This window comes from Amycolatopsis sp. NPDC004368, assembly GCF_053602515.1.
The window spans coordinates 1-114,784 of the sequence record NZ_JBSGDT010000022.1 but is presented as its reverse complement, the minus strand read 5'-3'; the positions used below and the strand labels follow the sequence as shown (position 1 = coordinate 114,784).

At 70.0% G+C, this 114,784-nt stretch carries 97 protein-coding genes and 1 tRNA gene; 61 read left to right on the top strand and 37 right to left on the bottom strand.

Features of this window, described 5'->3' with window-relative positions; genetic code table 11:
• The first annotated feature begins 135 nt into the window (after positions 1-135).
• The 4 genes from ACWEOE_RS27460 to ACWEOE_RS27445 all read left to right on the top strand — a co-directional run bounded on the left by ACWEOE_RS27460 (position 136) and on the right by ACWEOE_RS27445 (position 3,921).
• Positions 136-339 carry an SMI1/KNR4 family protein gene (locus ACWEOE_RS27460; RefSeq protein WP_452014016.1) on the top strand — a complete coding sequence of 68 codons (204 nt, stop codon included), beginning with the start codon at positions 136-138 and terminating at the stop codon, positions 337-339.
• Between the two features lie 244 nt (positions 340-583).
• Positions 584-1,288, top strand: a complete 705-nt coding sequence (locus ACWEOE_RS27455) for an IclR family transcriptional regulator (RefSeq protein WP_452014014.1) — start codon at positions 584-586, stop codon at positions 1,286-1,288.
• Between the two features lie 125 nt (positions 1,289-1,413).
• On the top strand, positions 1,414-2,445 hold the full coding sequence (locus tag ACWEOE_RS27450) for a CapA family protein (RefSeq protein ID WP_452014012.1): 1,032 nt from the start codon (positions 1,414-1,416) through the stop codon (positions 2,443-2,445).
• 30 nt (positions 2,446-2,475) lie between these two features.
• Positions 2,476-3,921 carry an MFS transporter gene (locus ACWEOE_RS27445; RefSeq protein ID WP_452014010.1) on the top strand — a complete coding sequence of 482 codons (1,446 nt, stop codon included), beginning with the start codon at positions 2,476-2,478 and terminating at the stop codon, positions 3,919-3,921.
• A 492-nt stretch (positions 3,922-4,413) separates the two neighbouring features.
• Here ACWEOE_RS27445 and ACWEOE_RS27440 read toward each other — a convergent pair.
• A tRNA-Ala gene (locus tag ACWEOE_RS27440) sits at positions 4,414-4,486 on the bottom strand.
• 380 nt (positions 4,487-4,866) lie between these two features.
• On the opposite strand from ACWEOE_RS27440, the gene ACWEOE_RS27435 reads away from it, so the two are divergent.
• Complete coding sequence (locus ACWEOE_RS27435) at positions 4,867-7,062, top strand: RICIN domain-containing protein (RefSeq protein WP_452014008.1); 2,196 nt, start codon at positions 4,867-4,869, stop codon at positions 7,060-7,062.
• A gap of 236 nt (positions 7,063-7,298) precedes the next feature.
• Here ACWEOE_RS27435 and ACWEOE_RS27430 read toward each other — a convergent pair whose 3' ends face one another.
• Positions 7,299-7,514, bottom strand: a complete 216-nt coding sequence (locus tag ACWEOE_RS27430; protein ID WP_452014006.1) for a hypothetical protein — start codon at positions 7,512-7,514, stop codon at positions 7,299-7,301.
• A gap of 462 nt (positions 7,515-7,976) precedes the next feature.
• Here ACWEOE_RS27430 and ACWEOE_RS27425 point away from each other — a divergent pair, with 462 nt between their 5' ends.
• From ACWEOE_RS27425 to ACWEOE_RS27385, 9 genes are all read left to right on the top strand, one after another.
• Positions 7,977-9,629: an FAD-dependent oxidoreductase gene (locus tag ACWEOE_RS27425; protein ID WP_452014004.1), complete on the top strand. Its 1,653-nt coding sequence runs from the start codon at positions 7,977-7,979 to the stop codon at positions 9,627-9,629.
• Positions 9,626-11,053 carry an ATP-binding protein gene (locus ACWEOE_RS27420; protein ID WP_452014002.1) on the top strand — a complete coding sequence of 476 codons (1,428 nt, stop codon included), beginning with the start codon at positions 9,626-9,628 and terminating at the stop codon, positions 11,051-11,053. The genes ACWEOE_RS27425 and ACWEOE_RS27420 overlap by 4 nt, the downstream gene beginning before the upstream one ends.
• A gap of 246 nt (positions 11,054-11,299) precedes the next feature.
• Entirely contained in the window at positions 11,300-12,391 is a 1,092-nt protein-coding gene (locus tag ACWEOE_RS27415) for a hypothetical protein (protein ID WP_452014000.1), read from the top strand.
• Positions 12,391-13,542 (top strand): toxic anion resistance protein, encoded by a 1,152-nt coding sequence (locus tag ACWEOE_RS27410; RefSeq protein WP_452013998.1) that lies wholly within the window; start codon positions 12,391-12,393, stop codon positions 13,540-13,542. Before ACWEOE_RS27415 ends, ACWEOE_RS27410 begins: the two co-directional genes overlap by 1 nt.
• Complete coding sequence (locus ACWEOE_RS27405; RefSeq protein ID WP_452013996.1) at positions 13,539-15,155, top strand: substrate-binding domain-containing protein; 1,617 nt, start codon at positions 13,539-13,541, stop codon at positions 15,153-15,155. Before ACWEOE_RS27410 ends, ACWEOE_RS27405 begins: the two co-directional genes overlap by 4 nt.
• Entirely contained in the window at positions 15,152-15,739 is a 588-nt protein-coding gene (locus ACWEOE_RS27400; RefSeq protein WP_452013994.1) for a hypothetical protein, read from the top strand. The genes ACWEOE_RS27405 and ACWEOE_RS27400 overlap by 4 nt, the downstream gene beginning before the upstream one ends.
• A gap of 266 nt (positions 15,740-16,005) precedes the next feature.
• Complete coding sequence (locus tag ACWEOE_RS27395) at positions 16,006-17,172, top strand: Cmx/CmrA family chloramphenicol efflux MFS transporter (protein ID WP_452013992.1); 1,167 nt, start codon at positions 16,006-16,008, stop codon at positions 17,170-17,172.
• Positions 17,173-17,270: 98 nt separating this feature from the next.
• Positions 17,271-17,924 carry a TetR/AcrR family transcriptional regulator gene (locus tag ACWEOE_RS27390; RefSeq protein ID WP_452013990.1) on the top strand — a complete coding sequence of 218 codons (654 nt, stop codon included), beginning with the start codon at positions 17,271-17,273 and terminating at the stop codon, positions 17,922-17,924.
• Positions 17,924-19,153 (top strand): cytochrome P450, encoded by a 1,230-nt coding sequence (locus ACWEOE_RS27385; RefSeq protein ID WP_452013988.1) that lies wholly within the window; start codon positions 17,924-17,926, stop codon positions 19,151-19,153. The genes ACWEOE_RS27390 and ACWEOE_RS27385 overlap by 1 nt, the downstream gene beginning before the upstream one ends.
• Here ACWEOE_RS27385 and ACWEOE_RS27380 read toward each other — a convergent pair.
• Together ACWEOE_RS27380 and ACWEOE_RS27375 are read right to left on the bottom strand one after the other, a co-directional pair.
• Positions 19,140-19,928 carry a hypothetical protein gene (locus tag ACWEOE_RS27380; protein WP_452013986.1) on the bottom strand — a complete coding sequence of 263 codons (789 nt, stop codon included), beginning with the start codon at positions 19,926-19,928 and terminating at the stop codon, positions 19,140-19,142. The genes ACWEOE_RS27385 and ACWEOE_RS27380 overlap by 14 nt on opposite strands.
• 82 nt (positions 19,929-20,010) lie before the next feature.
• Positions 20,011-20,304, bottom strand: coding sequence for a hypothetical protein (locus ACWEOE_RS27375; RefSeq protein ID WP_452013984.1), 294 nt, complete (start codon positions 20,302-20,304; stop codon positions 20,011-20,013).
• A 98-nt stretch (positions 20,305-20,402) separates the two neighbouring features.
• On the opposite strand from ACWEOE_RS27375, the gene ACWEOE_RS27370 reads away from it, so the two are divergent.
• From ACWEOE_RS27370 to ACWEOE_RS27360, 3 genes are all read left to right on the top strand, one after another.
• Positions 20,403-21,002, top strand: coding sequence for a pentapeptide repeat-containing protein (locus tag ACWEOE_RS27370; RefSeq protein ID WP_452013982.1), 600 nt, complete (start codon positions 20,403-20,405; stop codon positions 21,000-21,002).
• A gap of 66 nt (positions 21,003-21,068) precedes the next feature.
• Complete coding sequence (locus tag ACWEOE_RS27365) at positions 21,069-21,668, top strand: sulfite oxidase-like oxidoreductase (RefSeq protein WP_452013980.1); 600 nt, start codon at positions 21,069-21,071, stop codon at positions 21,666-21,668.
• Complete coding sequence (locus ACWEOE_RS27360) at positions 21,638-22,381, top strand: ferredoxin reductase (protein ID WP_452013978.1); 744 nt, start codon at positions 21,638-21,640, stop codon at positions 22,379-22,381. Before ACWEOE_RS27365 ends, ACWEOE_RS27360 begins: the two co-directional genes overlap by 31 nt.
• Before the next feature lie 24 nt (positions 22,382-22,405).
• Here the strand turns inward: ACWEOE_RS27360 and ACWEOE_RS27355 are convergent, their stop codons facing one another.
• Both ACWEOE_RS27355 and ACWEOE_RS27350 read right to left on the bottom strand, forming a co-directional pair.
• Complete coding sequence (locus ACWEOE_RS27355; RefSeq protein ID WP_452013976.1) at positions 22,406-25,357, bottom strand: LuxR C-terminal-related transcriptional regulator; 2,952 nt, start codon at positions 25,355-25,357, stop codon at positions 22,406-22,408.
• Positions 25,354-26,502 (bottom strand): molecular chaperone DnaK, encoded by a 1,149-nt coding sequence (locus tag ACWEOE_RS27350; RefSeq protein ID WP_452013974.1) that lies wholly within the window; start codon positions 26,500-26,502, stop codon positions 25,354-25,356. The genes ACWEOE_RS27355 and ACWEOE_RS27350 overlap by 4 nt, the downstream gene beginning before the upstream one ends.
• A 520-nt stretch (positions 26,503-27,022) precedes the next feature.
• Here ACWEOE_RS27350 and ACWEOE_RS27345 point away from each other — a divergent pair.
• From ACWEOE_RS27345 to ACWEOE_RS27325, 5 genes are all read left to right on the top strand, one after another.
• Positions 27,023-28,045 carry an IniB N-terminal domain-containing protein gene (locus ACWEOE_RS27345; RefSeq protein ID WP_452013972.1) on the top strand — a complete coding sequence of 341 codons (1,023 nt, stop codon included), beginning with the start codon at positions 27,023-27,025 and terminating at the stop codon, positions 28,043-28,045.
• A 98-nt stretch (positions 28,046-28,143) separates the two neighbouring features.
• On the top strand, positions 28,144-29,916 hold the full coding sequence (locus ACWEOE_RS27340) for a dynamin family protein (protein WP_452013970.1): 1,773 nt from the start codon (positions 28,144-28,146) through the stop codon (positions 29,914-29,916).
• Complete coding sequence (locus tag ACWEOE_RS27335; RefSeq protein ID WP_452013968.1) at positions 29,913-31,106, top strand: GTPase; 1,194 nt, start codon at positions 29,913-29,915, stop codon at positions 31,104-31,106. Before ACWEOE_RS27340 ends, ACWEOE_RS27335 begins: the two co-directional genes overlap by 4 nt.
• A gap of 85 nt (positions 31,107-31,191) precedes the next feature.
• Positions 31,192-32,748, top strand: coding sequence for a long-chain-fatty-acid--CoA ligase (locus ACWEOE_RS27330; RefSeq protein ID WP_452013966.1), 1,557 nt, complete (start codon positions 31,192-31,194; stop codon positions 32,746-32,748).
• A complete protein-coding gene (locus tag ACWEOE_RS27325; protein WP_452013964.1) occupies positions 32,748-33,293 on the top strand; it encodes a TetR/AcrR family transcriptional regulator in 546 nt (181 codons plus the stop codon). Before ACWEOE_RS27330 ends, ACWEOE_RS27325 begins: the two co-directional genes overlap by 1 nt.
• Here ACWEOE_RS27325 and ACWEOE_RS27320 read toward each other — a convergent pair.
• Entirely contained in the window at positions 33,277-33,678 is a 402-nt protein-coding gene (locus ACWEOE_RS27320; protein WP_452013962.1) for a pyridoxamine 5'-phosphate oxidase family protein, read from the bottom strand. The genes ACWEOE_RS27325 and ACWEOE_RS27320 overlap by 17 nt on opposite strands.
• 776 nt (positions 33,679-34,454) lie before the next feature.
• Here ACWEOE_RS27320 and ACWEOE_RS27315 point away from each other — a divergent pair.
• Entirely contained in the window at positions 34,455-35,036 is a 582-nt protein-coding gene (locus tag ACWEOE_RS27315) for an NADAR family protein (RefSeq protein ID WP_452013960.1), read from the top strand.
• On the opposite strand, the gene ACWEOE_RS27310 is transcribed toward ACWEOE_RS27315, so the two are convergent.
• Positions 34,994-35,974: a Gfo/Idh/MocA family protein gene (locus tag ACWEOE_RS27310; RefSeq protein WP_452013958.1), complete on the bottom strand. Its 981-nt coding sequence runs from the start codon at positions 35,972-35,974 to the stop codon at positions 34,994-34,996. The genes ACWEOE_RS27315 and ACWEOE_RS27310 overlap by 43 nt on opposite strands.
• Before the next feature lie 98 nt (positions 35,975-36,072).
• Here ACWEOE_RS27310 and ACWEOE_RS27305 point away from each other — a divergent pair, with 98 nt between their 5' ends.
• From ACWEOE_RS27305 to ACWEOE_RS27290, 4 genes are read left to right on the top strand one after another with little or no spacing between them, the layout of a single operon-like run.
• Positions 36,073-37,038 carry an ABC transporter substrate-binding protein gene (locus ACWEOE_RS27305; protein ID WP_452013956.1) on the top strand — a complete coding sequence of 322 codons (966 nt, stop codon included), beginning with the start codon at positions 36,073-36,075 and terminating at the stop codon, positions 37,036-37,038.
• Positions 37,025-37,918, top strand: coding sequence for an amino acid ABC transporter permease (locus ACWEOE_RS27300; RefSeq protein ID WP_452013954.1), 894 nt, complete (start codon positions 37,025-37,027; stop codon positions 37,916-37,918). The genes ACWEOE_RS27305 and ACWEOE_RS27300 overlap by 14 nt, the downstream gene beginning before the upstream one ends.
• A complete protein-coding gene (locus ACWEOE_RS27295) occupies positions 37,911-38,678 on the top strand; it encodes an amino acid ABC transporter ATP-binding protein (protein ID WP_452013952.1) in 768 nt (255 codons plus the stop codon). Before ACWEOE_RS27300 ends, ACWEOE_RS27295 begins: the two co-directional genes overlap by 8 nt.
• The gene (locus tag ACWEOE_RS27290; protein WP_452013950.1) at positions 38,675-40,399 is read left to right on the top strand and encodes an aminotransferase class V-fold PLP-dependent enzyme; all 1,725 of its coding nucleotides are present in this window, start codon (positions 38,675-38,677) and stop codon (positions 40,397-40,399) included. Before ACWEOE_RS27295 ends, ACWEOE_RS27290 begins: the two co-directional genes overlap by 4 nt.
• 161 nt (positions 40,400-40,560) lie before the next feature.
• Here ACWEOE_RS27290 and ACWEOE_RS27285 read toward each other — a convergent pair whose 3' ends face one another.
• Both ACWEOE_RS27285 and ACWEOE_RS27280 read right to left on the bottom strand, forming a co-directional pair.
• On the bottom strand, positions 40,561-41,580 hold the full coding sequence (locus ACWEOE_RS27285; protein WP_452013948.1) for a hypothetical protein: 1,020 nt from the start codon (positions 41,578-41,580) through the stop codon (positions 40,561-40,563).
• 186 nt (positions 41,581-41,766) lie between these two features.
• Positions 41,767-42,921, bottom strand: coding sequence for a macrolide family glycosyltransferase (locus ACWEOE_RS27280; RefSeq protein ID WP_452014103.1), 1,155 nt, complete (start codon positions 42,919-42,921; stop codon positions 41,767-41,769).
• A 297-nt stretch (positions 42,922-43,218) separates the two neighbouring features.
• Between ACWEOE_RS27280 and ACWEOE_RS27275 the strand changes: the two genes are divergently transcribed.
• The 7 genes from ACWEOE_RS27275 (at position 43,219) to ACWEOE_RS27245 (ending at position 50,675) form a co-directional block, all read left to right on the top strand.
• Positions 43,219-44,787 (top strand): alpha/beta hydrolase, encoded by a 1,569-nt coding sequence (locus tag ACWEOE_RS27275; RefSeq protein ID WP_452013946.1) that lies wholly within the window; start codon positions 43,219-43,221, stop codon positions 44,785-44,787.
• Positions 44,788-44,972: 185 nt separating this feature from the next.
• A complete protein-coding gene (locus ACWEOE_RS27270; protein WP_452013944.1) occupies positions 44,973-46,523 on the top strand; it encodes an alpha/beta hydrolase in 1,551 nt (516 codons plus the stop codon).
• A gap of 181 nt (positions 46,524-46,704) precedes the next feature.
• On the top strand, positions 46,705-47,607 hold the full coding sequence (locus tag ACWEOE_RS27265) for an ABC transporter ATP-binding protein (RefSeq protein WP_452013941.1): 903 nt from the start codon (positions 46,705-46,707) through the stop codon (positions 47,605-47,607).
• Positions 47,604-48,338 carry an ABC transporter permease gene (locus tag ACWEOE_RS27260; RefSeq protein ID WP_452013939.1) on the top strand — a complete coding sequence of 245 codons (735 nt, stop codon included), beginning with the start codon at positions 47,604-47,606 and terminating at the stop codon, positions 48,336-48,338. Before ACWEOE_RS27265 ends, ACWEOE_RS27260 begins: the two co-directional genes overlap by 4 nt.
• Before the next feature lie 54 nt (positions 48,339-48,392).
• Positions 48,393-49,040, top strand: a complete 648-nt coding sequence (locus tag ACWEOE_RS27255) for a hypothetical protein (protein WP_452013937.1) — start codon at positions 48,393-48,395, stop codon at positions 49,038-49,040.
• Positions 49,037-49,354: a transcriptional regulator gene (locus tag ACWEOE_RS27250; RefSeq protein ID WP_452013935.1), complete on the top strand. Its 318-nt coding sequence runs from the start codon at positions 49,037-49,039 to the stop codon at positions 49,352-49,354. Before ACWEOE_RS27255 ends, ACWEOE_RS27250 begins: the two co-directional genes overlap by 4 nt.
• A 1-nt stretch (position 49,355) precedes the next feature.
• On the top strand, positions 49,356-50,675 hold the full coding sequence (locus tag ACWEOE_RS27245; protein ID WP_452013933.1) for a DNA polymerase IV: 1,320 nt from the start codon (positions 49,356-49,358) through the stop codon (positions 50,673-50,675).
• Between the two features lie 23 nt (positions 50,676-50,698).
• Here ACWEOE_RS27245 and ACWEOE_RS27240 read toward each other — a convergent pair whose 3' ends face one another.
• From ACWEOE_RS27240 to ACWEOE_RS27220, 5 genes are all read right to left on the bottom strand, one after another.
• A complete protein-coding gene (locus ACWEOE_RS27240; protein ID WP_452013931.1) occupies positions 50,699-51,784 on the bottom strand; it encodes a glycoside hydrolase family 88 protein in 1,086 nt (361 codons plus the stop codon).
• A 92-nt stretch (positions 51,785-51,876) separates the two neighbouring features.
• Entirely contained in the window at positions 51,877-52,566 is a 690-nt protein-coding gene (locus ACWEOE_RS27235) for a FadR/GntR family transcriptional regulator (protein WP_452013929.1), read from the bottom strand.
• Between the two features lies 1 nt (position 52,567).
• Complete coding sequence (locus ACWEOE_RS27230) at positions 52,568-53,611, bottom strand: ABC transporter permease (RefSeq protein ID WP_452013927.1); 1,044 nt, start codon at positions 53,609-53,611, stop codon at positions 52,568-52,570.
• The gene (locus ACWEOE_RS27225; protein WP_452013925.1) at positions 53,608-55,143 is read right to left on the bottom strand and encodes a sugar ABC transporter ATP-binding protein; all 1,536 of its coding nucleotides are present in this window, start codon (positions 55,141-55,143) and stop codon (positions 53,608-53,610) included. Before ACWEOE_RS27225 ends, ACWEOE_RS27230 begins: the two co-directional genes overlap by 4 nt.
• Before the next feature lie 69 nt (positions 55,144-55,212).
• Positions 55,213-56,175, bottom strand: coding sequence for a substrate-binding domain-containing protein (locus tag ACWEOE_RS27220; RefSeq protein WP_452013923.1), 963 nt, complete (start codon positions 56,173-56,175; stop codon positions 55,213-55,215).
• Positions 56,176-56,583: 408 nt separating this feature from the next.
• Here ACWEOE_RS27220 and ACWEOE_RS27215 point away from each other — a divergent pair, with 408 nt between their 5' ends.
• On the top strand, positions 56,584-57,714 hold the full coding sequence (locus tag ACWEOE_RS27215; protein ID WP_452013921.1) for a CapA family protein: 1,131 nt from the start codon (positions 56,584-56,586) through the stop codon (positions 57,712-57,714).
• 27 nt (positions 57,715-57,741) lie between these two features.
• Here the strand turns inward: ACWEOE_RS27215 and ACWEOE_RS27210 are convergent, their stop codons facing one another.
• The 6 genes from ACWEOE_RS27210 to ACWEOE_RS27185 all read right to left on the bottom strand — a co-directional run bounded on the left by ACWEOE_RS27210 (position 57,742) and on the right by ACWEOE_RS27185 (position 63,036).
• Complete coding sequence (locus ACWEOE_RS27210) at positions 57,742-58,425, bottom strand: SDR family oxidoreductase (protein ID WP_452013919.1); 684 nt, start codon at positions 58,423-58,425, stop codon at positions 57,742-57,744.
• Between the two features lie 32 nt (positions 58,426-58,457).
• On the bottom strand, positions 58,458-58,913 hold the full coding sequence (locus ACWEOE_RS27205) for a winged helix-turn-helix transcriptional regulator (protein ID WP_452013917.1): 456 nt from the start codon (positions 58,911-58,913) through the stop codon (positions 58,458-58,460).
• Positions 58,914-59,012: 99 nt separating this feature from the next.
• Complete coding sequence (locus ACWEOE_RS27200) at positions 59,013-60,035, bottom strand: family 2 encapsulin nanocompartment cargo protein polyprenyl transferase (RefSeq protein ID WP_452013915.1); 1,023 nt, start codon at positions 60,033-60,035, stop codon at positions 59,013-59,015.
• 27 nt (positions 60,036-60,062) lie between these two features.
• Complete coding sequence (locus ACWEOE_RS27195) at positions 60,063-61,442, bottom strand: family 2B encapsulin nanocompartment shell protein (protein WP_452013913.1); 1,380 nt, start codon at positions 61,440-61,442, stop codon at positions 60,063-60,065.
• Positions 61,439-61,621, bottom strand: coding sequence for a hypothetical protein (locus ACWEOE_RS27190; RefSeq protein WP_452013911.1), 183 nt, complete (start codon positions 61,619-61,621; stop codon positions 61,439-61,441). The genes ACWEOE_RS27195 and ACWEOE_RS27190 overlap by 4 nt, the downstream gene beginning before the upstream one ends.
• A gap of 2 nt (positions 61,622-61,623) precedes the next feature.
• Positions 61,624-63,036: a family 2B encapsulin nanocompartment shell protein gene (locus tag ACWEOE_RS27185; RefSeq protein ID WP_452014101.1), complete on the bottom strand. Its 1,413-nt coding sequence runs from the start codon at positions 63,034-63,036 to the stop codon at positions 61,624-61,626.
• Between the two features lie 516 nt (positions 63,037-63,552).
• On the opposite strand from ACWEOE_RS27185, the gene ACWEOE_RS27180 reads away from it, so the two are divergent.
• The 3 genes from ACWEOE_RS27180 to ACWEOE_RS27170 all read left to right on the top strand — a co-directional run bounded on the left by ACWEOE_RS27180 (position 63,553) and on the right by ACWEOE_RS27170 (position 67,256).
• Positions 63,553-64,314: a bestrophin-like domain gene (locus ACWEOE_RS27180; RefSeq protein WP_452013909.1), complete on the top strand. Its 762-nt coding sequence runs from the start codon at positions 63,553-63,555 to the stop codon at positions 64,312-64,314.
• A gap of 5 nt (positions 64,315-64,319) precedes the next feature.
• Positions 64,320-65,555 (top strand): DUF6923 family protein, encoded by a 1,236-nt coding sequence (locus ACWEOE_RS27175; RefSeq protein ID WP_452013907.1) that lies wholly within the window; start codon positions 64,320-64,322, stop codon positions 65,553-65,555.
• 93 nt (positions 65,556-65,648) lie between these two features.
• Complete coding sequence (locus ACWEOE_RS27170; RefSeq protein WP_452013905.1) at positions 65,649-67,256, top strand: esterase-like activity of phytase family protein; 1,608 nt, start codon at positions 65,649-65,651, stop codon at positions 67,254-67,256.
• 43 nt (positions 67,257-67,299) lie between these two features.
• Here ACWEOE_RS27170 and ACWEOE_RS27165 read toward each other — a convergent pair whose 3' ends face one another.
• Positions 67,300-68,322 (bottom strand): autoinducer 2 ABC transporter substrate-binding protein, encoded by a 1,023-nt coding sequence (locus ACWEOE_RS27165; protein WP_452013903.1) that lies wholly within the window; start codon positions 68,320-68,322, stop codon positions 67,300-67,302.
• Between the two features lie 254 nt (positions 68,323-68,576).
• Between ACWEOE_RS27165 and ACWEOE_RS27160 the strand changes: the two genes are divergently transcribed.
• Both ACWEOE_RS27160 and ACWEOE_RS27155 read left to right on the top strand, forming a co-directional pair.
• Positions 68,577-69,035 carry a DUF4396 domain-containing protein gene (locus tag ACWEOE_RS27160; protein WP_452013901.1) on the top strand — a complete coding sequence of 153 codons (459 nt, stop codon included), beginning with the start codon at positions 68,577-68,579 and terminating at the stop codon, positions 69,033-69,035.
• A gap of 199 nt (positions 69,036-69,234) precedes the next feature.
• The gene (locus tag ACWEOE_RS27155) at positions 69,235-70,470 is read left to right on the top strand and encodes a glycoside hydrolase family 88 protein (RefSeq protein WP_452013899.1); all 1,236 of its coding nucleotides are present in this window, start codon (positions 69,235-69,237) and stop codon (positions 70,468-70,470) included.
• A 57-nt stretch (positions 70,471-70,527) separates the two neighbouring features.
• Here ACWEOE_RS27155 and ACWEOE_RS27150 read toward each other — a convergent pair whose 3' ends face one another.
• The 3 genes from ACWEOE_RS27150 to ACWEOE_RS27140 form a co-directional block, all read right to left on the bottom strand.
• Entirely contained in the window at positions 70,528-71,931 is a 1,404-nt protein-coding gene (locus tag ACWEOE_RS27150; RefSeq protein ID WP_452013897.1) for an FAD-binding oxidoreductase, read from the bottom strand.
• Positions 71,932-71,984: 53 nt separating this feature from the next.
• Entirely contained in the window at positions 71,985-73,172 is a 1,188-nt protein-coding gene (locus ACWEOE_RS27145; protein ID WP_452013895.1) for a hypothetical protein, read from the bottom strand.
• A 108-nt stretch (positions 73,173-73,280) separates the two neighbouring features.
• Entirely contained in the window at positions 73,281-76,277 is a 2,997-nt protein-coding gene (locus ACWEOE_RS27140; protein ID WP_452013893.1) for an AfsR/SARP family transcriptional regulator, read from the bottom strand.
• 102 nt (positions 76,278-76,379) lie between these two features.
• On the opposite strand from ACWEOE_RS27140, the gene ACWEOE_RS27135 reads away from it, so the two are divergent.
• The 3 genes from ACWEOE_RS27135 (at position 76,380) to ACWEOE_RS27125 (ending at position 80,867) form a co-directional block, all read left to right on the top strand.
• Positions 76,380-77,042 carry a hypothetical protein gene (locus tag ACWEOE_RS27135; protein WP_452013891.1) on the top strand — a complete coding sequence of 221 codons (663 nt, stop codon included), beginning with the start codon at positions 76,380-76,382 and terminating at the stop codon, positions 77,040-77,042.
• 31 nt (positions 77,043-77,073) lie between these two features.
• The gene (locus ACWEOE_RS27130) at positions 77,074-78,627 is read left to right on the top strand and encodes an alkaline phosphatase D family protein (protein ID WP_452013889.1); all 1,554 of its coding nucleotides are present in this window, start codon (positions 77,074-77,076) and stop codon (positions 78,625-78,627) included.
• 281 nt (positions 78,628-78,908) lie between these two features.
• Positions 78,909-80,867, top strand: a complete 1,959-nt coding sequence (locus tag ACWEOE_RS27125) for a S53 family peptidase (RefSeq protein ID WP_452013887.1) — start codon at positions 78,909-78,911, stop codon at positions 80,865-80,867.
• On the opposite strand, the gene ACWEOE_RS27120 is transcribed toward ACWEOE_RS27125, so the two are convergent.
• Positions 80,807-82,186, bottom strand: coding sequence for an MFS transporter (locus tag ACWEOE_RS27120; protein WP_452013885.1), 1,380 nt, complete (start codon positions 82,184-82,186; stop codon positions 80,807-80,809). The two genes, ACWEOE_RS27125 and ACWEOE_RS27120, sit on opposite strands and share 61 nt — an antisense overlap.
• 109 nt (positions 82,187-82,295) lie before the next feature.
• Here ACWEOE_RS27120 and ACWEOE_RS27115 point away from each other — a divergent pair, with 109 nt between their 5' ends.
• The 7 genes from ACWEOE_RS27115 to ACWEOE_RS27085 all read left to right on the top strand — a co-directional run bounded on the left by ACWEOE_RS27115 (position 82,296) and on the right by ACWEOE_RS27085 (position 89,342).
• Complete coding sequence (locus ACWEOE_RS27115; RefSeq protein ID WP_452013883.1) at positions 82,296-83,699, top strand: purine-cytosine permease family protein; 1,404 nt, start codon at positions 82,296-82,298, stop codon at positions 83,697-83,699.
• Between the two features lie 43 nt (positions 83,700-83,742).
• Positions 83,743-84,420 (top strand): SDR family NAD(P)-dependent oxidoreductase, encoded by a 678-nt coding sequence (locus tag ACWEOE_RS27110; RefSeq protein WP_452013881.1) that lies wholly within the window; start codon positions 83,743-83,745, stop codon positions 84,418-84,420.
• The gene (locus ACWEOE_RS27105) at positions 84,417-85,445 is read left to right on the top strand and encodes an S-adenosylmethionine:tRNA ribosyltransferase-isomerase (protein ID WP_452013879.1); all 1,029 of its coding nucleotides are present in this window, start codon (positions 84,417-84,419) and stop codon (positions 85,443-85,445) included. Before ACWEOE_RS27110 ends, ACWEOE_RS27105 begins: the two co-directional genes overlap by 4 nt.
• Before the next feature lie 115 nt (positions 85,446-85,560).
• Complete coding sequence (locus ACWEOE_RS27100) at positions 85,561-86,619, top strand: ABC transporter substrate-binding protein (RefSeq protein ID WP_452014100.1); 1,059 nt, start codon at positions 85,561-85,563, stop codon at positions 86,617-86,619.
• A 16-nt stretch (positions 86,620-86,635) separates the two neighbouring features.
• A complete protein-coding gene (locus ACWEOE_RS27095; protein WP_452013877.1) occupies positions 86,636-87,427 on the top strand; it encodes an ABC transporter ATP-binding protein in 792 nt (263 codons plus the stop codon).
• Positions 87,414-88,295 carry an ABC transporter permease gene (locus tag ACWEOE_RS27090; RefSeq protein WP_452013875.1) on the top strand — a complete coding sequence of 294 codons (882 nt, stop codon included), beginning with the start codon at positions 87,414-87,416 and terminating at the stop codon, positions 88,293-88,295. The genes ACWEOE_RS27095 and ACWEOE_RS27090 overlap by 14 nt, the downstream gene beginning before the upstream one ends.
• A gap of 48 nt (positions 88,296-88,343) precedes the next feature.
• On the top strand, positions 88,344-89,342 hold the full coding sequence (locus ACWEOE_RS27085) for a YdcF family protein (RefSeq protein ID WP_452013873.1): 999 nt from the start codon (positions 88,344-88,346) through the stop codon (positions 89,340-89,342).
• A gap of 319 nt (positions 89,343-89,661) precedes the next feature.
• Here ACWEOE_RS27085 and ACWEOE_RS27080 read toward each other — a convergent pair whose 3' ends face one another.
• Positions 89,662-91,428 (bottom strand): DEAD/DEAH box helicase, encoded by a 1,767-nt coding sequence (locus tag ACWEOE_RS27080; protein ID WP_452013871.1) that lies wholly within the window; start codon positions 91,426-91,428, stop codon positions 89,662-89,664.
• A 236-nt stretch (positions 91,429-91,664) separates the two neighbouring features.
• On the opposite strand from ACWEOE_RS27080, the gene ACWEOE_RS27075 reads away from it, so the two are divergent.
• A complete protein-coding gene (locus ACWEOE_RS27075; RefSeq protein WP_452013869.1) occupies positions 91,665-93,377 on the top strand; it encodes an acyl-CoA dehydrogenase in 1,713 nt (570 codons plus the stop codon).
• A 25-nt stretch (positions 93,378-93,402) separates the two neighbouring features.
• A complete protein-coding gene (locus ACWEOE_RS27070) occupies positions 93,403-93,624 on the top strand; it encodes a hypothetical protein (protein WP_452013867.1) in 222 nt (73 codons plus the stop codon).
• 198 nt (positions 93,625-93,822) lie between these two features.
• Here ACWEOE_RS27070 and ACWEOE_RS27065 read toward each other — a convergent pair whose 3' ends face one another.
• Entirely contained in the window at positions 93,823-96,216 is a 2,394-nt protein-coding gene (locus ACWEOE_RS27065; protein ID WP_452013865.1) for a Tex family protein, read from the bottom strand.
• Positions 96,217-96,385: 169 nt separating this feature from the next.
• Between ACWEOE_RS27065 and ACWEOE_RS27060 the strand changes: the two genes are divergently transcribed.
• Complete coding sequence (locus ACWEOE_RS27060) at positions 96,386-97,894, top strand: chitinase (protein ID WP_452013863.1); 1,509 nt, start codon at positions 96,386-96,388, stop codon at positions 97,892-97,894.
• Between the two features lie 233 nt (positions 97,895-98,127).
• Here the strand turns inward: ACWEOE_RS27060 and ACWEOE_RS27055 are convergent, their stop codons facing one another.
• The 3 genes from ACWEOE_RS27055 to ACWEOE_RS27045 form a co-directional block, all read right to left on the bottom strand.
• Complete coding sequence (locus ACWEOE_RS27055; RefSeq protein WP_452013861.1) at positions 98,128-99,822, bottom strand: GMC oxidoreductase; 1,695 nt, start codon at positions 99,820-99,822, stop codon at positions 98,128-98,130.
• The gene (locus ACWEOE_RS27050; protein ID WP_452013859.1) at positions 99,819-101,279 is read right to left on the bottom strand and encodes a flavin-containing monooxygenase; all 1,461 of its coding nucleotides are present in this window, start codon (positions 101,277-101,279) and stop codon (positions 99,819-99,821) included. Before ACWEOE_RS27050 ends, ACWEOE_RS27055 begins: the two co-directional genes overlap by 4 nt.
• Positions 101,280-101,354: 75 nt before the next feature.
• Positions 101,355-102,443, bottom strand: coding sequence for a winged helix DNA-binding domain-containing protein (locus ACWEOE_RS27045; RefSeq protein ID WP_452013857.1), 1,089 nt, complete (start codon positions 102,441-102,443; stop codon positions 101,355-101,357).
• 80 nt (positions 102,444-102,523) lie between these two features.
• Between ACWEOE_RS27045 and ACWEOE_RS27040 the strand changes: the two genes are divergently transcribed.
• A complete protein-coding gene (locus ACWEOE_RS27040; protein WP_452013855.1) occupies positions 102,524-103,573 on the top strand; it encodes an AraC family transcriptional regulator in 1,050 nt (349 codons plus the stop codon).
• Here the strand turns inward: ACWEOE_RS27040 and ACWEOE_RS27035 are convergent.
• Entirely contained in the window at positions 103,500-104,165 is a 666-nt protein-coding gene (locus ACWEOE_RS27035) for a TetR/AcrR family transcriptional regulator (protein ID WP_452013853.1), read from the bottom strand. The two genes, ACWEOE_RS27040 and ACWEOE_RS27035, sit on opposite strands and share 74 nt — an antisense overlap.
• Positions 104,166-104,363: 198 nt before the next feature.
• Between ACWEOE_RS27035 and ACWEOE_RS27030 the strand changes: the two genes are divergently transcribed.
• On the top strand, positions 104,364-104,669 hold the full coding sequence (locus ACWEOE_RS27030) for a hypothetical protein (protein WP_452013851.1): 306 nt from the start codon (positions 104,364-104,366) through the stop codon (positions 104,667-104,669).
• 60 nt (positions 104,670-104,729) lie between these two features.
• Here the strand turns inward: ACWEOE_RS27030 and ACWEOE_RS27025 are convergent, their stop codons facing one another.
• The 3 genes from ACWEOE_RS27025 to paaI are packed head-to-tail and all read right to left on the bottom strand — an operon-like array spanning position 104,730 to position 106,995.
• On the bottom strand, positions 104,730-105,323 hold the full coding sequence (locus tag ACWEOE_RS27025; protein ID WP_452013849.1) for a TetR/AcrR family transcriptional regulator: 594 nt from the start codon (positions 105,321-105,323) through the stop codon (positions 104,730-104,732).
• Positions 105,320-106,603: a phenylacetate--CoA ligase PaaK gene (gene paaK / locus ACWEOE_RS27020; protein ID WP_452013847.1), complete on the bottom strand. Its 1,284-nt coding sequence runs from the start codon at positions 106,601-106,603 to the stop codon at positions 105,320-105,322. The genes ACWEOE_RS27025 and paaK overlap by 4 nt, the downstream gene beginning before the upstream one ends.
• Positions 106,600-106,995 carry a hydroxyphenylacetyl-CoA thioesterase PaaI gene (gene paaI, locus ACWEOE_RS27015; RefSeq protein ID WP_452014098.1) on the bottom strand — a complete coding sequence of 132 codons (396 nt, stop codon included), beginning with the start codon at positions 106,993-106,995 and terminating at the stop codon, positions 106,600-106,602. Before paaI ends, paaK begins: the two co-directional genes overlap by 4 nt.
• Before the next feature lie 212 nt (positions 106,996-107,207).
• On the opposite strand from paaI, the gene paaZ reads away from it, so the two are divergent.
• The 6 genes from paaZ to paaE all read left to right on the top strand — a co-directional run bounded on the left by paaZ (position 107,208) and on the right by paaE (position 113,002).
• On the top strand, positions 107,208-109,238 hold the full coding sequence (gene paaZ, locus ACWEOE_RS27010; protein WP_452013845.1) for a phenylacetic acid degradation bifunctional protein PaaZ: 2,031 nt from the start codon (positions 107,208-107,210) through the stop codon (positions 109,236-109,238).
• Positions 109,235-110,182 (top strand): 1,2-phenylacetyl-CoA epoxidase subunit PaaA, encoded by a 948-nt coding sequence (gene paaA, locus ACWEOE_RS27005; RefSeq protein WP_452013843.1) that lies wholly within the window; start codon positions 109,235-109,237, stop codon positions 110,180-110,182. Before paaZ ends, paaA begins: the two co-directional genes overlap by 4 nt.
• Positions 110,183-110,250: 68 nt before the next feature.
• Entirely contained in the window at positions 110,251-110,535 is a 285-nt protein-coding gene (gene paaB, locus ACWEOE_RS27000) for a 1,2-phenylacetyl-CoA epoxidase subunit PaaB (RefSeq protein WP_452014096.1), read from the top strand.
• Positions 110,536-110,542: 7 nt separating this feature from the next.
• Positions 110,543-111,439 carry a 1,2-phenylacetyl-CoA epoxidase subunit PaaC gene (gene paaC, locus ACWEOE_RS26995; RefSeq protein WP_452013841.1) on the top strand — a complete coding sequence of 299 codons (897 nt, stop codon included), beginning with the start codon at positions 110,543-110,545 and terminating at the stop codon, positions 111,437-111,439.
• Entirely contained in the window at positions 111,433-111,924 is a 492-nt protein-coding gene (gene paaD, locus ACWEOE_RS26990) for a 1,2-phenylacetyl-CoA epoxidase subunit PaaD (protein WP_452013839.1), read from the top strand. The genes paaC and paaD overlap by 7 nt, the downstream gene beginning before the upstream one ends.
• 1 nt (position 111,925) lies before the next feature.
• Complete coding sequence (gene paaE / locus ACWEOE_RS26985; protein WP_452013837.1) at positions 111,926-113,002, top strand: 1,2-phenylacetyl-CoA epoxidase subunit PaaE; 1,077 nt, start codon at positions 111,926-111,928, stop codon at positions 113,000-113,002.
• Here paaE and ACWEOE_RS26980 read toward each other — a convergent pair whose 3' ends face one another.
• Positions 113,003-114,106, bottom strand: coding sequence for an adenylate/guanylate cyclase domain-containing protein (locus ACWEOE_RS26980; RefSeq protein WP_452013835.1), 1,104 nt, complete (start codon positions 114,104-114,106; stop codon positions 113,003-113,005).
• 3 nt (positions 114,107-114,109) lie between these two features.
• Positions 114,110-114,559 (bottom strand): universal stress protein, encoded by a 450-nt coding sequence (locus tag ACWEOE_RS26975; protein WP_452013833.1) that lies wholly within the window; start codon positions 114,557-114,559, stop codon positions 114,110-114,112.
• Positions 114,560-114,784 lie beyond the last annotated feature (225 nt).

Below are 114,784 nucleotides of genomic sequence, written 5' to 3'. Positions count from 1 at the left end.
GATGGTGATGGGTGTGCACTGGGTGTCACTACCCAGGAGTTCCTGGGCGGTGGTCGGATGACTTTCCCGGAAGCTGCGCACCGATGAGCGGCTGCAGGTTCCTGTGACGGTGCAGCTCACCGAGGCGCAGGACCGATGGTTCGTACAGCGCTACGTCTATCAGGGGGCTCGATCTTCGCGAGCTGTGCAAGTCTTCTCCGCTGGGGTCTTCAAGCGTTCGACTCGTGGCTCCCATCCGAGGCTGAAATTGAGCGTTTCGAAACTGAACTGAAGTTTTCACTTCCGGACGACTATAAGGCATTCATGGTCGATATGGTGGCGGAGATTTCCTGTTCGTAGAATTGCTTCCTGTATTTTCTCCGGACGGACGTTGGTCGAATGGAACCGCACCTCGCCGAAGGCGCGGTGGAAAATGGCAGACTGCGTGGATACACGCTCTCTCGCTTGCGCCGCCTATCTCACAACCTCCTGAGTGCCGCACTGTCGCTGACGAGAGTCGATATGGGTCTTCGGCGGGGTGGGCGCCTGGGCCTCGCCGATGCTGTTTCGGCGCCCCGCGAGGGCGCCTGCTAGCGTTTCGCTGATGGAGGGTCGAGGCTCGGGCAAACCGGACCGGTCGGTGTCGCAGACGCTGAGCCGGGGCCTTCAGGTGCTCGAACTCCTCGCCACGGAAGGCCGGCCGCTCGCCGCGCAGGAGATTGCCAAATCGCTCGGGCTCTCACGGCCGATCGTGTACCGCCTGCTCCATACGTTGGCGCAGCACCACCTGCTGAGCAACGAGGTCGAGAACGGTCGCTACGACCTCGGGCTCGGCCTGCTGTCGTTGTCCCGCAGTGTTCAGAAGGACCTGCGCAGCGCGGCCTTTCCGATCATCAAGTCGCTGGTGCACCAGCTCGACACCACCGCTGTGCTCGGTCTGCGCGACGGCGATGAGGTTGTCTACGTGCTCGCGGTCGAGCCGGAGTTCGCGCGGATGGCGGTGCGCTCGCGGGAGGGTACCCGCCGACCGATTGACGACAGCACTTCGGGCCTCGCATTGCGGCTGACGCTCGAGCCCAGTCCGGATGACGACGAGGAGCTGCGGCAGGCGCGGGCCAAGGGCTTCGCCGCGCGGCACATCGTCATCGACTACCAGGCGACCGCGATCGCGGCGCCCATTCCGTCGTCGCCCGGCCCGAGCGACGCCTGCGTGACCGTGCTGTTCCCCAACGTCATCGACGTCATCGACGACAAGGCGGCGGTCATCGTCGAGGCGGCTCAGCGTGTCGCCCGATTCGTCCGCATCTGAGGCATTTCTACTTTTTCCTGCTGTTTCGTGGGGCATTGACGCACCCGTCTGCGCTGGCTACGGTCTAATATCCGTACAGGTGTTACGAATATCGGACAGGCGCCTGGGAAAGCGAGGAGTACGCGATGGCAACATCGGGCCCGTTCCGGATGGGTGCGGTCGGCGACATCAACCTGGATAATTTCGCCACCGAGTCGAACCCCTTCCGCCAGTTGATGCCGCAGTTGGCTGAGCTGAACCTCGCCATCGGCAACCTCGAAGGCCTGCTCGCGGAGCCGGCCGAGTTGTTCTACAAGCCAGGCTTCAGGCACGTCGGCGAAGGTCATGCGCCGAACCTCGCCGAGGCTGGGTTTCGCATGCTCAATCTGGCGAGCAACGTGACCTTCGGTGAGGAACCCATTGGCACCACGGTGAAACAGCTCGACGAGGCGGGGATCGTGCACTCCGGTGCCGGCCTGGACCGCGCGAGCGCGCACCGCGCGGCGCGGACCGAAGTGGACGGAAAGCGGATTTCCCTGGTATCGCGCACGGCGGTGTTCTGGCCGCACGGCCACGAGGCGACGGACACCCGCGCCGGTGTCGCGCCGATCCACGTGACGACGTCGTACCATCCACACTTCCGGCTCATCGAGATGCCGGGCCTGCCCGCGAAGACGATCACAACACCCGACCCGGCCGATGTCGAAGCGCTGCGTGCGGATATCGCGGCCGAGCGGGAAAACTCCGATATCGTCGTCGCGTTCTTCCACTTCGGAGTGTCATCTCAGCGTGATGTCGTGGATTACCAGCGCACTCTCGCGCAGGTGTGCATCGACGCGGGCGCGGATGTGGTTTTCGGCTCGCACGCGCACGTCATCCAGCCCATCGAGGTCTACCGAGGCAAGCCGATCTTCTACGGGTTGAGCCAGGTGATCTTCGGCTGGGACTTCGTGGCGAAGGTGAAGCACCCGGGCCAGCCCGGTTTGCTCGCCGAACTCGAGCTGACGGACGGCGATTTCCGTTGGAGCGCCCGTTTCGTCAAGCCGGCGGAGAATCTCGAACCGCGCGTCGTGTCGCTCGACGAGGTGCCGGAAGAGGTGGAGTTCCTCACCAAGGCCTGCGGCGACGCCATCCATTTCGAAGGCGATCGCCTGATCGTTCACACCGGACAGAAATAGGCGATTTCCTGATCGGCGGAGCCGCTTGCCGTGGGCAGCCGGCCTGCGCCGCCACCTGCACCGCCGCAGCAGGCCATTACAGAGTGTTTTCGAGCGCACAAAGGAGTGTGCATGTCGGACACAATGAGAGATCGGCCGATCATCGACGTCGGGCCGCTGATCGAGAACCAGCGCATCGCCGGGTTCTGGGTCGCGCTGTTCGCTGTGGCTTGGCTGGTCACCTTTCTCGAAGGCTTCGATCTGCAGATCATCTCGTTCGCGGGCAGTTTCCTGAAGCATGATTTCGGGATCAACAACACGCAGCTCGGCACGCTCGGCACCATCGGTGTGGTGGGCCAGCTGGTCGGTGGCATCGCGATCGGGTATCTGGGTGACAAGTTCGGCCGCAAGCCATCGATCATCGGCTCGGTGGCGGGCTTCGCCGTGTTCATGGTGCTGTTCGCGTTCGCCGCGAACTACACCGAGCTGGTGCTTCTGCGGTTCGCCACCGGGCTGTTCATCGGTGGCGCGCTCCCGCTGGTATGGGCGCTGGTGAGTGAGTTCGCGCCGAGGCGGCTGCGGTCCACGTCGGTCGTCATCGTGATGGTCGGCTACAGCCTGGGCAGCGCGTCGGGTGGGCCGGTGTCGAACCTGCTGATCCCGCACCACGGCTGGTCGTCGGTGTTCCTCGCCGGCGGAATCGCGTCGTTCGCCGTGCTGATTCCGGTGATTCTCTTCATGCCGGAGTCGATCAAGTTCCTCGCCGAACACAATGTGCGGCGGGAAAAGATTCTCCCCCTCCTCCGCCGTGTCAGCCCGGGGCTCCAAGCACCGGCCGACGCACGGTTCGTGATGGGGACGCAGGACGCCGAGCGGGCGCGGTTCACCCCGGCGCAGCTGTTCCGTGGCAAGCTGGCGTGGCTCACGCCGCTTGTCTGGGCGGCGTGGTTCTGCTCCGCGACGATCGTGTTCTACCTCGCGTTCTGGAGCCCGATTCTCAACCACCAACTGGGTTTCAGCGTGTCGGCGGCAGCGAATCTCGCCGCGGCCGCGTCGGTCGCGGGCGCGTTGGGCCAGGTGCTGATCAGCCGGTTCATCGACCGCCGGGGCGCAGGCTCGATCATGTGGATGCCGCTGCTGGCCGTGCCGTGCCTCATCCTGATCGGTTTCGCACCGCTCGGCACGCCCGGCTACGTGGTGGTGCTCATCCTGTCGAACATCTTCATTTTCGGTGGGAATGGCGGTGTGATCAGCATTTCCGGCATCTTCTACCGCCCGGGGATCCGCGCGAGCGGCGGTGGCTGGGCAGCGTCGGTGTCGAAGCTCGGCGCGATGCTCGGCCCGTGGCTCGCCGGGCTGCTGCTGGACGACGGAATCAGCGCGAAGGGCACGTTCTTCGTGTTCGCGATCTTCCCGGTCGCGATGGTGGCGGTGCTCGCGGTCCTCGGCCGCATCCAGCGGACGCTCCCCGCGGACGCGGAAGGCTCGCTCCGGTAGGTCACCGTCCAAAAAGGACGCCGTGGAACCGTTCCGCTTGTCGTGGTGTTTCGTCCTACCGCGCGGACGACGTCGCCGCGAATCTGCTGCCCAGCCGGCGAAGTGGAATTCAGCTGGCTGCTCTCACCATCCACGGTTGCCGCCGGTCGGAGTTGATGTCCAAGACCTCTTCGCGCTGCGCTGACCGGCGCCACCCTGTTGCCGGCCTGGGTCATCATCTGGACAACCGGGTTGTGGAGCCTATTCGCATGTGGGTGTTCGGCGGTGGTGGTCCTCCTCGTCGCCGATCTGAGGGTCGGCCGTCAGCCGGGCCCGGAAGCAGCGAGAACACCGCGCCGACGCCGGGCCGAGGCTGGGGCAGTGCTCCAGTTCTACGCCGGCAGGAGCACAAGATGTCGCCGCAAGTCGATCACCGAAGAAGATCGAGCACCTAACGTAGAAAACCCCTCCGCCCAGCCACAACGGCCGAAACGAAGGGGTTTCAAATCAGAGTGGAGCTAAGGGGACTCGAACCCCTGACCCCCTCACTGCCAGTGAGGTGCGCTACCAGCTGCGCCATAGCCCCGAAGCGAAGGTGAACTCCGCATCTCGTGTGAACAAAGACTACACCCCGCCCCGGACCCCCTTCACCGGGGGGTGCACCCCACCAAAACCCCAGGTCAGACGCCAAAACTCCCGACCCGGGAAAGATCCACCCCCGGCCAAGCGCCGCACCCCGGGACTCCGCAGCGTGAGCGAACCCGGCCGACCGCCGAGAATCCCAGCTCAACCACCTCTTCATGACTTATTTTTAGCTCTGTATTGACTCCCTGTGTGGCCGCCGTTACATTTTCACCCGGTTGTGACGCCGAGGTCCCCGCCCGCTACGCCGCGTCTTCATCCCTGGGCTGAAGCCTTGCCGTCTTGTGTGTGAGAGGCCGCGGCGGTGCGGCGGAGGAGGTTCCGATGGGGTTGCGGAGAGTGGGCACGCTGGTGCTGTCCGCGTTGACGGTGGCGGCGGGGTGCGTGGCGCTGGCATCACAAGCGCAGGCGGCGATCGCGCCTGATCAGTGGTTCACCGTGCAGGCGGGGAACAGCGGGAAGTGCGTGGATGCCAAGTCGGCGGCCAGTGCGAATGGCACCGTCGTGCAGCAGTACAGCTGCAACCGGACGTCGTCGCAGGTTTGGCAGTTCCAGCCGACCGGTGATGGCTACGTGCGGGTGAACTCGCAGCTCAACGCGGCCCAGTCGTGGGACGTCACGGACGTCTCGAAGGACGACGGGGGGCTGGTGCAGCTCTGGTCGTACTCGAATGGTCTCAACCAGCAGTGGTTGCCGGTGCAGGAGTCGAGCGGCGCGTACCACTTCGTGAACCGCAACAGTGGCAAGTGCCTCGACGTGCCGGGCGCCAATATCGCAGACGGGGTTCAGCTGGAGCAGTACGCCTGTAATAACACCAGTGCGCAATCGTTCAGAATAACTCCTGTGGGTGGCACTACAACTCCTCCGAGTACGGACCCGGACCTCGGTCCGAACGTCGTGATCTTCGATCCGTCGATGTCCGCCGCGAGCATCCAGAGCAGGCTGAACAGCATCTTCAGCCAGCAAGAGAAGAACCAGTTCGGCAGCCAGCGCTACGCCGTGATGTTCAAGCCGGGCACGTACTCGGCGGACGTGAACGTCGGCTTCTACACGCAGGTGCTGGGCCTCGGCCTGAGTCCCGACGCGGTGACGATCAACGGCGCGGTGCACGTGGAGGCCGACTGGTTCCCGCCGCAGAACGCGACGCAGAACTTCTGGCGTGGGGCCGAGAACCTGTCGGTGAACCCGACCGGTGGGGCGGACCGGTGGGCGGTCTCCCAGGCGGCGCCCTACCGGCGCATGCACGTGCGCGGCGACCTGCAGCTCGACGACGGCGGCTGGGCCAGCGGCGGCTGGATCTCCGACTCGAAGATCGACGGGCAGGTCCGCTCGGGCTCGCAGCAGCAGTGGATCTCGCGCAACTCGCAGTTCGGTAGCTGGAACGGCTCCAACTGGAACATGGTCTTCGTGGGCGTGAACGGCGCGCCGCAGAACACGTTCCCGAGCCCGCCCTACACCACGGTCGGCCAGGCGCCCGTCGTGCGGGAGAAGCCGTTCCTCTACATCGACAGCGCGGGCAAGTACCAGGTCTTCGTGCCGGCGCTGCGCAGCAACACGTCCGGCACGAGCTGGGCCAACGGCAACCCGGCCGGCTCCTCGCTGTCGCTCGACCAGTTCTACATCGCCAAGCCGGGCGCCTCGGCGGCCGACATGAACGCCGCGCTCGCCGCGGGCAAGAACCTGCTGGTCACGCCGGGCGTCTACCACCTCAACCAGACCCTGCACGTGACTCGCCCCGACACCGTGGTGCTCGGCCTCGGCATCGCGACCCTGGTGCCCGACAACGGCATCACCGCGATGAACGTGGACGACGTCAACGGCGTGAAGGTCGCCGGCCTGCTCGTGGACGCGGGCACGACGAACTCGAACACGCTCATGCAGGTCGGCGCGCCCGGCTCGAGCGCCGACCACTCGGCCGACCCGACGTCGCTGCACGACGTGTTCTTCCGCATCGGCGGCTCGGCCGTCGGCAAGGCGACCAACAGCCTGGTGGTGAACAGCAACAACGTGATCGGCGACCACATGTGGATCTGGCGCGCCGACCACGCGGCGAACAACGGCTTCGTCGGCTGGAACACCAACACCGCCGACACCGGCCTCACGGTCAACGGCAACAACGTCACCATGTACGGCCTGTTCGTCGAGCACTACCAGAAGACGCAGGTCGTCTGGAACGGCAACGGCGGGCGCACGTACTTCTTCCAGAACGAGATGCCCTACGACGTGCCCGACCAGGCCTCCTGGATGAACGGTTCGTCGCAAGGCTTTTCGGCGTACAAGGTGGGACCGAACGTCACCAGCCACGAAGCGTGGGGCCTCGGCAGCTACTGCTTCTTCAACACCAACCCGTCGGTGGCCAGCGCCCACGCCTACGAGGCGCCCAACACCCCGGGCGTGCGGTTCCACGACATGGTCACCGTGTCGCTGAACCACGCGGGCACGATCACCCACGTCATCAACACCACCGGCGCGACCACACCCGACGGGACGCGGCCGGTGAACCTGGTGAGCTACCCGTAGCCCACCGCCGAAGACAACCGGTGCGCGCCGTGGTGGCGGCCTCGGCGCGCACCGGTTCCCAGTCCACATGAGATGGTCAAGAGCCGCCCGGTTGCCGGCACGTCCGGAGACCGGGCGGCTTTTCGCAACGTCGGGCTTGCTTCTGACGAGCGCCTCAAGGCAGCACGCACCAACGTGGGCTTCCCCAGGCCCCGCGTGTGCTCGTCTTTCCGCGCCTTGGTGAGGGCGGCTGACGGTCAGGACTCGCGCAGGCAGACACGGAGACGGCCGAGCGCGTCGAAGCCGCTGGCGAGTGAGTGCGCGAGGTCGTCTCCATGTTCGTAACCGACGAGGGGAAGCCCGGGACAGTGGACTGCGGCCGCGGTGATCGCTGAGGACCAGACGGCGGCTACGTCGCTGCCGTCGACCGCGAAGAGGTTGGAGAGGCCGACCAGCCCCGAAGTGTGGTTCACCACGACATCCCCGGCGAGGTCTCGGCCTTGGTGGAGTGCCAGCACCAGCACGGAGGGGTCGTCGAGCAGCGCCGGCCGGAAGACGTCCGGGGATTCGTCCCCGCCGTGCCAAGCGGTCTGCCAAGCGCGAAGTTCGGCGGCCGTGCAGATCTGCTCGGTGCGCAGGGCCGGCGTTGCCGGCGCGCGGAGTCCTGCTGGGCGGTGGATCCACTGGGCCGTGAACAGCTGGACAAAGCCGTGGGAGGTGAAGTCTTGAGTGGCGAAGCTGCCCCCGCCGCGCAGCCGTTTTCCGGATGCCCGACGTCCAGCGCGCGGCGGCTTTGGCCCTCCCCAGGATGTCGTCCACGTGCAGCTCGGCGTCGGAAGAACTCCGAGCCCATTCCCAGGTCCAGGCCCGGCTGGAGCAGGTCGAGCCTGCGCAAGCGTTCTCACCGCCCGAGAGCACGCCGTAGGCTGTCGGGTGTGAGCCAGCCGATCCTGATGACCGTCGACGACGACCCCGCTGTTTCGCGGTCGGTCGCGCGTGACCTGCGGCGCCGCTATGGCAAGGACTACCGCGTGATCCGCGCCGACTCCGGGGCCGATGCCCTGGACGCCCTGCGCGAGATCAAGCTGCGCGGCGACGCCGTCGCGGCGATCCTCGCCGACTACCGCATGCCGCACATGGACGGGATCGCCTTCCTCGAGAAGGCGATGGACCTGTTCCCCAACGCCCGCCGCGCGCTGCTGACGGCCTACGCCGACACGGACGCCGCGATCCAGGCGATCAACGTCGTCGACGTCGACCACTACCTGCTCAAGCCGTGGGACCCGCCGGAGGAGAAGCTCTACCCGGTCATCGACTCCCTCGTGGAGACGTGGCTGGCGGTCGGCGACAAGTCCGTGGAGGAGACCAAGCTGGTCGGCCACCGGTACTCGGCGCCGTCGTTCAAGGTGCGGGACTTCCTCGCGCGCAACGCCGTGCCGTACCGCTGGTACTCGGTGGACGAGGACGAAGGCGGGCGCATCCTGGCCGCGGCCGGCGCCGTGGAGTCCGACATCCCGGTGGTCGTGACGCCCGACGGCACCGTGCTCAAGCAGCCCACCGGCGGTGAGATCGCGAACGCCGTGGGCCTGTCGACGCGGCCGGCGCAGGAGTTCTACGACCTCGTGGTGATCGGCGGCGGCCCGGCCGGCCTGGGTGCCGCGGTGTACGGCGCGTCCGAGGGCCTGCGCACGGTGCTGGTCGAGCGCAAGGCCACCGGCGGGCAGGCGGGCACGAGCTCGCGCATCGAGAACTACCTCGGGTTCCCCGACGGCGTGTCCGGCGCGCAGCTCACCGACCGCGCGCGCCGGCAGGCGCAGAAGTTCGGCGCCGAGGTGCTCACCGCGCGCGACGTCGTGGGCCTGGAGGTGCGCGGATCGAGCCGCGTGGTCACGTTCGGCGACGGCTCCGAGATCGCCGCCCACTCCGTGATCCTGGCCAGCGGCGTCACCTACCGCGCGCACGAGGCCGACGGCATCCGCGAGCTCACCGGCAGCGGCGTCTACTACGGCTCCGCCGCCACGGAAGCGCCCGAGTGCAAGGGCCAGCACGTGTACATCGTCGGCGGCGCGAACTCCGCGGGTCAGGCGGCGGTGTTCTTCGCGCAGCACGCGAGCGAGGTTTCGCTGCTGGTGCGCGGCGATTCGCTGGAGAAGTCGATGTCGCACTACCTGATCGAGCAGATCGCGGGCATCGACAACATCACCGTGCGCACCGGCACCACCGTCGTGCGGGCCCACGGCGCCGATCACCTCGAAGCCGTGACCCTCTGCCACGGCGATGCGACCGAGACCGTCGAGGCGGGGCACTTGTTCATCTTCATCGGCGCGGCGCCGCGCACCGACTGGCTGGGCGACGTGATCCAGCGCGACCACCACGGGTTCGTCCAGACGGGGCCAGACCTGGTCGTGGAAGGCCGCAAGCCGGCCGGCTGGCCGCTCGACCGCGATCCCTACCACCTGGAGTCTTCAGTGCCGGGCGTGTTCGTGGCCGGCGACGTGCGGTCGCAGTCGGTGAAGCGCGTCGCCTCGGCCGTCGGCGAGGGTGCCATGGCCGTGACCCTGGTCCACCGTTACCTGGAGGAACAGTGAAGGAGCCCGCACTGCCGCGCGAGGAACTCCGCGGCCTCTTCCTGTTCGAGCACCTCTCCGAGGAGCAGCTCAGCTGGATCGAACAGAACTCCGTGGTGGAGCACTACGAGGGCGACACCGAGGTGCTGCGCGAGGGCCAGCCCGCCACGTGCTTCTACATCGTGCTCTCGGGTGCGCTGCGGATGTCGCGGATGGTGAGCGGCGCCGAGGTCGAGATCAAACGCACCGACCAGCGTGGTGCCTACTTCGGCGCCAGGCAGTTCTTCGTGCACCAAGACAGCGAGCACGTCTACGACTCCTCCGTGCACTCGATCGGCGACCTGACGCTGCTCGCGCTGCCCTCGGCGGAGTTCGCGGTGGAGTTCCGCAACTGGTTCCCGATGGCGGCCCACCTACTGGAGGGCGTGTACCTGGGCTGGCGCAACACCGACCTGGTGATCTCGTCGCGGCGCCGGCTGCTCGCGCTCGGCGAGCTGTCGGCCGGGCTCACCCACGAGCTCAACAACCCGGCCGCGGCCGCGGTGCGCGCCACGGCGTCGCTGCGTGAGCGGGTGGCCGGCATGCGCCACAAGCTCGCCCTGCTGGCGAAGAAGGACATCGACCCCGACCTGCTGGAGCAGCTGCTCGACGTGCAGGAACAGCTGGTCAAGACGGTCGCCGACGCACCGCGGCTCTCCGCGATGCAGCAGTCCGACCGCGAGGACGAGATCAGTGACTGGTTCGACGACCACGGCATCGACCAGGGCTGGGACCTCGCCGCGATCTTCGTCGCCGCCGGCCTGCGGACCGAGAACCTCGACGGCGTGCTGGAGTCCGTCGGCGAGGGCCTGCTCGACGGCGCCCTGCGCTGGCTCGCGTATGCGCTGGAGACCGAGATCCTCATGGGCGAGATCGAGGACTCGACCACACGCATCTCGGTGCTCGTGGGCGCGGCGAAACAGTACTCGCAGATGGACCGCGCGCCGCACCAGTGGATCGACGTCCACGAAGGACTCGACTCCACGCTGGTCATGCTGTCGGGCAAGATCGGCGACAAGGTCCGCGTGGTCAAGGAGTACGACCGCACCATCGACCGCATCCCCGCTTACGCCGCCGAGCTGAACCAGGTGTGGACCAACATCATCGACAACGCCGTGCAGGCCATGGGCGGCGAGGGCACGCTGACCCTGCGCACCTGGCAGGTGGGCAACCAGGTCCGCGTGGAGATCGGCGACTCCGGCCCGGGCATTCCCGAAGAGGTGCGCCAGCGCATCTTCGAGCCGTTCTTCACGACGAAGGGCGTGGGGGAGGGCACGGGCCTCGGGCTGGACATCTCGTGGCGGATCGTGGTGGAGCGGCATTCGGGCGACATCAAGGTGACGTCGGTGCCGGGGGACACGCGGTTCGAGATCTGTCTGCCCGTGGAGGAGCAGGCTTCGCTCTGACGCTTCACCGCGCCGCCGCCTGAACCAGCAGGCGGCGGCGCGTTTTCGTGCGGTGCCGGTGATCACCAGTCGAGCACCTCCGCCCAGTTCGAAAATTCCTTTCCGCGCCAACGGAAACGCCTCCCTCGATCGACCCCGTTCGTTCACTGATCGTTCACTTCGAACTCCTCGTGCCGCGCGTCAAACGAGTTGCGGGGGCTGAAGGATCCGAGGTGACGCGTCGCGGGACGTGCGGAAGGTGGGTTCGTGAAACGCCGGTTGTCCATCGGGCTGGCTGTGGTTCTGGTGCTCGCCGTCGTGGCCGTGATCATCTGGGGAAGATCCGGGGGCGACGACACGGCGGGAGGGGGTGACCTCACCGTCGTGCGCGGGGTGATCGGCTCGGAGAAGCAGGCCTTCTTCACCGACCAGCGCGTGATCGACGCCTTCGCCGAGCACGGCCTGAAGGTGGAGGTCGACACCGCCGGCTCGCGCCAGATCGCGACCACGGTCGATCTCTCGAAGTACGAGTTCGCGTTCCCCTCGTCCTCGCCCGCGGCGCAGAAGATCCAGCGCGACCGCAAGGTGACCACGGTGTACACGCCGTTCCAGTCGCCGATGGCGATCGCGACGTTCGAACCGATCGTGCAGTTGCTGACCACCGCGGGTGCGGTGCACAAGGGCGCGGGCGACTACCAGGTGCTCGACATCGGCAAGTACCTGCAGCTCACGCAGGCGGGCACGCGCTGGGACCAGCTGCCGGGCAACACGGCCTACCCCGTGCGCAAGAACATCCTCGTGACGACGACCGACCCGCGCGAGTCGAACTCCGCAGCGATGTACCTGTCGATCGTGTCCTTCGTGGCCCACGGCAACAACGTCGTCTCCACGCCCGACCAGGAAGCCAAGGTGCTGCCCCAGCTGTCGAAGCTCTTCCTCGATCAGGGCTACACGCAGAACAGCACCGAGGGACCGTTCGAGGACTACCTCTCGGCGGGTATGGGCAAAACGCCGCTGGCATTGATCTACGAATCGCAGTACGTGGACCGTCTGGTGCGCAATGACGGCTCGATCCGGCCAGACATGCGCATGCTCTACACCGCACCCACGGTGTACTCGAAGCACACACTGGTTCCCTTCTCCGCCAACGGTGACAAGGTCGGGCAGCTGCTTTCGGCCGACCCGGACCTGGGCAAGCTCGCCGCCACGTTCGGCTTCCGCACCACGAACCCGCAGTTGTTCCGCGACGTCGTGGCCGCGGCCAAGTCCCCGGTGCCGGCCGATCTCGTGGACACGGTGGAGCCGCCTTCGTTCGAAACGCTGGAACGGCTGCTCGACGCGATCCAGAAGCAGTACTGATGGACGATTTCACCCTCACCCCACCGGAAGCGGTGGCGGCGGTTCCCGTGGAGCGCGTCGCCGGCTTGATCGCGCTCGGCGCCGACACTCGGGCCGACATCGCCCGTCGCGCCGGCGAGTTCGCGACGCGGCTGGAAGCGCTCGATGTTTCCTCGCCCGAGTTCACGACGTTGCTCGACGAGATCCTCGCCGTCGGCGAAGCGGACATGCGCGCGGCGGCGACCGTCGCGGGCACGATGCTGGACCGGTCGACGAAGGCGCTGGAATCCGCGCGCGGCTCCGTCGGTTCGCCGCAGCAGCAGGTGACCACGAGCCTGGTCGAGCTGCGCCGCACCGTCGCCGAGCTCGACCCGGCGAAGCTGCCGATCACCGGCCGCAAGCTGCTCGGCATCTTCCCGGCCGCCGCCGGCGCGAAGCGCGCCCTCGACCGCTACCGCGCGGCCAACGAACCCGTGAACGCGCTGGTCCGCGAGCTGCGCACCCGCCAGGACGCGCTGCGGCGCGACAACGCGGCGCTCAAGGGCGAGCGCGAACGCCTGTGGGCCACGCTCGGCCGGCTCGCCGAGGCGGCCGCGTTCGCCGAGGCCGTCGACGGCGCCATCGACCGGCAGGCCGGCGTCTTCGACCTCACGGATCCCGCGCACGCCAACGCGTTGCGCGCCGACATCCTGTACCCGATCCGCCAGCGCCACCAGGACGTGCTGACGCAGCTGGCCGTGAGCGCGCAGGGGTACCTCGCGCTCGACCTGGTGCGCCGCACCAACGACGAGCTGATCCGCGGCGTCGAGCGGGCGGTGTCCACCACCGTCTCCGCGCTGCGCGTGGCCCTGCTGGTGAGCGCGGCGCTGGCCAACCAGCGTGACGTGCTCGACGAGGTCGCCGCGCTGCAGTCGACCACCGACGGGCTGCTGCGCGCCAACGCGGCGCTGCTGGAATCGCAGAGCGCCGAGATCCGCAAGGCGTCGAGCGACCCCGCGGTCGCCGTCGACACGCTGCGCGACTCGTTCGACCGGATCTACTCGGCGCTGGACGCGATCGACGGGTTCAAGGCCGAGGCCGTGCTGCACATGGCGTCCACAGTGGAATCGTTGTCCGGGGAGCTGCGCCGCGCCGAGGACCGGCTGCGGCGTTCGCACGAGGGGGAGCTGTGAAGAACCTTGCGGTACTGGCGCTCGCCGCCGCACTGCTCGTGACGGGGTGTTCTTCGTCCGAGGGCACCGACAGCGGCGACCAGCCGCAGGCCGGCACGCTGCGCATCCTCGCCGGCAGCGAGCTGGCCGACATGCAGCCGGTGCTCGACGAGGCCGCCAAGGCCACGGGCGTGAAGGCGAAGTTCACGTTCACCGGCACCCTGGAGGGCGCCGAGGCGCTGGCCAACGGGAGCCTCGACGGCAAGTACGACGCCGTGTGGTTCTCGTCGAACCGTTATCCCGCGGGCATTCCCGCCGCGGCCAAGCGCCTGGGCAACCAGGTGAAGATCATGAGCTCGCCGGTGGTGCTGGGCCTGTCCCACCCGGTCGCGCAGCGGCTGGGCTGGGACAAGAAGGCGCCGACGTGGGGTGACATCGCCGAGGCGGCGGGGAAGAAGGAGTTCACCTACGGGATGACCGACCCGTCGGCGTCGAACTCGGGCTTCTCGGCGCTGGTGGGTGTCGCGTCGGCGCTGGCGCACTCGGGCACGGCGATCGACGCGCAGCAGATCGCCGCCGTCACGCCGCAGCTCACGCAGTTCTTCAGCGCGCAGCGGATGTCGGCCGGTTCGTCGGGCTGGCTGTCCGACGCGTTCCAGCGGCGCGCGACCGGGCAGGACCCCGGGCAGAAGGTCGACGGCCTGGTCAACTACGAGTCCGTGCTGCTGTCGATGAACTCCTCGGGCAAGCTGCCGCAGCCGTTGAAACTGATCTACCCGAGCGACGGCGTGATCACCGCCGACTACCCGCTCACCCTGCTGACCAGCGCCGACGACGCCGCACGCGACGCGCACCAGCGGCTCGCCGACTACCTGCGCAAACCCGAGACGCAGCAGCGCATCATGCAGGTCACGCAACGGCGGCCCGTCGTGCCCGGTGTGCAGCTCGGCTCGCAGTTCGTGCCCCACGACCTGGTGGAGCTGCCGTTCCCGGCGACGCAACAGGCCGTCGACGCGCTGCTGCAGGCCTACTTCAGCAAGATCCGCCGGCCGTCGCGCACGCTGTACGTGCTCGACACGTCGGGCTCGATGGAGGGCGACCGCATCGAGGACCTGCGCACGGCGCTGGCCGGGCTCACGGGCGCGGACAACTCGCTCGTGGGGCGCTACCGGCAGTTCCGCAGCCGGGAAGAGGTGACGATGCTGCCGTTCAACACCGCGCCGGGGCAGCCGACCACCTTCACCGTGCCCGAGCAGAACCCGCAGGACGAGCTGGCGAAGATCAAGGCCTACGTCGAGGGCCTCAAGGCCGGCGGCGGCACGGCGATCTACGACAGCCTTTCGCGCGCGTACACGGTGATGGCGCCGCTCGTGGCGCAGGACCCGGACCGGTTCAACTCGATCGTGCTCATGACCGACGGCCAGAACGAGAGCGGGAAGAACCTCGACGCCTTCAAGGCCGAGTTCCCCGGGCTGCCAGCCGCGATGAAGCAGATCCCGGTGTTCACGGTGCTGTTCGGTGAGGGCAGCGGCGACGAGCTCACCCAGGTCGCCACGATGACCGGCGGCAAGGTCTTCGACGCCCGCAACGCGCAGCTGTCCAGTGTCTTCCAGGAGATTCGCGGGTACCAATGAGGCGTTGGTTCAGCTCCACCAAGAACATCGCCGGTTGCCTCGGCGGCCTGATCGGCCTGCTGCTGTACGTGGTCGGCGTGATCGGGCCGCTGTGGCTGATGTTCGCGGTCATGGCCGTGCTCTACCTCGCCGGCGCCCTGGTCGCGCCGCCGGACAAGGTGCGGCTCGTCGTCGACCCGACCGTGGAGGCGGCGCAGGTGCGCGCGTCCCTGGAAGCGCTGGTGCAGACGGTTTCCACCCACTCCGGTCGGCTGCCGACGTCTGCTGTGGACGGTGTGCGCCACGTGGCCGAGGTGCTCTCGGACCTGCTGAAGGACCCCCTGCGCCTCGCCGCGACGCCGGACCTGCAGTACCGCGTGCTGCTGCTCGCGCGCACGGACCTGCCGCTGTCGGTGGAGACGTACCTGAACCTGCCACGCTGGTTCGCTTCCCGCCGCGACGCCGACGGCACCAGCGCGCAGGACGAGCTGACGAAGCAGCTGGACCTCATGCGGAGCAAGGCGGAGAAGCTCGCGCAGGAGTACTACGCGGCGGACGTGAACCGGCAGGAGGATCACACACGGTACCTGGGTGAAGAGTCCTAGCTGTTGCGGGTGGGACGTTGGCTCACCCGAAACAGCTGTGCGGTGCCGGGGGGCGATCAGTAGAGTGGTGATCATGTCGAGCCCCGAGGCGTCCACTTCGGGGGCTTTCGGTCACGCCGTCAGCCCCCTGAACCACTGAGGTTCCAGCCTTCCCGCCTTGCCGCTGTACGCCTTGCCGTTGTGCGCCTGGCGGCTGTTCGGGCACCCCGGGGTGCTGGCCGTGGTGACGAGACGCCTTCCGTCCGGTTCTCGCCTCGGAGTCCTCGATGCCTCTCGCTCTCTACTTGCTTGCCCTGGCCGTCTTCACCATGGGCACCTCGGAATTCATGCTCGCCGGCCTGGTGCCGGACATCGCCACCGGTCTCGACGTCGCGGTCGGGACCGCCGGATTGCTGACGTCCGCGTTCGCGGTCGGGATGATCGTCGGCGCACCCACCATGGCCGCTTTCACCCGCCGGTGGCCCGCCCGGGCCACACTCTTCGGCTGTGTGGTGGTCTTCGCCGCTTGCCACGTCGTTGCCGCGACGACCCAGACGTTCTCCGTCCTGTTGGCGACCCGTGTCGTGGCCGCGGTCGCCAACGCCGGATTCTTGGCGGTCGCGCTCAGCACCGCGACCCGTCTCGTGGCTCCGGACCGGAAGGGACGCGCCCTGGCGGTCCTGCTGTCCGGCACGACGGTCGCCACGGTCGCCGGCGTACCCGCGGGCGCACTGCTCAGCACGGCCTGGGGCTGGCGGGCCACGTTCTGGGCAGTCGCGCTCTTGTGCGTCCCCGCGGCACTCGGCATCGTCACCGGGATCCGCCCGCGCGGGGAAGCTGCGCCGGATGGGTTCAGTTCATCTCTGATCTCCGAAGTCGCGCAGCTGCGCGCGCCCCGGTTGCTCGTCGCGATGGTGCTCGGTGCGCTGGTCAACGGCGGCACCTTCGCCGCGTTCACCTTCCTCGCACCGATGGTGACCGGGACCGCCGGCCTGGACGAGGTGTGGGTGCCGCCGGCCCTGGTGCTGTTCGGCGTCGGGTCCTTCGTCGGGCTCACCGCCGCCGGGCGGTTCTCCGACCGGCGCCCCCGCTTGACTCTCTGCGTAGCCTCGCCGGTCCTGGTGCTGGGCTGGGTGGTTTTCGCCCTGCTCGCGGAGAACCCGGTCCTGTTGCTCATCCTGGTGTTCGTCCAGGGCGGGTTGGCGTTCGCGGTGGGAAGCACCCTGATCGCGCGGGTGCTCTACGCGGCCTCCGAAGCGCCCACCATGGGTGGTTCCTACGCAACCGCCGCCCTCAACGTCGGGGCCGCGGCCGGCCCGGCGATCGGGGCCGTGGCGCTCTCGGGCTCCGGCAACCTGGGGCCTGTGTGGGTGGCAGCCGCCCTGACCGCGCTCGCCCTGCTCGTGATGCTGCCGTCGTTGCATTTGGTCGCGGCGAGGGACAGGAGTGTGTGAACCCAGCGGCCGTTCGGTGAATTCCCGACCCGATGGTTGTCAGACGCGTGTCTTAGCACTAGCTTCGTAAGAAGATCGTCTTACGAGGGGTGCGCGGGGTGGAAACGGGATCGCGTCGGGAACAAGCGGAAGCCACCCGTGAGCTCCTGCTCCGCACGGCCGAGCGGCTCTTCGCCGAACGTGGCCTGGCCCAGGTGTCCAACCGGCAGATCGTGGAGGCCGCCGGGCAGGCCAACAACTCCGCGCTCGCCTACCACGTCGGCTCGCGTGAGGACTTGATCCGCGCCATCACGCGCTCGCACGTCGAGCCGATCGCGGCGCGGGCGAAGGAGCGTGTGGCGGCCGTGCGCAGGTCGCGGCGGCCGCGTGACCACGTGGGTAGCCTGGTACTGCCCTACACCGACCACCTGGCGAGCCTCGGCAACCCCAGCTGGTGCGCGCGGTTCCTCGCGCAGGTGGTCACGGATCCGGCGCTGCTCGACGTCGAGGGTGTCGAACCCGTGCTGGCGGTGGAGTTCGCCGACGGCGCGGCCGCGGTGTGGGCGCACGCGACGCCGTTGCCCGCCGCCGAAGCCTCGCTGCGGAGCCAGACCGCGCGGGTCGCGGTGATCCACACGTGCGCGGAGCAGGAACGGCTCGCCGCGACCACCGGGGTGCCCGCCGACTGGCCGCTGGTCGGCGCGGCGCTCACCGACGCCATCACCGGACTCCTGACCGCCCCGCGTGCCCCCACCACCCGGAAGGATCGTTGATGACCGCCACGAAACCGCCCACCATGCGCCGCCCGGTTCCACCGGAAATGCTCAAGCGCGGCAAGTGCCCGTTCGACCCGCCGGCCGTGCTCGCCGACCAGGCGCCCGTGGCGCGGGTCGAGCTGCTCAACGGCGCGCACGCCTGGGTGGTCACCGGCTACGAGCAGGCCCGCGCGGTGATGGCCGACACGCGCTTCAGCTCCGACACCGTCCGCCACCGCAGCGCGATGGACCAGCGCCCCGGCGAGGCGAGCTGCCCGGCCGAGACCCAGCGCGAAGACGGCCGGTTCATCTTCATGGACCCGCCCGAGCACACGCGGCTGCGCCGGCTGCTCACCGGCCAGTTCACCGTGCGGCGCATGCAGCAGCTGGAAGCGCGGATCCGCGACATCGCCGTGGAGCACCTCGACGCCATGCGCGCGGCCGGCAACTCCGGTGACGTGGTGCCGGCGTTCGCGTTGCCGTTGCCCTCACTGGTGATCTGCGAGCTGCTCGGCGTCGACTACGCCGACCGCGCCGAGTTCCAGGAGCACACGGCGGTCGCGCTCAACCTGACCAAGAGCGACGAAGAGCGGGCGGCGGCGTCGGAGGCGATCTACGCGTTCATGCGAGAACTGGTGGCGCACAAGCGCGCGCACCCGGCCGACGACCTCGTGTCCGGCCTGATCCACGGCGACGCCGAACCGCCGCTGACCGAACAGGAACTGGTCGACATCGCGACCGTGCTGCTCGGCGCGGGCCACGAGACCACGGCGAACATGCTGGCACTGGGCACTTTCGCGCTGCTGGAGCACCCGGACCAGCTCGCGTTGGTGCGGGAGGACCCGGCGGTGCTGGACAACGGCGTCGACGAGCTGCTGCGCTACCTCTCGATCATCCACATCGGACCGTCGCGCGTCGCCACCGAAGACCTCACCGTGGGCGACGTGGTGATCCCGGCGGGCGACACGGTGCTGATCTCGGTGCCCCAGGCCAACCGCGCGGCGGAGCACTGGCCGGAACCGCAACGGCTCGACCTCACGCGCCCGCGGACACCGCACCTGGCCTTCGGACACGGCGTGCACCAGTGCCTCGGGCAGCAGCTGGCGCGTTCCGAGCTGCGGGTGGGGCTGGCGGAGCTGGTGGCGCGGCTGCCGGAGCTGCGCCTGGCGATCCCGGCCGAAGAGGTGCGGCTGCGCACGGACATGGTCGTCTACGGGGTGCACTCGCTGCCGGTCACCTGGGCTTGAGCTTCGGCACCGTGAGGGTGAGGGCGGCCGTCGTCAGCCACGCCAGGAGTTCGGGGAGGGGAACGCGGGAAAGCCGTTGTGGCCACTCGTCGGCGACGGTGTGCAGCACGAGTTCGTCCTCACCCGGGGCCACGCCGGTCAGGCGCAGGCCCTTCGGCAGGTCGGACAGCGGCAGCACCACGGGCCGGATCCGTTTCGGGGTGCGGAACCCCCGCTGTCCGATGTGGAGGGTGGTCGGCGTCAGCACCACGGCGTCGTCGGCGACGGCGGGGGTGAGCGTAAGCCGGCCCCACGAAGGGTGCTTCGCCCAGCGCACGTGGAAACCGTCGGCGTGCGGCGTCGCGACGACGTCCGGCCGGGCCGCGGCAACGCGCTCGCGCACCACGTCGCCGGGCACGGTGATGTCGAGCTCGACCGAAGCCGGGGTCACGGTTGGTGTCGGCAGGCTGCGCACGCGCACCTCCCTGGCCACCACGACAACCCGGCGCAACGGCGTGGTGGCGGGGGGAGCGGGCCAGTCGACGTCTTCGGCCACCAGCCGCACGTCGCCGACGCGGCCGGTGGCCAGCCGCAGGGAATCGGCCGGGTAATCGAGTTCGGTGAGCGTGAACCGGGCCTCACCGCCGTTGGCCTTCGCGGTGAGGCGCCGGCCGACGAGCTGTTCGGTGACCGTGCGCGCGAGCGCCGCCGGGGTGGCGGGCACGCTGGGGAGCAGTGAGGCGGCGAGGCCCGCGAGCTCGGGAACCATGGCTTCGAACCAGCGGCCTTCGGACATCCCGCCATGGTATTTCGCGTCGTTCCCGATCGCTGCCGCGTGTGGTGTTCGCCGCCTTGGGTTTCAGCCCGGCGAAAGTGGGTCAGCGGGCGACGAGCCGGGCGATGAACCCGCTCACGACCAGCCAGAACACCGCGGCGAGGCCGTAGTTGAGGATCACCGCGAGGTCGCCGTTGCTCACGGGGAACAGGCCCGGGAAGAAGAGGGCGAGCGGTTCGGCCAGGGATCGGATGAAGATGAAGAAGCCGTTCGCGGTGTTGGCACCGGCGAGCAGCATCACCAGGTAGACCACCTCGATGAACGCGAACAACGCGCCGATCGCGGTGATCACTCGGGCTGCCGTGTTGGTTCTGGTGGAAGTTCGCCATCTGGACATGCCGAGTAATTCCCACTTCCGGGTGACGATGAAACGCGTCACCGCGCACATTGCGCCGGTTGGCCGACCGGCGCCTCGGGGCGGATAACCTTGGCCGCGTGCCCGAGCCCGCCGAAACCGAGCTGGTCTTCCGCCGTGAGGACTGGTACGCCGACGAGTTCACCGGCCGGCGGTTCGAACGCTGCGAGTTCCACGAGGTCGACCTCACCGAGGCCGTCACCCGCGGTGTCTCCTTCATCGACTGCGTGTTCGGCAACGTGCGCTTCAACGCTTCGCAGCACGTGGACACGGCGTTCACGGGGTGCACGTTCGCGCGCTGCAACCTGTTCGACGCCGAGTTCAGCGGGTGCAAGCTCGTCGGCAGCCGGTTCACCGAGTGCTCGCTGCGGCCGATGAGGGTGCTGGGCGGCGACTGGTCGTTCACGGGGCTGGCGGGCGCGGACCTGCGCGGCGTGAAGTTCCAGGGTGTACGGATGCGCGAGGCCGACCTGTCGCGCGCGGACTGCACCGGAGCGACGTTCGCCGACGTCGACCTCTCGGGCGCCGAGCTGCTCGATGTGAAGCTCGGCGGTGCGGAGCTGCGCGGCAGCGACCTCTCGGCGCTGGACCCGGTGCACGCGGAGCTCGGTGGGGCGATCGTGTCGCCTGAACAAGCGACGGTGCTGGTGACCTCGCTCGGAATGCACGTTCGCGGGTAGGCTGCGCTGGGCCGTCGGCTGGGCCGGCTCGGTCAGGTTCGATCAGGTTCGGGGAAGGAGTCCGCGATGGGTGTCATCACGCCGGGGTTCACCGGTCGCGCCCGTGGGGGCAACCCGCGGCTGCCACCCGGGCAGTACCTCACGGAGGACTTCCCCGTGTTGTCCGCCGGGCCCACGCAGCGCGTGCACCTGGACAAGTGGGAGTTCACCGTCACCACGGAGACGGGCGAGAAGCGCGCGTGGTCGTTCCGTGAGCTGACTTCGCTGCCGAGCGAGAAGTTCACCGTGGACATCCACTGCGTCACGCAGTGGTCCAAACTCGACACCCGCTGGCGCGGCGTGCCCGTGGACACGCTGATCGGCGCCCTCGACACGATGGCCGACTACGTGCTCGTGCACTCCTACGGCGGCTACACGACCAACCTGCCGCTGGCCGACCTGCTCGATGGGCAGGCGTGGATCGCGTACGAGTACAACGGCAAACCCCTCACGCCCGAACACGGCGGCCCCGCGCGGCTGGTGGTGCCGCACCTGTACTTCTGGAAGTCGGCGAAGTGGGTGCGCGGGCTGGAACTGACCACGAAGGACGAGCCGGGCTTCTGGGAGGCCTCCGGCTACCACGACTACGGAGACCCATGGCGGGAACAGCGGTATCAGGGCGACTAGCTTGGCGCGTCGCGCACCTCGCGGAGATCCGCCAGGAAACGGCGACGTCGCGCACGCTCGTGTTCGACGTCCCCGGCTGGCCCGGCCACCTGGCGGGCCAGCACGTCGACGTCCGCCTCACCGCGGCCGACGGCTACACCGCCCAGCGCAGCTACTCGCTCGCCGCGCCGTCCGACGGTGACCGCGTGGAGCTCACGGTCCAGCGCGTCCCCGGCGGTGAGGTCTCGGAACACCTGACGGGCCCGTACGCCGTCGGCGACCCCGTCGAGATCCGCGGCCCGATCGGCGGCTGGTTCGTCTGGCGTCCCACGGACCCCGCGCCGGTGCTGCTCGTCGCGGGTGGGGCCGGCGTGGTGCCACTGATGGCGATGATCCGTGCCCGGCGCGCTGCCGGGAGCCGCGCGCTGTTCCGGCTCGTGTACTCCGTGCGCACGCCGGCGGACGTGTACTACGCCGACGAGCTGCGCAAGCCGTACGCGGGGCTCGACGTCACCTACGTCTACACCCGCGAGCTCCCGGAAGGTGCCCCGGGCATCCCGCGCCGGCTCAGCGTGGCCACGCTGAACACGGCGAGCTGGCCGGCGGACTTCGGGCCCACCGCGTTCGTCTGCGGGCCCACCGGGTTTGTCGAAACGGTGGCGGACATCTTGCTGGCTTTGGGGCATTCGCCCCATTCGATCAAAACGGAACGCTTCGGCCCGAGCCGCGACTGAGTCCTGTCAGTCCTGTCAGTCCTGTCAGGACAGGTCGGGCTTCGCCAGCAGATCCCGCAGCGTGGCCAGCAGTTCGCGGCGGTCCGACGCGCCCAGCTTGGCTCGGATGCGGGCCATGTGGTGCTCCACCGTCTTGCCCGAGATGAACAGCTCGCTGCCGGCTTGCTTGTAGGTGAGGCCGTCGACCACGAGGCGGGCGACTTCGAGCTCGCGTTCGCTCAGCGTGCTCAGACCGGGGGACGCGCCGGGTTCCGGCGTGGCGGATTCGCGGCGGCCGGTGCCGGCCTGGAACTGGCGCGCGGCTTCGAGGAGCTGGACCATGGCTTTGCGGTCGGACGTGCGGATCGCGGCCTGGCCGGCCAGGCGCGCGGCGTCCCAGCAGAGGTCGAGCTCGTGGAGCTCGGCGGCGGCCGCGGAGATCTCGTCGTGGTCGAAGCTGCCGCCGAGCACGGCGAGCCAGGACGTGGCGGCACGTGCGAGGGCGGCGGGGTAGCGGCCGTGGCCGGCGAAGCTCGTGAGGGTCGCCAGCTGGTGGGCGGCGGTGTCGAGGTCCTCGACGGTGATGGCCGCGTGCAGTTCGTGCCAGGTCAACGACACCGTCCACAGTGGAGGGTTGCCGAGGTCGCGGAGCAGGGCGTGGGCGTGGCGCAGTTGGGGCGCGAGCTTCGCGTGCGCGCCGGTGCGGGCGGCGGCGATGGCCAGCTCGCCGAGCGGCAGCAGGGTGAACAGGTCGGTCTGCTGGCGCATCGACGCCTGGTACGCGCGGTCCCACGACTGCTGCAGCCCCACCAGATCGCTGGCGCGGCGGGCGAGACCAAGCTCGAGCGTGGCGAAGAACAGCTCGTCACGGGGCTCCAGCCGCGTGCCCGCCACGGCGTCACGCTGCTCGGCGGCGGCCGTGAGGTGGCCGCTGGTCATGGCGACCCAGCCGAGCAACAGGCGGTGGCGCGCGGTGAGCAGATCGCCGCCGACGTCGCTGGCCAGGGCGCGGTCCAGCACCGACTCCGCGAGCCCCAGCTCACCCGAGTGCAACCCGACGAGCGCGGCCAGCGCGGCCGGGCTGTCCGGCAGCGGCGCACCCGTCGCGGCGGGTTCGAGCATCGCCGCCGCCCCGACGAGCGCCGAGAGCGTGTCGGCGCCCTGCCCGCTCACCGAGCCGACGATCCCGCCCGCCGTCCGCGCCACGGCCCCCGCGAACAACGTCGGCGCCACCCCGGGCACCGGCGCCTCCACCAGGTCGCGCGCCGCGGCCAACTGCCCGGACCCGGCGAGCGCGATGGCGGCGAACGAGTTCGCCGCACCCCGCCCCGCCCACCGGTACACCTCCGGCACCCGCACCCCGGCCCACACCGACCACGGCTCCCCGGGCCCCGGTGCGTTGTGACCGGTCCCCGGCCGCCCCGCGGCCCACGCCGGCGCGCCCACGTCCGCCCCGGGCTCACCACCACCGAAGGCGGCTCCACCCAGCGCAGGCTCGCCGAGCGCGGCGCCGCTCGGTCCGCCGGTGTGCGCGGTCGTGTCACCGAATCCGGTGCCGCCCCGTCCTGCATTGCCGTATTCGGTACCGGCGTGCGTGGCCGGTCCGCCGTATCCCGCGCCGCTGTGTCCGGCGTGGCCGTGCGCGGCTGGTCCGCTGTATCCGAGGTTGCCTTGTCCGGTGTTGCCTTGTGTGGTCGGTTCACCGAATGCGGCGCCGCTGTGATCGGCGTTGCCATGCACAGCCGGTCCGCCGAATCCGGCACCGCCCTGTCCGGTGTGGCCGTGCGCAGCCGGTCCACCGAGCCCAGCGCCACCGTGTCCGGCACCGCCGAAGCCAGCCGCCCCGCCGAACCCCGAACCGCCGCTCGGCGCGCAAGCGTCCGCTGCCGCGGCCCAGCGGTACAGCTCCGCGCTGCGCGCCAGCTCCCCGCGGTGCGCCAGAACCGTCGCGGCGATCTCCGCACCCGCGGCGCGCGCCTCGGGGTCGTCGCCGCTGAGCATGCCGTCGCCGAGGCGCAGGGCGGTGTCCAGGTCGCCGGACAACGCGGCCGCGCGGGCCCAGCCCGTGGTCACGGCCGTGTCGCGGGCGCCGGCGTCCGCGGCGGCCTCGAAGAGCCGCGCCGCGAGTTTCGCGTCGCCGGGCAGGGCCTCGCCGGCGGCCGCCGCGAATGCCGCGGCGGCGCTGGCCCCGGAGCTTCCCGTGTCCAGCAACGACTTCGCGAGCTCCAGCACGGGCAAGCCGCCCCGCAACTGGATTTCCACGAGCCGCTGCAGCACCGTCAGCCGGCGGGCCGGCGGGCCGTACGTCCGCACGGCCTCGGCCGCGACCGGCAGCAGTTCGTCGTTGGCGTCGAGCAGGCCCGTCGCGCGGGCGCCGTCGACGACCTCGGGCAGGCGGTCGGGCGTGAGGTCGAGCAAGGCGCACAGCAGGTCCAGGTTGCGGCCCGCGCCGGCTTCGGCGGCGATCAGGTAGCGCAGCACTTCGTCGTCGAGCTCGGCCAGTTCGGCGCGGAAGTCGCCGAGCTGCCCGGTCACCGCGCGTTCCACCAGCCGCGGCACGCCGCCGGTGCGGGAGTGCAACGCGGCGGCGGCCGCGCCGTCGACGAGCCGGCCCGTGAGCTGCCGCGCGAGCGCACCGACCTCGTCGGCGCTCAGCGTGGGCAGCACCACCTGCCTGGCGAACGGCTCGGCCAGCGCGCGCAACGCCACCGATCGCGGGTTCGGGCGGTGCGCCAGCACGACCGGTCCCGCGAGCGCCGTCAGTCTCGCCACGTCCTCCTCGCCGAGCTGGTCGGCGTCGTCGACGAGCGTCGCGTCGACGCCGGCCGCGCGGCAGCCCGACTCGAGGGCGCCGAGGAGGGTGGTCTTGCCGTAGCCGCCGGGCGCGACGACCACGAGCCGCGCGGGCGTCGTGGTGGCAGCCGCCAGCTCCGCGAGGAGCAGTCGGGCAACGGGGTGGACGGCGTCGGTGCCGGTTTTCGCCAGCAGTGCGTTCAACAGTGACCTTCACCGGTGGGGGCCGCGCCCGGGTGGGCGCATGACGTGAGGGACGCGGGGTGGGCCGGGGCGGTTCCCTTGTCCGCCGTGGCTTCGTGGGAGGAGAGAGCGGCGATCAGGACCGAGGACCCGATCGCCAGCACCGCGGCGGCCGCGGCGAGCGGCCGCCAGCGGCGCAGCAGTTTCGCGGCACCTTCGGGCGGGGGCAGTTCGAACGGCGTGATCTCCACCGGGGGCGGAGCCGGTCGTTCGGTGAGTTCGGGTGCCGTTTCGACGCGGGGGAGCAGGGTCGTCTCCGCGGCCGCGGCCGGCTGCGCCCGCCGGGTGGGTGGGCTCATCCGTTGGGCGGCAAGGCTACTGGCCCCGAACGCCGCGGTGAGCGGGGGCTGGGGCGAGGTGAACACGGGGCACGGCAGCCGGCCCGGCAGCACACCCGGCCCGGGCTCGCCGCAGAACACGATGCCCGCCAACGCGTCCGGCAGCACCGAGATCCCGTGCGCCAGCGCGAAAGCCGTGCTCACGGCCGCCGCGGGCGCCACGCCCTCGGTGCTCGTGCGCGCCACCCAGCCCCCCGCGCCGGACGCCGTGGCGAGCGTGACCGTGACGCCGTCGGGCCCGAACTCGCACACGGCGGCTGTGCTGTCACCGGGCGCGGGATCGGGCAAATGGGCATAAAGTGCGCCGATCGCGCTGGGCACCAAAGTCACGGCGGCGAAACCGGAATCGTTCAGGGCTCGTCGCAGAAGGTCACGCCGGTAGTCGCCCCAGTCACCGGGGTGGGTGACGACGAGGTGCCGCGGCGCGCCGCCCAGTTGGGTGCCCGCGTGTTCCGCGATGCCCTCGACGAGGACTGAGGTGAGTGACTCCGGGGAGAACCGCTCGCCCCCGACGAACACCGGGACGTCGTCGCCGATGCGGCGGTGGAACCCGGTCAGCAAGCGAGACGGAACGCTCGTTCCGGCGCGCGCCGCGGCGTCGCCGGTGAGCAGATAACCCTCGTCGTCCAGGAACAACGCCGTCGCCGCGGCCGGCGAGCTCTCGCCGAGCCACAGCGGTTCGGGCGCGCCCCAGCCGTCGCCTTGCCGGCGGCGGGTGGCGGCGTGGGTCCGGGCGTGGGCGACATCGACACCGAGCACATAGGGCAACGCCGCTTCCTCCCTTCGTTGCACCGGGACGGGCCAAGGAGAGCAATCCACCCCCCTAGGGGTACGCCATCCTCACCCGTTCGGGTCATCCGGGCAAGCGCGGGTGGGATTTACCCAACCGAGCCCCGAACGGATGAGCCCGTAACTCCCTAACGATCTCATATCGACCCCCTAACGGCTGAGCGAGCTGCGACTGTTAGTGAACGCCGATGTGAACAGGGGTGCGGGGCCGGTTTCGAGGCACCGTTTCGGGGGTCACGCTGCCGACCCCCGAGCCCCCGATCATCCTCACGCGTTCGGGTCACCCACGACAAGCGAATGTCGGTTTGACCCCCATTGGTGCGCCGATGCGTCACCCGTGCTCCCTAACGGGGAGCAGTCGACCCCCTAACGGTGCAACGCCCGACAACTGGGAGTGAACCCCGATGTGGTCAACGAGCCCCGTCTCTACCGTCATCGGCAACCTGGCCGGGGACGGCCGGGCCATCCCCCGTAGTTCAACACCTCTGGAGATCCCCACATGGACCCGGTGCAGACCCTGCACGACTTCACGCTCAACCTGCTCAGCGACCCGATGTCGCTGGCCGCCTTCGCCCAGGACCCGCAGGCCGCCCTGCAGGCCGCCGGGCTCGGCGACATCAGCGCCGCCGATGTGCACGAGGTCATGCCGCTGGTGCTCGACTACATCCCGGTCGACGACCTGGGCGCGCTCCCCACCCTCCCGCAGGCCGGCGACCTCACCGGTGTCCTCGCCGACGGCCCCGCGGGCGCCATCGAGCAGCTGCAGGCGCTCACCTCGTCGCTCGGCCTGCCCGGCGTCGACGGCCTCTCGGTCCCGACCCTCCCGGCCGTCCCGGGTCTGCCGGCGCTGCCGGCCGTCGGCGAGCTGCCCGCCGTGGGCGACCTCCCGGTCGTGGGCGAGCTGCCCGCCGTCGGCACGCTGTCCGGCGTGACCGACCTGCAGAACACCGCCGCGGGCGTCACCGCCCTCGCGCAGGACCCGACCAGCGCCTTCGGCCTGGTCAACGACCTCTCCGGCGGCCTCGACGCCGGTGCCGTCAGCGGCGCCGTCGCGCAGGTCCAGGACGTCGCCGGCCAGGTGACCGGTGCCGTCGACGGCTCCGCGCCGCTGCACGTGAGCGACCTGCCGGTCGCCGGTGGCGCCATGGCCCCCGTGGGTGGCCTCACGAACAACCTCGCCCAGACCGCCGGCGGCGTCGAGGGGCACGTCAGCGACCTCGCGGGCTCCGTCACCGACCAGGTCGGCAACCTCACCCACGGCCTCGGCGGCCTGGACCACGCCGTCGGCGGCGTGACCCACGAGGTGCAGGGCCTCACGCACTCGGTCGTTCCGGACCTGGGCGGCGACCGCGCCGACACCCACACCGGCACCGACGCGCACACGGGCACCGACGCCGGCCTCGGCGCCGTGCACGACACCGTCTCCACCGTCACGGACCTGGGCCAGCACACGCTGGGCATCGACCTCCAGGCCGGCGTCGAGACCAGCCACGGCGGCGGCGGTCTGGACCTGCACCTGTAGGTCTGCGGCTTTTCGGAAGGGGCTCCACGGTCTGGGTGCGACCGTGGAGCGCCCACCCGGTTCGCTCACTCCTCGTGAACGGGGGACACTCCTTCGACGTGACCGCTCCCGCTTGGCTCGAAGTGCTCGACGAGACCTTGGACGCCTGCCGGTCGCACGGCCGCGAAGACCTGGTGCAGCGCCTGCGCCGGCGCCGCGACCGGCCACCGGGCGCGACCCGCGTCGCCGTGCTGGGATTTCCCAAGCAGGGCAAGGGCTACCTGGTCAACGCCGTGCTCAACGCACCTGTCTGCGCCGTCGGCGACGCCGCGACGCCCGCCGTGCCCGTGGAGATCGGCTACTCCGCCGAACCCACCGCCACGCTCGTGGGCCGCGGCAACGAACGCGTGCCCGTTCCGGTCGAGAAGCTCACCGGAGAGCTCGGCACGCGCCCCTCCGGTTCACTGCGCCGCGTGGAAGTCGGCGTGCCGCGTGAACTGCTGTCGTCGGGCCTCGTGCTCGTCGACACCCCCGCGATCGGCGATCCACGGTCGCCGCGCACCGCCGCCGCCCTCGACGTGCTGGCCGAAGCCGACGCCGTGGTGCTCGTCTCCGACGCCACGACCCCGCTCGGCGCCGCCGAGGTCGCGCTCGCCCACCACGTGCGCACGTGGTGCCCCCACGTCGTCGTCGCGCTGACGAAGATCGACGTCTGCCCGAGCTGGCGCGCCGTCGCCGAACGCGACCGCACGCTGTTGTCCGAAGCCGGCATCGACGCGCCCGTGCTGCCCGTGTCGGCCACCGTGCGCATGGCCGCGGCGAAGGCGGGGGACCAGGACCTCAACTCGCGCTCGGGTTTCCCGCAGCTGCTGTCGTGGATCGCGGAGCAGGCCGCGCGCTCGCCCGAGCACACGAGCGCGGTGCTGGCGGCGCTGAGCGTCCGGGCCGCGGCCGCCGAGCTCGTGGAGACGCTGCGGGCCCGCGCCGAGATCGCCGGGCAGGACGCGGGCGTGGACCAGACGACGTTGCTGCACCGCGCGCAGCGCAAGGCCGACGAGCTGCGCAAGCGCAACACCCGCTGGCAGAACCTGCTCGCCGACGAGATCGCCGACCTGCAGTCCGACGCCGAGTACGACCTGCGTGAACGCACGCGCAAGATCGTCGAGACGATCGACGAGACCTTCGACAAGGGCGACCCGGTGAAGGTGTGGGGCGAGTTCGGGCCGTGGCTCGACCGGACGCTCGCCGAGGCCGTGGAGACCAACTACACCTTCACCGCCGACCGTGCGGAGTGGATCGCGCAGGCGGTGGCCGCGGCGTTCGGCGCGCAGTACGACCTGGACGACCTTCGGCTCGGCGAGTCGGGGGCCGAGCTGATCGCCGACGTCCGGCAGCCGCGCATCGAGGGGTTCAAGATCGGGCAGAAGCTGTTCACGGGCCTGCGCGGGTCCTACGGTGGTGTGCTGATGTTCGGGCTCGTCACGAGCCTCGCCGGGCTGCCGCTGATCAACCCCGTTTCGCTCGGCGCCGGCGCGGCGTTCGCGGCGAAGACGATCGCCGACGAGGGCGGCATGCGGCTGCAGCGCCGCCAAGCCGTGGCGAAGATGACCGCGCAGCGCCACGTCGACGACGTGTTCCTGCGGTTCTCGAAGGAATGCCGCGACGCGATCCGCGGCGTGCAGCGGAAACTGCGTGACCACTTCACCGGGCTGGCCGAGGAGCTGGCCGACCAGCTCGCCCGCGAACGCGAGACGATCATCGCCGGCTCGGCCGAGCGCGAGCGCCGGATGGTGAAGCTGCGCCGGGAGATCGAGCGGCTCGCCGCGTTGCACCAGCGCGCCGGCGAGCTGGGAGTGCTCGCGGGCCGCGCGCCGAGGGAGCTGCCGGCGTGACCGAGGACGTGCGCGGCCTGCTGGCCGAAGCCAACGCGCTCTACCGCGACAGCCCGCGCGCGGCTGCGTTGCTGCGTGAAGCACTGGACCACCTCGACGAGCCGCTGCGCGTCGGCATCAGCGGCGCGCCGGGCACGGGCAAGTCCACGCTCGCGGCGGCGCTCGGCGACACGCGGTCGTTGCGGGACCTGGCGCTCGTCGACGATCCGGGTCCCTCGGTGCTGACCGACGCGACCGTGCGGCTGCTGCGCCACCTCGAGCCTGACGAGCTGGCGGGCGCGCACTCTGCCGCGCGCTCGGCGTTCGCGCGGCAGACGGCCGTGGACACGGTGCTGGTGCTCGCGCGTGCCGACGAGACGGGCGCGGGGCGCATCGACGCCCTGCTCACCGCGAAGCAGCTGGCCCGTCGGGCGTGGCGGGAGGACCCGTTGTGCAGCGGCGCGCAGGGCGTGATCGCGGTGGCGGCGCAGCTCGCGTACGGCGCCCGCGCGTTCACCGACGACGAGTTCGAGCTGCTGGCCGCGTTCGCCGCTGTGCCGCGTGAGGAGCTGGAGCGCTACCTGCTGAGCGTGGACGCGTTCACCGATCCGGCGTTCCCCGGGCCGGTTTCGGTGGACACGCGGCGTTCGCTGGTGTCGCGGTTCGGGTTGTTCGGGGTGAAGCTGGCGCTGACGTTGATCCGCACGGGCAGCGACAGCCGCGTGAAGCTGTCCTCGGAGCTCGTGCGGCGCAGCGGGCTGGGGGAGCTGCGCGACACCGTCGCCGGGTGTTTCGCGGCGCGGGCGGAGGCGCTCAAGGCCCGCACGGCCGTGGTGCGGCTGGAAACCGTGCTGCAGAGCGAACCACGCCCGCACAGCGACCGGCTGGAGGCACGCGTGGAGCGCTTCGCGGCGACGGCGCACGATTTCACCGAGCTGCGCTTGATCGCCGACATCCGCGGCGGGCGCACCGCGCTGTCCGGCGAGCCCGCCGACGAGGCCGTGCGCCTGCTCGGCGCCCAGGGCACGACCCCGGAAGAGCGTCTGGGCCTGGACTTCGAGGCCGACCCGCGCGAGGTCTACGCGGCCGGCGCCAACGCCGTGCTGCGCTGGCGTCACGAAGCCGAACGCCAGGACCGCCCGCCGGCCGAACGCGCGGCAGCGCACGTGGTGGTGCGCAGCGCCGAAGGGGTCCTGGCGCTGTTCGCGTGAGTTTCCTCTGGTCGGGGTGTTGACGGCGGTGCCGCGGCAACGCACCATAGAGCACTCTATGGTGCCCGGCGAAGGGAGCCGTGTCATGGCTGACCGACCTGCGTTCCGTCTGCTCGGGGACGTGCTCGAACACTGGGCTCGCGAGCGCGGCGATCAGCCGGCGCTGACCTTCGGAGGCGTCACCCGCACCTGGTCCGAGTTCGACGACCGCGTGCGCCGGCTGTCGGCAGCCCTGGCCGCTTCGGGCGTCGGCCGCGGTGACCGCGTGGCGTTCGTGGACAAGAACCACCCGGCCTGCGTCGAGGTGACCTTCGCGGCGGCGGCCCTGGGCGCGGCCAACGCGATCGTGAACTGGCGGCTCTCGCCCGACGAGCTCGCCTACGTCCTGGCCGACTCCGGCGCGGGGATCGTGTTCGTGGGCGAGGAACTGCTGCCGGCGCTGGAGGGACTCCGCGACCGGCTGCCGGCGGTGCGGGAGTTCGTGGCCGTGCCCGACGCGTTCGAGGCGCTGGTCGACCGCGGCGATCCGTCCACTGTGGAGTTCCCGGCGGTGACCGAGGACGAAGGCGTGCTGGTGATGTACACCAGTGGTACCACGGGATTTCCCAAGGGCGCGGTGTTGACGCACCGCAGTGTGCTCACGCACGGGATTGCGGTCGGCACGTCGTTCCCGATGGGTCCCGACGACGTGAACCTGGTGGCGATGCCGCTGTTCCACGTCGGCGGCACTTGTTACGCGATCCTGGGTTTCCTGACCGGCCGGCCGACGATCATGACCCGTGAGCCGGACGCCGCGTCGCTCTTCGGCGCCCTGGCCGCGGGCGCGACGCACGCGTTCCTCGTGCCCGCGGTGGTCGCCGCGATCGTGCAGGCGGGGGAGCAGGCGATCGCCGCTTTGTCGCGGTTGAAGTACCTCGGGTACGGCGCTTCGCCGATGCCGCTTCCGTTGCTGCGCACGGCTTTGGCGGCCTGGCCGGACATGGAGTTCGTGCAGGTCTACGGCATGACCGAGCTTTCCGGCGCGGTGACAACGTTGGATGGTCCCGCCCACCGCGACGCTTCACACCCGGAGCGCCTCGCTTCGGCCGGGACGCCGGTGCCCGGGGTCGAGGTGCGGATCGTGGACCCGGCCACCTCGGTGGACGTGCCGTCCGGGTCGGATTCGGGTGAACTTTGGATCCGCACCGACCAGCGCATGTCCGGCTACCTCGGCAAACCCGAAGCGACGGCCGAGACGATCATCGACGGCTGGGTCCGCACGGGCGACATCGGCCACCTCGACGACGGCGGCTTCGTGTTCCTGGAGGACCGCGTGAAGGACATGATCATCACCGGCGGCGAGAACGTGTATTCGCCCGAGGTGGAGCGCGTGGTAGCCGAGTTCCCGGGCGTCGCGGAGGTCGCCGTGATCGGCGTCCCCGACGAGAAGTGGGGCGAGCAGGTGAAAGCGGTCATCGCACCGGTGCCCGGCGAGGTCCTCGACGTCGACAAGCTCATGGAGTTCTGCCGCGAACGCTTGGCCCACTTCAAGTGCCCGGGCAGCGTCGACGTGCTCGAGGCCCTGCCCCGCAACGCCACCGGCAAGATCCTGAAGCGTTCCCTGCGCGAGCCCTACTGGCGGGACCGGGACCGCAACGTCTGATGGCCGCCGTCACTCGGGAGCGCTACTTCGCCGCCGCCCTGGACGTCCTCGCGGCCGACGGCTTCGCCGGCCTCAACGTCGGCCGCCTCTGCAGGGATTTGGGCGTGACCAGCGGCTCGTTCTACCACCACTTCGGCGGCTGGGCCACGTTCGTGGACGAGTTGCTCGCCTTCTGGGAAAACCGCCAGGTGCTGATCCTCGCCGCCGGCGACTTCGGCACCTCCGACCCCACCACGGACTTTGCGGCGCTCATGGACCTCACCCTGGGCCTGCCGCACAAGGCCGAAGCCGCGATCCGCGCCTGGGCCGCCAACGACGAGTCCGTGCGCGCCGCCCAGAAACGCGTCGACGCCGCGCGTCTGAAGACGGTGGGCCGTGCGGTCAAGGATCTGGTGGGGGATGCGGCGCTTGCGCGCACCCTCACCGCCCTGGGCCTGGCGATGCTGGTGGGGCACCAGCAACTGGCCGCCGCCGGCGAGAATGGTGATCTGGCGGAGCTGATCGCGGAGTACACGTGGCTGGTGCACGCTAGGCGTTGCCGATGACCCGCGTGATCCGGATCTCGAGCACCACCCGCTTCGGATTCGGCTTCGGCTGGCGGTATCGGGCCGCGTAACGGTTCTCTGCATCCTTGATGGACTCGGCGTTGTCTCGCAGGACCATGCGGCCCTCGAGGGTGGACCAACGGGGGCCTTCCAACTGGCACACCGCCGCGGCGACACCTTCTTCGCCGGCCGCCTTGGTCAGGCGCGCTTTGTGGGAGTCGGAGAACGTGATCACCCGCGCGATCCCGGCCTCGAAGTCGACCGTGACGCCTACCGCCACGACGTGGGGTGTGCCATCCGGCCGAACGGTGGTGAGGGAGGCCAGGCGGCGCTCGGTCCAGAACGTTCGGAAGTCATCTCCGCGGGATGTCAGATCGATCTCCATGCCTGGCACGCTAGCTTGGCGGCGGTGACCGGTGGTATCAGGGCCTCGGCTCTTGTTCTTGTGTGACGAGGGGTGTGGCGTGGGCCAGGTTCGGTTTGAGGTGCGGGTTTTTGCCCGTATTCAACGGCAGCGAGCGAACCGACCCAGCCCGCTTGCTGAGGCGCCGTGCTCTTGTCTGTATTCAACGGCAGCGAGCGAACCGACCCAACCCCTCTGTTGAGGCACCGTGCCTTTGCCCTCATCAAACCGGAGAGAGCGAACCACCCCGAGTCCGTAGCTTGCCATCGAGTTCTTCCACCCATTCCCCCGGCCGGCCCCCCGATTCTTTTACTCCTCTGCGGTTCTTGAGTTGTGTCAAGGAGTCTTTCCATCCTTGACGCAACTCAAGAACCGTGGAACGATCGGAAAATCGGGGTGCCAACTCCGTTCTTTTCCGCCGTTAGGCGGCTTGTTCGGCCTTCGCAAGTAGCCGAGGGGTTGCCGCCTCCGGCGGAAAAGAAAGTGCGATGGGGCTCCCCGATGCTCAATTGTGCCGCGCTGTCGCTTCTTCGTCGGGGGCCGGCCGGGGAAAGGTCGGGGGAAGGGTGGAAACTCCCGGGACTTGTCGGCCCTGTTGCGCTCGTCAGGTTGGGGGATGAGTCGGGGAGCTCGCCGCGCTCCTCAGGCGCTATTGCGTTCGTCAGGTGGCGGATGGCTGGGAAACTCCCGAGGCTTGCCAGGTCCTGTCACCCCGAAAATCCCCACCAAAACCCCCACCACTCAGCCACACTGTCACCATGGGACCACAGCCACAGACCCTCGACGAGCTCTGTCGCGCCCTCGATCGCGGGCGCAGGTTCAAGTACCTGCCCTTCTGGAGCCACAAACCCGACCCGGGCAACCGAATCGGCGCCGGCTGCCTGAGTCAATGGTGGCCCGCCCACTTCGAGGTCGACGGCCACATCTTCCCCACCGCCGAGCACTTCATGATGTGGCAGAAGGCGCAGCTCTTCGGGGACACCGCCACGGCCGACCGGATCCGCGAGGCGTCGCACCCGGGGGCAGCCAAAGCCCTCGGCCGGGAAGTACGCGGTTTCGACGACAATGTCTGGAACGCGAACCGCTTCGACATCGTCGTCGAAGGAAACGCCGCGAAGTTCGGCCAGAACGCCGGCCTCGCGGAGTTCCTCGCCAACACCGGTGACCGGGTCCTCGTCGAAGCGAGCCCCGTGGACCGGGTGTGGGGGATCGGCCTGGCGCCGGACGACGAGCGGGTGAGTGAGCCCCGCGCGTGGCGGGGGCTCAACCTCCTGGGGTTTGCCCTGATGCGGGTCCGTCAGGGTGTCGGAACTCGCGGGCGCAAGCCGGCGGCGTCGTAGACCGCGTCGATGACAGTCATGGTTTCGATGGCGTCCGCGGGGGAGGTCAGCACGGGGGCGCCGCGCAGGACGGCGTCGGCGAAGGCTTCGAGTTGGTAGGCGTACGACGGGCGACGCGAGAAGTGTTCCACTGAAAGGGAATCGCCCCGCCGCACCGAAAGCCGGTGCCAGTACTGGGGTGAAAGCGGGTTGATGGCACGCAGTTCACCGCGGCTGCAGACAACGCGTGCGCTGATCCGCAGCACATCCGAAGACCACAACGAACAGCGAATCCGCCCCGTCGCGCCGGATTCGAACTTCAGCGAAGCCGTCATCGCCCGGTCCACCTCGGGGGACTTCACCTTGGCTCGGGCATCCACGACGGTGGGCGTGGAACCAGCCAGCACCCGCGCCATGTGCACGGCGTAACAACCCGCGTCCATGGTCGCGCCCCCGGCCAGCGCGAGGTTGTACCGGATGTCCGTGAACCGCGGCAGCGGAAAACACACCGCGGTCTCGATGTGCTGAACCTCGCCCAGCTCACCGGACGCGAGCAGTTCCTCCATCCGGCGCGTGAACGGGTGGTATCGGTAGTGGAACGCCTCCATCACCACGAGCCCGGCCGCGTCCGCCGCGTCGGCGACCAGACGGGCCTCGGCCGCGTTCGCGGTGAAGGGCTTTTCGCAGAGCACGTGTTTGCCCGCGGCCAACGCAGCGAGGGTCCAGCGGCCGTGGAGACCGTTGGGGGTCGGGTTGTAGACCGCGTCGATCGAGGGGTCGGCGAGCAGTTCTTCGTAGCTCGCGTGGACCTCGGGGATGCGGTGTTTCGTGGCGAACTCGTGGGCGCGGGACACGTCGCGCGACGCGATGGCGGCGAGGTCGACGTCGGGGTTCTCCCGGGCGGGCTTGAGCAGGGCTTCGGGGGCGATGGCGGCGGCTCCGAGCACTCCGATGCGCATGATCGAACCTTAGCGGACCAGCGGACTTCAACTGCCTGTTGACCACTTCAACAGTGAGTTGTACCGTTCCGCCCAACATCGCCCCCTGGAGGTCCCTGATGCCGTCGCCGTCCCGTACCCGCGCCTGGCAGGCCGCCCTGCTGACCGGTGCGCTCGCCCTCGTCACCGCGGCCTGTGGAGGTGGTCCCGACGGTGCGGGCGGCGCGCAGCAGCCGGCCGGCGGCGGGGGTGCCTCGCCCATTCCGGACAACACCGCGCTCATCGCCGCCGTGAAGCCGGATGCGCAGCTCACCGCGGCCCTGCCGCCCGCCGTCACGCAGGCGAAGGCGCTGCACCTCGCGTCGAACATCCAGTCGGCGCCCAACAACTTCTACTCGAGCGACGGCAAGACGCCGATCGGCTACGAGGTGGACCTGGCCAAGGCCATCGGCGCGAAGCTGGGGGTCGCCGTGACCTACCAGGACATGGCGTTCGGCTCGCTGATCACGAGCCTGCAGTCGGGCCGCGTGGACCTGACCATGGCCGCGATGAACGACACGAAGGAGCGCCAGCAGCAGATCGACTTCGTCGACTACTTCTCCTCCGGCATCACGATCATGGTCCGCAAGGGCAACCCCGACGGCATCACCGGCCCGGACACGTTGTGCGGCAAGAACGTCGCCGTGGTGCAGGGCACGAGCCACCAGAAGTTCGCCACCGCGCAGAGCGCGAAGTGCACCCAGGCGGGCAAGCCGGCGGTCACCGTCACGGCCACCGACTCCGACACGCAGAACCAGAACCAGCTGCGCACCGGCCGCGTCAACGCGATCCTCAACGATCTGCCCAGCGCCGTCTACATCTCGCGCACCGCGGGCGACGGCAAGTTCTTCGAGGTCGTGCCGGGCCAGCCGATCGAGGGCGGGCCGTACGGGATCGGCTTCACCAAGAACAACTCGAAGCTGCGTGACGCCGTGAAGCAGGCGCTGACGGAGCTCATCGCCGACGGCACGTACGGCAAGATCCTGCAGGCCTGGGGCGTCGAACAGGGCGCGGTCAAGGAGGCGGCCGTCAATGGCGGGAGCTGAGCCGCTGCCGATCGTCCGGCTGAAGCACTGGGGCCGCTGGGTCAGCGCGGTGGTGATCGTCGCCCTGCTGGTGCTGCTGGGTTTCGCGCTCGCGCAGGCCCAGATCGAGTGGGGCTCGGTGCCCGACTTCGTGTTCTACCGCGTGATGGCCGTCGGTCTGCTCAACACGGTGGTGCTGGCGGTGATCGCGCAGGCCGTGGCCATCGTGCTCGGCATCCTGATCGCTTTGCTGCGCCGCAGTGCCAACCCGGTGGCGAAGTGGTTCGCGGCCGCGTACATCTGGCTCTTCCGCGGGCTTCCCGTGCTGCTGCAGATCCTGATCTGGTACAACCTCGCGCTGATCTTCCCCACGATCTCGATCCCGCTGCCCTTCGGCGGCTACCTCGTGCACGAGCCGACGAACGTGCTGATCAGCGCGTTCACCGCGGCCCTGCTCGGGTTGGCGTTGAACGAGAGCGCCTACATGGCCGAGATCGTGCGCGCGGGACTGACCAGTGTGGACGTCGGACAGACCGAGGCCGCGAAGTCGATCGGCATGACGCCGGGCGCCACGCTGCGCCGGGTGGTGCTGCCGCAGGCCATGCGCGTGATCATCCCGCCGACCGGCAACGACTTCATCAACATGCTCAAGGGCACGTCGATGGCGTCGGTGATCGGCGTGACGGAGCTGATCCACGCGGCCAACAACATCTCGTCCAACAACCTGCTGGTGATGGAGACGCTCATCGCCGCCGCGATCTGGTACATGGTCGTGGTGACGGTGGCCGGGGTCGGGCAGCACTACCTGGAACGCTCGTTCGGGGCCGCCGATCGCGGGCCCGCGGCGAGGGTCGGGAAGGCTTTGCGGGGGATGCCGTTGGTGAGGAGTGCCCGTGTCTGACCCACTGCTGCGCGCGGTCGACGTGCGCAAGAGCTACGGCCACACGGAAGTGCTGAAGGGCATCGACCTCGAAGTGCACCGGGGGCAGGTGGTGTGCTTGCTCGGTCCGTCGGGGGCGGGCAAGAGCACCTTCCTGCGCTGCCTCAACCACCTCGAGGCCATCGACGCCGGCCAGGTGTGGGTGGACGGCGAGCCGATCGGGTTCAAGCTGCGCGGCGGAAAGCTGTATGAACTCCGCGAAAAGGACGTCGCACGGCAGCGGCGGGACATCGGCATGGTGTTCCAGCGGTTCAACCTGTTCGGGCACCGGACGGCGCTCGAGAACGTGGTCGAGGGGCCGATCCGCGTGCTCGGCACGAAGCCGGAGCAGGCCCGCAAGGAGGCACTCGAGCTGCTCGACCGCGTCGGGCTTGCGCACCGGGCGGACGCTTACCCGGGGCAGCTTTCCGGCGGGCAGCAGCAGCGGGTGGCGATCGCGCGGTCGCTGGCGATGAAGCCGAAGCTGATGTTGTTCGACGAGCCGACGTCGGCGCTCGACCCGGAGCTGGTGGGGGAGGTGCTGGCGGTGATGGGTACGTTGGCGCGGGAGGGGATGACGATGGTGGTCGTGACGCACGAAATGGCCTTCGCCGCCGAGGCGGCCGACGAGGTGGTGTTCCTCGCCGACGGCGCGGTGGTCGAGACGGGCCCGCCCGAGACCGTCCTGAAGAACCCGGCGCACGAGCGCACCCGCCAGTTCCTCGCGCGGGTCCTCTCGTGACGCGGATCTCGCCCCGCTACCTGCTGCAGTTCGACGAGCCCGCCGGCTACCTGGACTTCGCACGGTTCGGTCCGCCGTCGCACGCGGTGCTCGACACCACGGCCAGCCTGCTGGAGGCCGCGACGAAGGCCGGTCCGTCCACTGTGGACGAGCTGATGCGCCAGGAGATGCGCGCGAAGGCGGCGGCCGCGCGGCTGTGCGGCAGCGACACCGACCACACGGTGCTGTTGCCGCACACGAGCCTCGGGTTGTTCCAGGCGGCGTTCAACGCCTCCGGTGAGGTGCTCGTCTCGGCGGGGGAGTTCCCGGCGAACACCTACCCGTGGGCCCGCTCGGAGCAGGCCGGCCGCGTGCGGCTGCGGCGGCTGTCCAGTGGTCACGTGACCGCTGAGCGCGTCGCTTCCGCTCTGACTCCGGACACCACGGTCGTTTCGGTGAGCGCCGTCGACTTCCGCACCGGCTACCGCGCCGACCTCGCCGCGCTGCGCGAGGTCGTGGGCGACCGGCTGCTGGTCGTCGACGGAATCCAGGGCTTCGGCGTGATCGAGGCGCCGTGGGAGGTCGCCGACGTGCTCGTGGTCGGCGGCCAGAAGTGGCTGCGCGCGGGCTGGGGCACGGGCTTCGCGGTGCTCTCCGACCGTGCACTGGAGCGCATGGACCCGATCCTGTCCGGCTGGACGGGCGCGCGCGACCCCGGCCTGTTCGACGACGAGATCCACCCCGCCGACACGACCGCCGCCGGCTGGTCGATCTCCAACCTCAGCCCCATCACGTCCGGTGCCTTCGCGGCGGCACTGGAGCTGGTGGAGGAGGCCGGCGTGGGGGCGATCGCCGAGCGCGTGGGTGAACGGGTTTCCGAGCTGGAGGAGGTGCTGCTGTCGTTGGGTGCCTCCGTGGTGTCCGCTGTGGACCGTCGCGCGGGGATCCTCGCGTTCGAGCTGCCCGGCCACCCGGCGGAGCAGGTCGGGGCGGCCCTGTCGTCGGCCGGCATCGCGGCGACGGTGCGGCCGGAGCACGTGCGCCTCTCGCCGCACGCGTCCACGCCGGTTTCCGCCGCCGAGGCCGTGCGGTCCGCTTTGGACAGTCTCCTGCGCCCGCGCGTCTCGGTGTCCTTCCCGGCGGCCTCGTCGAGCGGCGCGACCCACGCGTTGCTGAGCGCCTTGATCCCCGCCGTCGACGGCCTGGCCGCCATGCTGGGCCCCGGCAACGAGGTCCTGCTGCACGACCTGTCCCGCCTGCCGGACTCGATCGTCGCCATCGCGGGCGACGTCACCGGCCGCACCGTCGGCGGGCCCATGACGGACCTCCTGCTGGGCCTCGTCCGCCGCGGCACCACACAGGACCTGACCAACTACCGCACCCACGGCCCCGACGGGCGCGCGATCCGCTCGTCGACCTTGTTCCTGCGCGACGCCGACGGCGTGGCGGTGGGCTGCCTGTGCGTGAACAGCGAGACGGCCCCTTCCGCCGACTCGCCCGCCGCGCGTGCGGAGACGTTCCCACCGGACGTGGACAGCCTGCAGCGGTTCCTGGTGGAGCGGGCCATCGGCAAAACCGGGATCCCGGTGGAGCTGATGAAGAAGGTGCACAAGGCGGGCGTGGTCCGGGAGCTCGAGGAGGCGGGGTTCTTCCTGATCAAGGACGCGGTGGACCACCTGGCCACGCACCTGGACGTGACCCGGTACACGATTTACAACTACCTGAACGAGATCAGGGCTTGAGCACCTGCGGCTGGAAATCACCCCCGCCCCTGCCGAAGCGGGCGGCGCCTTCCAGCCGCAGCTGTCCGCCAATGCCGTAGGGACAACCGAGGACGGCGCCGGTGTCGGCATGGACCCGAGCGCACTCTTCGGTCCTGGCTCCGCCAATCAGGGCTTCTGCGTCATGCCGCCGCCGGTCCTTCCTCGTCGGCCAATCCGGGAAGCCAGCCGTCCAGGGTTTTGAGCAGCCGCTTCTTCACCGTTTCGGTCAGCGATTTCGCGAGTGGGTCAATGCAGTACGTCACCACGGCCTCGTGGCGCTCGGGAGCCTTGCAGATGAGCACCGCCAGAACCCGGATGACGGGCAGAAGCTTCTTGAACCCGTTGAGGGCTGCCAGCGGCGTCACCAGAGGCTGAAGCACGTTCCACATACTCTTGACCGCCGTCTTCACCACGAACTCTTCGAGCGGCTGCCGCCGATGCTCTTTCCGTGACGCCATGATGAGGTTGGTGACGCGGTCGGGGACGTCGTCGAAGAACTTCACGCCTTCGTCGATGAGGTGCGCGAACTGCGCGAGGAGGTCGCACCAGAAGTGGTCGGCGAGCGCCACCTTGGTCGACGCCGGCAGCGGCCCCGGGTAGGCCTTCTCGATGTCCTTGAGGACAACGTCAGTCAGCGCATTGCCGAGCCCTTCGATCTCGTCGGCCTTGGACCTCGGAGACGGTGGCCCGCCTTGGTCGCCGTCGCTGTGGAGGCCGGGCTCCAGATCTGGCGAGGCCGGGTCGGGCTTGTCAGCAGGCTCGGGTCCTCTGGAAGGTCTCCCTGCACTCGGACTCTGACCTGCGCCACTAGCCGTCGTTTTCGTTGCTTCTTCAACGGCGTCGACCGGGCCGCGAGCTGCTTTCCGCAGACCTTTCCTGCGATGTTGCGCATGGTCATCGGCAAGGCGGTCGATGATTTCGGCTACAGCGGTGTCGATCGCTGCAACCTTCTCTTTGTACGTGCTCGTATGTGGTCGGACGTTCTTTTGCGTGGCGGTGTTCCACGCCTGGTCAGCTTTCCTTCGCAGGTCTGCGCGATCGGTCGGGTCCGCGTCCTTGGTCAGCGTTATCGAGCCGGTCCAGCCATGTTTCGCTCCACTGCACCCTTGACACTCGCACGTGCGGCTCCGGGCTCGTCCGCAGCTCGAGTTATGCGCCATTGCGCCCCTTTCGGCACCCCTCGGCAATCCCTTGATCGTCCTCGGGTATTCACAGTGGTTCGTACCGCTGATTCGGTGAATTGCGCCTTGTAACGCCAATCTGGAGTAGTGACACAAATGGCGGAACGGGAGAAAGGAAATCCCCGGCGGTGATCACCGCCGAGGATCCGGTGATACGCGTGTGAGTTACTTCAGAAAGCCTTCCACCGCATCAGCCGCCGCCGAGATCCCGCCATGTGCTCGGACCTCCGACCGCAACGCGGCCAGCCGCGATGCCACCTCGGCCGACCCCGACACCTCATCGACCGCAGCACGCAACGCGACCGCTGTAACCTCTGCAGCAGGCAGGTGCCGCCCCACGCCCAGGGACTCCAGTTGGGCCGCGTTGCCGAATTGGTCGGCCGCCTGGGGGATGGCGACCGTCGGGACGCCGTACCACAGGGATTCCGTGCAGCTCCCCATGCCGGCGTGGGTGATGAACGCCGACGCCGCCGAAAGAACCGCCAGTTGCGGCACCCGAGCGTGCACTTCGAACGACGGCGGCAGCGGGCCCAGGTCCGAAGCGGACACGAAAGCACCGATCGACATCACCACGTGCCAAGGCGAATCGGCGAAAGCCTCGACGCACGCCTGGTACACGGGCAGCTGGTCGGTGAACGCCGTGCCGAACGAGACCAGCAGTACCGGCTTGCCCGAAGCAGAGGTCGGCGTCCACTCCTCGGCCAGGCGGTCCGGTGCCAGGCACGGTCCGACGAACTCGACGTGCGGGCCCACGCGCTCGGCGTTCGGCTGCATGGCGCGCGGGATCAGCGAAAGCACGCGCGGTGGGTGGCCAAGCCAGGTCCACGGGTCCTCGTCGACGCCGTGGGACCGCAGCCAGGAACCGAGCGTCCGGGCGTAGTCCACACCGGACGGTGAGGCCTTGATCGGGTCCATCACCTCACGCATGTCCTCGTCGTAGCCCTCCCAGGCCACGAGCGTGGGCGAAAGCTGCACGGCGGGCACGCCGTAGCGCGCGCCGAGCAGCGGGGCGCCGAGACCGCCGATGTCGTGGAGCACGAGGTCGGGGCGGTCGGTGTCGAAGGTGGACAGCAGGAGCGGGTGGGCGGCGATCGCCTCGTCGAGGAAGACGCGCATGGCGTCGGCCGGGTCGTCGGGCCAGGTGCCGGCCTCGCCGAGGGGCAGGAGGGTGGGGTGGGTGACCACGTGGGCGCCGGTGGGGGCGACCAGCGACGCGAGCGGCGCGCCCACCACGTAGCTCACGCGGTGGCCGCGGCGGACGAGTTCGGTGATCACGCCCAGCGACGGGTAGATGTGGCTGGGCGCGGTGGTCCCGACCATCACGATGTGTTTGCGCAAGACAAGGGTCCTTTCCGGAGACGGACCGGCGCGCAGGAGGAGACGGCCGCGCACGGGCGGCCGTGAAGAGTCACGCCGGGGCTAGAGCTGCCGCAAGCGCTGGAAGATCGTCATGGGCGACACCGTACCGGGCGCGCCGGCCGCGGCCCACCGAATTAACCGTCCACCTTTCGTAGGGACATTCGGGCAGAGCGCCCACAGAGCCCGCCGAGAGGGGGCCGGGACGGCTAACGTCTAGCCAACCCGCATCACGAGAACCCCGACAGAGAAGGAACTCCCGTGAGACGTACTGTCTTCGCGGCAGTCGCCGTCGCGACGCTGGCCTCGCTGGTCACCGCGCCCATCGCGACCGCGGCCCCGTCCGGCGCCCCCGCGTCCTACACCCCGCCGCCCATCGCGTGGGGCCAGTGTGACAACGCCGGCCTCAAGGCGGCCGGCGCGGAGTGCGGTTTCGTGACCGTGCCCCTGGACTACGGCAACCCGGCCGGCCAGAAGGCGCAGCTCGCCGTGAGCCGCATCAAGCACAAGACGCCGGACGCGCAGTACCAGGGCGTGATGCTCACGAACCCCGGTGGCCCCGGCGGTTCCGGCCTCACCCTCGCGCGTGTGGGTGGCAACGTGCCCAACCACGCCGGTGACGCCTACGACTGGATCGGCTTCGACCCACGCGGCGTCGGCTCGAGCAAGCCCGCGCTTTCGTGCGACAACGGCTACACGAGCTTCGACCGGCCCTCCTACGTGCCGCTCACCCCGCAGCTCGAGAAGACCTGGCTGAACCGCGCCAAGAACTACGCCGCCGACTGCGCCAAGAAGAACCCGAAGGCGCTGCTCGACAACCTCAAGACCACCGACTCGGTGCGCGACATGGACTCCATCCGCGCAGCCCTGGGTGCCGACAAGATCAACTTCTACGGCTACTCCTACGGCACCTACCTCGGCCAGGTCTACGGCACGATGTTCCCGCAGCGCGTGCGCCGCATGGTGCTGGACTCGACCGTGGACCCGCGCAACGTGTGGTACCAGGCGAACCTGAACCAGGACGTCGCGTTCGACCGCAACATCAACATCTGGTTCGGCTGGCTCGCCAAGTTCGACAGCGTCTACCACCTGGGCAAGACGCAGGCCGCGGTGAAGGCGACCGTCGACCGTGAGCTGGTGAAGCTCTCGCTCAAGCCGGCGGGCGGCCAGATCGGGCCCGACGAGCTCACCGACGTGATCCAGCAGGCCAGCTACTACCAGCTGACCTGGCTCGACGTGGCCGACGCGCTGTCGGCGATCGTGACGAAGAACGACCCGTCGCTGGTCAAGGCGCTGTTCGAGTCCGACAGCGACAACGGTTACGCCGTGTACCTCGGCGTGCAGTGCACCGACGTGCAGTGGCCGACCAACTGGAACCAGTGGCGTGTCGACAACTGGAAGACGTTCCTGAAGGCGCCGTACTTCACCTGGCAGAACGCCTGGTTCAACGCGCCTTGCGTCTACTGGCCCGCGAAGGCCGCGAAGCCCGTGCAGGTCAATGGCAAGGGTGTGCAGAGCGTGCTGATGATCGACGAGACGCTCGACGCGGCCACGCCGTACGAGGGCAGCCTCGAGGTCCGCAGCCGCTTCCCGGGTGCGTCCCTGATCGCCGAGCCGGGTGGCACGAGCCACGCCATCACGCCGCGCGGCAACGCGTGCGTGGACACGAAGATCGCGGACTACCTGGCGACCGGCGCCCTGCCGGCCCGCAAGCCGGGCCGCACCGCCGACGTCGAGTGCGCGCCGCTGCCGCAGCCGCAACCGAGCCCCTCGGCGTCCGCGCAGGCGAAGGCCAAGGCGGACGTGACGCCGCTGCTGGGACACCTCTGACCAGCTGAGACACCGGTGCCGAAGCGCCGGGTGGGATCATCCCCGCCCGGCGCTTCGGCGTTTCCGGGGCTGAGTGAACCCCCATGGGATGGTCTTTCGTGTAGATCATCACCGGATTCGAGTTCCGATCCGCGAAGAGAAGTTAGCTTCGGTGCGCCCGAATGCATTCGAAGGAAGGAACTCCCGTGAGACGCACGGTGTTCGCGGCGTTGGCCGCCATCACCCTCGGTGCGCTGATCACGACACCCCTCGCCGAGGCAACGCCCACGGCGAAGGTGGCCGACGCGCCGCCGCCCGTGGTGTGGGGTCCGTGCGACGACCTCGGGCTCAAAGCGGCCGGCGCGGAGTGCGGGTTCGTGGCCGTCCCCTTGGACTACGCCCACCCCGACGGCGAGAAGGCGCAGCTCGCCGTGAGCCGCATCAAGCACAAGACGCCGGACGCGCAGTACCAGGGCGTGATGCTGACCAACCCCGGCGGTCCCGGAATGTCGGGGACCGAGTACGCGCGCCTCGGCACCCTCGTGCCGAACCACGGCGGTGACGCGTACGACTGGATCGACTTCGACCCGCGAGGCGTCGGCGCGAGCAAGCCCGCGCTGTCCTGCGACAACGGTTACCTGGGCTTCGACCGGCCCGCGTACGTGCCGAGCACGCCGCAGCGTGAAACGGCGTGGCTCGATCGGGTCAAGAACTACGCCGCCGACTGCGCGAAGAACAACCCCAAGGCGCTGCTGGACCACATGAAGACCACCGACTCGGTGCGCGACATGGAGTCCATCCGGGTCGCGCTGGGTGCCGAGCAGATCAGCTTCTACGGGATCTCCTACGGCACCTACCTCGGTCAGGTGTACAGCACGATGTTCCCGCAACGCGTGCGCCGCATGGTGTTCGACTCGTCGGTGGACCCGCGCGACGTCTGGTACCGGTCCGGGTTCGACCAGGACCGCCCGTACGACCGCAACCTCGACATCTGGTTCGGCTGGGCCGCGAAGTACGACAGCACCTACCACCTGGGCAAGACGAAGTCCGCGGTGAAGGCGACGGTCGACGCCGAGCTGCGCAAGCTCACGCGGCAGCCGGCCGGGGGAAAGCTCGGGTCCGCCGAGCTGACCGACGTGCTGCACATGGCCGGGCAGGCGCAGCCGTACTGGGCCGACGTGGCGCAGGCGGTGTCGATGGTCGTCACCGCGAACGACCCCTCGATGGCCGAAGCGATGTACGCGACCGACGGCGACAACACCTACGCCGCGTACTACGGCGTGACCTGCACCGACGCGCAGTCGCCCACCGACTGGAACCAGTGGCGGGCCGACAGCTGGAAGATGTACCCGCAGGCGCCGTACTTCACGTGGCAGAACACCTGGTTCAACGCGCCGTGCGCGTTCTGGCCCGTGAAGGCCGGCAAGCCGGTGCCGATCGACGGCAAGGGCGTGCCGAGCGTGCTGATGATCGACGAGACGCTCGACGCGGCCACCCCGTTCGAAGGCAGCCTCGAGGTGCGCAGCCGGTTCCCCGGCGCTTCGCTCGTCTCGGTGCCGGGCGGCACCACCCATGGCGAGACGCTGACCGGCAACACCTGCGTGGACACGACGATCGCGGACTACCTGACCACCGGCGCCCTGCCGGCCCGCAAGCCGGGCCGCACCGCCGACGCCGAGTGCGCGCCGCTGCCGCAGCCGCAGCCGAACGCGCAGGCGAAGGCCAAGGTGGACACCATACCGCTGAGTCGCTTCTGACCAGCTGGAACACCGGTTCGAAGCGCCGGGTGGGGATCATCCCCGCCCGGCGCTTCGTCGTTTCCGGGGTCTACACCCGACCTTGATCAAACAACTTCGCCACCCATAGGGCTTTTCATCGCAACCAAGTTTGTGTTACAAAGTTGGACCTCAGGTTTGCGACACAAAGCTGGGGGGCGGGATGAGTGAAGCGTTCAGTCTGAGAGGCCTGACCAAGCGGTTCGGGCCGGTGCGCGCGGTCGAGGAGCTGACGCTGGAGGTCAGCCGCGGTGAGGTTGTGGCTCTGCTCGGCCCCAACGGCGCCGGCAAGTCGACCACCATCGACATGCTGCTCGGCCTCACCCGGCCCGACGAGGGTGACGTGCGGGTGTTCGGGGGTGATGCGCGGGCAGCCGTCGACGCGGGGCGCATGGCCGCGATGGTGCAGAACGGTTTCCTGTTGCGCGACACCACGCCGGCCGAGCTCGTCGGGTTGATGCGTTCGATGTACCGCGCGCCGCTGTCCGCCGGGGAGGTGTTCGAGCGCGCCGGGATCAGCGAGTTCGCGAACCGCCGCTGCGGCAAGCTCTCCGGTGGGCAGCTGCAGCGCGTGCGGTACGCGCTGGCGCTGGCCGGCGACCCCGAGCTGCTGGTGCTCGACGAGCCGACCGCCGCCATGGACGTGGACGGCCGCCGTTCTTTCTGGGCCTCGATGCACGAGTTCAGCGCTGGCGGCCGCACGGTCCTGTTCGCCACGCACTACCTCGCCGAGGCCGAGGACTACGCCGACCGCGTGGTGCTCGTGCGCCAGGGCCGCGTGGTCGCCGACGGCACGGTCGCCGAGATCCGCGCCGCCGTGTCCGGGCGTGTGCTGCGGGCCGTGGTGCCCGGCGCGACCGAACCCGCGCTGGCCGCGCTGGCCGGCGTCACCACCGCGCGGATCCAGGGCGGACGCGCCGAGCTGGCCTGCGCCGACTCCGACCGCGCCATTCGCGCGCTCCTCACCACGTTCCCCGACGCGAGCGACATCGAGATCACCGCCGTCGGCCTCGAAGAAGCGTTCCTGGCCCTGACCGCCGACGAACCCGAAGGAGCTTTGCGATGAACCTCGTGTACCTGCGCCTGGAGATCCTGCGGATCATCCGCAGCCCGCAATTCGCGTTGTTCACGATCGCCGTGCCGGCGGGCATGTTCCTGCTCTTCGGCAGCCTGTTCGGCGACTACGTCGGCCCTGACGGCGTGCGGGCCGGCACCACGACCATGATCAACATGGGCGCGTACGGCGCCATGAGCGGCGCGCTGTTCACCGGCACCCGCGTGGCCACCGAACGCACCGACGGCTGGCAACGCCAGCTGCGCCTCACCCCGATGCGGGGCCCGAACTACGTGCTGGTGAAGATCGCCTCCGCGATGGCGATGGCGCTGCCCGTGCTGGTCGTGGTCTTCGTCGTCGGCGCGTTGCGCGGGGTCGACCTGAGCGCGGCGCAGTGGGTGCTCACGGCCGTCGCGGTGTGGGTGGCGGCGCTGCCGTTCGCGGTGCTGGGCCTGATGCTCGGGCTGTTCGGCAAGGGTGACACGGTCGGCGCGATGACCGGCGCGCTGATGCTGCCGCTCGGGGTGTTCGGCGGGTTGTGGATGCCGCTGTCGATCTTGCCCGGCTGGATGACCACGGTCGCGCACTTCGTCCCGACGTACTGGCTCGGCCGCGTCGGCACGATGCCGGTCACCAACTCGGGAGGGCTGTGGCTCGCCGTCGGCGTGCTGGCGGCGTGGCTCGTGGTGCCCGCGTTGGTGGTGGTGCGGCGGTTCCGATTGGACACGGCCAAAGTTGGTTGACGTGCTAGCTTCCGTGCTGCATGTGGGGTCAGCACGGTGGGAGGGCGAGACAAGGTGGAACACGACGAAGAGCAGCCGATGACGGCCGCCGAGTCGCTGGACCTCATCGCCCGGCAGAACGAGCGGACGCGCCGGGAGCTGGGGGCAGGCCCGGCGCGTCTGCTCGCTGCGTGGGCCTTCGCGTGGCTGATCGGGTGGGGACTGGTGTACCTGTCCGACGACAGCCACGCCCGGCCGCTCATGCCCGGTTGGGTCGCGGGGATCGTGGTGGCGGTGCTGTTCGTGGCCGCGATGGCGTACTCCGCCTACTACGGCAGCCGGGTCAGCCGCGGGATCCGCGGCCCGTCGCGCCGTACCGGTGCGATGTTCGGCTGGAGCTGGATGATCGCGTTCGCCGCGCTGTCGTTGATCAACGTCCGCGTGATGAAGCTGGGCATGCTGGACCCGCACACGATTTCCCTGCTGTGGTCGGGCACCTCGCTGTTGCTGACCGGCGTGCTCTACCTCGCCGCCGGGATGCTGTGGCAGGACAAGGTGCAGTACGGGTTCGGTGTGTGGATCATCGTGTGCGGCGGCGTGAGCGTGCTGGTGGGCGTGCCCGGCAACTTCCTCGTGCTCTGCCTCGCCGGTGGCGGCGGGTTCCTCGTGGCGTCACTCGTGTACTTCGCGCGGGAGCGGCGCGGGCGGGTGGCCGACCGGTGACGGACCCGAGCCTGCCGGAGCTCGACCCGGTGATCCACGCACAGGCCAGGCTGCGCGTCACGGTCGCGCTCGCCGGGCTGCGCCACGGCGACCAGATCACCTTCCCGAGGCTGCAGCAGCTGCTCGACATGACCGCCGGCAACCTCTCCACGCACCTGCGCAAGCTCGAAGACGCGGAGTACGTGGAGATCACCAAGGCCTACGAGCACCGCACGCCCGTCACGCTCGTGAAGCTGACGTCCAAGGGCCGCGCGGCGTTCGAGTCCTACACGAACGCGTTGCACCGGCTGCTGGACGCCACCGGCGGGGCCTGAGGTGACCCGCTGGGTCATCCACCTCGACCTGGACGCGTTCTACGCCTCGGTCGAGCAGCTCACCCGTCCGACGTTGCGCGGCCGCGCCGTCGTCGTCGGCGGCACCGGACCGCGCGGGGTGGTGGCCGGCGCGAGTTACGAGTCCCGCGAATACGGCGCGCGCTCGGCCATGCCGATGTCGCAGGCGCGCCGGCTGCTGCCGCCCGGTGCGGTGGTGCTGCCGCCGCGGTTCCGGTTGTACGAGACGTTGAGCAAGCAGGTCTTCGACATCGTCGCCGACGTCGCACCGGTGCTGGAACGGATCTCGCTCGACGAGGCGTTCGCGGAACCGCCGTCGCTGGCCGGGGCCTCGGTCGAGGAGGTGACGCGGTTCGCCGAGAACCTGCGGGCGCGGATCCGAGCGGAAACCGGCCTCACGGCTTCGATCGGAGCGGGCACGGGCAAGCAGGTCGCGAAGATCGGCTCCGACCGCGCGAAACCCGACGGGCTGCTCGTGGTGGCGCCGGGCACCGAACGCGAGTTCCTGGCGCCGCTACCGGTGCGCGCGTTGTGGGGCATCGGGCCGGTCGCCGAGGCGAAACTGCGCACCATCGGCGTGCTGACGTTGGGGCAGTTGGCGGCGCTGTCGGAGGCCGACGCCGTGGCGACGCTCGGGGGCGTGGTGGGCCGGGAGCTGCGCAAGCTCGCGGGGGGCAGCGACGACCGGCCGGTGGCCGAGCGTGGGGAGGCCAAGCAGGTGAGCGCGGAGACCACGTTCGACGTGGACGTCGTCGACCTGGCGCGGCTGCGCGCGGAGGTCGGCAAGATCGCCGCGGGCGCGCATTCGCGGCTGGTGAAGGCCGGCCGGGTCGCGCGCACGGTCGTGGTGAAACTGCGGCACACGGACATGAGCACGGTGACGCGTTCGGAGACCACGGCCTCGCCCACCGACGACCTCAACCAGCTCGCCGCCACCGCCGAACGCCTGCTGCTGGACCCGCAGGAGTTCGGCGGCGTGCGGCTGGCGGGGGTCGCGTTCAGCGGGCTTTCCGTGCCGCACCAGGACGCCTTGTTCACGCTCGCCGTGCCGGGGGCCGCCGCGGAACCGGTCGTGGCGACCACTCCGTCGCCGGGCGGGTCGGCGCCGGTGTCGTCGAGCGGCTGGCGCCCGGGCGACGACGTCGTCCACGCCGAGTTCGGCACGGGCTGGGTGCAGGGCGCGGGCCACGGCCGCGTCACCGTGCGTTTCGAGACGCGCGACTCCGGCCCGGGCGTGGCCCGCACGTTCGAGCAGACCGACCCGGCACTCACCCGCGGCGACCCGCAGGACTGTCTGAAGTAGACAGACCTGCGGCTCGCCCGCGATCAGCTCGTGGGCGGAAGGGTGCAGCCGGGCGTCAGGTCCGCGACCTGCTGGCCCGCCAGCAGAAACGCGCCGACGCCGTAACCGGAGGTGTCGGTGGCCTTCGCCGAGCCCGGTCCGTCGGTCTTGGGCTGCACGTACCCGACCAGGCCTTCGGCGGTCACTGCCTTGGTGGACAGGGCTTTCCATGCCCGGTCCACGCCCGGCTCGAACCAGCGGGCGTCGAGCACACCCGAGTTGACACCCCACGCCAGGCCGTAGGTGATGAGCGACGTGCCGCTGCTTTCGGGGCCACCGAAGGGAAGGAGCAGGTTGGCATTCCAGAAGCCGTCCGGGCGCTGCAGAACGCTCAGCGTGGTCGCCATCTTCTTGAACACCCGCACGTACTCCGGGCGCCGCGGGTCGTTCGCGGGCAGGACCTGAAGCACCTTCACGAGCGCGGCGAGCGCCCAGCCGTTGCCCTGCGCCCAGTAGCCGACGGAGTGCGCGTCGGTGCGCCACAGCCCGGGGAACTCGTCGAACAGGTTCTTCTCCGTGCTGTGGAACAGCTTCTGCATCGCGGCCAGCGTCGGCTCCGAGGAGTCCAGCACGCCGATCCGGGCGAACGACGGCATCGCCATGTTCAGCGCGGTGACGTGGTCCCAGTAGCCGGTGTGGCCGGCCTCGACGCTGTCGACCTCGGCCGCCAGGCGCGCGCGCAGATCGGCGAGGATCGGCGGGTCCGGGTGGAAGTAGGTGTAGAGGTCGAGGTACGCCTCGCCGGCGGCCTCGTCCTCCGCGCGGAACGGCTGGCCCGCGGTGGTCGGCAGCAGGTAGTTGTTGGCCTGGCCCCACGGCAGCGTCGTGTGGTTGGACACGCCGGTCGTCCGCACGACGGCGAGGTTGCCGACGTGGAACGTCGCGTTCTGCGAGTCGGCCGGCGCCAGGTTCGGGCCGTGGGCCACCCAGTAGTCACCGGCCTTCACCATCGCGTCGGCCACGGAGCACTGCGCGGCAGGCGCGGCACTCGCGACGGCGACCGGCGCGAGCCCGCCGGCCGTCACCGCCGCGGCGAGCACGGCGAAGCCGCGGATTCCCGGGAAACGCATGGGTGCGTCCTCCTCAACCAGCTCAGGGCGGCGGGCGGCCACGCGTTCGGCGGCCGGTCGATCACGGACTATGGTATGGACCATTGATCGTGTCAAGGTGCCGCTGAACGGTACGCCGCAACGGTTTCCAACAGTCGGCGGGTCGCTTTCTCTGCCCCTTCGGCGTCTTTGGCGAGCACGGTGGTGAGCACCCGCGAGTGGGCCACGAGCGTGCCGTCGGTCGGCTCGGGCGCGGCCCGCAGCGCGGCGACCACCGGCACCTGCAGCTGCGTGAGCAACGCGTTGCCCGCGGCCCGCACGAGCGCGGCGTGGAACAGCGTGTCGGCTTCGGTGAACGCCGTGGTGTCCTCGCGTTCGACGGCGTCGGTCATCAGCCCGTAGGCCGCCGCCAGGGCGGAGAGCTCGTCCGGCGCGCGGTAACTCGCGGCAAGGCGTGCGGCCTGCGGTTCCACGAGGTGGCGCAGCTCCATCAGGTCGTGCAGCTGCTGCCGCGAATCCGGCCCGCCGACGCGCCAGCCGATCACGTCCGGGTCGATCGCGTCCCAGGCCTCGGGCGGCTGCGGCCACGTGCCGACCCGCGGACGCGCGGCCACGAGCCCCTTCGACTCCAGCACCCGCAGGGCCTCCCGGACCACCGTCCGGGAGGCCGAGAACCGCCGCCCGATGTCCTCGGGCACGATCGGCTCGCCCGTGGGCAGCGTCCCTTCGACGATCAGCCGGCCGAGCGCGTCGACGATGCGGGCGTGCAGGCCGGCCCCGCCGGCCCCCACGTCACTGCCCACGTCAGGCCGGGAGACCGACGCGGCGCTCCCCGCTGCGCAGCTGCTGCAGCACCACGGCGACCACGAGCAGCGCGCCGTGAGCCACGTTCTGCCAGAACTGGTTGATGCCCAGCCCGGACATGCCGTTGTCGAGCACGCCGAGGATGAACACCGCCAGCACCGTGGAGACGATGGAGCCCTTGCCGCCCTTGAGCATCGTGCCGCCCAGCGCCGCGCCGGTCACGGCCTGCAGCTCCAAGCCTTCGGAGCCGGACGTCGGTTGACCCGAGCCGGTGCGGGCGGTGATCAGCACACCCGCGATCGCCGCGACCACGCCGACGAGCGCGTAGACGCCGATGATGTAGCGGTTGATGTTGATGCCCGCCAGGCGCGCGGCCGTGTCGTTGCCGCCGATGGCGAACACGTTGCGGCCGATGTCGGTGTACTTCAGCAGGAAGTGCAGCACCGCCGCGACGATGAGGAACACCCACACCAGCGTCGGCAGGCCGAGCACGCTGCCCTTGGCCAGGAAGATGAACAGGTCGTCGGCGCCGGTGTAGCCCTGCGCCTTGCCGTCGGACACGACCTGCGCGATGCCCTTGTACGTCGCCAGCGTCGCCAAGGTCGCGACCACTGGGTTCACCCGGCCGAAGATGATGATCAGGCCGTTGACGAGCCCGCACGCGATCCCCGTGCCCACGGCGGCGAGGATGCCGACGATCGAGTTGCCGGTGGCCGTGAACGCCATGGCCGAGATCACCGACGCGAGCCCGGCCATCGAACCGACCGAGATGTCGAGCGCGCCGAGGATGATCACCAGCGTCTGCACCAGCGACAGCAGGCCCATGATGGTGACCGCGCTGCCGATCAGGAGCAGGTTGTTGGTGCGGAAGAAGTTGTCGTTGAGCGAAGAGAGCAGCACGACGAGCACCACGAGCGTGATGATCAGGCTGCTGTTCTGCACGCCGATGCCGTTCAGCACCTTGCGCGCGGGGGAGACGCGGTGCGGGTCGGGCTGGTCGGTCGGCTGCTCCTGCGCGGGGCTGGGCCGGGTCGGGGTGCTCACGCCCCCACCTCCTGGATGTCTTCGGCGGCCGGCTCCGTCGCCGGGATGGCCAGGGTCAGTACGGCTTCTTCGGTTGCGTCGTCGCGGTTCACTTCGCCCGCGACGTGCCCGGCGCGCATCACGACGATGCGGTCGGCCAGCGCGAGCACCTCGGGCAGGTCCGACGAGATCACGAGCAGCGCGATGCCTTCCTCGGCCAGGCCGTCGATGATGCGGTAGATCTCGGCTTTCGCCCCGACGTCGACACCGCGGGTGGGCTCGTCGAGGATCAGCAGCTGCGGACGGCGGGCGAGCCAGCGGGCGAGCACGGCCTTCTGCTGGTTGCCGCCCGAGAGCTTGCGCACCTCCTGCTCCATCGACGGCGTGCGCACGCGCAGCTCGCGCACGTACTCCGCCACGAGCTCGCGCTCCTTCGCCCGCTTGATCACGCGGAAGCGGCGCAAGCGGTCGAGCACGGCGATGGACACGTTGTCGCGCACCGAACGCTGCATCAGCAACGCGTCGGTCTTGCGTTCTTCGGGCGCGAACCCGATGCCCGCCTTCACGGCGTCACCGGGATTGCGGGCCTTGAACGGTTTCCCGTCGAGCTCGAGCTTTCCCGAGCGCACGGGCAGATCACCGACGATCGCACGCGCCAGCTCGGAGCGCCCGGCGCCGACGAGCCCGGCCAGGCACACGACCTCACCCGCGCGGACCTCGAACGAGATGTCGGTGACGTCGTCGGTGGTCACGCCGTCGAGCCGCAGCACGACTCGCCCGGTCTCGGCCGTCTCCCGGCGGTCGAGCGCCGAGAGGTCGCGCCCGATCATCATGCGCACCAACTGGTTCTCGTCGGACTCCGCGGCCTGTTGCACGCCGACGAGCTTGCCGTCGCGCAGCACCGCCACGCGGTCGGCGAGCTGGAAGATCTCCTTCATGCGGTGCGACACGTAGACCACGGCCACGCCGGAGTCGCGCAGCCGGCGGATGAGCCGGAACAACGCGTCGACCTCGTGCTCCGAGAGTGACGACGTCGGCTCGTCGAACGCGATCACGCGCGGCGGCGTGGCCGCGGTGAGCACCCGCAGGATCTCCACGAGCTGGCGCTGGGCGGCCGAGAGCTTGCTCCCGAGCGTGGTGGGGTCGAGCACGCCCTCGAAGCCGTATTCCACGAGCGCTTCGCGGGTGCGCTGGTTGAGCGTGCGCCGGCTGAACACGCGGGCGCGCGCGGGCAGCTCACCCACGAAAACGTTCTCCGCCACCGAAACGTGCGGGATGATCTCCGGTTCCTGGTAGATCACGCGCACGCCGGCTGCCATCGCCGCGCGCGGGTTGTCGAACACCACCGGCTCGCCGTCGACCCGGAGCGTGCCGTCGCTCGGCTCGTGGTCACCCGAGAGCACGCGCAGCAGCGTCGACTTGCCGGCGCCGTTCTCGCCCATGAGCGCGAGCACCTCGCCGGAGTGGAACTCCAGCGTCACGTCGTCGAGCGCGGTGACGCCGGAGAAGCGCTTGCCGATGCCCTCGGCGATGAGCGCCGTGGAACTGGCCATGGTGAGCCTCTTCCTTCACAAGGAGGGCCCGGGAGTGTCGCTTGTGGACACTCCCGGGCCGCGGTCGGGTCAGGTGCAGTTGACGCCGGCCGCCTTGAAGTTGTCCTTGTTCACCATCGTGGTCTTGGCGATGGTCTCGGCCGGGAGCTCTTTGCCGTTCTTGACCTTGTCGACCAGCACCTGGATCGCGCTCTTGCCGACCTCGGCGCCGGAGATGTAGAGCGAGGACTTGTTGCCGGTGTCCTTGCCCGCGGCCCAGTCCTTGCAGTCGAGGTAGGCGCCGAGACCCACGCCGATGATGTCGCCCGCGCCGACACCCGAGTTGGCGAGCGCGGTGACGACACCGGTCTCGTTCTCGTCGTTGCAGCCCCACACGACCCAGTGCTTCACGCCCGGGTTGGAGCTGATCACGGCGCCGGCGCGGTTCTGCGCGTCGACGGGGGAGTTGTCGGTGCCGACGTTGATCACCTGCACCTGGGCGCCGGAGTCCTTGTCGAAGGCGGCCTTCGCGCCGTTGACGCGGTCGGTGCACACGGTGAGGTCCTGCTTGAAGGCGCTGATCACCTTCGTGTCGGCGGCCGACCAGCCGGCGGCCTTGAACAGCTTCGCGGCCTCCTGGCCCACCGAGGTGCCCATCTGCGTGCCGTTGAAGCCGACGAACGCGGCGGCCTTGCCGGAGCCGTCCTTGATCACGTCGTCCGAGGCGATGATCGGGATGCCGGCGCTCTTGGCCTTGTCGATGACCTCCGGGCCGATGGCCTGGTCCGGCACCACGATGGCGACGCCGTTGGCGCCCTGCGCGACCGCGGCGTCGAGTTCGGTGATGGCCTTGTTGGCGTCCTGGCCGAGGTTCACGACCTTGAGGTCGACACCCAGCTCCTTCGCCTTCTCCTGGGCGCCCTGCGCCTGCTCCACGAAGTACTGCTGGTCACCCTGCTTCTGCAGGTAGTACAGCGTGATCTTGCCGTTCGTCGGCGCCTGCTGCGCGGGCGCGGCGGTGTCCTTGCCCGATGAGCAGCCGGCCAACACCACGCCGGCAATCAAACAACAACCAACAACGCTCCAGGTGCGAGACCTGTGCGGGTATGTGGACATCGAGTGCTCCCATGAGGGCCGAGGGTGACTGTTGCGTGGGCGTGAACTCCGCGTAACTCGTATTACAAGACACTGGATCGGGTGACGTCAACCACAGGTTCGGCGGCAGTTAGCGGATGGATACCTACGGAGAGTGATTTTCGTACTGGTCGTTGGCGGCTAATTATCGTATTTTTTCCGCGCTGACCAGGGCTTGTTCCTGCGTGCAGATCATGCCGCTGTTGCGGTTGCTGGTGGGTTTTCTTGTTGACTTGGGTGCGATTACAGGCTGTCACAGTGGGTGTTGGGTCTTGTCCGGCGGACATGCGGCAGGATGTGGCCGGCAGCTGGACAAAGGGGGCGAACATGACGCGCATCCGCCGCTCGGTCTTCGCGTGGGCCGGGGCCGCGCTGGTGCTGGCGGGGTGCAGCGGCGCTCCGCAGGTCGCCGCACCGCCGCGAGTCGAGCCGTCCGCACCCGGTTCGCCGGCTTCCGCGGGCCCCTCGTCGTTCACGGTCGTGGCGACCGGCGACGTCCTCATCCACCCGGCGCTCACCGACCAGGCCGAGGCCGACGGCGGCGGCACGATCGACTACCGGCAGATCCTCGCGGGCGTGAAGCCGCTCGTGGCCGGCGCCGATCTCGCCATCTGCCACCTCGAGACGCCGCTCGCCCCCGAAGGCGGGCCGTACACGGGGTACCCGTCGTTCAGCGCGCCGCCGCAGATCGCCGAGGCCATCAAGGACACCGGCTACGACACCTGCTCGACGGCGTCGAACCACACGCTCGACAAGGGCGCGGCGGGGATCACGCGCACGCTCGACAAACTCGACGAGGTGGGGCTGAAGCACACGGGCTCGGCGCGTTCGGCCGACGAGGCCGCGAAGCCACTTATCCTCGACGTCCACGGCGTCAAGGTGGCCCAGCTCTCGTTCGCCTTCGGCTTCAACGGCATCAAGGTCCCGGCCGGAAAGCCGTGGCTGGCCAACGAGATCGACGCCGACGACATCCTCGCGGCCGCCCATCGGGCTCGGGAGGCCGGCGCGCAGGTCGTGATCGCCGGCCTGCACTGGGGCGTCGAGTACCACCAAGAGGTCACCGACGACCAGGCCGCGCTGGCGCGCAAGCTGCTGGCCTCACGCGACCTCGACCTGATCGTGGGCCACCACGCCCACGTGGTGCAGCCGTTCGCGAAGGTCGAGGGCAAGTGGGTCGCCTACGGCCTCGGCAACGAGATCGCCCGCCACGACGACCCCCGTGGCTCCACCGAGGAAGGCGCGGCCGCCCGCTTCACCTTCACGCAGACCGACGGCCACTGGGCCGTCTCGAAGGCCGAGTACCTCCCGACGCTCATCGACCTCGGCCCGCCGATCCGCCTGCGCGACCTCACCACGGCGCCGGCCACCGCGCGCGGCACCGAGGCGCTGGCGAACACCGACAAGGTCGTGCTGTCCGAAGGCGCCGACCGCGACGGCCTCACACGCCCGGGCAAATAGCCGAGCGACGCTTGTGTGCCGCGACCGTCAGCAGCGAGGCTCGGACAGCGCCGCCTTGAGCCGGCGGGCCGCTTCGTCGACGAGGACCTCGGGCCGATCGGTCAGCAGCGCGTGCATCGTCGCCTCCGCGACCTGGGCCGGTTCGATCTTCGGCACGTCCAGCCACGCGGCGCCCTCGGTGTCGACGGAGCCGGCGTGCACACCGACGACCAGCGTGCCCTGGTCGCGCAGGCCGTCGCGGAAGGCGTCGATCAGGGACCACTGGGCGGCCTTCGACGCGGAGTAGGCGGTGCTGCGCGCACTGCCCCGCCACGACGCGACCGAGAGCATCGTGACCAGCGCACCGCCGCCGTTGCGCGCGAGCGTCGGCGCGAACGCCCGAGACACCGCCCAGGTGCCGAAGAAGTTCACCTCCAGCACCTGCCGTGCGGTGTCCAGTGAACCGGTGAGCAGTTCGTCGACGCCGCCGAGGATGCCCGCGTTGTTGATCACGATCGACACGTCGCCGGCGGTGGCCGCGGCGGCCGCGACGTCCGCGGGACTGGTGACGTCCAGCCGCAGCGGCGTGAGGTCGGGTTCGGTGACCGTGGCCGGGTCGCGCACACCCGCGTAGACCTTGGCGGCCCCGTGGTCGAGGAGCGCGCGGGCGAAGGCGTGGCCGATGCCGCGGTTGGCGCCGGTGACCAGCGCGACGGATCCGGTGATGTCCACGGCACCGAAACGTTATCCCTCTGAATACATTTTCAGTACTCAGATGCGACGAGCTCCACATCCTCCACCGGTACCTCGGCCCCGTCCTCGTCGACGAACGCGACCCGCACGGCCTGCCCGCTCGACTTCGACCGCCGGACGACCGACGGCCCGACCGGCCGCGGCCGGTGCGCGTCGCCCCACTGCTGCAGCCCGAGGAGCACGACCCACAGCTCCCGGCCGGCCTCGGTGAGGTGGTAGCTCAGCCGCTGCCGAGCCCCGATCTCCTGGTACGGCGCGGTTTCCACGACGCCGGCCTCGGTCAGCGTGCGCAACCTCGCGCTGAGCAGGTTCGGTGCGACCCCGAGCGACTCGCGCAGCTCGGTGAACCGCGTCTCGCCGAGGAAGAGCTGGCGCAGGATCAGGAAGGTCCATCGCTCGCCGAGGACCTCCAGGCTCCGCTCGATGGAACAGGCCGGCTCGTTGCCGGTGCTCAGGACCGTGCTCATGGCGTCCAGGATATCGCTTCGCAACTCAGCCGCCCGACGGTGAAAGGCGCGCTCGTGCCCCGGAGGAAGGGCACGAGCGCGCCGTTCAGGTGCGAAACGTCAGTGGTCCCGGCGGGTGATGTGGTGCGCCAGCAAGGTGAGCTCCGCCGCCGGACGGGCGACGGGGGCGGTCGCCGTCAGTGCGGACAGCGCGGCGTCGAGCAGCCGGGAAGCCTCGGCCGAGCTCCACGCCCGCCCACCTGCCGTCTCCACCAGCGCCGCCGCGCGGCCCAGTTGCGCCGCCGAGAGCGGTGTCTCCTGCCGGTACAGCGCCGCCAGTTCGTGCGAAGCCGCGGTGTCCGCGGCCAGCGCCGCGACCACCGGCAGCGACTTCTTGCGGTTCTGCAGGTCCGAGTACACCGGTTTCCCCGTCACGGCCGGGTCGCCCCAGATGCCGAGGAGGTCGTCGACGTGCTGGAACGCCAGGCCGAGCGAGCGGCCGAACGAGCCCAGCTCCGAGACGTGCGAACCACGTCCGCCCACGACCAGTACGCCGAGGGTGCACGCGGCACCCAGCAGCGCCCCGGTTTTGCCCTCGGCCATGCGGATGCACGACGCCCGGTCCACCGACCGCTGCCGTTCGAACGCCAGGTCCGCGTTCTGGCCGTGCAGCAGGTCCAGCACGGCCGTGCTCAGCACCCGCGCGGCGGCCGGACCGTCGGTGGCCAGCACGTCGAAGGCCAGCGTGAGCAACGCGTCGCCGGCGAGGATGGCGGGGCTGGTGCCGAACACCGTCCACGCGCACGGCCGGTGGCGGCGGGTTTCGTCACCGTCCATGACGTCGTCGTGGAGCAGTGAGAAGTTGTGCACCAGTTCCACCGCCACGGCGGCGGCGACCGCGTCGGCGGGGTCACCGCCCGCCGCTTCGGCGGACAGCAGCACCAAGGCCGGGCGAAGCGCCTTGCCGCTCGGCACGGTCGAAGGCGCGCCTGAGGCGTCCCACCAGCCGAAGTGGTAGCCGGCGATGTGGCGCATCGAGTCGGGCAGCCGGTCGACCGCCGCGCGCATCGCCGGTTCCCACAGATCCCGGCTCCACGCCAGCACCTCCGGCACCGTCCGCGCCCGGGCGTCCACTGTGGTCATACATCCCCTCCGAACGAAACTCGAAGCTCAGCGCCCGATCTCCACGTCGTCGAGCACGCCCAGCGCGTCGGGCACCAGCACGGCGGCCGAGTGGTACGCGCTGACCAGGTAGGACGTCACGGCGTGGTCGCTGATGCCCATGAACCGCACGTTGAGCCCCGGCTGGTACTCGTCGGGCAACGCCGCGGGCCGCAGCCCGATCACGCCGGCGTCTTCCTCGCCGGTGCGCATGACGAGGATCGACGTGGTGCCCTGCGGCGAGATCGGGATCTTGTCGCACGGCAGCAGCGGCACCCCGCGCCACGTGGTGACCCGGCGTCCGTCGAGCACCGAGTTGGCCGGGTACAGCCCGCGGGCGGTGCACTCGCGCCCGAACGCGGCGATCGCCTTGGGGTGCGCCAGGAAGAACCGCGACTTGCGCCGCCGGCACAGCAGCTCGTCGAGGTCGTCGGGCGTCGGCGGGCCGCTGCGTGTGGTCACGCGCTGGCCGAGGTCCGCGTTGTGCAGCAACCCGAATTCCGTGCTGTTGACCAGCTCGTGCTCCTGGCGCTCACGCAACGCCTCCACGGTGAGCCGCAGCTGCTGCTCCAGCTGGTTCATCGGCTGGTTGTAGAGGTCGGTCACGCGGTTGTGCGTGCGCAGGATGGTCTGGGCCACTGCGAGCTCGTACTCCCGCGGCGCCGGGTCGTAGTCCACGTAGGTGCCCGGCAGCGCGATCTCACCGTCGTGCCCGGCGGACAGGTCGATGCTCGCCTCGCCGGCCTTGTTGTGCTCGCGCCGCGGGCTCGCCAGTACCTCGGTGATGTGCGTGCGCAGGCTTTCGACGCGGCCGTTGAGCCGCTCGAACGCCTCGGCCGGCAGGGTCAGCACGATGCAGCGAGTGCTCGCCCGGGCGGTGAACTTCCACTCGCCGGCCGAGCCGCCGAGCAGTTCGGAGCCGAAGTGGTCACCCGCGGTCAGCGTGCCGAGGTTCGCCTCCTCCCCGTAGGAGCCGGGCGAGGTGCGCGAGACCTTGCCGAACGCCACCAGCACCACGGTGTCCAGCGGCGAGCCCGCCGTGACGATGGTGTCGCCGGGTTCGTACTCGCGCTGCTCGAAGCGCTCGGCCAGCGCCGCCAGCGCGTCGGCGTCGGCGAATCCGCGCAGGAGCGGGAGTTCCGCCAGCTCCGCGGGCACGACCTGCACCCGGGCGCCGGTGTTGAAGAAGCTCACTCGACCGTCGCCGACGGTGTAGGTGAGCCGGCGGTTCACGCGGTACGAACCGGCCGGCACCTCGACCCACGGCAGCTGCGAGAGCAGCCAGCGCGGGGTGATGCCGCGCATCTGCGGCAACGACTTCGTGGTGGTGGCCAGGGTCCGGGCCGCGCGGGTGGAGAGGGAAAGCGGCGGCTCTTCGGTGACGGTCATTCAGTTCCTCGCTTGGGTGGCTCTGCTTCGGGAGGCCGCGTGGCCGCGGGCTTGGGCACGATCCGCAGCGCGCTCGTGCCCAGGCCCGTCGGCCCGAACGCCGGCGGGGGCAGCGGGGCCGAGCCGGGCCGCACGGGGGCGGCCTCGGGCGGGCGCGGCGGGGTGGCGGGCGCGGCCATGTTCAGTCACCGCGCCCGATCTCGGCGTTCTCCAGCACGGCCAGCGCGTCGGGCACCAGCACGGCGGCGGAGTAGTAGGCGCTGACCAGGTACGACATGATCGCCTGCTCGCTGATGCCCATGAACCGCACGTTCAGGCCCGGCTGGTACTCATCCGGCAGACCGGTCTGGTGCAGGCCGACGACACCTTGGGACTGCTCGCCGGTGCGCAGCAGCAGCACCGAGCTGGTGCGGGTGTCGGTGACCGGGATCTTGTTGCACGGCAGCACGGGCACGCCGCGCCACGCCGGCACCTGGTGCCCGCCGAGGTCCACGGCGTCGGGGTACACACCGCGGCGGCTGCACTCCCGGCCGAACGCCGCGATGGTCTTCGGGTGGGCCAGGAAGACCGCGGGGTCCTTCCACACCAGGGAAAGCAGTTCGTCGAAGTCGTCCGGGGTGGGCGGGCCGGTGCGGGTGGACACCCGCTGCGAGTAGTCCGCGTTGTGCAGCAGACCGAAGTCGCGGTTGTTCACCAGCTCGTGTTCCTGGCGTTCGCGCAAGGCCTCGACGGTCAGCCGCAACTGCTGCTCGATCTGGTTCATCGGCTGGTTGTAGAGGTCGGCGACCCGGCTGTGCACCCGCAGCACGGTCTGCGCCACGCTCAGCTCGTACTCGCGCGGCGAGCTGTCGTAGTCCACGAAGGTGCCCGGCAGCTGCGGTTCGCCGTCGTGCCCGGAGGCGACGTCGATCACCGCTTCGCCGTGGTCGTTGGCGGCGTGGGCGGCCCCCGCGACGACCGCGTCCAGGTGCTCGCGCAGCGCCTCGGAGCGATCGAGCACGCCCTGGAACTCGCTGCGGGACAAGGAAAGCACGGTGCACGCGGTCACGGCCTTGGCCGTGTACTCCCAGATCCCGTCGGTGGTGGTGAGCACCGAGTCGCCGAAGTAGTCGCCGTCGGCCAGGGTGCCGAGCACCGTCTGGTCGCCGTACGCGCCGGTGCCGACCTTGCTGATCTTGCCGTGCGCCACGAGGAAAACCTGGTCGGCCTGGTGGCCGAACTCCACGAGCGCATCGCCGGGCGCGAACTCGTGCTGCACGAACCGGCCGGCCAGCTCGACGAGCACCTCTTCGTCGTCGAACCCGCGCAGCGGCGGCAGTTCGCCGAGCTCCGGCGGGATCACGCGGACCTCGGCGCCGGTGGTGGTGAAGGTGACCCGGCCGTCGCCCACCGCGTAGCTCAGCCGGCGGTTCACGCGGTACGAGCCGCCCGAGACCTCGACCCACGGCAGCACCTTGAGCAGCCACCGCGTGGTGATGCCCTGCATCTGCGGAACGGACTTGGTCGTCGTCGCGAGCGTGCGGGCCGCGGCCCGCCCCAGGCTCAGTTGCGGTTGTTCGTGATTCGCGGAGTCCACGGGGTCCGTGACGGTCACAGCGAAAACCACCTATCGTAGGATTCGAGCGTGTGAGGAATTTTCCAGCACGAATTAAAGTTCGTTTATTGGTGCTTTTCCTTCAGGGGCGGCGCCGCGGAATCAACATAGCAAGCCGACTTGACCTGACAATCCCACGTTCGGGTAACCGGGCCGGTTCACCTGTTTGCCAGAACGGGTAATCGGACATTCCAGTTGCTGTTGTCTGAGTACCAGTTCTAGTCGATCTTCGTTGACGGACCTTTCGTCACCCTGGGTCGAACGGACTCACCCGGATGGGAAGTTCGGCCGAAGATCGTCCGGGTTGCCCAGGTGGGCGGACATATCGAGAGCAGGTGTTCCAGCCTTCAACTGCTCCGTTCCAGTGATCATCGGCGCCCCCGCAGGGCCACTCGAATGAACCGAGGACCCTCCGCTTGTCGCCCAGGAATCGTGTGACTACCTTGAGCGGGCCCACTTCCGGGAATTCATCGATAAATGGTGGACGGAGTGGTCTTCGCGTGCGAAAGGGGTCGGATGAACGTCTACCTGACCGGGATCTTCTGGGTGGTCGGAGCGGCCGTCGTCTGTGGCGGTATCGGCTATCTGGTGAGGCGGTTCGGCTGGGATGAAGGTCGTCGTGACAACAACGATGCGGCCGGTCAGGTGTTCACCATTGTCGGCGGCCTGCACGCAGTGCTGGTCGCGTTCGTGCTGATCTCGCTGTTCGACGCCGTGGGTACCGCGCGCGATGGCTCCTACACCGAGGCCGACGGCCTCGTCTCCATGACCTGGGCCGCCGAAGCGCTGCCCGGCGACACCGGCCAGCGCGTGCAGCAACTGGCCACCGCGTACGCGACCACGGTGCAGCACCAGGAATGGCCGCGCCTGGCCGATGGCGGCACAATTCCCGACACCGGATGGACGCAGCTGGACCAGTTGCGCCGCACCATCGCCGAAGCGCAGGCCGGCAACGACTGGGAAAACGACCGCAAGACCGAGGCGGCCAACGACCTGTGGCAGGTCTACCAGGCCCGCCAGGCGCGGCTCACCGACGCCGCGACGAGCGGTGTCGGCTCGGTGGTCTGGTTCGCGTTGATCCTCGGCAGCATCATCTCCGTGTTGCTGCCCAACCTCTTCGGCGGGACGCGCATGGCGGCGCACCTGGTGATCGTGTCGACGCTGGCGGGCACGATCGCCCTGCTGCTCTACGCGATCTTCCAGCTGCAGAACCCGTTCGCCGGCGGCGCGAGCATCCAGCCCGACGCGTTCAGCTCGGCGCTGGCCAGACTGGGCTGAGCGCCGTGCGGTTTCCCCGGTTCCTCCCCGTGCTCGCCGCCGCGGTCGGCGTTTCGGCACTGCTCGTGGCGTCAGGATGGCTCGAACCACCGGGTCGCACGAAACCCGCCGCGCCGGCGACGTGCCCGATCCTCCAGGTGGAAAGCCAGAACTCGCGCGCGTCGTCGTTCGTGCGGCTCACCTTGCCGACCGGCGAGCGCCACGAGCTCGGCAACGCCGGCTACACCATCAACGCGATGGCGTACTCGGCCGCGCAGGGTGTGGTCTACGGCGTGGCCGACGGCCCGACGTCCGGCCACTTCCACGACGGCGCCCACGCCGTGAAGATCGACACCGCGGGCCACGCCACCGATCTCGGGGGCGTGTTCCGCGCCGGCGCCCGCCACGGCATCTGGAGCTGGGCGACCGGGTCCACGGGCGGCGCGATGTCCGGCAACTCGTGGTACCTGCTGCACGCGAACAGCGTGTACACAGTGGACGTCGATCCCGCCAGTCCGCACTACCTCGACGTGGTCGCCCACGTGCAACTGCGGCCGGTCGTCCTCTCCGCCGGCATCGACGACTTCGCCTACAACCCCGCCGACGGCTTGCTCTACGGCGTGTCGGTCACGGCCGCGGGCCACGGCTCGGTGGTCACGGTGAACCCGCGCGACGGCCGTGTCGCCGTGGTGCCCCGGCTGAAGTTCCCGCTCGCCTCGACCTACGGCTCGGTTGTGTTCGGTCCCGACGGCGCGCTCTACGCCACCGCGAACCGCATCGGCCACCGCAGCGTGACCTACCGCTTGCCGCGGGATGGATCCTCGGCGGCCACGGAAATCAGCACCGGACCAGAGCTGTACACGTCCGACGCCGCGGGCTGTCTCGCTGTGCCGACCACGCCTCCACCGCCACCCCCGCCACCGCCACCGCCGCCACCGCCACCGCCCCCGCCGCCGGTTTCCCCGTCGGCGCACGGCGTGGTGAGTCCTGCGCCGTCGGTGGAGAACGCGCCGCCGCCGGTGCTCGCGGAACAGCCGAGCAACAACCCGCCGCCGGCGCGAGACGACCTCTCGGCCGACCCGACGGTCGCCTCGGCTTCGGTCGCACCGCCGGCGAAAGCCCGCCCGACGGCGACGCCGACCCCCGTGCCGGTGGCCGACTCCGCGCACCTGGTGGAGAAACAACGCAGGTGGGGCGTCGCCGTGCTGGTCCTGGTGATCGGTGGCGGAGCGGCGGCCGCGCATGTGAGACGAGGTCGTTAACGCGGGCGTCGCCTCGAAGACGACCTCTGTCCAACTCCGTTACCCAGACTCCTCCTCCGGTGTCGCTGGTGACGCCGGAGGAGGAGAAAACGGATGAAGCGCGTGAGAATCGGGGTCGCCGCGGGGATCCTCGCCGTGCCGCTGCTGGCCACCGGCACGGCGTCGGCGCACGGAAGCGGTGGGCACACCGCGTTCGCCGCCCGCGACGACCACTACGGGACGCGAGCCGGCCGGACCCTGCAGGTGCACGGCGACGGGGTGCGCCGCAACGACAGCAGCGGCGGTGCCATCGTGCGCCACACCGTACCGGCGCACGGTTCCCTGTCCCTCGACTCGGACGGATCGTTCAGCTACACGCCCGCGCCCGGCTTCCACGGCCGGGACACCTTCACGTACTCCGTGTCGGACGCGGTGCAGCTCTACCCGACCGACCTGCCGCCGCTCGCGACCATCGGCGGCGTGAAGCTCACCGGCGGTGCCTACGGTTCCGCGCTCACGCCGGTGCCGGGCTCGCGCGACGAGTTCTACAGCCTCACCGACCGCGGTCCCAACGTCGACGCGCCCGATGGGTCCAAGGTGGAGCCGCTGCCCGCGTTCGACCCCGCGATCGGCAAGTTCCGCCTCAAGGACGGCAAGGCCGTGCTCGAGAAGCGGATCCCGTTGCGCGCCAAGGACGGCACGCCGTACAACGGGCAGGTCAGCACGGCTGCCGACACCGGCGAGACGATCGTGGGCCTCGACGGGAAGCCGTTGCCGGCCACGGCCGACGGTTACGACTCCGAGGGCCTCGTCGCCGAACGCGACGGCACGTTCTGGGTGTCCGATGAGTACGGTCCCTTCATCACGCACTTCCGGGCCGACGGCCGCGCGATCGAGCGGCTCTCGCCGTTCGACGGTTCGTTGCCGCGGGAGCTGAAGTACCGCGTGCCCAACAAGGGCATGGAGGGCCTCGCGCTCACACCCGACGGCAAGACGCTCGTGGGTGTCATGCAGTCGGCCCTGCAGCAGCCGGACCTCACGAAGAAGCCCGGCAACGTGACCACGCTGCGGATCGTGACGGTCGACGTGCGCACGCGCGCGACGCACGAATACCTCTACCTGCTGCAGGACCCGGACGACACGGGCAACGCGGTCAGCGAGATCACCGCGCTGTCGTCGACGAAGTTCCTCGTGGACGAGCGTGACGGCAACTTCGAGCCTGGTGCGTTCAAGAAGATCTACGAGATCGACCTGCACGGGGCGACCGACGTCGGGCCGAAGGCGAAGCTGGCCGGCGCCGCCTACGACGCGGCCAGGGGCGGACTGCTGGTCGGTGCCGAGCAGTCGAGCATCGACGCCTACGTCGGCAAGGACACCACCGAAGAGGCCACCGCGGACCTCGCGGAGGTGGGCATCACGCCGGTGTCGAAGAAGCTGTACGTCGACCTCGGTGCGCTGGTGACCGGGTTCGACCCGGCCGGCGGGTTCTTCGGCCACGACAAGGTCGAGGGCGTCGCGACCACCGACGGCGGCCGCACCCTCGTGATCAGCAACGACAACGACTTCGGCATCGACGGCCTCTCGAACACCACGCCGCCGTACGCGCTCCACGCCAAGACGCTGCCCAACGGTCAGCAGGACGACGGGGAGTACCTGAAGATCGACACGACGAAGCTGCCCGCGAAGGTCACCACGGCGACGGTCACCATCGACGTCCGCTGACTTCTCCGTGCTGCGGCCGGGGTTCCCACGGGGGCCCCGGCCGTCAGTATTTGAACTGGTCCACGTTGTCCTGGGTGATCAGCAGCGGGTCGCCGAGCAGCATGGTCTTCGACGGCCCGTCGTACTTCACCGCGGGCAGCTCGAGGCTCACGTTGTTGCTCGGGCCGAACGGCCGGCCCAGCACGAGCTGGCGCGCGGCCCACGCGGTCAGGTAACCCAGCGACTCGACGTTCCACAGCACCGACATCGAGCACGACCCGTCGAGCAGGTAGGGCTTCATCGTCTGCGGGGTGCCCGTGCCGACCGTGTAGACGCGTCCGATCTTCTGCTCGTCGCGCACGGCTTGGGCGACGCCTGGCGCCGAAGTGGTGCACTCGCCGATCAGGCCCGTGAGGTCGGGATGGCGGTCGAGGACCTGCTTCGCGAGCTCCGTGGCCGTGGTCGTGTCCTCACCCGCGTAAACGATTTCCACGAGCTGCGCCTTCGGGTACCGCTTCGCCGCGTACGCCTGCTCCACGGAGATCCACGCGTTGAGGTTCGCGGCCGTCCGCCCGCACGAGACGATGGCGAACTTGGCGGCGCCGCCGGTTCTCGCCATGAGCGCGTCGACGAGTGCCGAGCCCACGCCCTCGGCGGAGGCCTGGTTCACGAACACCTCGCGCTGCGTCTGCGGTGCGTCGGTGTCGGTGGTGAGCACGTGCACGCCCTTCGCCCGGGCGTCGGCGATCGCGGGCGCGAGTGCTTCCGGGTCGTTGGGCGCCACAGCGATCACGTCGAAGTGCTGGGCCACGAGGTCCCGCACGATCGCCGTCTGGGCGGCTGGATCGACCGTCGCGGGACCGCGCGTGATCCACTGCACGCCGAGCCGTTTCGCCGCGTCGAGACCACCCGCGTTCATGGCGTCGAAGTAGGCGATGCCCGCGACCTTCGGCACGAAGGCGATTCGCATCGGCGCATCGCCTCCGGTAGCCGTGTTCCTGAGCGCGGTCGCGCAGCCGCCGAGCCCCACCGCCGCCGTGAGCAGCAGCGCGACGCCCAGGATCAGCGCCTTGGTCGGCCTTCGCATCCCCACCAGTCCTTCGGTTTCACGGTCTGCGCACCGCCGGCGACCTGGAGTGAACGTAAGGGAGCTTGCTCACGGTGGTCAACCGGTCGTGTGCAAAGGGTTACGGAAGTGAGTTCAACGGTGATCAAGTCGCGACCTGGTACCCGTTCGCGGTGCTCGGCTAACCTCGCTCCGCCGATTCGGCCCTTCTGAGCGAAATGGCCTGGCGCCATACCCGCTGGCGCTATATACCCTCTGGGGGTATATTTCCCGGCATGACTGATCACCAGCACGGCGCGTCCTGGTCCACCGCGATCCGGGCGACGCTGCACTGCCTCACCGGCTGTGCCATCGGTGAGGTGCTCGGCGTGGTCCTCGGCACTGCGTTCGGGCTGAACAACGCGGCCACGGTGGTGCTCGCGATCGTGCTCGCGTTCGTCTTCGGTTACGGCCTGACGATGCGCGGCGTCCTGAAGTCGGGCCTCACGTTCTCGGCGGCGTTCAAGGTGGCGCTGGCCGCCGACACCGTGTCGATCGCGGTGATGGAGATCGTCGACAACCTCGTGATCGTCTTCGTCCCGGGCGCGATGGACGCGGGCCTCGCGGCGGCGCTGTTCTGGCTGTCGCTGCTGTTCTCGCTCATCGTCGCCTTCGTGATCACGGTGCCGGTGAACAAGTGGATGATCGGCCGCGGCAAGGGGCACGCCGTGGTGCACGCGCACCACCACCACTGAGTGGTCCAGACCGCAGTGGCCCCGCGGTCCGCTCCGGTTCGGTGTGGAATGGCAATTCACATCCATGAACAATTCACAACCGTGAAAGCACGCTTTGGTGGGTGTACAAGCCCGGGACGGTCGTGTAAAAATCGGGCCGCCTTCCCGTGAGGCATTTCCCCACCGGAGTTTTTCCACGACTGTGAAATGGCGGACAATCGTGAGCGTTTCCCGGCGTACCCTGCTGACCACCGCGGCCGGTGCCGCGGTGGCGGCGACCGCAACCAGCACCGTTCCGGCCGCGGCCTCCGGCCAGGGGGTGTCCGAAGTGGCGAGTCAGGAGAAGGTGTTCCGCTCAGCGGCAGACTACGCGGTGCGGAAGCTGCGTGCGGTCGCGCCGGGCGTCACCGCTTTTCCGACCGGGACCAAGTTCGAGAAATGGGCCTTTTCGCAGAATGGTGACTGGGTCGGCGGATTCTGGCCCGGCACGCTGTGGATGGTTTACCTGTACAGCGGCGACGAACAATTCCGCACGCTCGCCCTCGCCTCGGCCGACCAACTCGCACCGCGCCAGAACGACACCAGCACGCACGACCTCGGTTTCCTCTTCTACCCGTCGTGGGTCACCGCGTGGCGGGTCACCGGCGACGACAAGTGGCGCGCCGGCGCGATCCAGGCGGCCTCGTCGCTGATCAAGCGCTACAACCCGAAGGGCCGCTTCATCCGGGCCTGGGGCTCGCTGACCGACCCGAAGGACGCGGGCCGGATCATCATGGACACGATCATGAACCTCGACCTGCTCGACTTCGCGACCCGGCAGACGGGGGACCGCGAATACCTCGAAATCGCCATCGAGCACGCCAAGACCGCCCAGCGTGTGTTCCTGCGCCCCGACGGCTCGACGCCGCACGTGTTCGACTTCGACCCGGCCAGCGGCGCCGAGCTCGGGCCGGGCACCGTGCAGGGCTACAGCCCGGCGTCGTGCTGGTCGCGCGGGCAGTCGTGGGGCATCTACGGCTTCACCACGATGTACCGCCGCACCGGCGACCGCTCGTTCCTCACCACGGCCCGCAAGCTCGCCGACTACGCGCTGAAGGCCCTGACCCCGGACAACGTGCCCGTGTGGGACTACACCGCGCCACAGGCGCCGAACGACATCAAGGACGCCTCGGCCGGTGTCGTGATGGCGTGCGGGCTCCTCGACCTCGCCTCGGCCTCCGGCCAGGCGCGCTACCGCACCGCCGGGCTGCGCCTGCTCGAAGCGACCTCCCGCACCTGCCTCACCACCGGTTCGACCCGCGCCGACGCGGTGGTGGCCCGCTGCACGCGCAACCGCCCGGCGGAGGACGGCGTCGAGATTTCGTTGCCGTACGCGGATTACTACCTGCTCGAAGGCATCCTGCGCGTGCTGAAGCCGCGGGAGCTCGACGAGGCGATCGACCTGTCGGGCCACTGAGCTCACAGGTGGCGAAGGCGCCGGCCGCCGTGTCCCCGAGCGGCCGGCGCCCTCTGGTCAGACGGTCACGGCGGGCCGGATGTTGGCGCCCAGGTGGAACACGTTGCCGGGGTCGTACTCGGCTTTGATCAGCGTGAGGCGCTCGTACTTGTCGGCGCCGTACGCCGCGCGCACGCGGTTCTCGTCGAACTCGGTCATGAAGTTCACGTAACCGCCGGCACTGGCCGCGAACGGGCTGAGTGCGGCCCAGAACTCCCGTGCCCACTCGCGGTCCGCGGCGAACAGCTGCTGATCGGGTGCCATGCCGGCGATGTTGACCGCGACCTTCGGCGTGCGCGTGCCACTGAACGCGGTCGCGTCCTCGGGCACGGCGGTGTAGGCCCCGCGCATCAGGAACATCGGCATGATCGACATGGGGGAGGACTTGCGCGGCAGGTGCTCGGTGATCGCGTCGAGCACGCCGTCGCTCAGTTCGTCCACGTACAGCGACTTCTCGTAGGCCAGCACCCCACGTGGTGCGGCTTCGTCGAGCATCTGCTGCAGCCCGACGTAGGGGACCGGGGTCACCAGCTCGAACGCCGTCGGCAGCCCGCGCCGGATGCGCGCGACCACTTCCGCGTGTTCCTCCGGCCCCTCGAACCCGACGACGACCAGCGCGTAGCCGGGTGCGAACTGCGCTTCGGGCGGCACGAACTCGGCCGGCGGCGCGTTGAGACCGACGATCATCGCACCCATCGTGGGCGGCAGCGTCGCGAGCGTGTCGCGGATGAAGTGCAGCGCCTCGGGACCCTGTGCCAGTGGCCAGAAGAACAGGCCCAGCTCGACCATCGGCCCGACCGGGTGCGCGCGGAACTCGAACTCGGTCACCACGCCGAAGTTGCCGCCGCCGCCCCGTAGCGCCCAGAACAGGTCGGCGTTCTGGTCGGCCGAGGCGTGCCGCGCGACGCCGTCGGCCGTGACGACCTCGGCCGAGAGCAGGTTGTCGATGCTGAGGCCGTGGCGGGCGGTGAGCCAGCCGATGCCACCGCCGAGCGTCAGGCCGGCGACGCCGGTGTCGCTGACGGTGCCGCCCGGCACGGCCAGCCCGTGCTGCTGGCCCGCGGCGTCGAGCTCGGCCCAGGTGGTGCCGCCGCCGCAGCGCAGCGTGCGGGCTTGCGGGTCGACGGCGGTCGCGCGCAGGCCGCTCAGATCGATGAGCACACCGGCTTCGCACACCGAGAAGCCGCCGAAGCTGTGCCCGCCGCCGCGCACGCTCACCGGCAGCCCGTGCTCGCGCGCGAACGCCAGGGTCGCGGCGACGTCCGCCGGGCCGCCCACTCGCACGATCACGGCCGGGCGCCGGTCGATCTGGCCGTTCCAGATCTTGCGTGCTTCGTCGTAGCCGTCGTCGGCCGGGGTGAACACGGTCCCCGTCAGCCCTTGCCGCAACGAGGTGAGTTCGGTCTTGTCGAGTGTGGTCATGGTGCCCCCTCAGGCAGCCGAATTGCCCAGTATCAGCCGCCGTTCGGCGCTGCTCAAGGACACGGCGGCGCGACGGGACCGTCGGTGCCGGTTTTCACGTACGTGTCCGAGACGTACAGACCGGGGCCCACGCGGTCCCAGATCGCGCTCGTGCCCAGGGCCCCGCTCACGGACTCGCCGGTCACGGAACACTCGATCGGCACGCGCGCGTACCTCGCCGCGACCCCTTTTGTCGCCGCTGACGTGCTGGGGCTCTCCCGCAGGTTCAGCGGCGCGCCGGCTGTGGTGATCACGCCGGTGGCGCCACCGGTACCGGTCCAGAGGTAGGTCACGTCGACCCACGAGTTGCCCGTGAGACCGAGACCGTCCCAGAGCACCCCGTCGGCGAGGTCGATGCCCGCCGGGTTTTTCACGACCCGCCCGCGGGAATCCTTGCCGCCGTTGAAACCGTCCTGGAACGCGGCCTGCGCTTCGGGGGTGCCCTGCGGCAGCGTGGGGAAGGTGGCGCGCTCCTCGGCCGGGTTCCAGTAGTCGTCGTGGGTGTTCCACGGCCCGACCTCCCACACGGGCGCGAACTCGCAACGAGTGCCGCCGGTGCGGCAGACCTTCGCCGTGTACGACCCGGTTCCCTTGGGGGACACGGATTTCGTGGAGGGGAACGACACGAAGTGGTCGCGCTGGGCGATCACGTGCCCGTTGGACGTCTTGCCGCCGACGAGTCCTTCGCGGGTCGCATAGATGCGGTAGGTCAGCGGCTCGGTGGCCACGGCGTCCCGCGCGCCGCTCCCGGACGTCGTCAGGGTCAGCGAGTGCACGGCCGGTCGCGGCCCGTCGAGGAGGCCGGACAGGGAGATCCGCGCCTGGACCGTCCGCACGGCGAACGGGAACCGCTCGCCCGCGGGGGTCCACTCCGTCCAGTCGCCGGCCGAGTCGCGGCCGCGCACGTCGACGTCCACGGCGGTGCCGGCCGGGACGTCGGCCGCCACCCGCGCGCTCACGCGGCCCGCCGCGGACCCCAGCGGGTGCACGGGCGTGACGAACACCCCCGAGCTTCCCGGTGCGGCGGAACTTCCCTCGGGGCCGGCCAAGGTCAGCGAACCCGAAACCGAGGCCACGTTCACGTCGTCGCCGTCCACCGTGGACAGATCGACCTGCCACGCACCCGCCGCGACGGCCGGCGTCATGGGGAACACCGCGACCACCACCGCCAGCGCGACGGCCATCCGACTCTTGCGGACCATTCCCGCTCCCGTTCCACGACAAAGGGGTCCTGCCGAGACGACATCCTCGTCGCGGCCGGACCCCTTTCGCGGCAAGCGAGCCCGCGCGTACGGGTCAGCACGTACGGGTCAGGCGGACACGATCCGCGGCCCCTCTCCGGCGGCCGTCTCGAGTCGCGTTTCCAGCGCCGACTGCTGCGGCCGTGCCGAGAGCTCGCGCCAGATCGCCAGCGCCCGCTCCGAGTACGTGCGCGAGCGTTCCGGCTGGCTGAGTGCGGAATGCAGCTCGCCCAGCAGCTGCGACACCTCGGCCTCCGACCGCCGGTCGCCGTTGCGGCGGTGCACGCTCAGCGAGTTGACCAGCAGCAGCTGCGCGTGCGCGAAATCGCCGCTGTGCAGGCACAGCTCACCGAGGTTCTGGTTGGCGTACCCCACGCAGTGGTCGTCGCCCAGATCGGTGAACACGGCGATCGCGCGCGTCACGTGCTCGCGTGCGGGCCCGAGATTGCCCTCGTGCTGCTGCAGCAACCCGAGCCGCTGCAGCGCGTGGGCCTCGCGGTGCCGGTCGCCGATCGCGGCGGCCAGCTCCAGCGCGTCGGTGAACCACCGCTTGGCCGGCGCGTAGCACTTCTGCGCCATCCACACCGCGCCCACGGCGATGCGGATCACCGCCTCGCCGTGCAGATCACCGGCTTCGGCGAAGAGCTTCGACGCTTCGTGGCAGCGTTCCAGGGCAAGGTCGTTGTCGCCCTGGATGCGCAGGATCGTGCCGAGCCCGGCGAGTGCGATGCCGGTGCCCTGTGCGTCGCCGACGCGCTCGTAGAGCTCGCGCGCCGCGTCGTACTCCACCCGCGCTTCGGCGTACCTGTCCTGGTAGAGGTGGATCTGCCCCAGGTTGCGCTGGATGATCGCCTCACCGCGCAGCGCCCCCGCACGCCGGGCCGCCGCCAGCGCCACCGCGTGGGTGGCGTGCCAGTCGTCCTGGTGCCCGCGCAGGTCGAAGTACGGCGTGAACGCGGCCGTGAGCTGCCACGCGAGATCGTCGAACCCGAGCTGCGCGGCGAGCGTCACCGCGGCGACGCCGGTGGGGCGTTCCGCCGCGAACCAGGCCGCCGGGTCGGCCAGCAGCCGGTCGGTCCCGGCCGGCAGCCGAGGGTCCGGCGCGGCCGGGTCGCGGTACTGGCCGAAGAAGTGGATCGGCATCCGCTCGGCCGCCGCGACGGCCAGCGCGAGGTAACCCTCCAGCACCCGCCGCGCCGCCCGGCGCGGCTTCTCCGGCGCCTCCTGCTCGGCCAGCTCCGCCGCGTACACGCGCAGCAGGTCGTGCAGGCGGTAGCGCGGCTGGCCCGTGGCGTCCGCCGCGACGAGCTCCACGAGGTGTGCGTCGACCAGCACGTCGAGCACGTCGTCGGCCGACGGACGGCCCAGCACGGCCGCGACCACCCACGCGGGGAACTGGATCGGTCCCAGCGCCCCGAGCCAGCGGAACGCCGCGGCCGCCGACATCGGCAGCAGGTCGTAGCTCAGCGTCACGCTGGCGCGCACGGCGAGATCACCGACGCGCAGCTCGTCGAGCCGCCGCCGCTCGTCGTGCAGCCGGTCGGCCAAGATCCGCAGCGACCAGCTGGGCCGGTTCGTGAGCTTCGCCCCGGCCACGCGGATCGCGAGCGGCAGGTGCCCGCACTGACGCAGGATCGCCGCCGCGTTGTCGGGCTCGGCCGCCACGCGCTCGGCCCCGACGATGCCCTCCAGCAGCCGGGCCGCTTCCGGCTCCGGCAAGAGGTCCACGTCGACCGCCACCGCGCCGTCGAGGTCGGGCAGGCGCACCCGGCTCGTCACGAGCACCGCGCACGCACCCGTGCCCGGCAGCAGCGGACGCACCTGCGCGGCGCTTCCGGCGTCGTCGAGCACCACGCACATGCGCTTGCCCGCCAGCCGCGATCGCAGCAGCGCCGAGCGTTCCGGCAGGTCGCGCGGCAACCCGGCGTCGTGGATGCCGAGCGCACGCAACAGCTCGGCCAGCACTCCCATCGGCGCCCGCGGCGACGACGACGTGCCGGCGAGGTCCACGTGCAGCTGCCCGTCCGCGAACGCGTCGCGCACCGCGTGGGCCACGCGGACCGCGATCGCCGACTTGCCGACGCCGGGCGCGCCCGAGAGCACCACCACCGTCGGCCGGCCGGTCTCGCCGCGTTCACGCAGGCGAGTGACCAGCTGTTCGACCACGTCCTCGCGGCCCGTGAAGTCGGGCAGGTCGAGCGGGAGCTGGCAGATCGGCAGCTCCGTGGCCGGCCGGACCACCGCCAGTTCGGCCCGCAGCTCGGGCAATGGCGCGGGGGCCACGAGCGTGGCCCGCAGCTCGCGCAGCCGGGCCCCGGGTCTGGCGTCGAGCTCTTCGGCCAACGTGCGCTCGGCCAGCTCGTAGGCCTCCACGGCCTCGGCGATCCGGCCGCCGTCACGCAGCGCGGTCACGAGCTGCTGCCACAGCTGTTCCCGCAGCGGGTGCTCGGCGACGAGGCCCCGCAGCTCGGCGATCGCCTCGCCGTGGCGCCCGAGCGCGAGGCGTGCCCGCAAGCGCTGCTCCTGCACGGACAGGCGCAGCTCGGCCAGCCGCGCGACGGCCGCGCCCCACCCGTGGTCGTGGGGCAGGCCTTCGAGCACTTCGCCGCGCCAAAGGGCATCGGCTTTGTCGAGCAACGCGAGTGCCGCTTCCGCGTCACCGCGTTCGAACACCTCCCGCGCTTGCGCGGCGCGGTTCGCGAACACCACGTGATCGAGTTCTTCGTCCGTGGCGACGAGCAGATATCCCGACGCGCGGCTGCTGATGCGGTCACCCAGCTCGGGCGCCGTTTCGGCGAGCCGCCGCCGAAGGGAGTGGACGTAGGTGCGGATGTTGGCTGCCGCGGAACGAGGTGCGGTACCCGGCCACAGGATTTCGACCAGCACTTCGGTGGACACCACGACATTCGGCTGCAAAGCCAGCGCGGCCAGCAGCAACCTCGGCTTGGGCCCGCCCAGTGGGACGGTCCGGCCTTCAGCAACGACCTCCAACGGTCCGAGAATTCGGAACGCCAGTGAAGTCAACAATTTACCCGCCTGAGCGGCAAGGTCCCCATGACCGGGCATGGTAGGAGCGTCCGCGCTGGTTAGCTAGATCCATTCGGCGGCAGACGTCCGGAAAATTGCGAATTGTACGGGTCGTGTACGGGGCCTCGACACGCTACGGCCATGAAGCGTTCGAAGCTCCGGCGCCTGGCCGGATTCGGGATTGTCCTGGCGGCGATCGGCGGGTTCACGCTGTCGTCGGTGGTACCGGCGTCGGCAGTGTCGTCAACCGTGCCCGGCAAAGTGCAGACCGCCGGTGATCCGTTGAACGTCCGTCGCGCACCCAACACCGCCGCCACCGCCGTGAAGACGGTGGCCAACGGCTCGACCGTCGCGATCGAGTGCCAGACCACCGGAAGTTCCGTTGCCGGCCCGCTCGGCACCACCACCACCTGGGACTACGTGCCGGCGCTCGGCGGCTACGTGTCCGACGGCTACGTGCAGACCGGCTCCGACGGCCGCGTCGCACCCGATTGCGGCACCGGTACCGGCAGCGGCCAGTGCGCCGCGGCGTGCGCGGCCGAGGGCGTGTTCCGTTCGTCCGACGCGCACTTCGTCGCCTACGACACCGATGCCGACGGCAGTTCCGGCGTCGTGCAGTACTGGCTTTCCGACGGCTCGGGCCCGTACTACGTCTGGGCTTCCGGCGGCAACGGCACCTCGGTGGACAAGGCCGCGCCGGTCGCGAAGGGCAAGTGGATCTTCTACAAGGTCTGCACGGGCCACAACACCGCCACGCCGACGTTCGCCGGCTGCAGTGCCGGCCTCACCGACTTCGCGGCCTGAAAAATCCGACCTCCGAAAGGAAACCCTTGACATGGGCCAGGTGAACCGGCGCTCGGTGCTGCTCGGCGGACTCGCCGCGGTGACCGCGGCCGCCGCGACGACCGCGTTGCCTTCGTGGGCCAACGCGCGCACCTCCGTCGCCGCCCCGTCGATCCACGACCCGTTCCAGCTCGGCATCGCCTCGGGCGACCCGTTGCCCGACAGCGTGGTGCTGTGGACGCGCCTCGCGCCCGCCCCGCTCAACGCGGACGGGTTCGGGGGCATGCCCGACGCGACCTACGCGGTGGACTGGGAGATCGCGAACGACGAGGCGTTCTCCTCCATCGTGCAAAGCGGTTCGGTCGACGCGGTGCGGGCTTCGGCGCACAGCGTGCACATCGAGCCCACGGGTCTCGAGCCGGCGCGCGAGTACTTCTACCGCTTCAAGTCGGCGGGTTACATTTCGCCGGTGGGGCGCACGCGCACGGCGCCCGCGGCGGGTGCGGCCGTGAACCAGCTGAAGTACTGCTTCACTTCCTGCCAGCACTGGGAGGAAGGGTGGTACCACTCGTACAAGGGTGTGGTGCGCGACGATCCGGACCTCGTGCTGTTCCTCGGCGACTACATCTACGAAAAGCCCTCGGGGCGCGTCAAGGCGAACCTCAACCCGCGGCGGCTCGCGGTGCCTTCGGACACCACCACGCTCGCGCTGTACCGGGCCCGCCACGGCCAGCACAAGACCGATGTGGACCTTCAGGCCGCGCACGCGCTGGCGCCGTGGCTGGTCGTGTTCGACGACCACGAGGTGATGAACAACTGGAACGGCACCACGAGCCCGGCTTCGGCCGCCCGCAAGGGTTTCGGGTTCCAGGCGTTCTACGAGCACATGCCGATCCGGTCCACCGCCAAGCCCAGCGGCTCGTCGATCCAGCTGTACCGGCAGTTCCTGTGGGGCAACCTGGCGCGCTTCCACATGATGGACACACGCCAGTTCCGCAGCGCGCAGGTCAGCGGCACGGCGTGCGCGCCCTACCGCGACACCTCGCACACGATCACCGGCACGGCGCAGGAGCAGTGGCTGCTCAAGGCGTTCGAGACGCACCCGGCGACGTGGGACTTCCTGGGCCAGCAGGTGTTCTTCGCCCAGCGCGACGGCGACGGAAACTCGACCACGTGCGAGAGCCCGGACTCGTGGGACGGTTACCAGGCCTCGCGCGACCGCATCACCCAGGGCTGGATCGACCGGAAGGTGCCGAACCCGGTGGTGCTCACGGGTGACGTCCACCGGCACTGGGCAGCCGACCTGCGCAAGGACTACTTCGACCACAGCGACCCGATCGTCGGCTCGGAGCTGGTGACCACGTCCGTCACGTCGAACAGCGACGACGCGGCGCCGCCTTCGGCCGCCTGGCTCGCGAACAACCCGCACATCAAGTACTGCAAGGGGGAACGCGGCTACGTGCGCGTGACCGCCACGCCCGCGCAGATGCTGGCCGACTTCGTCGTGGTGTCCGACACGAGCGTGAACGACCCGGCGAAGCTCGTGATCAAGACGGACAAGAGCTTCGTGGTCGGTGCGGGGTCGAAGGGGCTGCAGGCGGTGTGAGCTCCAGACGGAAGTAGGTGGTGTCCGGAGGGGTCGCGTGCTCCGTGATACCACTCAGTGGCACGGATGAATCGGACTTTTGCCGTGTTAGCTGACATTCCACTCGCGACAGTGTGGACGAACCGGACTTCTTCCTTGTGTGGCAACGAAGATCGAGTCGCGGCTGCGAGATAACGGTTGCGCACCGGCCGGTCGGGTGCTTCCCCGGCGGCCGGTGCGGACCTAGTCTCGAGCCGGACGTCTGCGGCGCCCTGGGGCCGCGATTCACGAGGGAGTTGCCTGTGCGAAGAAGTCTCACCGTGTTCCTGTCGCTGGCGGTGGTGGGTGGCCTCGCGGTCACCACGCCGACACTGGCGTCGGCGGCGTCGGCCCCGGGCCGGGCCGACATCCCGCAGTCGCACCCGCTCTGGGCGAACCCCGGGGCCAAGGTCGCGGACACCGCGCCGGCGTCCAAGCTGGACTTCCGCGTGTACCTGAACCTGCGTGACGAGGCCGGCGCCGAAGCCACCGCGGCGGCCGTCTCCGACCCGCACTCGAAGAGCTACCGCCAGTACCTGTCGCCGCAGCAGGTGCGCGACCGCTTCACCGCCTCGGACGCGACCGTGTCCGCGGTGAAGACGTGGCTGTCGGGCGCCGGGTTCCGCATCGGCGACGTGCCGTCGAACCGCGCGTACGTGGAGGCCACCGGTTCGGCCGACCAGGTGCAGAAGGCGTTCGACGTCACGCTCGGCAAGTACGCCGTGAAGGGCCAGACGCTGCGGGCAGCGGACAAGAACCTGTCCGTGCCGGCTTCGCTCGCTTCGTCGGTGCTCGGGGTCGTCGGCGTCGACCAGGCCACCAGCCTGCTCAAGCCGGACCACACCTCGGGTGCCACGGACCCGGCCACCGCGCCGCCCGGCGCCGGTTTCCGCAACTCGGGCCCGTGCAGTGACTACTACGGCCAGAAGACCGACAAGGTCGACCCGGCGTACAACGGCAAGCAGCTCCCGTACGCGCCGTGCGGTTACAAGCCGGCCCAGTTGCGTTCGGCTTACGGCCTGGACCAGGCCGCGAAGGCCGGCGCCGACGGCCGCGGCACCACGATCGCGATCGTGGACGCCTTCGCCTCGCCGACCGTCTACGCCGACGCCTCCGAGTACGCCCGGCGCAACGACCCGGCGCACCCGCTCACGAAGGCGCAGTTCAGCCAGCACGTCTTCCCGGTCAACCCAGCCGACGAAGGCCCGGATCAGTGCGACGCTTCCGGCTGGTACGGCGAGGAGACCCTCGACGTCGAAGCCGCCCACGGCCTCGCCCCGGGCGCGAACATCCTCTACGTCGGCGGTTCCGACTGCGAGGACCTGTCGCTCGACACCGCGCTGAACTACGTGATCGCCGGCCACAAGGCCGACATCGTGTCGAACTCCTACGGCGACACCGGCGAGGACCTGCCGGCCGACGAGATCAAGGCGTTCAACCAGATCGCCGTGCAGGCCGCCCTCGAGGGCATCGGCGTGTACTTCTCCTCCGGCGACAACGGTGACGAGGTCGCTCGCCTCGGCACGCCTTCGCCCGACTTCGCCGCTTCGTCGCCGTGGGTCACCGCGGTCGGCGGCACGTCGCTCGCGGTCGACGCCTCCGGCAAGCGCACGTTCGAGACGGGCTGGGAGACGGGCAAGTCGACGCTGACCAACGGCGTCTACGGCCCCGCCTTCCCGGGCGCCTTCAACGGCGGCGCGGGCGGCGGCACCAGCCGCGTGTTCCCGCAGCCGGCGTACCAGAAGGGCATCGTCCCCGACGCGCTGTCCACGAAGAACCAGAAGGGCAAGGCCAAGGGCCGCGTGGTCCCGGACATCTCCGCGGTCGCCGACCCGAACACCGGCATGCTGGTCGGCCAGACCCAGCGCTTCCCCGACGGTGACTACTACGACCAGTACCGCATCGGCGGCACCAGCCTGGCGTCCCCGGTGTTCGCGGGTGTCATGGCCGTGGCCGATTCGCTGGACCACTTCCACCACGGCTTCATCAACCCGGCGCTCTACCAGCTCACGTCGCGCACCGGCGTGATCTACGACGTGAAGCACGTGGACGCCGCCGTGGAACGCGTGGACTTCGCCAACAGCGTCGACGCCTCGGACGGCTTGATCACTTCCGCCCGCACGTTCGATTATCCGAACCTGACCATCCACACCACCGCCGGTTATGACGACGTCACCGGCTTGGGCTCGCCGAACGGCTTGGCGTTCCTGCTGCTCGTGTGATGTTCTACTGAGGGTCGGAACAGGCCCCCGCTCTCACCACGGTTTCGCGGTGGGGTGGGGGCCTGCTTCGTTCTCAGGCTGTTCCCGGGACGTCGGCCTCGACCGCGGCCGTGAAACGGCGGGCGACGAAACCGGTGTGTGCCGCATCCTCCGCACCTGCCGTGACGACAACGGCACCAACGCCGCCACCGCCAGCAAAACCCACCCGCCACCGCCACCCGACCCGCACCGAACGCCGACGCCAAGGGCCCAGCGGAAAGCTGTCCGATCGGAATCCCCACGTAGGACCCGAAATCGTCGTACGCCGCCATCCGCGACAGCAAATGGGCCGGGATGTTCTCCTGCACCGTGGTCTCCCAAGCGATGTTCGCGACCCCGCCACCCAGGCCCGCCACCAACGCCGCCCCCGCGAGCAACCAGAACCCCGGCGCCGCCCCCACCACGATCAGCGGCAGTGCCGTCACCGCGGCGCACACCTGGCCCACGGAAAGCAGCCGCCGCACTGCCAGGCGGTACATCACCACGCTCGTGACCAGCACCCCCGCCGCGCGCACGCTGAGCACCGCGCCCCACGAGGCCTCGCCGATCGTCGCGCGGGCGACGGTGGGGCCGAGGACCTGCCAGACGCCCGTCTGGGCGATGTTGACGACCGTGAACGCCACGACGATCTGCCACAGCCACGTGATCCGCCGGAACGCGTGCCAGCCCTCGCGAATGCCGCGCAGCACCCCGGCACGCGACGACGCGGCCACCGGCGGCAGCCGCAGGAAGCTGAACGCCACCCCCGCCACCACGAACGAAACCCCATCGGCCGCGACGGCCCAGCCCCCGCCCACCGTCGCCACCAGCACGCCGGCCACCGACGGCCCGGCGATCTTCGCGACGTTGCGCGCCGACGCCAGCAGCGAGTTCGCCTGCCGCAGGACCTCGCGGGGCACCAGTTGCGGCACGATTCCCCGCAACGCCGGCGTCGTGAACGCCGTCAGCACCCCGTTGAGGAACTCGGTGCACATCAGCGCCGGCAACGAATAGTGCCCCGTCAGCAGGATCCCCGCCGCCACGAGCTGGGTCGCGCCGCTGCCCAGGTTGGCGGCCCGCACCACCAGCGCCCGGGGGAACCGGTCCGCGACCGAGCCACCGACCAGCAGAAACGCGATCAGCGGCACCATGTTCGCCGCCAGCACCAACCCGAGGTCCCCGTCCGGCCCGGCGTCCAGCACGGCGAACGCCAGCGCCACCGGCGTCATCGAGCTGCCCAGCAACGACACCACCCGCGCCCCGAAGAACACCACAAACGGCCGTGACGCCAGTACCCCCATTTGATCATCGTGCCAGTGGTAATGCGCACCGCCAACGGGGTTTCGATGTCAGGCAACCCGGGGAGACCTTCGTCGCGGAAGCTTCCCCCAGCCCGGTCCACCGGCAATCATGACCCACGCAAACCGGGAGAAAGGCCAGTACATGAGCGGGATCGACGCCGACGTCTTCGGGGGACGCATGCCCTCCGGGGCCGGGGACTTCGCCATCGAGACGCACGGCATCACGCCCGTGCCGGAGGCGAACCGGTTCGGGCGGCCGTGGCGGCTCGCGAGTGTGTGGTTCGCGCCGAACCTCACCATGACCGCCGTCTTCACCGGCACGCTCGGGTCGACGCTGGGGCTGGGCTTCACCACCGGTTTCCTCGTCGCGCTCGTCGGCACGATCCTCGGCTCCCTGCCACCGGCGTTCCTCTCGACGTGGGGGCCGAAGACGGGCACCGGCCAGCTGCCCCTGGCGCGGCTGCCGTTCGGCAAGACCGTGGTGCTGCCGGGGCTGGTGCAGTGGCTGGGCAGCATCGCGTGGGACGCGCTGGTCGGGTTGTTCGGTGGCGAGGCGCTGGCCGAGCTCACGGGCCTGCCGTTCTGGACCGCCGTGGTGATCGTGCTCGCGCTGCAGTGCCTGCTGGGCGTGTTCGGTTACGCCGTGATCCACCGGGTGCAGGCCGTGATGAGCGCGGTGCTCGTGGTGGCGTTCGTGGCGCTCGCGGTGAAGGTCGTGCTCGACCACCCGATCACCTTCACCGACAGCGCGACCGGCGGTGATTTCGCGGGCGCCGTCGTGTTGTTCTCCACGATCACGCTCAGCCTCGCCATCTCGTGGGCGCCCTACGCCGCCGACTTCAGCCGGTACCTGCCCGCCGACACCAAGCCCGCCGGCGTCTTCTGGTTCACGTTGCTCGGGCTCGTCGCGTCGTACGCCCTCGGTGAGGGCATCGGCCTCGCGCTCGGCTCCGCGCTGGGTGACCAGACGGCGGCGGGCGTCTCCCAGCTGGTCGGGGGTGGCGTGATCGGCGGCCTGGCGCTGCTGGTGATCGCGCTGGCCGCGGTGTCGTCCAACGCCATGAACGACTACAGCGGCTCCCTGGCCCTGCAGACGGTCGGCGTGCGCCTGCGCCGCCCGGTGTCGGCGGTGGTGGTGACGGTGCTGGCGTTCGCGCTGATCCTCTGGATGCACAGCGGCGACCTGAGCGCGAAGTTCGAAAACGTGCTGCTGTTCGTGAGCTACTGGATCCCGCCGTTCCTCGGTGTCGTGGTGCCCGACTGGCTGCGCCGCACCAAAAACCGAAAGATCGACGTCCTGGAAGAGCTGCGCAAGCCCGTCCGGTCCTGGGCCGCGCTGGCGGCGTTCTTGGTCGGGTTCGCGGCGGCCGTGCCGTTCATGAACACCACCGTCTACACCGGACCCGTCGCCGCCGCGTTGCACGGAGCGGATCTGGCCTACTACGCCGGGTTCGTGGTTTCGCTGGTGGCGTACCTGGTGCTACGCGGCCGGAAGAAGGTTGACCTCCAGTAAGGTAGAGGTCGCACGCTGGGTGGTGCCTACTCCAGGAGGTATCATGCCAGTCGCCGTCATCACCGGTGCGTCAGCCGGGCTGGGGCGGGCCCTCGCCGGGGCCCTTGTCCGTCGCGAATGGACAGTGCTGGGCACGGCGCGGGGCGCGGAAGCGCTCCGGGCCACCGCCGACGAGCTCGGTTTCACCGCCGTGGCGGGCGACGTCACCGATCCCGTCCACCGCGCCGCGCTCGCCGAGGCCGCCGGGCCGCGGGTCGGCCTGCTCGTGAACAACGCCAGCGCCCTCGGCGTCAGCCCGCTGCCGCCGCTGCTGGACTACCCCTTCGAAGAGCTGGAAACCGTCTACCGCACCAACGTTTTCGCGCCCGTCGCGCTCACCCGGGAACTGCTGCCGGCACTGACCGCCGCGAACGGCACCCTGATCGACATCAGCTCCGACGCCGCCGTGGAGCCGTACGAGGGCTGGGGCGCGTACGGCTCGGCGAAAGCCGCCCTCGACCACGCGACGGCCGTCATCGGCGTCGAGAACCCGGCCCTCGCGGTCTACGCCGTCGACCCCGGCGACCTGCGCACGGCCATGCACCAGCTGGCCTTCCCCGGCGAGGACATCTCCGACCGGCCGCTGCCGGAAACGGCCGTGCCCGCTTTCCTGCACCTGCTCGACGAACGCCCGCCCAGCGGTCGCTACCGAGCGGCCGATCTCGCGGCGGTGCGGTCATGACCACGCGTTTCTCCCTGCCGGACGACCTGCTCGCCACCGCGCCGCCCGAAGCCCGCGGCCTCGCCCGCGACGAGGTCCGCCTGCTCACCGCGGGCCCGCACGGCGTCCGGCACACCCCGTTCCACGACGTCGGCGAGTTCCTGAACCCCGGCGACCTGCTCGTGGTCAACACCTCGGGCACGCTGCCCGCGGCCGTCGACGCCGTGCGAGGTGACCACGTCGTCGGCGTCCACTTCTCCACGGAACTCGACTCCACCGGGCTCGACGACGGCACCTGGGTCGTCGAGCTGCGCGCCCCCGGCGGCCCACTGCTCGACGGCCACGCGGGCGAGCTCCTCACCCTGCCCGCCGGTGCGGAACTCACCCTGCTCGCGCCCCACGTCGGTGGCAAGAACCGCCTCTGGCGTGCGCGAGTCGACGTCGAAGGCGGCGTCGCGAAGTACCTCTCGCTGGTGGGTCGCCCCATCCGCTACGGCTACGTCCCGCGTGCCTGGCCGCTGGCCGACTACCAGACCGTGTTCGCCCTCGACCCCGGCTCGGCGGAAATGCCCAGCGCCGCCCGGCCCTTCACCCCGGAGCTGGTGACGAAGCTGGTGTCCCGGGGCGTGCTCTTCGCCCCGATCCTGCTGCACACCGGCGTCTCGTCGCCCGAAGCCGGCGAACCGCCGTACGCCGAACGCTTCCGCGTGCCCGCCACCACCGCCGCGCTGGTCAACTGGGTGCGCACGCAGGGAGGCCGGGTCATCGGGGTGGGGACCACGGCCGTGCGGGCGCTGGAGTCTGCGGTGGAAAACGACGTCGTCACCGCCGCGGAGGGCTGGACGTCCCTGGTCCTGGGCCCGGACCACCGGGCGCGGGTCGTCGACGGGCTCGTCACCGGCCTGCACACGCCGGAGGCCTCGCACCTGCTCCTGCTGGAGGCTGTCGTCGGCCCGGACCTGGTGCAGCGCGCCTACGACGCAGCCGTGGAACGGAGGTACCTCTGGCACGAGTTCGGCGACGTGTCGCTGCTGTTGAGCAAGTAACCGCACCCCTGTCAAGGGGATCCGGCCGGATTTCCCGGCATGCGGATGTCGATGCGCCCGGGTGAGCGACCGTGCGAACCTCGCCGGGACCCGCCACCACCGGAAGGGCACACCCGTGCGCAAGCTCCCGAGAAGCCGCCTGCTGACCGCCGCGCTCGTCGCGCTGACCGCGGTGGGTGCGCTCGCGGGCTGTTCGCGCGCGGACCGCCCGCAAGCGGTGGCTTCCGACGAGGGCGCGGCGACCGAGGTCCGCCTCGGCTACTTCCCCAACGTCACGCACGCGCCGGCGCTGATCGGCGTCGACAAGGGGTTCTTCACCCAGCAGCTGGGCAAGACGAAGCTCACCACGCAGACGTTCAACGCCGGCCCGGACGAGGTCAACGCGCTGCTCGGCAAGTCGCTCGACATGGCGTTCATCGGCTCGGGCCCGGCCATCACGGCGTTCAGCAAGTCCGAAGGCGCCATCCAGCTCGTCTCCGGTGCGGTGTCCGGCGGCGCGCAGCTCGTGGTGAAGCCGGGCATCACCAGCGTCGATCAGCTCAAGGGCAAAACCATCACCACGCCCCAGCTGGGCAACACCCAGGACGTCGCGCTCAAGAAGTTCCTCGCCGGCAAGCAGCTCACCGGCCAGGTCACCGTGACCACGATGGACAACCCCAAAACGCTCGACGCCTTCCGCAAGGGCGACGTCGACGGCGGCTGGCTCCCCGAACCGTGGTCCTCGCGGCTGGTGCTCGACGCCGGCGCGAAGGTGCTCGTCGACGAGAAGTCCCTGTGGCCCGACGGCCGCTTCCCGACCACCGTCGTGATCGTGCGCAGCGAGTTCTTGCAGCAGCACCCCGACACCGTTCGCGCGGTGCTGAAGGGCGAGCTGGCCGCGATCGACTGGGCCAAGGCCAATCCCTCCGACGCCAAGACGGTCGTCAACGCGCAGCTCAAGAAGCTCGCCGGCAGCTCCCTGAGCCCGGCTGTGCTCGACCGCGCGTTCTCCGGCATCGAGCTGACCACCGACCCGATCCCGGAGCAGTTCCCGCAGCTGGCGCAGGACTCGGTCACCGCGGGCGTCGCGAAGTCCGCCGTGGCGCTGAAGGGGTTCGCCGATTTCGGGCCGCTCAACCAGGTGCTGCTGGAAGCGAAACAGCCCGCCGTGTCAGCCCCCGCCCTGGCCAAGTGATTCAGGAAGGCGTGCGATGACCATCACCCTCCCCAGTGGACGGACCGACTTCACCGGCACCGCCGCGGTGCGCCTCGCCGGCGTGGGCAAGGCGTTCGGCCAGGCCGGGCGTGCCGTGGTCGCGCTCGACGGCGTGGACCTCGCGGTGGCCCCGGGCGAGTTCGTGTGCCTGCTCGGGGCGTCCGGCTGTGGCAAGAGCACGCTGTTGAACCTCGTCGCGGGGCTGGACGCGCCGTCGGCGGGGGAGATCACGCTCAACACCTCGCGCCCCGCGGTGATGTTCCAGGAAGCCGCGCTGATGCCGTGGCTCACGGCGGCGCGCAACGTCGAGCTGCCGCTGCGGCTGGCCGGCTTCGGCCGCGCCGAGCGCCGCCGCAAGGCCGCCGAGCTGCTGGACCTCGTGCGCCTGAGCGACGTGGGCGGCAAACGCCCCCACGAGCTCTCGGGCGGCATGCGCCAGCGCGTGGCCCTGGCCCGCGCACTCGCGGCGACCCACCGCGTGGGCGGCGACGCCGAGCAGTCGCTGCTGCTGATGGACGAGCCGTTCGCCGCGCTCGACGCCATCACCCGCGACGTGCTGCAGGGCGAGCTGCTGCGCGTGTGGGGGGCCACGGGCACGTCGGTGCTGTTCGTGACCCACGACGTGCGCGAGGCCGTGCGCCTGGGCCAGCGCGTGGTGCTGCTGTCGTCGCGCCCCGGCCGGGTCGTGCGCGAGTGGACCGACGTGCCATTGGCCGACACGGAGGAGCTGACCGAGGAAATCACCGGCCACCTGCGGAAGGTGATCAGCACCCATGCCGCAGCCTGACGGGCCCGTCGACGAGCTGGACGCCGTCGGCTCCGGGCTCGACGCCCTCGACGCGCCGGTGGGAGAGCGCCGGCCGTCGTTCTGGCGGCGCTTCGCCTGGGGTTTCCTGCCGCCGGTGGTCGCGCTCGTGCTGCTCGTGGTGGTGTGGCAGGTCCTGTGGGCCGCCGCGTTCTGGCCGGAGGCGCAGCTGCCCGCGCCGCTGGCCGTGTGGAACGAGTTCTGGGAGCGACTCACCGACGGCGAGGTGGTCGGCTTCATCTGGACCTCGCTGCACCGCGCCGCGCTCGGCTTCGCCGCCGGCGTGGTGATCGGCACGCCGCTGGGCCTGCTCGTGGCCAAGGTTCGTGTGGTGCGTGCCGCGATCGGGCCGTTGTTGACGGGGTTGCAGAGCCTGCCGTCGGTGGCCTGGGTGCCGGCCGCGATCCTGTGGTTCGGCATCAACGACGCGGCCATTTATTTCGTCGTGCTGCTCGGCTCCGTGCCGTCGATCGCCAACGGCCTTGTGTCCGGCATCGACCAGATCCCGCCGATCCTCCCCCGCGTCGGCCAGGTCATGGGCGCTCGCCGGCTGGCCGCGGCCCGCCACATCCTGCTGCCCGCCGCGCTGCCCGGGTTCCTCGCGGGGCTGAAGCAGGGCTGGGCGTTCTCGTGGCGCTCGCTGATGGCGGCGGAGCTGATCGCGCTGTCGCCGCAGCTCGGCATCGGGCTCGGCGCGTACCTGAACCAGGGTTCCTCGCTCAACGCCATCGAAAAGGTGATCGCGGCGATCTTCCTGATCCTGCTCGTCGGGATCGGCATCGAGCTGCTGGTGTTCCGGCCGCTCGAACGCGCGGTGCTGCGGGCGCGCGGCCTCACGTCCTCGCTCTGACGGGGTTCATCGCACGCGTTTTCCCGGGACCCGCCATGATGTCCGATCATGGCCCTCGCGATCCTGGCGCTGCTCGTCGACCTGACCTTCGTCGTGCGGTTCCTTCGCGAGCCCAGACGCTTCGGCAACGCGGTGTGGTTCGCGCTCGCGCTGCTGTTCACGGCGCTGTGGCTGTTCAGCCTCACGGCCGGGCTGGTCGTGCTGCAGACTGTGGTGCTGATCGTCGTGGCTGTGCTCGCGGTGGTCGCCGGGCTGGTGCTGCCGTGGGCGCTGGTGGCCAACGGCGCCGTGATGTGGCGCCGCGAGGGGCACCGGCCCGCTAACCTGCTGTCGCTGCTCGCCGGGCTCACGATCATGGCGGTGTACGTGTTCACGGTCGGCGCGGTCGCGTTCACGCAGGTGGCGCCGTGGCTGATCGTGGCAGCGATGTCGTTGCTGCTGCTCACCGCGTACATCGCTTTTGTGTTCACGGCGCTGCTCCTGTACTCCGTGCTCTACAGCCGCCTCAACCGCCGCGCCCACGCCGCCGCCATCATCGTGCTGGGCTCGGGTTTGCTCGGCGATCGCGTGCCGCCGCTGCTCGCCAGCCGCCTCGACCGCGGGGTGCAGTGCTTCCAGCGCTCACCCTCGGCCGTTGTGGTCGTCTCGGGCGGCCAGGGGACCGACGAGCTCACCTCGGAAGCCGCGGCCATGGCGGCCTACCTGGAACGCGCCGGCGTCCCTCGCGAAGCCGTGCTCCTGGAGGACAAAGCGACGACGACGGATGAGAACCTGCGCTTCAGCGTGGAACTGCTGAAGGCAAACGGCATCTCCGGGCGCGTGCTCGCGGTGACGAACAACTACCACGTTTTCCGCACCGCGATCCTCGCCCGTCGCCTCCGGTTGAAACTGGACGTGATCGGGGCTCGGACGGCTTCGTACTTCGTGCCGAGTGCGTTTTTGCGCGAGTTCGTGGCGTTGCTGGTGCAGTACAAGAAGACGAACATCGCCGCGGTGGTGGTGCTCGGCGGCTTTCCGCTGGTGATTGCGTTGCTGGGCCAGATCTGACCGGTTCCGGTCGCTTGCTTGCGTTGGTCCGGTTGCACTCGAACGCGGCGGTCGTCGCGCTGAATCGCCAGATGCTGCGTGGGGTGTGGCGAGCGCCGCATGGGGTGCGTGGGATGTAGCGAGCGCCGTGTCGGGTTCGTGGGGTGACCGGGTGCCGAGTTGGTGCGTGGGTGCACCGGATACCGCGTTGGATGCGTTGGGCGCACTCAACGCCACATCGGGGTGGTCTCTCAGAGGTGGACCGGCGGGGTAGCGCGGAAGTGTGCGGAAAAAGAACGGCCCGCAGGCGGGAGGCCTGCGGGCCGGTCTTGAGGAACCGTCAGCGCCCGGTGCGGCGTGAGCCGGCGCGGGTGCCGGCGGAGAAAGCGGCGGCACCGCCGCGGGATGAGCCCGAACCGGCGCGGCTGGGCTGCTGGGTGCGGCTGCCCGACTGGCCGGAGCTGCCGCGGTGCTGGCGCTGTTCGCCCTGGGTGCGAGCGGTGGCGCCGGTGCGGCCGCCGCTCGCGCGGCCGGAGCCGCCGCGGCCTCCGGCTGAGCGGCCGCCGTCGCCGCGGGGGCTGTCGCCGAACGAATCGCGAGGGGCGCGCCCACGGCCTTCGCCGGTCCGGCTGCCCTCGGCGCGCCCACGGCCTTCGCCGAAGGCGTCCCGTCCGGTGCCCCGGCGACCACCGGCCGCGTCACGTTCGGCGCCGCGGCCACCGCCGACAGCGCCCGCGGCACGGCCACCACGGCCGGACCCGCCGCGACCAGCCGACTCGCCTCGGCGTGACTGGGCAGCCGCACGGGCCCCCTGCCCACCGCGGTTCTCCGGCGCGGGCCCGCCCCGGCGGCCGCCACGTCCGCCGCGGACGGAAGCGTCGGAGCCCGAGGCCGTGACCTTCTTGGGCCGGTTGTCGACGATCGGCCGGCGCGGGGAGGCGTCGAAGGTGCGCTCGCCGGGTGCCAGCTCGGCCAGCAGCGGGTGGCCGGGGCCGATCTGCGTGGTCGTGGGCTTGATGCCGGCCTTGCGGGTGAGGTCGCGGACGTCGGCGCGCTGGTCGTCGGTCATGAGCGTGACCACGGTGCCCGACGCGCCCGCGCGGGCGGTGCGGCCGGAGCGGTGCAGGTAGGCCTTGTGCTCCACCGGCGGGTCGGCGTGGATGACGAGGGTGACGTCGTCCACGTGGATGCCGCGGGCGGCGATGTCGGTGGCGACCAGGGTGCGCGCGGCGCCCGTCGAGAAGGCCTCGAGGTTGCGCGTGCGCGCGTTCTGGCCGAGGTTGCCGTGCAGTTCGACGGCGGGCACGCCGCTGGCGACCAGCTTGCGCGTCAACGACTTCGCACGGTGCTTCGTGCGCGTGAACACCAGCGTGCGGCCGGGGGCCGCGGTGAGGTCGACCAGCACCGGCAGGCGGTGGGTCTCCTCGAGGTGCAGCACGTGGTGCGTCATCGTCGCGACGGGCGACTGCGCGGAGTCGACGCTGTGCGTGACCGGGTCGTGCATGAAGCGCTTCACCAGCACGTCGACGCCGCCGTCGAGGGTCGCGGAGAAGAGCAGCCGCTGGCCGCGCTCCGGGGTCTGGTCCATGATGCGCCGCACCTCGGGAAGGAAGCCCAGGTCGGCCATGTGGTCGGCTTCGTCGAGCACGGTGATCTCGATCTGGTCGAGCTTCACCTCGCCCGAACGCATGTGGTCGGCCAGCCGGCCGGGGCACGCGACGACGATGTCCACGCCGTCACGCAGCCGGGTGATCTGCGGCGAAGCGCTCACGCCGCCGAAGATCGTGGTGGTCTTGAGGCCCAGCACCTTGCCCAGCGGCGCGATGGTGGCCTCGATCTGGGTGGCGAGCTCCCGCGTCGGCGCGAGGATCAGCGCGCGCGGGCGGCCGGGGCGCCGGCGCGTGGGGCCGGCGGCGAGGCGGGCCAGCACGGGCAGCACGAAGCCGTAGGTCTTGCCGGAGCCGGTACGGCCGCGGCCGAGCACGTCGCGGCCCGCGAGCGTGTGCGGCAGGGTCGCTTCCTGGATCGGGAACGGCGTGGTGACACCCTGGGCCGCCAGCGCGTCCACCAAGGACTTGGGCAGGCCGAGTTCGGTAAAAGTGGTCATAAGGCGTACGGGCGGCGTGATGCGCCCCTGTTCTCCATACGTGAGAAGGGTTGTCCTGCCCGGCGCAGACCTCGAAGGCCGCGGCGCGTGGTAGTCGACAACGTGAAGACGCGATCCGAGGCAGAACTGAGCGGACCGCAAGATCAGTATAGCCGACCGCGGACAAGCGGCCGAGTGAGTTTGCCCGCACCTGGCCCGCTTGCTAAGTTACCCGTCGGTAATCACGGAGGAGAGCCATGCCGCTGCTCAACCCGCGGGCCTACGACCCGCAGTCGTTCGACCCGGAGACCCGGCGCCTGCTGCTGGCCACGATCGAGTGGTTCGAGACCCGCGGCAAGCGCAAGCTCACCGAGGACTACCACAACCGGACGTTCTACGCGGACTTCCTCGAGTTCGCCGCGAAGGAAGGCCTCTTCGCCACCTTCCTGACGCCGGCCGCCGACGCCGACGGCGACGGGAACAAGCGCTGGGACACCAGCCGAATCGCCGCGCTGTCGGAAATCCTCGGCTTCTACGGCTTGAACTACTGGTACCCGTGGCAGGTCACCATCCTCGGGCTCGGCCCGGTGTGGCAGAGCGGCAACGAGGTCGCGCGCAAACGAGCCGCCGAAGCGCTCGACGCGGGCGGTGTCGGCGCGTTCGGTCTGTCCGAAAAGGACCACGGCGCCGACATCTACTCCTCCGACCTCGTGCTCACGCCCGACGGCCACGGCGGCTACCGCGCCAACGGCTCGAAGTACTACATCGGCAACGGCAACGTCGCCCGCACCGTGTCGGTCTTCGGCCGCATCGACGGCGTCGAGGGCCCCGACCAGTACGTGTTCTTCTACGCCGACTCGACGCAGCCCGGCTACCACGTGGTGAAGAACATCGTGCCCTCGCAGATGTTCGTCGCCGAGTTCCGGCTCGAGGACTACCCGGTGCACGCCGAGGACGTGCTGCACGTCGGTGCGGAGGCGTTCAGCGCCGCGCTCAACACCGTGAACATCGGCAAGTTCAACCTGTGCTTCGGCGGCATCGGCATGGCCACGCACTCGCTGTACGAGGCCATCACCCACGCCCACAACCGCGTGCTCTACGGCAAGCCTGTGACCGACTTCCCGCACGTGCGCCGCCAGTTCGTGGAGGCGTATGCGCGCCTGGCGGGCATGAAGCTGTTCTCCGACCGCGCCGTGGACTACTTCCGCTCCGCCGGCCCCGACGACCGCCGCTACCTGCTGTTCAACCCGATCACCAAGATGAAGGTGACCACGCAGGCGCAGAAGGTGATCGGGTTGGTCGCTGATGTGGTGGCCGCGAAGGGCTTTGAGGCTGACACCTATCTCGCCATGGCCAAGAACGATATCGACGGGTTGCCGAAGCTCGAAGGTACTGTGGCGGTGAACTTGGCGTTGATCGCGAAGTTCATGCCTGCCTACTTGTTCGCGCCTCAGGATTATGCGCCGGTGCCTACTCGGGTGGACGCGGTCGACGATGAGTTCTTGTTTCGGCAGGGGCCTGCTCGGGGGCTGTCGAAGGTTCGGTTTCACGACTGGAAAACTGCGTATGCCGGGGCTTTGCGGTTGCCGAATGTGGCGCTGTTTCGTGAGCAGGTTGAGTACTTGGTGCGGCTGCTCACCGAGGCTGGTCCCGACGAGGGGCAGCAGGCCGACCTCGACTTCGGGCTGGCGTTGGCGGAGCTGTTCACCCTCGTGGTCTACGGGCAGTTGATTCTGGAGCAGGCCGAGTTGGTGGGCGAGTCTGATGATGTTGTGGATCAGCTGTTTGCGGTGTTGGTGCAGGATTTCAGTGCTGCTGCTGTGGATTTGAACGGGAAGGCGAGTTCGACTGAGAAGCAGCAGGGGATTGCGTTGGGGGCGGTGCGCAAGCCGGTGGTGGATGGGGAGCGGTTCGAGCGGGTGTGGATGGTGGTGCGGGAGTTGTCGGATGTGTATGAGATGAATTCGTAGGCGAGTGCGGCGAAAAGTCGCCTCCATGGCCATGGAGGCGACTTTTCATCTTTCACTGAGTTCGGACAGCTACGCCATGTTGATGGCGGTAGCGGATCAGCAAGTTTTGCCGCAGCTGCAGCACTGGCTGGGCGTGAGGACGTGCGCGGTGTGGGCCGGCTGCGCGTTGGCGGGTGTGATCGCCATGGTGGCGAATGCGAAAACGCCGAAGGCCAGCAAGGAAATTTTGCGCAGCATGAGTGGGTGAACCTCCTCCGTGGGCTGGTGGGTTCATGATTGTCAACGTTGGCAAACGAGCGCAACGAACTGGTCTGCACCGAGTTCACAAGGGCACAGGCGCGAGTGTGGTCGTGCATGGCTGATCCACTTTTCCGGCGAGGTGCCCCCTCGGTCAAGAAAAAATCACCTAATAGGCAATGAGTAGGTGATTTTTTCTTGTCAACCGCTACTTGCCGAAGCCGGCTCGGCGTAGGGCGTCGGCCATTGAGCCGTTGCCGCCGGAGCCACCCGAGTTGCCGCCGCGGTCGCGGCCGCCACCGCCGCCGCGGTTCTGCTGGCCCCGGCGCTGGCCGCCGCCGCCCTGGCCGCCACCTTGACCGCGATCACGACCGCCACCGCCGCCGCGGCGGTCCGAAGACGAGGCGCCCGGCTCGTCGTCCAGTCGCAGGGTCAGGGAGATCCGCTTGCGCGGCACGTCGACGTCCAGCACCTTCACCTTCACGATGTCGCCGGGTTTCACGACGTCGCGCGGGTCCTTCACGAAAGTCTTCGACAGCGCCGACACGTGGGCGAGGCCGTCCTGGTGCACGCCGACGTCGATGAAGGCGCCGAAGGCCGCCACGTTCGTGACCACGCCCTCCAAACGCATGCCGGGCTTCAGGTCGCCGATCTTGTCGACGCCCTCGGCGAAGGTGGCCGTCTTGAACGCCGGGCGCGGGTCGCGGCCCGGCTTCTCCAGTTCGGTCAGGATGTCGGTCACGGTCGGCAGACCGAAGGTCTCGTCCACGAACTCCGCGGGCTTGAGGGCCTGCAGCGTGCGGGCGTTGCCGATCAGCTCCCGGATGCCCGAGCCGGTGCGGTCGAGGATCCGCCGCACGACCGGGTAGGCCTCGGGGTGCACCGAGGACGCGTCGAGGGGGTCGTCGCCGTCGGGGATGCGCAGGAAGCCCGCGCACTGCTCGAAGGCCTTGGGGCCGAGCCGCGCGACCTCCTTCAAGGCGGTGCGCGACTTGAAGGGACCGCATGCGTCGCGGTGGGCCACGATGTTCTCGGCCAGTCCCGTGGTGATGCCCGAAACCCGGGTGAGCAGGGGAGCGGACGCGGTGTTCACGTCCACGCCCACCGCGTTCACGCAGTCCTCCACCACGGCGTCGAGCGAGCGCGACAGCGACACCTCGGACAGGTCGTGCTGGTACTGCCCGACGCCGATCGACTTCGGGTCGATCTTCACCAGCTCGGCCAGCGGGTCCTGCAGCCGGCGCGCGATGGACACCGCGCCGCGCAGGGAGACGTCCATGCCCGGCAGCTCCTGGGACGCGAAGGCCGATGCCGAGTACACCGACGCGCCCGCCTCGCTGACCACGGCCTTCGTCAGCTTCAGCTCGGGGTGCTTCTTGATCAGCTCCTGCGCGAGCTTGTCCGTCTCGCGCGACGCCGTGCCGTTGCCGATCGAGATCAGGTCCACGTGGTGCTTGGCCGACAGCGCGGCGAGCTCGGCGATCGACTGGTCCCACTTGTTCGCCGGCTGGTGCGGGTAGATCACGTGGGTGTCGACGACCTTGCCGGTCGCGTCGACCACGGCCACCTTCACGCCGGTGCGGAAGCCCGGGTCGAGGCCCATCGTCGCGCGCGTGCCGGCCGGTGCGGCCAGCAGCAGGTCGCGCAGGTTGGCCGCGAACACGCGCACGGCGTCGTCCTCGGCCGACTGGCGCAGCCGCATCCGCAGGTCGATGCCCAGGTGCAGGAGGATCTTGGTGCGCCAGGCCCAGCGCACGGTGTCGCCGAGCCACTTGTCCGCGGCCCGCCCGTCCTGCTTGATGCCGAACTGCTGCGCGATCCGCACCTCGTACTCGGTCGGCCCGACCCGCGGCTCGGCGTCCTCGGCGCGCGGCTCCTCGGGCTCCATCGAGAGGTCGAGGATCTCCTCCTTCTCGCCGCGCAGCATCGCGAGGATGCGGTGCGAGGGGAGCTTCGTGTAAGGCTCGGAGAAGGTGAAGTAGTCGGCGAACTTGGCGCCTTCCTCCTCCTTGCCCGCGCGGACCTTCGACGCGAGGTGCCCCTCGGTCCACATCTTCTCGCGCAGCTCGCCGATCAGGTCGGCGTCTTCCGCGAAGCGCTCCACGAGGATGGCGCGGGCGCCGTCGAGCGCGGCCTGCGCGTCGGCCACCCCCTTGTCGGCGTCGACGAACACCGCGGCGGCGGCCTGCGGGTCGGTCGTGGGGTCGTTCAGCAGGCCGTCGGCCAGCGGTTCGAGGCCGGCCTCACGCGCGATCTGCGCCTTCGTGCGCCGCTTCGGCTTGTACGGCAGGTAGATGTCCTCCAGCCGCGACTTCGTGTCGGCGGCGAGGATCTGGGCCTCGAGCGCTTCGTCGAGCTTGCCCTGCGTGCGGATGGACTCCAGCACCGCGACGCGCCGCTCGTCGAGTTCCCGCAGGTAGCGGAGCCGTTCCTCGAGCGTGCGCAGCTGCGCGTCGTCGAGCATCCCGGTCACCTCCTTGCGGTACCGGGCGATGAACGGCACGGTCGACCCCCCGTCGAGGAGGTCCACGGCGGCCTTGACCTGGCCTTCGCGCACCCCCAGCTCTCCGGCGATCCGCTCCTCGACCGACTGCACGCTCACAACCAGGCTCCTGCTCCGTCTCGGTGTCCCGTGCCGGACATTCTGCCGCCCGGCGCGGCACGACTTTCGTATGGGCCCGTCCAAGCGACGCTCGAACGGTTCCTTGACACCGAGATTGGTCTAGTCCACTTTGTGGTGACCTGCCTCACTCTTTCGTGGAGGTCTCGCTGTGTCCCCATCCTCTCGTTCGTTCCGCAGACCGAAACTGGCGATCGGCGCGTTGGTCGCCACCGTGGCCGCGTGCCTCGGTGTCACCTTCGCTCTCGGTGGCAGTGCGTCGGCGGCCAACATCCTCGCCAACCCCGGCTTCGAAAGCGGCAGCCTTTCCGGCTGGACCTGCGGTGGTTCCGCTTCCGTGGTGTCCAGCGGCGCTCACAGTGGCAGCAAGGCGCTGAGTGCGGCGCCGTCGTCGTCCGATACCGGACAGTGTTCGCAGCAGGTGACGGTGAAGGCCAACACCGCTTACAAGCTGTCGGCCTGGGTGCAGGGCAGCTACGTCTACCTGGGCGTTTCCGGGACCGGCGGTGCTGATTCGAGCACGTGGACGCCGGGGACGAGCGGGTGGAGCCAGCTGTCGCTGAACTTCACCACGGGGGCGTCGACGAGCATCACCGTGTATCTGCACGGGTGGTACGGACAGCCGGGATATCTGGCTGATGACGTTTACCTCGATGGGCCGGGCACGGTGCCGCCTGCTTCGTCGACGCCGACCACGCCCACTACTCCGACCACCACCCCGCCGACCACCACCCCGACGACCACGACCTCGTCGCCGCCGGCCACCGGAGATCTGGCCAGGCACGTGCTCACGGGCTACTGGCAGAACTTCTACAACGGTGCCAAGGCGTTGAAGCTCGCCGATGTGCCCACGCGCTACGACATCATCGCCGTGGCCTTCGCTGATGCCACGGGGACGCCTGGCGCTGTGAGCTTCAAGCTCGATCCTGGGTTGTCGTCGCAGCTCGGCGGCTATACGGATGCGCAGTTCCGGGCCGATATCCGGACGGTGCAGGCGCGGGGGCAGAAGGTGATCATCTCCGTCGGTGGGCAGAACGGGACGATCAGTGTCGGTGACTCGTCGTCGGCGAACAACTTCGCTTCGTCGATCAAGTCCTTGATCTCGAGTTATGGGTTCGATGGGGTGGATATCGATCTCGAGAACGGGGTCAATGCGACGTATATGGGGCAGGCGTTGCGGAGTATCCACGGCGGTGGTGGGTCGATCATCACGATGGCGCCGCAGACGATCGACATGCAGTCCACGCAGGGTGGGTACTTCCAGCTTGCGTTGGGGATCAAGGATATTTTGACGGTGGTCAACATGCAGTACTACAACTCGGGGACGATGCTCGGGTGTAATGGGCAGGTTTATGCGCAGTCGACGGTTGATTTTCTGACTGCGCTCGCGTGTATTCAGTTGCAGGGTGGGTTGCGGGCGGATCAGGTGGCGCTGGGGTTGCCGGCGTCCGGGTCGGCGGCCAATGGTGGGTATCAGGCGCCGGCCAATACTGTTGCGGCGTTGAACTGTTTGGCGCGGGGGAGCGGTTGTGGTGGGTTCCGGCCCTCCGCGACGTACCCGGCGATTCGCGGGGCGATGACCTGGTCGATCAACTGGGATGCGTCTGCTGGGTACGCGTTCGCGAACACTGTTGGTGGGGCGCTGGCGAATCTGCCGTAGTGGTGCGCGGTGTTCGGCTCGTCGCGCTGGGGCGCGACCTTGCGCCCGGTGGGGTGGGTGGGCACGCCGATTTTTGATTGTGACGACGGTGTTGGAAAAGAATCGGGGCCGGCCGGGGGAAGGGTGCGGGGAGGGTTGGTACTGGGCTGAGTTGGTTTGCCGGGTGGCGGTTGGTGAGCCGGGAAAGCCCGCCGCGCTGGTGAGAGGGGCTGGGTGGTTGCGGGTGGGCTCGGTTAGTGCGGTGTTCGCACTTCGATGATGGGGAGGCGTAGGGCGCCTGGAGCCGTTGGGGGCACGGTGGGGTTGTGTGGTGCTACGGGAGTGACGCGGCGGTAGGGCTCGCCGGGGGCGGGGCGGGGGTCGGGCTCGCCCTTGTTCGGCCAGAGAGCCAGGGCGCGTTCGGCCTGGGCGGTGATGGTCAGGCTCGGGTTGACGCCGAGGTTGGCCGAGATCGTCGAGCCGTCCACGATGTGCAGGCCCGGGTAGCCGTGCACGCGGTGGTAGGGGTCGACGACGCCGGTGTCGGGGGAGTCGCCGATCACGCAGCCGCCGATGAAATGGCCGGTGATGGGGGTGTTGGCGAGGTCGGTCCAGGCGCCTTGGGGAAGGCCGCCGATCTTGTCGGCGACGCGGCGGGTCACCTCGTGGCCGGCGGGGATCCAGTCGGGGGTGGGGGCGCCGGTGCCCTGGCGCGTGGTCATGCGGCGGCCGAACAGTCCGCGCCGCGTGTAGGTGGTCACGGAGTTGTCGAGGGTTTGCATGACCAGCAGGCCGATCATGCGTTCGGACCAGTGCCGTGGGTTGTGCAGGCGCGGGAGGTCGCGCCAGCTGCGGGCCAGCTGCCGCAGGCCGAGGGCCCAGCGGCGTTTGCCCGGGACGGCGTCGACCAGGACGGTGGCCATCAGCCCCATGAGGTTGCTGCCCTTGCCGTAGCGGACGGGTTCGACGTGGGTGACGGCGTCGGGGTGGATGGAGGAGGTGATGGCGACGCCGTGGGTGTAGTCGGAGTCCGTGCGGAGTGAGCGGGCGGCGAGGACGGCCTCGGAGTTGGTGCGGGCCAGCACACCCAGGCGGGGAGACAAGGCGGGCAGGGTGCCGTCGTCGCGGAGTTTGTGCAGGAGGCGTTGGGTGCCCAGGGCCGCGGCGGAGAAGACGACCTCGCGGGCGGTGAAGGTGCGGCCGCCGCGGCGGAACCAGCGGCCGGTGCGTTCGGTCTCGACCGCGTAGCCGTCGTCGAGCGGGCGCACGGAGACCACCGTGGTGAGTGGGTGGACCTCGGCGCCGGCCTGTTCGGCTAGGTAGAGGTAGTTCTTGACGGTCGTGTTCTTCGCGCCGACGCGGCAGCCGGTCATGCATTCGCCGCAGTGGGTGCAGCCGCGGCGGGTGGGGCCGGCGCCGCCGAAGAAGGGGTCGGCGGAGTCCTCGCCGGGGGTGCCGAAGTAGACGCCGACGGGGGTGCGGCGGTAGGTGTCGCCGATGCCCATGTCGTCGGCGACCTCGCGCAGGACCTCGTCGGCGGGGGTCGTGACCGGGTTCTCGACGACGCCGAGCATGCGTTTGGCCTGGTCGTAGTAGGGGGCCAGCTCGGCTTTCCAGTCGGTGATGCGGGCCCACTGAGGGTCCTGGTAGAACGCGTCCGGGGGTTCGTACAGGGTGTTGGCGTAGACGAGCGAGCCCCCGCCGACGCCGGTGCCGCTCATGACAAAAGTGTTCTTCAGCAGGGTGAGCCGCTGGATGCCGTAGAGGCCGAGCTTGGGCGCCCACAGGTACTTCCGCAGGCGCCAGCTGGTCTTGGCGAACTCGTCGTCGGCGAAGCGGCGGCCGGCTTCCAGCACGCCGACGCGGTAGCCCTTCTCCGTGAGCCGCAAAGCGGTGACGCTGCCGCCGAAACCGGAGCCGATCACGAGGACGTCGTAGTCGTGCTTCATTTCGCCACCACCCGGAAGTCGGCCGGGTCGAGGACCCGGGTCCTGCGGTCGTACTCGGTCACCAGGCCGGGCCAGTTGGTGCTCACGCGGCCGTCGGCCTGGCGGTACCAGCTGGTGCAGGCGCTCCAGACGCTGTGGCCCAGGCGCCGCTGCACCTCGCGGTCGTAGCGTTCCTCCACCTCCGGACGCACGTCCACATAGGACACGCCGGGGCGGGCGAGGTGCTCCACGGCCTGGCGGATGTAGCGGGCCTGGCGTTCGATCATGTAGATGATGGAGCCCGCGCCGAGGTTGGTGTTGGGGCCGTAGACGCAGAACAGGTTGGGAAAGCCGGGCACCGTCATCCCGAGGTGGGCGCGGGCGCCGCCGCTCCACGCCTCGTCCAGGGAGCGGCCGTCGAGGCCCAGGACCTTCATCGAGCCGAGGAAGTCGGTGGCGTTGAAGCCGGTGCCGTACACGATCACGTCGGCTTCGTGTTCCACGCCGTCTTCGGTGCGCACGCCACGGGGCGTGATCTCGCGGATGCGGGTGGTCTCGACCTCGACGTTGGGCTGGGCGAGCGCCGGCAGGTAGTCGTTGGTGAACAGGATGCGCTTGCAGCCCAGCGGATAGTTCGGTTTCACCTTCCGGCGCAGCTTCGGGTCCTTGAGGTGGCGGCGCCGCAGCTGGGCCGCGCGCAGTTCGAAGGCCCTCGCCAGCACGGGATGGCGGGTCATCGCGTAGGTCGCGTACTCGGCCAAGACGAAGATCCGCAAGCGGCCCAGCAGCTGCGTGGCCGGGAGGCGTTCGAAGAGGCGCTTCTGCCAGCGGGCGTAGCGGGTGTCGCGCTTGGCCATGATGTACGGCGCCGTGCGCTGGAAGATGGTGAGCTTCGCGGCGCTCTTCTGCAACGCGGGCACGAACTGGACCGCGCTCGCACCGGTGCCGATCACGGCCACGCGCTTGCCGGTGAGGTCCACGTCGTGATTCCACCGGGCCGAGTGGAACGCGACGCCCTCGAAGCGGTCGCGCCCCGCGATCTCGGGCAGCACCGGGCGTGACAGCTGGCCCACGGCGGGCACGAACACGTTGGCCTCGAACGTCTCGCCGCCGGCCGTCTCGACGCGCCAGCGGCCCTCGTCGAAGGTCGCGGCCGTGACCTCCTGGCCGTAGCGGATGTGCGGGCCGAGGTCGTGGTCGGCGATCACGCGCTTGAGGTACGCGTGGATGTCCGGCTGCATCGAGAACCGCTGCGGCCAATGGGGATTGGGCGCGTAGGAGAACGAGTACAGCGGCGACGGGATGTCGCAAGCCGCACCGGGGTAGGTGTTCTCGCGCCACACCCCGCCGGGTTCGTCCGCGCGCTCGAGGATCGTGAAGTCGTGGAAGCCGGCGCGTTTCAGCTCCACCGCCGTGCCGACCCCGCCGAACCCGGTGCCCACGATCAGCACCGACGGCGTCCTCAACGTGTCACCCATGCTCAGCAAGTTACCGATGTGCCCGCGGCGCCGGTAGGACACGAACGGTCAGCAAATCGAGAATTCCGGCCAGCGTCACGCCGGGAGCAGCTGCACGTCGTGGCGCAGACCTGGTTCAGCCCAGGTCAGCAGGCGGTGGCCCGCGCTCTCCAACGCCGCCGCGTCGCGTTTCGGCAGCCGCTCGTACGGCGTGAGCACGAGCGTGGCCGCCTCGCGCGTGGTCTTGACTTCCCACGCTCCCTTCACGAAGCCGCCGACGAGCAGCGTGCCTTTGACCAGTCCGTTTTGCGAGATCACGCGCTTGCGGTGCTCGTCGCGGATCACGCGGGTGCGGTCGGCGTAGGAGAGCAGCGGCTGGTCGAACGGCGCCAGCAACCGCGGCGGCGCTGGCACGTTCTCGTCGGGCAGCGTGGCTTCGGGCAGGTCGTACAGCGCGCGCCCGGCGTGGTCGACGTATCCGCGCAGGTCCATGCCCTCGATGACCTCGCCCAGCTTCGTGAGCCCGGACCACGCCTGCACGTCGGCCACCGTCGCCGGGCCGAACGCCGCGAGGTAGCGCCGCACGAGCTGTTCGGCCGAGGACACGGCGTCGACGCCCGCGAGCCAATGGTCCGCGACCTGGTAGGTCGGCTGCCCGGCCTGGCCCCACACGCCACGCGGTGGGATCTGCACCAGCGGCAGCAGGCACCGCGCGAGGTGCGTCAACGCGTCGCTCTCGCGGTCGGGCCACCGCTCGGCGAGCGCGGTGCCGAGCTGTGTGCTGGTGTGCGGGCGCTGTGCGAGCAGCTCGCGGGTCGCGGCGGCCACCTCCGCGTGGTCGAGACCGGCCACGCGCGCCGCGTGCAGCTGGTTCGTGCGCAGGTCGCGGTCCATCACCGGCTGCACGAGCGGGCGCCACGCCAGCGCGTCCGCCGCCGTCACGAGGTGCACGGTGCCGCGCATCAGCACGATGCGTGCCACGCTGCGGTCGAGCAGCAGCCGGGCCAGGTCGTCGGGCTTGAAGCCGGTGAGCCGGGCCCACAGCGCGTAGTACGGCGGGAAGGGCGCCTGCGCCTGCAGCCCGGCGAGGTGCTCGACGGCCGCCAGCGCCGGCATCGCCGCCCGGCGCAGGAGCAGCTGCCGCTCCAGCGTCGCGCGGTTGAGGGTTCGCAGGCTCAGCTTCATGCGGCGAGCGTAACGGGCAATGCGGACAATTCCTGGCCTCGGCGAGCGCCGACGACCCGGCCTGATCCATAATTTCGGCCATGGCAGAGCTGGCAGCCCCCGCGGTCCGCGACTGGGACTTCCCCCGCGGCACCGCCAGCGTGCTGCTCATGCTCGGGTTCGGCGAGGACCACGGCGTGTCCGCCGGCGAACTGCTGCCCGGCACCCCACGTGAGGCGTTGACCGGGCCCGAGAAGCAAGTGGACGCTCGCCAGGAGCTGGCCGTGGTGCGCGCGCTCGTCGCGCACACCGGCGGCAGCGACGACCTCGCTCTCGAACTGGGCCGCCGCTACCGCGTGACGACGTTCGGCATCTTCGGTTTCGCGTGCATCAGCAGCCCGACGATGCGCGACGCGATGCTGTTCGCCTTGCGCTACCTGGATTTGAGCTTCACCTTCTGCATCCCCCACGTGGAGCTCGACGCACACGGGATCAGCCTCCTGATGGACGACACCCGCGTGCCCGCCGACGTCGCGCGCTTCCTCGTGCTGCGCGATCTCGCCGCCATCCACACGGTGATGCGCGACCTGCTGCCCGATATCACCCCGCACGCGCTGGCTTTCCGCCACGGAAAACCGGCCTCGACGAAGTCCTATGTGGACACGTTCGGACGCGAACCGGACTTCGGTGCCGAACGCCACCGCGCGAGCTTCGACCCCGCGTTCCTCACCATGCCGTTGCCCCAGGCCAATGAGCAGACGGTGGCCCTGTGCGCGGCCCAGTGCGACGCGCTCGTGACGCGGCGGCGCGAGCGGTCCGGCATCTCGCAGCTGGTGCGCGAGCGGCTCGTGCGCCTCGGCGGTGTCGACGCCGGCATGGACGAGATCGCGCGCCGGCTCACCGTCAGCCCGCGCACGCTGCGCCGCCGCCTCACCGAGGCGGGCACGGGGTACCGCCAGCTGCTGGACGAGGTGCGCCAGGCCCTCGCCGAGGAAATGCTCGACACCGGCGCGCTGTCCGTCGAGGATGTCGCGCTGCGCCTGGGTTACGCCGAAGCATCGAGCTTCATCTACGCGTTCAAACGGTGGACGGGGACGACTCCGGCGGCCTACGCGCGCCGTTCCGCTCCGCGAGCACGGCCGGGTAGGTGACCTCGATCAGGTGCAGGATCGAATCGACGAGGAAAGTCCGCAGCTCGTCGCGCTTGAGCGTGCCGCGGATCAGCCACTCGCGCGACGCGGCGCGCAGCATCCCGCCGTACGAGCGGATCATCGCGCGCAGTTGCTCACGGCCCTCGGTGACGTCGGTCATCAGCGCCGCGGCCAGCACGCGGTCGGCCGCGATGTCGTCGGCCTCCAGCATGATCCGCTCGATCTCGGGGTCCCGCCCGGCGGCCTCCGGCCCGATCGCCGTGAGCCACGCGTCGCGGTTGCGGTCGACCACGTCGATCCAGCGCTCGATGCCCACCTCCAGCCGCCGCCGCACCGGCCCTTCGGGCAGCGCCTCGACCACGGGCGCCGGCACGATCATCATCTGCCGCACGACCTCGAGGTACAGCTCGCGCTTGCCGCCGAAGTAGTGGTTGATCAGGGGCCTCGCCACCCCCGCGGCTGCCGCGATGTCCGAAGTGGACACTGATGCGTAGCTGCCCGCCCCGAAGAGGCGCCGTGCCACCGCGAGGATCTCGGCCCGGCGCTCGGCCGGTTCCAGCCGACGCCGCGGGGGCCGGGTGCTGGTGCTCATCGGGCCAGCCTTGTCGTCCTCCGGCGTGCTGTCAACAAGTTGTTTACTACATGTAAAGACGGTGTCCCCTTGATGTGCGTGACGGTATTTGTACGGTGCCACATGGGCCGTTATTGAACCGGAACAACCGGCCGGTAACTTCGCCGCCCGCTCCGACGACGGATCGGACGGGGGCTGGGCGCTGTGGGGTAGGAGCAGATGAGCGATGCCGACGGTGGCACGACCCGGCCCGCCGGGCGCTGGGTCAGCGTGCGCTTGCAGCACCGCCAGGTGCGCGTCGACGACACCTGTTGCGCCGACGAGTGCCCGGGCGAGTGCGCGCCCGACCTGTCCTACGACGGCATCGTCATCAGCAACTACGACCACGGCGATCTGGTCAGTGAACGCTGGATCCCGCTGGGCACCGAACCCAGCGAAGAGGACGACGAGGTGCTGATCGAGCAACTGCGCGCCGCCATGCTCTGGCAGGCACGCACACCGCCGCGGAACACGACGGGGGAGTGACTCACCGCCGGGCGAGACTTTCCGGCGGTGAGTGTCACATTCGGTCGGTGGAGCAGGGAATCAGGCCCGCAGGCCGTCGAAAGCCATCTTGCACACCGCGTCCGCCAGTTCCTCACCCGAGGAGCCCCGGCGCGGCCGGTACCACTCGATCAGCGAGTTCACCGTGCCGAACAACAACCGCGCGGCCACGGCGGGATCGATGTCCGGCCGCACGTCTCCCTCGGCTTCGGCCTGCTTCACCAGATCGGTGACCAGCCGGTCGTACTCGCGGCGCCGGGCCAGCGCCGAGCGCTCCACCTTCGTGTTGCCGCGCACGCGCAGCAGCAGCGTCACGAACGGCAACCGCTCGGCCAGCACGAGCACGCTGCCGCGCACCAGGTGCTCCAGCCGGTCGATCGCACGGCCGTCCAGCTGCTCGGTGGAGGCCGCGACCTCGGACAGGCCGTCGAGCGCGCGGTCGACCGAAAGCCGCAGCAGTTCTTCCTTGCTGCGCACGTGGTGGTAGATCGCCGATTTCGTGATGCCCAGCTTGCGCGACAGGTCTTCCATGCTGGTGCCGTCGTAACCGCGCTCGTTGAACAGCTTCACGGCCACCTGCAGCAGCGATTCCAGGTCGTACCCGGGCCGCCCCCGCCTCGCGGGCGGGGCGGTCACGGCCTGTCCCGTTCGTCGATCACCCGGCGCATCTTGCCGACCGAGCGCTCCAGTGTGTCCGGTTCCACCACCTCGACGGCCACCGTCACACCGACCCCGTCCTTCACCCCGGTGATCAACTCCGCAGCCGCGGCGGCACGGGCGTCGTCCGAAGCGTCGTGGCGCGCCTCGACCCGCACGGTCAGGTGGTCCAGGCGACCGCGCGTCGAGCGCACGAGCTGGAAGTGCGGTGAAAGCGCCTCCACGCGCAGCACGATCTCCTCGATCTGCGTCGGGAACACGTTGACCCCGCGCAGGATGATGAGGTCGTCGCTGCGCCCGGTCACCTTCTCCATGCGGCGGAACGCGGGCCGCGCCGTGCCCGGCATCAGCTGCGTGAGGTCGCGGGTGCGGTAGCGGATGATCGGCAGCGCCTGCTTGGTCAGCGACGTGAACAGCAGCTCACCCCGCTCGCCCGAGGGCAGCACCTCCTCGCTGAACGGGTCGATCACCTCGGGGAAGAAGTGGTCCTCCCAGATGTGCAGGCCGTCCTTGGTCTCCACGCACTCCTGCGCGACACCCGGCCCCATCACCTCGGACAGGCCGTAGATGTCCACGGCGTCGAGGGCGAACCGCTCCTCGATCTCCGCACGCATCTGCTCGGTCCACGGCTCGGCGCCGAAGATGCCGACCTTGAGTGAGCTGGCCCGCGGGTCCACCCCCTGGCGTTCGAACTCGTCGAGCAGCGTGAGCATGTACGACGGCGTGACCATGATGATCTCCGGCTCGAAGTCGGTGATCAGCTGCACCTGCCGTGCCGTCATGCCGCCCGAGGCCGGGATCACCGTGCAGCCGAGCTTCTCCGCGCCGTAGTGCGCGCCGAGGCCGCCGGTGAACAGGCCGTAGCCGTAGGCCACGTGCACCTTGTGCCCCGGGCGCCCGCCGGCCGCGTGGATCGAGCGCGCCATCACGGTCGCCCACGTGTCGATGTCCTGCTCGGTGTAGCCGACGACGGTCGGCTTCCCCGTGGTGCCGCTGGACGCGTGGATGCGCCGGACCTGGTCCTGCGGCACGGCGAACATGCCGAACGGGTAGTTGTCGCGCAGGTCCGCCTTCGTCGTGAAGGGGAACTTGGCGAGGTCGGCCAGCTCCTTGCAGTCGTCCGGGTGCACACCCGTCTCGTCGAACTTCCGGGTGTAGAACGGCACGTTGGCGTACGCGTGCCGCAGTGTCCACTGCAGACGTTCCAGCTGGAGGGCGGCGAGCTCGTCGGCGCTGAGCTGTTCGGCTCTGTCGTTCATCGGTTTTCCCGGCGCTTCTCGATGACGCGGCTGCGGCCGCGGAACTCGGCGACGACCTCGGGCCCGGCGGGGGTGTCCCGGTGCACGGTGACGTCGTAGATGCCGTTGCGGCCGTAGCGGGTGCGCTCGGTCGCGGTGGCGGTGAGGTGATCGCCGAGCCGGCCGGCCGCGACGAAGGAGATCTCGGCGCCGGCGGCGACGGTGACCGGTCCGTGGGTGTTGCACGCGAGGGCGAACGCGGTGTCGGCCAGCAGGAACAGGAAGCCGCCGTGGGCGATGTCGTGGCCGTTGACCATCTGCTCGGTCACCTTCATCGTGGCGACCGCGCGCCCGTCTTCGGCCGTCACCAGCTCGATGCCGAGGCCCTTCGAGGCCTGGTCGGTGTCGAACATGGCGTGGGCCGCGTTGCGCGTGGTCACGTTCGGGTGCCTCCCCGTAAGAAACTGACCGAATGGCCGGTAATCCACGGCCGCCGTTAGTAAAGATGTGCCGCCGTGCCGGTGTCAAGCACCAGGCCTTCCGATCAGGGGGTGGAGCGGCTACGATGAAATTACTGAACGTCCGGTTGGTAAATCAGAACGTCACGGCGAGAGGGTCGAGCCCCATGGTTTTGCTCCGCAGCTACGTCTCCGGCGGCTGGCACACGGCGACGGACGAGGGAGTGCCGCTGCACGACGCGGCGACCGGCGAGGAGGTCGCCCGCGTCTCGTCGACCGGCGTCGACTTCGCCGGCGCGCTCGACTACGGCCGCCGCGTGGGCGGCGCGGCCCTGCGTGAGCTCACCTTCCACCAGCGCGCGGCCCTGCTGAAGGCCCTCGCGTCGTATCTGCGCGAGCACCGCGAGGAGCTGTACGCGGTGTCGGCGCGCACCGGCGCCACGCTGGGCGACTCGAAGTTCGATGTCGACGGTGGCATCGGCGTGTTGTTCAGCTACGCGTCGAAGGGCAAGCGCGAGCTGCCCAACGACACCGTGTTCATCGACGGCGCCGTCGAGCCGCTGAGCAAGGGCGGCACCTTCGTCGCGCAACACGTCGCCGTGCCGCTGCGCGGGGTCGCGATCCAGATCAACGCGTTCAACTTCCCGGTGTGGGGGCCGCTGGAGAAGTTCGCGCCGGCGTTCCTCGCCGGTGTGCCGAGCCTGGTGAAGCCCGCGAGCCAGACGGCCTACCTCACCGCGAAGCTGGTCGAGCTGGTCATCGAATCCGGCATCCTGCCCGAGGGCTCGCTGCAGTTCATCGCCGGCGGAGTCGGCGATCTGCTCGACCACGTGACGGCGCAGGATCTGGTGTCGTTCACCGGTTCCGCGTCGACCGCGCAGAAGCTGCGTGCGCACCCGGCCATCGTGCGCAACTCCGTGCGCTTCAACGCCGAGGCCGATTCCCTGAACTGCTCGATCCTCGCGCCCGACGCGCGGCCGAGCACGCCGGAGTTCGACCTGTTCGTGAAGCAGCTCGTGACCGAGATGACGGTGAAGGCGGGCCAGAAGTGCACCGCGATCCGCCGCGCGTTCGTGCCCGGCGAGATGCTCGACGACGTCGCCGAGGCCGTGAGCGCGCGCCTGGCGAAGGTCGTGGTGGGCAACCCGACCGCCGAGGGTGTGCGCATGGGCGCGCTGGCCAGCCTCGAACAGCGCGAAGAGGTCCGCCGTTCGCTCAAAGCCCTGCTCGACGCCGGCAGCATCGTCTACGGCGACCCGGAGCACGTCGACGTGGTCGGTGCGGACGAGTCGACCGGCGCGTTCCTGTCGCCGGTGCTGCTGAAGGCCGACCCGCAGCGTTCGGAACCGCACGAGGTCGAGGCGTTCGGGCCGGTGTCCACGCTGATGCCCTACACCTCGATCGAGCAGGTCATCGAGTTCGCCGCGCGCGGTGGCGGTTCGCTCGCCGGCTCGATCGTGACGGGTGACCCGGAGTTCGCGCGGACCGTGGTGCTGGGCGTCGCGCCGTACCACGGCCGGCTGCTGGTGCTCGACGCCGACGACGCGAAGGAGTCGACGGGCCACGGCTCGCCGATGCCGCAGCTCGTGCACGGTGGTCCCGGTCGTGCCGGCGGTGGCGAGGAAATGGGCGGCATCCGCGGCGTGCTGCACCACCTGCAGCGCACGGCCGTGCAGGGGTCGCCGAAGGTGCTCGCCACCGTCACCGGCCGCTGGATCGAGGGCGCGCCGCGCACCGAGGACGACGTGCACCCGTTCCGCAAGTCGCTGGCCGAGCTGCGGATCGGCGACAGCGTCACGGCCGGCCCGCGTACCGTGACCCGCGCCGACATCGACCACTTCGCCGAGTTCACCGGCGACACCTTCTACGCCCACACCGACGAGACCGCCGCGGCCGCCAACCCGCTGTTCGGCGGGATCGTCGCCCACGGCTACCTCGTGGTGTCGTTCGCGGCCGGGTTGTTCGTCTCGCCGGAGCCCGGTCCGGTGCTCGCCAACTACGGCCTGGAGAACCTGCGGTTCCTCACACCCGTCAAGGAGGGTGACGCGCTCACCGTCACGCTGACCGCGAAGCAGATCACCCCGCGCGTCGACCAGGAGTACGGCGAGGTCCGCTGGGACGCCGACGTCGTGAACGCCGATGGCGAGTCCGTGGCGAAGTACGACGTGCTCACCCTCGTGGCGAAGGAGCAGCCGTGACCGCTGCAGCTTCCGAAGAAGACCTGCTGGGCCACTTCGAGCACACCATCGAGCGCGACCAGCGCATCGAGCCGCGCGACTGGGTGCCCGAGGGTTACCGCAAGACGATGATCCGCCAGATCGCGCAGCACGCGCACTCGGAGATCATCGGCATGCAGCCCGAGGGCAACTGGATCACGCGCGCGCCTTCGTTGCGGCGCAAGGCGATCCTGCTCGCGAAGGTGCAGGACGAGGCCGGCCACGGCCTGTACCTGTACTCCGCGGCCGCGACGTTGGGCGCCGACCGCGCGGACCTCACCGACAAGCTCATCACCGGGCGGCAGAAGTACTCGTCGATCTTCAACTACCCGACGCTCACGTTCGCCGACGTCGGCGTGATCGGCTGGCTGGTCGACGGCGCCGCGATCTGCAACCAGGTACCGCTGTGCCGCTCGTCCTACGGGCCGTACGCGCGGGCGATGATCCGGATCTGCAAGGAAGAGTCGTTCCACCAGCGCCAGGGTTACGAGCTGCTGATGACGATGATGCGCGGCACCCAGCAGCAGCGCGACATGGTGCAGGAAGCCGTGAACCGCTGGTGGTGGCCGTCGCTGATGATGTTCGGGCCGCCCGACGCGGAGTCGCCGAACACCGCGCAGTCCATGGCGTGGAAGGTCAAGCGGCACACCAACGACGAGCTGCGGCAGCGGTTTGTCGACATGTCGGTGCCGCAAGCGGAGGCGCTGGGCGTCACGTTCCCGGACCCCGACCTGCGCTGGAACGCTGCGCGCGAGCACTACGACTTCGGCGCAGTCGACTGGGACGAGTTCAAGAACGTGCTGCGGGGCAACGGTCCGTGCAACGCGCAGCGCGTCGAGCACCGGCGCCGAGCGCACGACGACGGCGCGTGGGTTCGTGAAGCCGCGGTGGCGCACGCCGCCAAGACCCGTGAGGAGCATTCGTGAGCGACCTGACCGCCGAGGGGGGCCACGGCGCCGTCCCGCTGGACGGCGTGCCCGCCGCGCCCGGACCCGTGAAGCACGACTGGCCGCTGTACGAGGTGTTCGTGCGGGGCAAGCGCGGGCTGAACCACGTGCACGTGGGTTCCCTGCACGCCGCCGACGACCAGATGGCGTTGCACCACGCCCGTGACCTGTACACGCGCCGCAACGAGGGCGTGTCGATCTGGGTCGTGCGCGCATCGGACATCACCGCGTCCTCGCCGGATGAGAAGGACCCGTTCTTCGCGCCGAGCGGCGACAAGGTGTACCGGCACCCGACGTTCTACGACATTCCCGACAACGTCCCGCACATGTGAGGCCTTGATGTCCTTCGACAACGTCTACGAGGCCATCACCGAGGACAACGACGCCCGGTGGGCCTTCGGTACCGGCTTCGCCGATCCGCTGTCCGGTGTGGACACTTCGGTGCCTTCGTCGCTGGATGCCTCGGCGCTGGCTGCGTACTGCCTGATGCTCGGTGACGACGCATTGGTGTTCTCCCACCGCCTGCAGGAGTGGGTCACGAACGCGCCGGAGCTCGAGGACGAGGTGGCGATCGCCAACATCGGCCTCGACCTGCTCGGGCAGGCGCGGCTGCTGCTGGCGCGCGCCGGCAAGGCCGACGGCACCGACCGTTCCGAGGACACGCTGGCGTTTCTGCGGGCGGAGAACGAGTTCCGCAACGTCCGGCTCGCCGAGCTCGGCGGTGGCCACTTCGGGCACCTGATGGCACGGCTGCTGGTGTTCTCGACCTGGCGGCTGGCGTTGCTGCAGCAGCTCGTGCCTGATGCCGCCTCCGCGGGAGGGATCACGTCGGCGGAGTCCAGTGTCGACCCGGTGCTGGCCGCGATCGCCGCCAAGGGCGTGAAGGAGCTGGCCTACCACCGCGACTACGCGGCGCAGTGGGTCGTTCGGCTCGGTGACGGCACTTCGTTGTCGCATTCGCGGATGCAGGAAGGCCTCGACGCGGTGTGGCCCTACGTCGACGAGCTGTTCCGCACACACCCGCTGGAGCTGGTCGACGCTTCGACGCTGCGCCCGGAGTTCGACGCGGTGCTCGATCAGGTGCTGGCCGTGGCGAAGCTGGAGCGTCCTGGAGCCGGCGCCGTGGCTGGTGTGTCCGGCCGGACCGGGCGCGACGGCGTGCACACGGAACAAATGGGGTTCCTGCTGGCCGAGCTGCAGAGCGTGGCGCGAGCGATGCCGGATGCGACGTGGTGACCCCGCTGGCCGTGGCGTCGACCGTGACCGATCCGGAGCTGCCGATGCTCACGCTCGCCGACCTGGGCGTGTTGCGTTCGGTGTCCGAAGAGGACGGTCGCGTGACGGTGGCCATCACGCCCACCTACACCGGCTGCCCGGCCATGGACACCATGCGCGACGACCTGGAACACGCGCTGCTCGGCGCGGGTTTTTCGGACGTCGAGATCCGCACGGTGCTGGAACCGGCGTGGTCCTCGGACTGGATCTCGGCCGACGGGCGGCGCAAACTCGCCGCGGCCGGCATCGCGCCGCCGGGTGCGGCGCCGCGGCGCGCGAGCGGACCGGTGCCGCTCACGTTGTCACCGCCCGTCGCGCGCATCGCGTGCCCGCACTGCGGTTCGCCCGACACCGAGGAGCAGTCGCGGTTCAGCGCCACCGCGTGCCGGGCGCTGCGGCGCTGCCGGGCGTGCCTGGAACCGTTCGAACACGTCAAGGAGATCTGAGTTGACCAGCACGATTTCCCGGCGCACCGGCTTCCACCCGCTCACGGTGGCCGACGTCGAGCGGCTGTGCGACGACGCGGTCGCGGTGACCTTCGACGTGCCGGCCGAGCTGGCCGAGACGTTCGCCTTCGCGCCCGGCCAGTCGCTCACGCTGCGCCGCACCGTCGACGGCCGCGACGAGCGGCGGTCGTACTCGATCTGCGCGCCCGCCGGCGAACGGCCGCGCGTCGGCGTGCGCCTCGTTCCCGAGGGCGTGTTCTCGTCGTGGCTCGTGCAGGACGTGCGCCCGGGTGACGTCGTCGAGGTGTCCGCACCGACCGGCACTTTCACGCCCGATCTGACCACGGGCGGTCACCACGTGCTGATCGCGGCCGGCTCGGGCATCACCCCGGTGCTCTCGATCGTCGCCTCGCTGCTCGCGACGCCGGACGCCACCGTCACCGTGCTGTACGGCAACCGCCGCACGGACACCGTGATGTTCGCCGACGAGCTGGCCGATCTGAAGGACCGCTACCCGGCGCGGCTCGAGCTGATCCACGTGCTGTCGCGCGAACCACGGGAGGCCGAGCTGTTCACCGGCCGCCTCGACGCCGACAAGCTGCGGGCGCTGTTCGGCTCGCTCGTGCCCGTGGAGCAGGTGGATCACTTCTGGCTGTGCGGGCCGTTCGGAATGGTCACCGGTGCCCAGGAAGTGCTGGCGGCACTGGGCGTGCCGGGGGCTTGCGTCCACCAGGAACTGTTCTACGTCGACGACGTGCCGCCGGAGCCGGTCAAGCACGTGGACCCCGCGGTGGCCGGCGCCGCCTCGGAGGTCACCCTCATCCTCGACGGCCGCTCGACGACGATGAGCCTGCCCCAGGAATCGTCCATTCTGGACGGTGCCCAGAAGTTCCGGCCGGACCTGCCCTTCGCCTGCAAGGGCGGCGTCTGCGGCACCTGCCGCGCTCGCGTGACCGACGGCGCCGTCGACATGCGCCGCAACTTCGCCCTGGAAAAAGCCGAAGTCGACGCCGGCTTCGTGCTCACCTGCCAGTCGCACCCGGCGAGTGACCGCGTGACGGTGGACTACGACGCTTGATCAGCGTCTGCGCCGCCCGCGCCGGTTCCCCAACGTGAGGTCGCCGGCGGTGCCCGGCTCGGTCGCGGGGCGGGTCGTGTCCGGCAGGCCCATGGCTTCGGCCGCGCGTTCCTGTGCTTCGGCGAACTTCCCCGACGGCCGCTCCGGGGCTCGCCGCAGCACCGACGTCCGCAGCCGGTTGTACCCGCGCACGGCGACGGGCCGGCGTGACCGCAGCTCGTACTGCGGCAGCTCTTCGAGCTCGGCTGCGAGTTCGCGGTCGACCAGCACCGTGCCGGGGCGGGCGACGGACGTGAGCCGCGCGGCGAGGTTCACCACCGAGCCGTAGACGTCGCCGAAGCGGGACAACACGCGTCCCGAAGCCAGCCCGGCGCGCACGGCGGGCAGCTCGTCCGAGGCCGACGTGCGTTCGGTGAGGCTGAGCGCGATCTCGGCCCCCGAGGCGGGGGAGTCGGTGACGAAGAAGACCTCGTCGCCGATCATCTTGACCACCCGGCCGCGGTGGTCGGCGACCACACCCGCGGCCAGCGTCTCGAACGCGTCGAGCACGCGGCTGAGCTCGTCCTCGTCGACCTCGCGGGTCATTTTGGTGTAGCCCACCATGTCGACGAAGCCGACGACCTGCGGCCGGGCCTCCAGGTCCTCGTCGGTCGCGAACGCTCGCCCCGCGTAGGCCACGAGGTGGCGGCGCCACACGAAGCTCTGCACCTGCTCCAGCTCGGGCAGCAGCCGTGCGACGAGCTTGGTCACCTGGCTGTCGTCGAGCCCCGGGTTCTCGGCGATGAGCGCCCACAGCATGTGCACCTGCCACTCGGCCAGGCGCGACAGGTGCTGGCCGAGCGCGCGCGTGACCGCGACCTCGAGGTTGCGCGCCACGAGCCCCGACGCGATGAGCTGGTCGGCGGTGCGCATGGCGGCGACGTCGGCGTCGGTGAACACCACCTCGTCGTCCTCGGCCGCCGCGAACCCGAGCGCGCGCCACAGCCGCCGCGACCGGTCTTCGGGCACACCGGCCTTCTCCGCGACTTCCAGCCGGGTGTACTTGCGCGGCCCGCCGAGGAGGAGCTTCTCGAGCTGGTGCTGCACCTCAGGGGATTCGGCCACGGCTCAGGTGGTGTGCACGATCAGCACGTCGACCCCCGACTTGCGCGCCACCTCCGCCGGCACCGACCCCAGGATCCGCCCGGCGAGCGTGTTGAGCCCACGGTTGCCCACCACGAGCAGATCGGCCGCCTTGTCGTGCGCGACCTTCCGCAACACGTGCACCGGCTCCCCGTTCACGGCGACCGTCTCGATGTCCTTCGCCCCCACCTTCGCGGCGCGATCACGCGCACTCTGCAGCGTGTCCTCCGCCGGCGCCGACCCGACGACCTGGTAGGCCTCATTGCCGAGCTCGTCCTGCGCCTGCTCCACGTCGTGTTTGGTCGCGGGGTAATACGCACACACCACCACCAGCTTCGCCCCCGCATCCGCGGCCACCCCCGCCGCCCGCTCCACCGCGGCAAACGACGAGTCCGACCCGTCCGTCCCCACCACCACGGTCCGGTAGACAGCCATCCGAAACCTCCCGGCAAGCCCGAATCGGAGCGTCACCGCCCCGCTTGTCCGGGCAGAGGTTACTCGCCCGCTGTCTGCCTCGGCTGTGTTGTTGGCCCCGGGCTGTGTTGTCGGCCCCGGCTGTGTTGTTGGCCCCGGCTCCGCCGGGGCGTGCGAGATCGCCTTTGAGCCGGTGTTTGGTTCGAGCGGTCGGATCGGCCTGGCGGCCGATCGCACCGCTCGAAC

Excerpts from the sequence above, each read along its gene's own strand:
- ACWEOE_RS27460 (WP_452014016.1), top strand. The coding sequence starts at position 136 with ATGGTTCGTACAGCGCTACGTCTATCAGGGGGCTCGATCTTCGCGAGC.
- ACWEOE_RS27455 (WP_452014014.1), top strand. The coding sequence starts at position 584 with ATGGAGGGTCGAGGCTCGGGCAAACCGGACCGGTCGGTGTCGCAGACG.
- ACWEOE_RS27450 (WP_452014012.1), top strand. The coding sequence starts at position 1,414 with ATGGCAACATCGGGCCCGTTCCGGATGGGTGCGGTCGGCGACATCAAC.
- ACWEOE_RS27435 (WP_452014008.1), top strand. The coding sequence starts at position 4,867 with ATGGGGTTGCGGAGAGTGGGCACGCTGGTGCTGTCCGCGTTGACGGTG.
- ACWEOE_RS27410 (WP_452013998.1), top strand. The coding sequence starts at position 12,391 with ATGGACGATTTCACCCTCACCCCACCGGAAGCGGTGGCGGCGGTTCCC.
- ACWEOE_RS27400 (WP_452013994.1), top strand. The coding sequence starts at position 15,152 with ATGAGGCGTTGGTTCAGCTCCACCAAGAACATCGCCGGTTGCCTCGGC.
- ACWEOE_RS27395 (WP_452013992.1), top strand. The coding sequence starts at position 16,006 with ATGCCTCTCGCTCTCTACTTGCTTGCCCTGGCCGTCTTCACCATGGGC.
- ACWEOE_RS27385 (WP_452013988.1), top strand. The coding sequence starts at position 17,924 with ATGACCGCCACGAAACCGCCCACCATGCGCCGCCCGGTTCCACCGGAA.
- ACWEOE_RS27380 (WP_452013986.1), bottom strand. The coding sequence starts at position 19,928 with ATGTCCGAAGGCCGCTGGTTCGAAGCCATGGTTCCCGAGCTCGCGGGC.
- ACWEOE_RS27375 (WP_452013984.1), bottom strand. The coding sequence starts at position 20,304 with ATGTCCAGATGGCGAACTTCCACCAGAACCAACACGGCAGCCCGAGTG.
- ACWEOE_RS27365 (WP_452013980.1), top strand. The coding sequence starts at position 21,069 with ATGGGTGTCATCACGCCGGGGTTCACCGGTCGCGCCCGTGGGGGCAAC.
- ACWEOE_RS27360 (WP_452013978.1), top strand. The coding sequence starts at position 21,638 with ATGGCGGGAACAGCGGTATCAGGGCGACTAGCTTGGCGCGTCGCGCAC.
- ACWEOE_RS27345 (WP_452013972.1), top strand. The coding sequence starts at position 27,023 with ATGGACCCGGTGCAGACCCTGCACGACTTCACGCTCAACCTGCTCAGC.
- ACWEOE_RS27330 (WP_452013966.1), top strand. The coding sequence starts at position 31,192 with ATGGCTGACCGACCTGCGTTCCGTCTGCTCGGGGACGTGCTCGAACAC.
- ACWEOE_RS27325 (WP_452013964.1), top strand. The coding sequence starts at position 32,748 with ATGGCCGCCGTCACTCGGGAGCGCTACTTCGCCGCCGCCCTGGACGTC.
- ACWEOE_RS27320 (WP_452013962.1), bottom strand. The coding sequence starts at position 33,678 with ATGGAGATCGATCTGACATCCCGCGGAGATGACTTCCGAACGTTCTGG.
- ACWEOE_RS27315 (WP_452013960.1), top strand. The coding sequence starts at position 34,455 with ATGGGACCACAGCCACAGACCCTCGACGAGCTCTGTCGCGCCCTCGAT.
- ACWEOE_RS27310 (WP_452013958.1), bottom strand. The coding sequence starts at position 35,974 with ATGCGCATCGGAGTGCTCGGAGCCGCCGCCATCGCCCCCGAAGCCCTG.
- ACWEOE_RS27305 (WP_452013956.1), top strand. The coding sequence starts at position 36,073 with ATGCCGTCGCCGTCCCGTACCCGCGCCTGGCAGGCCGCCCTGCTGACC.
- ACWEOE_RS27300 (WP_452013954.1), top strand. The coding sequence starts at position 37,025 with ATGGCGGGAGCTGAGCCGCTGCCGATCGTCCGGCTGAAGCACTGGGGC.
- ACWEOE_RS27285 (WP_452013948.1), bottom strand. The coding sequence starts at position 41,580 with ATGGCGCATAACTCGAGCTGCGGACGAGCCCGGAGCCGCACGTGCGAG.
- ACWEOE_RS27280 (WP_452014103.1), bottom strand. The coding sequence starts at position 42,921 with ATGGTCGGGACCACCGCGCCCAGCCACATCTACCCGTCGCTGGGCGTG.
- ACWEOE_RS27265 (WP_452013941.1), top strand. The coding sequence starts at position 46,705 with ATGAGTGAAGCGTTCAGTCTGAGAGGCCTGACCAAGCGGTTCGGGCCG.
- ACWEOE_RS27260 (WP_452013939.1), top strand. The coding sequence starts at position 47,604 with ATGAACCTCGTGTACCTGCGCCTGGAGATCCTGCGGATCATCCGCAGC.
- ACWEOE_RS27240 (WP_452013931.1), bottom strand. The coding sequence starts at position 51,784 with ATGCGTTTCCCGGGAATCCGCGGCTTCGCCGTGCTCGCCGCGGCGGTG.
- ACWEOE_RS27225 (WP_452013925.1), bottom strand. The coding sequence starts at position 55,143 with ATGGCCAGTTCCACGGCGCTCATCGCCGAGGGCATCGGCAAGCGCTTC.
- ACWEOE_RS27215 (WP_452013921.1), top strand. The coding sequence starts at position 56,584 with ATGACGCGCATCCGCCGCTCGGTCTTCGCGTGGGCCGGGGCCGCGCTG.
- ACWEOE_RS27205 (WP_452013917.1), bottom strand. The coding sequence starts at position 58,913 with ATGAGCACGGTCCTGAGCACCGGCAACGAGCCGGCCTGTTCCATCGAG.
- ACWEOE_RS27200 (WP_452013915.1), bottom strand. The coding sequence starts at position 60,035 with ATGACCACAGTGGACGCCCGGGCGCGGACGGTGCCGGAGGTGCTGGCG.
- ACWEOE_RS27195 (WP_452013913.1), bottom strand. The coding sequence starts at position 61,442 with ATGACCGTCACCGAAGAGCCGCCGCTTTCCCTCTCCACCCGCGCGGCC.
- ACWEOE_RS27190 (WP_452013911.1), bottom strand. The coding sequence starts at position 61,621 with ATGGCCGCGCCCGCCACCCCGCCGCGCCCGCCCGAGGCCGCCCCCGTG.
- ACWEOE_RS27180 (WP_452013909.1), top strand. The coding sequence starts at position 63,553 with ATGAACGTCTACCTGACCGGGATCTTCTGGGTGGTCGGAGCGGCCGTC.
- ACWEOE_RS27170 (WP_452013905.1), top strand. The coding sequence starts at position 65,649 with ATGAAGCGCGTGAGAATCGGGGTCGCCGCGGGGATCCTCGCCGTGCCG.
- ACWEOE_RS27165 (WP_452013903.1), bottom strand. The coding sequence starts at position 68,322 with ATGCGAAGGCCGACCAAGGCGCTGATCCTGGGCGTCGCGCTGCTGCTC.
- ACWEOE_RS27160 (WP_452013901.1), top strand. The coding sequence starts at position 68,577 with ATGACTGATCACCAGCACGGCGCGTCCTGGTCCACCGCGATCCGGGCG.
- ACWEOE_RS27150 (WP_452013897.1), bottom strand. The coding sequence starts at position 71,931 with ATGACCACACTCGACAAGACCGAACTCACCTCGTTGCGGCAAGGGCTG.
- ACWEOE_RS27145 (WP_452013895.1), bottom strand. The coding sequence starts at position 73,172 with ATGGTCCGCAAGAGTCGGATGGCCGTCGCGCTGGCGGTGGTGGTCGCG.
- ACWEOE_RS27140 (WP_452013893.1), bottom strand. The coding sequence starts at position 76,277 with ATGCCCGGTCATGGGGACCTTGCCGCTCAGGCGGGTAAATTGTTGACT.
- ACWEOE_RS27135 (WP_452013891.1), top strand. The coding sequence starts at position 76,380 with ATGAAGCGTTCGAAGCTCCGGCGCCTGGCCGGATTCGGGATTGTCCTG.
- ACWEOE_RS27130 (WP_452013889.1), top strand. The coding sequence starts at position 77,074 with ATGGGCCAGGTGAACCGGCGCTCGGTGCTGCTCGGCGGACTCGCCGCG.
- ACWEOE_RS27120 (WP_452013885.1), bottom strand. The coding sequence starts at position 82,186 with ATGGGGGTACTGGCGTCACGGCCGTTTGTGGTGTTCTTCGGGGCGCGG.
- ACWEOE_RS27115 (WP_452013883.1), top strand. The coding sequence starts at position 82,296 with ATGACCCACGCAAACCGGGAGAAAGGCCAGTACATGAGCGGGATCGAC.
- ACWEOE_RS27110 (WP_452013881.1), top strand. The coding sequence starts at position 83,743 with ATGCCAGTCGCCGTCATCACCGGTGCGTCAGCCGGGCTGGGGCGGGCC.
- ACWEOE_RS27105 (WP_452013879.1), top strand. The coding sequence starts at position 84,417 with ATGACCACGCGTTTCTCCCTGCCGGACGACCTGCTCGCCACCGCGCCG.
- ACWEOE_RS27095 (WP_452013877.1), top strand. The coding sequence starts at position 86,636 with ATGACCATCACCCTCCCCAGTGGACGGACCGACTTCACCGGCACCGCC.
- ACWEOE_RS27090 (WP_452013875.1), top strand. The coding sequence starts at position 87,414 with ATGCCGCAGCCTGACGGGCCCGTCGACGAGCTGGACGCCGTCGGCTCC.
- ACWEOE_RS27085 (WP_452013873.1), top strand. The coding sequence starts at position 88,344 with ATGGCCCTCGCGATCCTGGCGCTGCTCGTCGACCTGACCTTCGTCGTG.
- ACWEOE_RS27080 (WP_452013871.1), bottom strand. The coding sequence starts at position 91,428 with ATGACCACTTTTACCGAACTCGGCCTGCCCAAGTCCTTGGTGGACGCG.
- ACWEOE_RS27075 (WP_452013869.1), top strand. The coding sequence starts at position 91,665 with ATGCCGCTGCTCAACCCGCGGGCCTACGACCCGCAGTCGTTCGACCCG.
- ACWEOE_RS27070 (WP_452013867.1), top strand. The coding sequence starts at position 93,403 with ATGGCCATGGAGGCGACTTTTCATCTTTCACTGAGTTCGGACAGCTAC.
- ACWEOE_RS27055 (WP_452013861.1), bottom strand. The coding sequence starts at position 99,822 with ATGAAGCACGACTACGACGTCCTCGTGATCGGCTCCGGTTTCGGCGGC.
- ACWEOE_RS27050 (WP_452013859.1), bottom strand. The coding sequence starts at position 101,279 with ATGGGTGACACGTTGAGGACGCCGTCGGTGCTGATCGTGGGCACCGGG.
- ACWEOE_RS27045 (WP_452013857.1), bottom strand. The coding sequence starts at position 102,443 with ATGAAGCTGAGCCTGCGAACCCTCAACCGCGCGACGCTGGAGCGGCAG.
- ACWEOE_RS27040 (WP_452013855.1), top strand. The coding sequence starts at position 102,524 with ATGGCAGAGCTGGCAGCCCCCGCGGTCCGCGACTGGGACTTCCCCCGC.
- ACWEOE_RS27035 (WP_452013853.1), bottom strand. The coding sequence starts at position 104,165 with ATGAGCACCAGCACCCGGCCCCCGCGGCGTCGGCTGGAACCGGCCGAG.
- ACWEOE_RS27030 (WP_452013851.1), top strand. The coding sequence starts at position 104,364 with ATGAGCGATGCCGACGGTGGCACGACCCGGCCCGCCGGGCGCTGGGTC.
- paaK (WP_452013847.1), bottom strand. The coding sequence starts at position 106,603 with ATGAACGACAGAGCCGAACAGCTCAGCGCCGACGAGCTCGCCGCCCTC.
- paaI (WP_452014098.1), bottom strand. The coding sequence starts at position 106,995 with ATGTTCGACACCGACCAGGCCTCGAAGGGCCTCGGCATCGAGCTGGTG.
- paaZ (WP_452013845.1), top strand. The coding sequence starts at position 107,208 with ATGGTTTTGCTCCGCAGCTACGTCTCCGGCGGCTGGCACACGGCGACG.
- paaC (WP_452013841.1), top strand. The coding sequence starts at position 110,543 with ATGTCCTTCGACAACGTCTACGAGGCCATCACCGAGGACAACGACGCC.
- ACWEOE_RS26975 (WP_452013833.1), bottom strand. The coding sequence starts at position 114,559 with ATGGCTGTCTACCGGACCGTGGTGGTGGGGACGGACGGGTCGGACTCG.